General features: G+C 44.6%; 93 protein-coding genes, 6 tRNA genes, 11 pseudogenes and 1 riboswitch (1 of these 111 running past the window's edge). Of the genes and pseudogenes, 56 read left to right on the top strand and 54 right to left on the bottom strand.

Annotated elements, in window-relative coordinates; all coding sequences use genetic code 11:
* Positions 1-22 precede the first annotated feature (22 nt).
* The 7 genes from BLO31_RS12805 to lolB all read right to left on the bottom strand — a co-directional run bounded on the left by BLO31_RS12805 (position 23) and on the right by lolB (position 4,894).
* A tRNA-Leu gene (locus BLO31_RS12805) sits at positions 23-107 on the bottom strand.
* Positions 108-144: 37 nt separating this feature from the next.
* Positions 145-221: transfer RNA gene (locus BLO31_RS12810), tRNA-Met, on the bottom strand.
* Between the two features lie 359 nt (positions 222-580).
* Entirely contained in the window at positions 581-1,672 is a 1,092-nt protein-coding gene (ychF, locus tag BLO31_RS12815; RefSeq protein ID WP_070967115.1) for a redox-regulated ATPase YchF, read from the bottom strand.
* A 10-nt stretch (positions 1,673-1,682) separates the two neighbouring features.
* Positions 1,683-2,273, bottom strand: a complete 591-nt coding sequence (gene pth, locus BLO31_RS12820) for an aminoacyl-tRNA hydrolase (RefSeq protein WP_070967118.1) — start codon at positions 2,271-2,273, stop codon at positions 1,683-1,685.
* A 161-nt stretch (positions 2,274-2,434) separates the two neighbouring features.
* Complete coding sequence (locus BLO31_RS12825) at positions 2,435-3,379, bottom strand: ribose-phosphate pyrophosphokinase (RefSeq protein WP_070967123.1); 945 nt, start codon at positions 3,377-3,379, stop codon at positions 2,435-2,437.
* A 28-nt stretch (positions 3,380-3,407) separates the two neighbouring features.
* Positions 3,408-4,280 (bottom strand): 4-(cytidine 5'-diphospho)-2-C-methyl-D-erythritol kinase, encoded by an 873-nt coding sequence (ispE, locus tag BLO31_RS12830; RefSeq protein WP_070967127.1) that lies wholly within the window; start codon positions 4,278-4,280, stop codon positions 3,408-3,410.
* The gene (gene lolB, locus BLO31_RS12835; RefSeq protein ID WP_070967130.1) at positions 4,277-4,894 is read right to left on the bottom strand and encodes a lipoprotein insertase outer membrane protein LolB; all 618 of its coding nucleotides are present in this window, start codon (positions 4,892-4,894) and stop codon (positions 4,277-4,279) included. Before lolB ends, ispE begins: the two co-directional genes overlap by 4 nt.
* A gap of 162 nt (positions 4,895-5,056) precedes the next feature.
* Here lolB and hemA point away from each other — a divergent pair, with 162 nt between their 5' ends.
* From hemA to ybaK, 8 genes are all read left to right on the top strand, one after another.
* Entirely contained in the window at positions 5,057-6,313 is a 1,257-nt protein-coding gene (gene hemA / locus BLO31_RS12840; protein WP_070967133.1) for a glutamyl-tRNA reductase, read from the top strand.
* Positions 6,314-6,339: 26 nt separating this feature from the next.
* Positions 6,340-7,428 carry a peptide chain release factor 1 gene (prfA, locus tag BLO31_RS12845; protein ID WP_070967136.1) on the top strand — a complete coding sequence of 363 codons (1,089 nt, stop codon included), beginning with the start codon at positions 6,340-6,342 and terminating at the stop codon, positions 7,426-7,428.
* A gap of 3 nt (positions 7,429-7,431) precedes the next feature.
* Entirely contained in the window at positions 7,432-8,289 is an 858-nt protein-coding gene (gene prmC, locus BLO31_RS12850) for a peptide chain release factor N(5)-glutamine methyltransferase (protein ID WP_070967139.1), read from the top strand.
* Between the two features lie 15 nt (positions 8,290-8,304).
* Positions 8,305-8,688: a SirB2 family protein gene (locus BLO31_RS12855; protein ID WP_070967142.1), complete on the top strand. Its 384-nt coding sequence runs from the start codon at positions 8,305-8,307 to the stop codon at positions 8,686-8,688.
* 16 nt (positions 8,689-8,704) lie between these two features.
* Positions 8,705-9,514: a SirB1 family protein gene (locus BLO31_RS12860; RefSeq protein WP_070967145.1), complete on the top strand. Its 810-nt coding sequence runs from the start codon at positions 8,705-8,707 to the stop codon at positions 9,512-9,514.
* A 25-nt stretch (positions 9,515-9,539) separates the two neighbouring features.
* The gene (gene kdsA, locus BLO31_RS12865) at positions 9,540-10,391 is read left to right on the top strand and encodes a 3-deoxy-8-phosphooctulonate synthase (RefSeq protein ID WP_070967148.1); all 852 of its coding nucleotides are present in this window, start codon (positions 9,540-9,542) and stop codon (positions 10,389-10,391) included.
* Positions 10,392-10,813: 422 nt separating this feature from the next.
* Entirely contained in the window at positions 10,814-12,475 is a 1,662-nt protein-coding gene (ushA, locus tag BLO31_RS12870) for a bifunctional UDP-sugar hydrolase/5'-nucleotidase UshA (RefSeq protein ID WP_070967151.1), read from the top strand.
* A gap of 180 nt (positions 12,476-12,655) precedes the next feature.
* A complete protein-coding gene (gene ybaK, locus BLO31_RS12875; RefSeq protein ID WP_070967154.1) occupies positions 12,656-13,129 on the top strand; it encodes a Cys-tRNA(Pro) deacylase in 474 nt (157 codons plus the stop codon).
* 53 nt (positions 13,130-13,182) lie between these two features.
* On the opposite strand, the gene BLO31_RS12880 is transcribed toward ybaK, so the two are convergent.
* Complete coding sequence (locus BLO31_RS12880) at positions 13,183-14,433, bottom strand: uracil-xanthine permease family protein (protein WP_070967157.1); 1,251 nt, start codon at positions 14,431-14,433, stop codon at positions 13,183-13,185.
* Positions 14,434-14,737: 304 nt separating this feature from the next.
* Between BLO31_RS12880 and BLO31_RS12885 the strand changes: the two genes are divergently transcribed.
* Positions 14,738-15,961 (top strand): DUF2066 domain-containing protein, encoded by a 1,224-nt coding sequence (locus tag BLO31_RS12885; protein WP_070967160.1) that lies wholly within the window; start codon positions 14,738-14,740, stop codon positions 15,959-15,961.
* 40 nt (positions 15,962-16,001) lie between these two features.
* Here the strand turns inward: BLO31_RS12885 and BLO31_RS12890 are convergent, their stop codons facing one another.
* Genes BLO31_RS12890 through bepA form a run of 4 tightly spaced genes read right to left on the bottom strand, consistent with a single transcriptional unit; the run spans position 16,002 to position 18,840 of the window.
* Positions 16,002-16,439, bottom strand: a complete 438-nt coding sequence (locus BLO31_RS12890) for a DUF2069 domain-containing protein (protein ID WP_070967163.1) — start codon at positions 16,437-16,439, stop codon at positions 16,002-16,004.
* Positions 16,439-17,014 (bottom strand): NAD(P)H:quinone oxidoreductase, encoded by a 576-nt coding sequence (wrbA, locus tag BLO31_RS12895; protein WP_175443220.1) that lies wholly within the window; start codon positions 17,012-17,014, stop codon positions 16,439-16,441. The genes BLO31_RS12890 and wrbA overlap by 1 nt, the downstream gene beginning before the upstream one ends.
* Positions 17,014-17,358 carry an arsenate reductase (glutaredoxin) gene (gene arsC / locus BLO31_RS12900; RefSeq protein ID WP_070967170.1) on the bottom strand — a complete coding sequence of 115 codons (345 nt, stop codon included), beginning with the start codon at positions 17,356-17,358 and terminating at the stop codon, positions 17,014-17,016. The genes wrbA and arsC overlap by 1 nt, the downstream gene beginning before the upstream one ends.
* A gap of 33 nt (positions 17,359-17,391) precedes the next feature.
* Complete coding sequence (gene bepA, locus BLO31_RS12905; RefSeq protein WP_070967174.1) at positions 17,392-18,840, bottom strand: beta-barrel assembly-enhancing protease; 1,449 nt, start codon at positions 18,838-18,840, stop codon at positions 17,392-17,394.
* Between the two features lie 231 nt (positions 18,841-19,071).
* On the opposite strand from bepA, the gene BLO31_RS12910 reads away from it, so the two are divergent.
* From BLO31_RS12910 to BLO31_RS12920, 3 genes are all read left to right on the top strand, one after another.
* On the top strand, positions 19,072-19,308 hold the full coding sequence (locus tag BLO31_RS12910) for a sulfurtransferase TusA family protein (RefSeq protein ID WP_070967178.1): 237 nt from the start codon (positions 19,072-19,074) through the stop codon (positions 19,306-19,308).
* On the top strand, positions 19,301-20,365 hold the full coding sequence (locus BLO31_RS12915) for an AI-2E family transporter (RefSeq protein ID WP_070967182.1): 1,065 nt from the start codon (positions 19,301-19,303) through the stop codon (positions 20,363-20,365). The genes BLO31_RS12910 and BLO31_RS12915 overlap by 8 nt, the downstream gene beginning before the upstream one ends.
* Positions 20,366-20,562: 197 nt before the next feature.
* Positions 20,563-22,434 carry a methyl-accepting chemotaxis protein gene (locus BLO31_RS12920; RefSeq protein ID WP_070967186.1) on the top strand — a complete coding sequence of 624 codons (1,872 nt, stop codon included), beginning with the start codon at positions 20,563-20,565 and terminating at the stop codon, positions 22,432-22,434.
* Between the two features lie 59 nt (positions 22,435-22,493).
* Here BLO31_RS12920 and bcp read toward each other — a convergent pair whose 3' ends face one another.
* Together bcp and BLO31_RS12930 are read right to left on the bottom strand one after the other, a co-directional pair.
* Positions 22,494-22,961, bottom strand: a complete 468-nt coding sequence (gene bcp / locus BLO31_RS12925) for a thioredoxin-dependent thiol peroxidase (protein WP_070967190.1) — start codon at positions 22,959-22,961, stop codon at positions 22,494-22,496.
* Positions 22,962-22,973: 12 nt separating this feature from the next.
* The gene (locus BLO31_RS12930) at positions 22,974-23,516 is read right to left on the bottom strand and encodes a glycine cleavage system transcriptional repressor (protein WP_070967194.1); all 543 of its coding nucleotides are present in this window, start codon (positions 23,514-23,516) and stop codon (positions 22,974-22,976) included.
* 317 nt (positions 23,517-23,833) lie between these two features.
* On the opposite strand from BLO31_RS12930, the gene dapA reads away from it, so the two are divergent.
* Both dapA and bamC read left to right on the top strand, forming a co-directional pair.
* Positions 23,834-24,712 carry a 4-hydroxy-tetrahydrodipicolinate synthase gene (gene dapA / locus BLO31_RS12935; RefSeq protein WP_070967197.1) on the top strand — a complete coding sequence of 293 codons (879 nt, stop codon included), beginning with the start codon at positions 23,834-23,836 and terminating at the stop codon, positions 24,710-24,712.
* A 50-nt stretch (positions 24,713-24,762) separates the two neighbouring features.
* Positions 24,763-25,781, top strand: a pseudogene (gene bamC, locus BLO31_RS12940) (outer membrane protein assembly factor BamC).
* A gap of 72 nt (positions 25,782-25,853) precedes the next feature.
* Here the strand turns inward: bamC and BLO31_RS12945 are convergent.
* Positions 25,854-27,179 carry a Na+/H+ antiporter family protein gene (locus tag BLO31_RS12945; RefSeq protein WP_070967201.1) on the bottom strand — a complete coding sequence of 442 codons (1,326 nt, stop codon included), beginning with the start codon at positions 27,177-27,179 and terminating at the stop codon, positions 25,854-25,856.
* 157 nt (positions 27,180-27,336) lie between these two features.
* The gene (gene rnt / locus BLO31_RS12950; RefSeq protein ID WP_070967204.1) at positions 27,337-27,984 is read right to left on the bottom strand and encodes a ribonuclease T; all 648 of its coding nucleotides are present in this window, start codon (positions 27,982-27,984) and stop codon (positions 27,337-27,339) included.
* Between the two features lie 235 nt (positions 27,985-28,219).
* Here rnt and motY point away from each other — a divergent pair, with 235 nt between their 5' ends.
* Positions 28,220-29,050 carry a flagellar protein MotY gene (motY, locus tag BLO31_RS12955; RefSeq protein ID WP_425425298.1) on the top strand — a complete coding sequence of 277 codons (831 nt, stop codon included), beginning with the start codon at positions 28,220-28,222 and terminating at the stop codon, positions 29,048-29,050.
* Positions 29,051-29,094: 44 nt separating this feature from the next.
* Here the strand turns inward: motY and BLO31_RS12960 are convergent, their stop codons facing one another.
* The 11 genes and pseudogenes from BLO31_RS12960 to BLO31_RS13010 all read right to left on the bottom strand — a co-directional run bounded on the left by BLO31_RS12960 (position 29,095) and on the right by BLO31_RS13010 (position 37,940).
* Complete coding sequence (locus BLO31_RS12960) at positions 29,095-29,532, bottom strand: DUF2753 domain-containing protein (protein ID WP_070967213.1); 438 nt, start codon at positions 29,530-29,532, stop codon at positions 29,095-29,097.
* Positions 29,533-29,675: 143 nt separating this feature from the next.
* Positions 29,676-30,092, bottom strand: a complete 417-nt coding sequence (gene gloA / locus BLO31_RS12965) for a lactoylglutathione lyase (RefSeq protein WP_070967217.1) — start codon at positions 30,090-30,092, stop codon at positions 29,676-29,678.
* Positions 30,093-30,174: 82 nt separating this feature from the next.
* Entirely contained in the window at positions 30,175-30,909 is a 735-nt protein-coding gene (nth, locus tag BLO31_RS12970) for an endonuclease III (RefSeq protein ID WP_217495127.1), read from the bottom strand.
* Positions 30,910-31,040: 131 nt separating this feature from the next.
* Positions 31,041-31,733 carry an electron transport complex subunit E gene (locus BLO31_RS12975; RefSeq protein WP_070967221.1) on the bottom strand — a complete coding sequence of 231 codons (693 nt, stop codon included), beginning with the start codon at positions 31,731-31,733 and terminating at the stop codon, positions 31,041-31,043.
* Entirely contained in the window at positions 31,726-32,361 is a 636-nt protein-coding gene (gene rsxG / locus BLO31_RS12980) for an electron transport complex subunit RsxG (RefSeq protein WP_070967224.1), read from the bottom strand. The genes BLO31_RS12975 and rsxG overlap by 8 nt, the downstream gene beginning before the upstream one ends.
* Before the next feature lie 8 nt (positions 32,362-32,369).
* A complete protein-coding gene (gene rsxD, locus BLO31_RS12985; protein WP_070967227.1) occupies positions 32,370-33,416 on the bottom strand; it encodes an electron transport complex subunit RsxD in 1,047 nt (348 codons plus the stop codon).
* Positions 33,379-35,478 carry an electron transport complex subunit RsxC gene (gene rsxC / locus BLO31_RS12990; protein WP_139159005.1) on the bottom strand — a complete coding sequence of 700 codons (2,100 nt, stop codon included), beginning with the start codon at positions 35,476-35,478 and terminating at the stop codon, positions 33,379-33,381. The genes rsxD and rsxC overlap by 38 nt, the downstream gene beginning before the upstream one ends.
* An 8-nt stretch (positions 35,479-35,486) precedes the next feature.
* A pseudogene (gene rsxB / locus BLO31_RS12995) lies at positions 35,487-36,070 on the bottom strand (electron transport complex subunit RsxB).
* 2 nt (positions 36,071-36,072) lie between these two features.
* The gene (gene rsxA, locus BLO31_RS13000; RefSeq protein ID WP_070967230.1) at positions 36,073-36,651 is read right to left on the bottom strand and encodes an electron transport complex subunit RsxA; all 579 of its coding nucleotides are present in this window, start codon (positions 36,649-36,651) and stop codon (positions 36,073-36,075) included.
* A gap of 268 nt (positions 36,652-36,919) precedes the next feature.
* Positions 36,920-37,543, bottom strand: a complete 624-nt coding sequence (locus BLO31_RS13005; RefSeq protein WP_070967233.1) for a heme-binding beta-barrel domain-containing protein — start codon at positions 37,541-37,543, stop codon at positions 36,920-36,922.
* A gap of 321 nt (positions 37,544-37,864) precedes the next feature.
* Positions 37,865-37,940: transfer RNA gene (locus tag BLO31_RS13010), tRNA-Asn, on the bottom strand.
* Positions 37,941-38,474: 534 nt separating this feature from the next.
* Here BLO31_RS13010 and uvrB point away from each other — a divergent pair.
* The 3 genes and pseudogenes from uvrB (at position 38,475) to luxU (ending at position 42,499) form a co-directional block, all read left to right on the top strand.
* Positions 38,475-40,505, top strand: a complete 2,031-nt coding sequence (gene uvrB, locus BLO31_RS13015; protein ID WP_070967236.1) for an excinuclease ABC subunit UvrB — start codon at positions 38,475-38,477, stop codon at positions 40,503-40,505.
* Between the two features lie 269 nt (positions 40,506-40,774).
* Positions 40,775-42,157, top strand: a complete 1,383-nt coding sequence (gene luxO / locus BLO31_RS13020; RefSeq protein WP_070967239.1) for a quorum-sensing sigma-54 dependent transcriptional regulator LuxO — start codon at positions 40,775-40,777, stop codon at positions 42,155-42,157.
* 5 nt (positions 42,158-42,162) lie between these two features.
* Positions 42,163-42,499, top strand: a pseudogene (luxU, locus tag BLO31_RS13025) (quorum-sensing phosphorelay protein LuxU).
* Here the strand turns inward: luxU and BLO31_RS13030 are convergent.
* Positions 42,488-43,375: a YvcK family protein gene (locus BLO31_RS13030; protein WP_070967242.1), complete on the bottom strand. Its 888-nt coding sequence runs from the start codon at positions 43,373-43,375 to the stop codon at positions 42,488-42,490. The pseudogene luxU and the gene BLO31_RS13030 overlap by 12 nt on opposite strands.
* 312 nt (positions 43,376-43,687) lie before the next feature.
* Positions 43,688-43,821: riboswitch (molybdenum cofactor riboswitch) on the top strand.
* On the opposite strand from BLO31_RS13030, the gene moaA reads away from it, so the two are divergent.
* From moaA to moaE, 5 genes and pseudogenes are all read left to right on the top strand, one after another.
* Positions 43,810-44,799 (top strand): GTP 3',8-cyclase MoaA, encoded by a 990-nt coding sequence (gene moaA / locus BLO31_RS13035; protein WP_070967245.1) that lies wholly within the window; start codon positions 43,810-43,812, stop codon positions 44,797-44,799. Its footprint overlaps the riboswitch before it by 12 nt.
* Positions 44,800-44,851: 52 nt before the next feature.
* Positions 44,852-45,363, top strand: a pseudogene (gene moaB, locus BLO31_RS13040) (molybdenum cofactor biosynthesis protein B).
* 9 nt (positions 45,364-45,372) lie between these two features.
* Positions 45,373-45,852 (top strand): cyclic pyranopterin monophosphate synthase MoaC, encoded by a 480-nt coding sequence (moaC, locus tag BLO31_RS13045; RefSeq protein WP_070967248.1) that lies wholly within the window; start codon positions 45,373-45,375, stop codon positions 45,850-45,852.
* Entirely contained in the window at positions 45,849-46,094 is a 246-nt protein-coding gene (moaD, locus tag BLO31_RS13050) for a molybdopterin synthase sulfur carrier subunit (protein WP_070967251.1), read from the top strand. The genes moaC and moaD overlap by 4 nt, the downstream gene beginning before the upstream one ends.
* The gene (moaE, locus tag BLO31_RS13055; protein ID WP_070967255.1) at positions 46,095-46,550 is read left to right on the top strand and encodes a molybdopterin synthase catalytic subunit MoaE; all 456 of its coding nucleotides are present in this window, start codon (positions 46,095-46,097) and stop codon (positions 46,548-46,550) included.
* Positions 46,551-46,556: 6 nt separating this feature from the next.
* On the opposite strand, the gene BLO31_RS13060 is transcribed toward moaE, so the two are convergent.
* Positions 46,557-47,519, bottom strand: coding sequence for a sensor domain-containing diguanylate cyclase (locus BLO31_RS13060; RefSeq protein ID WP_070967257.1), 963 nt, complete (start codon positions 47,517-47,519; stop codon positions 46,557-46,559).
* A 387-nt stretch (positions 47,520-47,906) separates the two neighbouring features.
* Between BLO31_RS13060 and BLO31_RS13065 the strand changes: the two genes are divergently transcribed.
* From BLO31_RS13065 to udp, 3 genes are all read left to right on the top strand, one after another.
* Positions 47,907-48,323: a CBS domain-containing protein gene (locus BLO31_RS13065; protein ID WP_070967261.1), complete on the top strand. Its 417-nt coding sequence runs from the start codon at positions 47,907-47,909 to the stop codon at positions 48,321-48,323.
* 217 nt (positions 48,324-48,540) lie between these two features.
* Complete coding sequence (locus BLO31_RS13070; RefSeq protein WP_070967264.1) at positions 48,541-50,832, top strand: zinc/cadmium/mercury/lead-transporting ATPase; 2,292 nt, start codon at positions 48,541-48,543, stop codon at positions 50,830-50,832.
* Between the two features lie 233 nt (positions 50,833-51,065).
* Positions 51,066-51,824, top strand: a complete 759-nt coding sequence (gene udp / locus BLO31_RS13075) for a uridine phosphorylase (protein ID WP_070967267.1) — start codon at positions 51,066-51,068, stop codon at positions 51,822-51,824.
* Positions 51,825-51,869: 45 nt separating this feature from the next.
* Here the strand turns inward: udp and BLO31_RS13080 are convergent, their stop codons facing one another.
* Positions 51,870-52,676, bottom strand: coding sequence for a hypothetical protein (locus BLO31_RS13080; RefSeq protein WP_070967271.1), 807 nt, complete (start codon positions 52,674-52,676; stop codon positions 51,870-51,872).
* A gap of 189 nt (positions 52,677-52,865) precedes the next feature.
* Complete coding sequence (gene metG, locus BLO31_RS13085; protein ID WP_070967275.1) at positions 52,866-54,914, bottom strand: methionine--tRNA ligase; 2,049 nt, start codon at positions 54,912-54,914, stop codon at positions 52,866-52,868.
* A 276-nt stretch (positions 54,915-55,190) separates the two neighbouring features.
* On the opposite strand from metG, the pseudogene apbC reads away from it, so the two are divergent.
* The 3 genes and pseudogenes from apbC to BLO31_RS13100 all read left to right on the top strand — a co-directional run bounded on the left by apbC (position 55,191) and on the right by BLO31_RS13100 (position 59,421).
* Positions 55,191-56,263 (top strand): annotated as a pseudogene (gene apbC, locus BLO31_RS13090) (iron-sulfur cluster carrier protein ApbC).
* Positions 56,264-56,505: 242 nt separating this feature from the next.
* Positions 56,506-57,147 carry a uridine kinase gene (udk, locus tag BLO31_RS13095; protein ID WP_070967278.1) on the top strand — a complete coding sequence of 214 codons (642 nt, stop codon included), beginning with the start codon at positions 56,506-56,508 and terminating at the stop codon, positions 57,145-57,147.
* Positions 57,148-57,273: 126 nt separating this feature from the next.
* Positions 57,274-59,421: an AsmA family protein gene (locus BLO31_RS13100; protein ID WP_070967282.1), complete on the top strand. Its 2,148-nt coding sequence runs from the start codon at positions 57,274-57,276 to the stop codon at positions 59,419-59,421.
* Positions 59,422-59,499: 78 nt separating this feature from the next.
* Here the strand turns inward: BLO31_RS13100 and cobO are convergent, their stop codons facing one another.
* A complete protein-coding gene (cobO, locus tag BLO31_RS13105) occupies positions 59,500-60,102 on the bottom strand; it encodes a cob(I)yrinic acid a,c-diamide adenosyltransferase (protein WP_425425296.1) in 603 nt (200 codons plus the stop codon).
* A 163-nt stretch (positions 60,103-60,265) separates the two neighbouring features.
* Here cobO and BLO31_RS13110 point away from each other — a divergent pair.
* Positions 60,266-60,714: pseudogene (locus tag BLO31_RS13110) on the top strand (low molecular weight protein-tyrosine-phosphatase).
* Between the two features lie 28 nt (positions 60,715-60,742).
* Here the strand turns inward: BLO31_RS13110 and BLO31_RS13115 are convergent.
* The 3 genes and pseudogenes from BLO31_RS13115 to sodB form a co-directional block, all read right to left on the bottom strand.
* Positions 60,743-61,404 (bottom strand): annotated as a pseudogene (locus BLO31_RS13115) (SDR family oxidoreductase).
* A 178-nt stretch (positions 61,405-61,582) separates the two neighbouring features.
* Entirely contained in the window at positions 61,583-62,086 is a 504-nt protein-coding gene (locus BLO31_RS13120; RefSeq protein ID WP_070967286.1) for a VC2046/SO_2500 family protein, read from the bottom strand.
* A gap of 177 nt (positions 62,087-62,263) precedes the next feature.
* Positions 62,264-62,845 carry a superoxide dismutase [Fe] gene (gene sodB / locus BLO31_RS13125; protein WP_070967289.1) on the bottom strand — a complete coding sequence of 194 codons (582 nt, stop codon included), beginning with the start codon at positions 62,843-62,845 and terminating at the stop codon, positions 62,264-62,266.
* A 338-nt stretch (positions 62,846-63,183) separates the two neighbouring features.
* Here sodB and BLO31_RS13130 point away from each other — a divergent pair, with 338 nt between their 5' ends.
* Both BLO31_RS13130 and BLO31_RS13135 read left to right on the top strand, forming a co-directional pair.
* Positions 63,184-63,519, top strand: a complete 336-nt coding sequence (locus BLO31_RS13130) for a Grx4 family monothiol glutaredoxin (RefSeq protein ID WP_070967292.1) — start codon at positions 63,184-63,186, stop codon at positions 63,517-63,519.
* An 85-nt stretch (positions 63,520-63,604) separates the two neighbouring features.
* Positions 63,605-65,551: pseudogene (locus tag BLO31_RS13135) on the top strand (DNA topoisomerase III).
* On the opposite strand, the gene BLO31_RS13140 reads toward BLO31_RS13135, so the two are convergent.
* On the bottom strand, positions 65,540-66,226 hold the full coding sequence (locus BLO31_RS13140) for an SDR family oxidoreductase (RefSeq protein ID WP_070967297.1): 687 nt from the start codon (positions 66,224-66,226) through the stop codon (positions 65,540-65,542). The pseudogene BLO31_RS13135 and the gene BLO31_RS13140 sit on opposite strands and share 12 nt — an antisense overlap.
* Positions 66,227-66,475: 249 nt before the next feature.
* On the opposite strand from BLO31_RS13140, the gene BLO31_RS13145 reads away from it, so the two are divergent.
* Positions 66,476-67,408, top strand: a complete 933-nt coding sequence (locus tag BLO31_RS13145) for a histone deacetylase family protein (protein WP_070967655.1) — start codon at positions 66,476-66,478, stop codon at positions 67,406-67,408.
* On the top strand, positions 67,398-67,895 hold the full coding sequence (locus BLO31_RS13150; RefSeq protein ID WP_070967301.1) for an NUDIX domain-containing protein: 498 nt from the start codon (positions 67,398-67,400) through the stop codon (positions 67,893-67,895). Before BLO31_RS13145 ends, BLO31_RS13150 begins: the two co-directional genes overlap by 11 nt.
* Before the next feature lie 168 nt (positions 67,896-68,063).
* Here BLO31_RS13150 and BLO31_RS13155 read toward each other — a convergent pair whose 3' ends face one another.
* The 5 genes from BLO31_RS13155 to BLO31_RS13175 form a co-directional block, all read right to left on the bottom strand.
* Positions 68,064-70,418, bottom strand: coding sequence for a hypothetical protein (locus BLO31_RS13155; RefSeq protein ID WP_070967305.1), 2,355 nt, complete (start codon positions 70,416-70,418; stop codon positions 68,064-68,066).
* 223 nt (positions 70,419-70,641) lie between these two features.
* Positions 70,642-70,731 (bottom strand) — tRNA-Ser (locus BLO31_RS13160).
* 237 nt (positions 70,732-70,968) lie between these two features.
* Positions 70,969-71,045, bottom strand: a tRNA-Pro gene (locus BLO31_RS13165).
* A 63-nt stretch (positions 71,046-71,108) separates the two neighbouring features.
* Positions 71,109-72,908: a DUF3413 domain-containing protein gene (locus tag BLO31_RS13170; RefSeq protein ID WP_070967308.1), complete on the bottom strand. Its 1,800-nt coding sequence runs from the start codon at positions 72,906-72,908 to the stop codon at positions 71,109-71,111.
* 27 nt (positions 72,909-72,935) lie between these two features.
* Positions 72,936-73,160 carry a YejL family protein gene (locus BLO31_RS13175; RefSeq protein ID WP_070967311.1) on the bottom strand — a complete coding sequence of 75 codons (225 nt, stop codon included), beginning with the start codon at positions 73,158-73,160 and terminating at the stop codon, positions 72,936-72,938.
* Between the two features lie 85 nt (positions 73,161-73,245).
* On the opposite strand from BLO31_RS13175, the gene yejK reads away from it, so the two are divergent.
* The 3 genes from yejK (at position 73,246) to asd (ending at position 77,325) form a co-directional block, all read left to right on the top strand.
* Positions 73,246-74,247, top strand: coding sequence for a nucleoid-associated protein YejK (yejK, locus tag BLO31_RS13180; protein WP_070967658.1), 1,002 nt, complete (start codon positions 73,246-73,248; stop codon positions 74,245-74,247).
* 115 nt (positions 74,248-74,362) lie between these two features.
* Entirely contained in the window at positions 74,363-75,649 is a 1,287-nt protein-coding gene (locus tag BLO31_RS13185; RefSeq protein ID WP_070967315.1) for an Hpt domain-containing protein, read from the top strand.
* 560 nt (positions 75,650-76,209) lie between these two features.
* Positions 76,210-77,325, top strand: a complete 1,116-nt coding sequence (gene asd / locus BLO31_RS13190; RefSeq protein WP_070967318.1) for an aspartate-semialdehyde dehydrogenase — start codon at positions 76,210-76,212, stop codon at positions 77,323-77,325.
* A gap of 51 nt (positions 77,326-77,376) precedes the next feature.
* Here asd and BLO31_RS13195 read toward each other — a convergent pair.
* A pseudogene (locus BLO31_RS13195) lies at positions 77,377-78,221 on the bottom strand (ion transporter).
* Positions 78,222-78,280: 59 nt separating this feature from the next.
* The gene (locus BLO31_RS13200; protein WP_070967322.1) at positions 78,281-78,919 is read right to left on the bottom strand and encodes a YchE family NAAT transporter; all 639 of its coding nucleotides are present in this window, start codon (positions 78,917-78,919) and stop codon (positions 78,281-78,283) included.
* A gap of 640 nt (positions 78,920-79,559) precedes the next feature.
* Between BLO31_RS13200 and adhE the strand changes: the two genes are divergently transcribed.
* Positions 79,560-82,262 carry a bifunctional acetaldehyde-CoA/alcohol dehydrogenase gene (gene adhE, locus BLO31_RS13205; RefSeq protein ID WP_070967327.1) on the top strand — a complete coding sequence of 901 codons (2,703 nt, stop codon included), beginning with the start codon at positions 79,560-79,562 and terminating at the stop codon, positions 82,260-82,262.
* A gap of 157 nt (positions 82,263-82,419) precedes the next feature.
* Here adhE and minE read toward each other — a convergent pair whose 3' ends face one another.
* From minE to minC, 3 genes are read right to left on the bottom strand one after another with little or no spacing between them, the layout of a single operon-like run.
* Positions 82,420-82,683 (bottom strand): cell division topological specificity factor MinE, encoded by a 264-nt coding sequence (minE, locus tag BLO31_RS13210; protein ID WP_070967331.1) that lies wholly within the window; start codon positions 82,681-82,683, stop codon positions 82,420-82,422.
* Positions 82,684-82,687: 4 nt separating this feature from the next.
* Positions 82,688-83,500: a septum site-determining protein MinD gene (gene minD / locus BLO31_RS13215; RefSeq protein WP_070967334.1), complete on the bottom strand. Its 813-nt coding sequence runs from the start codon at positions 83,498-83,500 to the stop codon at positions 82,688-82,690.
* 12 nt (positions 83,501-83,512) lie between these two features.
* Positions 83,513-84,175, bottom strand: coding sequence for a septum site-determining protein MinC (gene minC, locus BLO31_RS13220; protein WP_070967338.1), 663 nt, complete (start codon positions 84,173-84,175; stop codon positions 83,513-83,515).
* A 192-nt stretch (positions 84,176-84,367) separates the two neighbouring features.
* Here minC and BLO31_RS13225 point away from each other — a divergent pair, with 192 nt between their 5' ends.
* Positions 84,368-84,655, top strand: coding sequence for a YcgL domain-containing protein (locus tag BLO31_RS13225; RefSeq protein ID WP_070967342.1), 288 nt, complete (start codon positions 84,368-84,370; stop codon positions 84,653-84,655).
* A gap of 31 nt (positions 84,656-84,686) precedes the next feature.
* Entirely contained in the window at positions 84,687-85,658 is a 972-nt protein-coding gene (locus BLO31_RS13230; RefSeq protein WP_070967347.1) for a lytic murein transglycosylase, read from the top strand.
* Positions 85,659-85,701: 43 nt separating this feature from the next.
* On the opposite strand, the gene folD is transcribed toward BLO31_RS13230, so the two are convergent.
* Positions 85,702-86,562 carry a bifunctional methylenetetrahydrofolate dehydrogenase/methenyltetrahydrofolate cyclohydrolase FolD gene (gene folD / locus BLO31_RS13235; RefSeq protein ID WP_070967350.1) on the bottom strand — a complete coding sequence of 287 codons (861 nt, stop codon included), beginning with the start codon at positions 86,560-86,562 and terminating at the stop codon, positions 85,702-85,704.
* 204 nt (positions 86,563-86,766) lie between these two features.
* On the opposite strand from folD, the gene BLO31_RS13240 reads away from it, so the two are divergent.
* From BLO31_RS13240 to BLO31_RS13250, 3 genes and pseudogenes are all read left to right on the top strand, one after another.
* A tRNA-Arg gene (locus BLO31_RS13240) sits at positions 86,767-86,843 on the top strand.
* A 508-nt stretch (positions 86,844-87,351) separates the two neighbouring features.
* Positions 87,352-89,794 (top strand): annotated as a pseudogene (gene hsdR / locus BLO31_RS13245) (EcoAI/FtnUII family type I restriction enzme subunit R).
* 269 nt (positions 89,795-90,063) lie between these two features.
* The gene (locus tag BLO31_RS13250; RefSeq protein WP_070967353.1) at positions 90,064-91,056 is read left to right on the top strand and encodes an Abi family protein; all 993 of its coding nucleotides are present in this window, start codon (positions 90,064-90,066) and stop codon (positions 91,054-91,056) included.
* Positions 91,057-91,117: 61 nt separating this feature from the next.
* Here the strand turns inward: BLO31_RS13250 and BLO31_RS13255 are convergent.
* Together BLO31_RS13255 and BLO31_RS13265 are read right to left on the bottom strand one after the other, a co-directional pair.
* A pseudogene (locus BLO31_RS13255) lies at positions 91,118-91,773 on the bottom strand (DNA-methyltransferase).
* Positions 91,774-92,446: 673 nt separating this feature from the next.
* A complete protein-coding gene (locus BLO31_RS13265; protein WP_070967357.1) occupies positions 92,447-92,812 on the bottom strand; it encodes an elongation factor Ts in 366 nt (121 codons plus the stop codon).
* Between the two features lie 74 nt (positions 92,813-92,886).
* Between BLO31_RS13265 and BLO31_RS23520 the strand changes: the two genes are divergently transcribed.
* On the top strand, positions 92,887-93,036 hold the full coding sequence (locus BLO31_RS23520) for a hypothetical protein (protein ID WP_017790133.1): 150 nt from the start codon (positions 92,887-92,889) through the stop codon (positions 93,034-93,036).
* Positions 93,037-93,165: 129 nt separating this feature from the next.
* Here the strand turns inward: BLO31_RS23520 and BLO31_RS13270 are convergent, their stop codons facing one another.
* Positions 93,166-93,564 carry a hypothetical protein gene (locus BLO31_RS13270; RefSeq protein ID WP_070967359.1) on the bottom strand — a complete coding sequence of 133 codons (399 nt, stop codon included), beginning with the start codon at positions 93,562-93,564 and terminating at the stop codon, positions 93,166-93,168.
* Positions 93,565-93,731: 167 nt separating this feature from the next.
* Between BLO31_RS13270 and BLO31_RS13275 the strand changes: the two genes are divergently transcribed.
* The 3 genes from BLO31_RS13275 to BLO31_RS13285 all read left to right on the top strand — a co-directional run bounded on the left by BLO31_RS13275 (position 93,732) and on the right by BLO31_RS13285 (position 98,302).
* Positions 93,732-95,222 carry an N-6 DNA methylase gene (locus tag BLO31_RS13275; protein ID WP_070967362.1) on the top strand — a complete coding sequence of 497 codons (1,491 nt, stop codon included), beginning with the start codon at positions 93,732-93,734 and terminating at the stop codon, positions 95,220-95,222.
* Positions 95,222-96,982 carry a restriction endonuclease subunit S gene (locus BLO31_RS13280; RefSeq protein ID WP_070967366.1) on the top strand — a complete coding sequence of 587 codons (1,761 nt, stop codon included), beginning with the start codon at positions 95,222-95,224 and terminating at the stop codon, positions 96,980-96,982. The genes BLO31_RS13275 and BLO31_RS13280 overlap by 1 nt, the downstream gene beginning before the upstream one ends.
* 348 nt (positions 96,983-97,330) lie before the next feature.
* The gene (locus BLO31_RS13285) at positions 97,331-98,302 is read left to right on the top strand and encodes a hypothetical protein (RefSeq protein ID WP_070967369.1); all 972 of its coding nucleotides are present in this window, start codon (positions 97,331-97,333) and stop codon (positions 98,300-98,302) included.
* A 114-nt stretch (positions 98,303-98,416) separates the two neighbouring features.
* Here the strand turns inward: BLO31_RS13285 and BLO31_RS13290 are convergent, their stop codons facing one another.
* Positions 98,417-99,592, bottom strand: coding sequence for a quinone-dependent dihydroorotate dehydrogenase (locus tag BLO31_RS13290; protein ID WP_070967372.1), 1,176 nt, complete (start codon positions 99,590-99,592; stop codon positions 98,417-98,419).
* 135 nt (positions 99,593-99,727) lie between these two features.
* Here BLO31_RS13290 and BLO31_RS13295 point away from each other — a divergent pair, with 135 nt between their 5' ends.
* The 4 genes from BLO31_RS13295 (at position 99,728) to BLO31_RS13310 (ending at position 103,676) form a co-directional block, all read left to right on the top strand.
* Positions 99,728-100,366, top strand: coding sequence for a hypothetical protein (locus BLO31_RS13295; protein WP_084659812.1), 639 nt, complete (start codon positions 99,728-99,730; stop codon positions 100,364-100,366).
* Between the two features lie 236 nt (positions 100,367-100,602).
* Positions 100,603-101,160, top strand: a complete 558-nt coding sequence (locus BLO31_RS13300) for a GNAT family N-acetyltransferase (RefSeq protein ID WP_070967375.1) — start codon at positions 100,603-100,605, stop codon at positions 101,158-101,160.
* The gene (locus BLO31_RS13305) at positions 101,157-101,885 is read left to right on the top strand and encodes a glucose 1-dehydrogenase (RefSeq protein WP_070967378.1); all 729 of its coding nucleotides are present in this window, start codon (positions 101,157-101,159) and stop codon (positions 101,883-101,885) included. Before BLO31_RS13300 ends, BLO31_RS13305 begins: the two co-directional genes overlap by 4 nt.
* Positions 101,886-102,206: 321 nt before the next feature.
* Positions 102,207-103,676 carry a protein adenylyltransferase SelO gene (locus tag BLO31_RS13310; RefSeq protein ID WP_070967382.1) on the top strand — a complete coding sequence of 490 codons (1,470 nt, stop codon included), beginning with the start codon at positions 102,207-102,209 and terminating at the stop codon, positions 103,674-103,676.
* Here the strand turns inward: BLO31_RS13310 and BLO31_RS13315 are convergent.
* The 3 genes from BLO31_RS13315 to BLO31_RS13320 form a co-directional block, all read right to left on the bottom strand.
* Entirely contained in the window at positions 103,673-106,252 is a 2,580-nt protein-coding gene (locus BLO31_RS13315; RefSeq protein WP_175443219.1) for a hybrid sensor histidine kinase/response regulator, read from the bottom strand. The two genes, BLO31_RS13310 and BLO31_RS13315, sit on opposite strands and share 4 nt — an antisense overlap.
* A 17-nt stretch (positions 106,253-106,269) precedes the next feature.
* Entirely contained in the window at positions 106,270-106,785 is a 516-nt protein-coding gene (locus BLO31_RS23525) for a cache domain-containing protein (RefSeq protein WP_139159007.1), read from the bottom strand.
* 75 nt (positions 106,786-106,860) lie between these two features.
* The gene (locus tag BLO31_RS13320; RefSeq protein WP_070967385.1) at positions 106,861-107,757 is read right to left on the bottom strand and encodes an ABC transporter substrate-binding protein; all 897 of its coding nucleotides are present in this window, start codon (positions 107,755-107,757) and stop codon (positions 106,861-106,863) included.
* 751 nt (positions 107,758-108,508) lie between these two features.
* On the opposite strand from BLO31_RS13320, the gene BLO31_RS13325 reads away from it, so the two are divergent.
* The 5 genes from BLO31_RS13325 to BLO31_RS13345 all read left to right on the top strand — a co-directional run.
* The gene (locus BLO31_RS13325; protein WP_070967389.1) at positions 108,509-109,504 is read left to right on the top strand and encodes a DctP family TRAP transporter solute-binding subunit; all 996 of its coding nucleotides are present in this window, start codon (positions 108,509-108,511) and stop codon (positions 109,502-109,504) included.
* 66 nt (positions 109,505-109,570) lie between these two features.
* Positions 109,571-110,236: a TRAP transporter small permease gene (locus BLO31_RS13330; RefSeq protein ID WP_070967392.1), complete on the top strand. Its 666-nt coding sequence runs from the start codon at positions 109,571-109,573 to the stop codon at positions 110,234-110,236.
* A 3-nt stretch (positions 110,237-110,239) separates the two neighbouring features.
* A complete protein-coding gene (locus BLO31_RS13335) occupies positions 110,240-111,601 on the top strand; it encodes a TRAP transporter large permease (protein ID WP_070967395.1) in 1,362 nt (453 codons plus the stop codon).
* A gap of 205 nt (positions 111,602-111,806) precedes the next feature.
* Positions 111,807-112,040 (top strand): DUF2789 family protein, encoded by a 234-nt coding sequence (locus BLO31_RS13340; protein WP_070967398.1) that lies wholly within the window; start codon positions 111,807-111,809, stop codon positions 112,038-112,040.
* Positions 112,041-112,349: 309 nt separating this feature from the next.
* Positions 112,350-115,343: the 5' portion of a hypothetical protein gene (locus BLO31_RS13345; protein ID WP_070967401.1), read on the top strand. 717 nt of this gene lie beyond the right edge of the window; 2,994 of the gene's 3,711 nt are visible here — the first part of the coding sequence; it begins with the start codon at positions 112,350-112,352; the stop codon falls past the right edge of the window.

The raw sequence follows: 115,343 nt of genomic DNA on the forward strand, positions 1-115,343 counted from the left end.
GATAGCAATGCTATCGAAATTATGGTGCGGAAGGAGAGACTTGAACTCTCACACCTTGCGGCGCCAGAACCTAAATCTGGTGCGTCTACCAATTCCGCCACTTCCGCATCTTTCCTAAAGGCTCTATAACAAAGCACTTAGGAATGGTGGCTACGACGGGATTCGAACCTGTGACCCCATCATTATGAGTGATGTGCTCTAACCAGCTGAGCTACGTAGCCACTTCATAATTTGTTCTCGTTAAGACGTTGCCGTCTTGTTGGGAACGGGGCGCATTATGCGTAGTTGAGTGAGAACCGTCAACAGTTTTTTTGAATAAATCGGGATAAATGACTCGTTCGGTTTCTTTTTAAACAAAGAGGCGTGTTAATCATCGAAAACTGACAAGTTTTTATCAGTAGAAGAGTGAGTTAATTGAAAGAGTGAATGGGATAAACGGCAACCAATATATTGGTAAGACGAGGTTTTTTATCTCTCTTGTTGCCGTTATTACTACACAGAAAAGAACGAGCAATAAAAAAGAAGCCAGCCCTAAGGCCAGCTTCATTTTATCTCTGATGGTCGCGGTTTTATCGACTATTTACACGTTGAAACGGAAGTGGACAACATCGCCATCTTTTACGATGTAGTCTTTACCTTCTAAACGCCATTTGCCTGCTTCTTTAGCACCGCTTTCACCGTTGTATTGGATAAAGTCATCATAGCCAACCACTTCCGCACGGATAAAGCCTTTTTCGAAGTCGGTATGGATTTTACCCGCCGCTTGAGGAGCTGTCGCACCAACGGGAATCGTCCAAGCTCTTACTTCTTTTACGCCCGCTGTAAAGTAGGTTTGCAGGGTAAGTAGCTCATAACCAGAGCGGATCACACGGTTAAGACCTGGCTCTTCGATCCCCATATCAGCAAGGAACTCTTCGCGATCTTCGTCTTCAAGTTCTGCAAGTTCTGACTCGATAGCAGCACATACAGGAACAACAACATTGTTTTCGTTAGCTGCAAACTCGCGTACGGCATCGAGATATGGGTTGTCTTCAAAACCATCTTCGTTGACATTAGCGATGTACATGGTTGGTTTCAAAGTCAGGAAGTTAAGGTAACCAATTGCCGTTAGTTCTTCTTTGGCAAGCTCTACAGTGCGAGCCATACCGCCTTCTGTAAGAACGGGTAGAAGCTTTTCAAGTACCGTTAGCTCAAATTTTGCGTCTTTATCGCCGCCTTTTGCCTTTTTCGCATTGCGCTGAATCGCACGCTCACAAGAGTCTAGATCGGCCATCGCTAGTTCGAGGTTAATAACCTCAATATCTTCGATAGGAGATACTTTGCCGGCTACGTGAACAATGTTTTCGTTTTCAAAGCAACGAACCACATGGCCGATAGCATCGGTTTCACGGATGTTAGCTAGGAACTTGTTACCAAGGCCTTCACCTTTTGAGGCACCAGCAACAAGGCCCGCAATGTCAACAAACTCCATCGTTGTTGGCAAGATCTTCTGCGGGTTTACGATAGCTGCTAACGCATCTAGTCGTAAATCTGGCACTGGAACGACACCAGTGTTTGGTTCGATAGTACAGAAAGGGAAGTTGGCGGCTTCGATACCCGCTTTTGTCAGTGCATTAAATAGTGTTGATTTACCTACGTTTGGCAGACCAACAATGCCACATTTAAAACCCATGATAGTAACCTTATTCAGCTTTGAACGTGTGTAAGCGGTTTTGTGCTTTGGATAGACCATCTTTGATCAAGATGTCTAGACAACGAACCGATTCGTCGACGACGGCATCAAGGCACTCTTGCTCTTTTGCTGGTGCCTTGCCCAGCACAAAACCTGCTACTTTATCTTTGTGCCCCGGATGGCCAATACCGATCCGTAAGCGGTAAAAATCTTTGCTATTTCCCAGTTTGCTAATGGTGTCTCTTAAACCGTTGTGACCACCATGACCACCGCCTTTCTTAAACTTAGCGACTCCGGGGGGGAGATCCAGCTCATCATGTGCCACCATAATTTCTTCGGGCTTAATCTGATAAAACTTCGCTAAGGCTGCAATAGATTTGCCTGACAAGTTCATAAAGGTGGTAGGTATTAGCAAGCGCAAGTCTTGGCCATTCATCATTATGCGGCCAGTACGACCAAAAAACTTCGCTTCGTTTTTCATCGTAATGTTATGTACTCGTGCAAGCTCTTCGACAACCCATTCACCAGCGTTGTGGCGAGTTCTCGCATACTCTGGACCGGGGTTAGCCAATCCAACCAGCAATTTAATCTCTTGGCTCAAGGTAGGCTCTCTCTGGAAATTTTAAAGCGCCGTATCATATCACAATAATATGCAGCCAAGTAGCCTTGGGATTTGGCTTTATCGCGAATTAGATTTTGGCAGGGGAGAAAAACAAAAAAGCGCCTCAATTGAGACGCTTCCACTCTAAAACTCGTCGATGTTTAGTTGAACATCGCCGAAATAGATTCTTCGTTGCTGATACGACGGATCGCTTCAGCCAGCATGCGAGATAGGCTCAAGCAAGTTACCTTACCGGTATCCAGCATTTCTTGAGGAAGAGTAATAGAGTCAGTGACAATCACTTGGTCAAGAACTGAGTTGCCGATGTTTGATGCGGCATTGCCTGAGAAAACAGCGTGCGTAGCATAAGCAAATACGCGTTTTGCACCGCGCTCTTTTAGAGCTTCTGCTGCTTTACACAGAGTGCCACCTGTATCGATCATGTCATCAACGATAACGCAGTCGCGACCTTCAACATCTCCGATTAGGTTCATTACCTCAGAAACGTTAGCGCGTGGGCGACGTTTATCAACGATAGCAATATCGATATCACCTAGTGCTTTTGCTGTAGCGCGAGCGCGTACAACACCACCTAGGTCAGGAGAAACCACGACAGGGTTATCTAGGCCACGCTGCTCCATGTCTTCAAGAAGCACTGGTGTACCGAAGATGTTGTCAACAGGAACATCAAAGAAGCCTTGGATTTGTTCTGCGTGAAGGTCGATGGTTAGAACGCGGTCTACACCAACGTTAGACAAGAAGTCAGCAACAACTTTTGCTGTAATTGGCACACGCGCAGAACGTACACGACGGTCTTGACGGGCATAGCCAAAGTAAGGAATAACTGCAGTAATACGGCCAGCAGAAGCGCGGCGCATTGCGTCAATCATAACGACCAATTCCATTAGGTTGTCGTTAGTTGGCGCACAAGTGGATTGAATGATGAACACATCACTACCACGTACGTTTTCGTTGATCTGTACAGCGACTTCGCCATCTGAAAAACGAGAAACAGTTGCATCGCCAAGAGAAATGTAAAGACGGTCAGCAATACGTTGGGCTAGTTCAGGCGTAGCGTTACCAGCAAATAGCTTCATATCAGGCACGGTGGAAACCTCGGGGTTGCGTCCAGTTTTAGATAGATAAATTGTAGGCTAAGTTGTACTTAGCAAGTGTCTCAAATAACGGAGACGTATTTTTCCCTTGGGTCACAAAAGCTGAAACCTCTTCGGGCAAACGGTCAAACACAGATAATGCGTCTTGATAAGAAGAAAACTCAGCAAAAACACAGGATCCTGTGCCCGTCAATCTTGACGGCGCGTATTGTAGCAGCCAAGAAAGTTGCTTATCAACCTCTGGGTAGAGCATTCGTACGATTTTTTCGCAATCGTTTTCGTATGGTGTGTTCATAAGCGTTGACAGAGCTCGTTTTGGCGAGCTTCTATGCAAATCTGGATGATTAAAGATTTCTGCGGTCGCTATCGCAACATTCGGACGTACAACCAAATACCATTTTTCTTCTGGCTCTGCTCGATGGAGTTCTTCGCCAACCCCTTGTGCAAAAGCGGCATAACCTCGGGTAAATACGGGGACGTCCGCACCGAGATTAAGGCCGATATCGGCAATTTGGTCTTCCGATAACCCCAACTTCCACAAAAAGTTAAGGGCCACTAATACTGTCGCAGCATTTGAAGAGCCGCCACCAATCCCGCCGCCCATTGGCAATTTTTTGTCAATGTGTATGTCAGCGCCATACTCAGCGTCGGCAAAAGGTTTTAAAGCCATAGCCGCTTTGTAAATCAGGTTGTCTTCTGTTGATACACCCTCTAAGTCTGGGCTCAGGGTAATTTGACCTGTTTGATTGGCGGTTATACTGATCTCGTCGCCTTGTTCAATAAACTGAAAAAGCGTTTGCAACTCGTGGTAGCCATTGGCTCTTCTTCCGGTGATGTAAAGGAATAGATTGAGCTTGGCAGGAGAGGGCCATTGGGTGGTATCAGTGATCATTGGTACAGCCATTTGGAAATTACAATATTAATTTTAGTGTCTTGGTGTTCTAACCTTAGCTTAGAGGGCAAAGGTAATGGGAAACCTTGGTGATTGTGGTCTCGATAAGATAAAAAGTTGAGTTTCCACTTTTGTCCGCTGATCTGTTTTTCTAAGGATTGCAGAGTGTTAGTGTCATTGAGCACATAGGTTTTTGCTCCGCTAGGTTTACCCAACAACCAATCACTGAGTGGCTCGATGGGGATCATCAGTCCAGTTAACTGGTAGATAAGGACCTGAGCGTCGCGGTCCTTGATTATGTCACCCTCGTAAGTTTCGACTTCGGCACCGCTAGGAGAAAGATTGAGTTTTAATACGGTTTGTCCAAGAAAAGTGGTTAGGCGCAGCTCTGAACCATCTTGGCTGTGTTGCCACTGAAAGTTCAACGACTCTCTCTGCTGTGGAGAAATGTAGCCAATTTTGCCAAAAGCTTGATATTCAGAGATAGATGCTAATCTTTGTTGGTGTAAGTCGAATTCGACATTGGTAAAGCTGTCAGGCGTAGTAGAACAACCAGATAGAAAAACCAGTATGGCGACAAAAAAAGAAACCTGACGAAAACTTGTTTGTAACATTGCTGTAAAAACATCCAATCTGACCGCAGAAGTGGGATAACTATATCATTGAAATCACGAAGTAAGGAAAACATATCCTTAATACCCTTTTAATAACTTGGGGCATCAAGTAAAATTCCGTCCCTGTTACATCAATCATCTAAAATTGAGAATCGTTTATACATGTCTCTGCTCGCTATTGGCATCAATCACAATACAGCATCGGTCGAATTGCGAGAAAAAGTCGCGTTTGGACCTGATAAGCTGCCCAATGCTTTGCAGCAACTTTGTGAAAGCCAAAATGTTAACGGCAGCGTGATTCTCTCTACTTGTAATCGCACCGAAATTTATTGCGATGTTAAACCTTCTGGCAAGAGTAAGGTGATCGATTGGCTGACTCAGTTTCATCAAGTGACTCCAGAGGAGCTCAAACCAAGCCTCTATATATATGAAGAACAAGCAGCGATCCGTCACTTAATGCGAGTGTCTTGCGGTCTTGACTCTTTGGTATTGGGTGAGCCTCAAATTCTTGGACAAGTGAAGCAAGCCTATACCGACTCAAGAGACCACAAGTCTGTTGATGCTGCGATGGAGAAGTTGTTCCAGAAAGCCTTCTCTGTCGCGAAACGCGTAAGGACGGAAACGGATATTGGTGGCAATGCCGTATCGGTTGCCTACGCGGCTTGTACACTAGCTAAGCATATCTTCGAGTCTTTAGAGTCCTCGACAGTGCTTTTAGTGGGAGCGGGTGAAACCATAGAGTTAGTGGCTAAACACCTATCAGCCAATGGGTGTCACAAGATGATTGTCGCGAATCGCACCCGCGAACGAGCGTTAGGATTAGCTGAGGAGTTTAGCGCTGAAGTCATTAGTTTAAGCGAAATTCCTCAACACTTACCAAGAGCAGATATAGTGATCAGCTCGACAGCAAGCCCACTGCCTATTATCGGTAAAGGCATGGTTGAAACGGCGTTAAAAAAACGTCGAAACCAGCCTGTCTTAATGGTCGATATTGCAGTTCCAAGAGACATAGAATCTCAGGTTAGTGAACTGGATGATGCTTATCTGTATACCGTGGATGATTTACAAACCATAGTAGATAGCAATATCGAGCAGCGAAAAGTAGAAGCAATCCAAGCAGAAGCGATTGTTAGCGAAGAAAGTGCATCCTTTATGAGTTGGATGCGCTCATTGCAAGCGGTTGATAGTATTCGAGAGTATCGAAATAGCGCTAATGAAGTGAGAGAAGACCTCTTGCAAAAAAGCATTCAGTCATTAGCAACAGGCGCAGATCCAGAAAAAGTGTTGTTGGAGCTTAGCAATAAGCTGACCAACAAGCTGATTCATACGCCAACAAGAGCTTTGCAATCTGCCGCCGAACAAGGTGAACCTGCTAAACTTGCCGTCATCAGACAAACATTGGGTCTAGAAGACTCTTAATTGAATTAAATCCGAGTTATTAAACTATGAAAGCCTCCATTTTAACTAAGCTAGAAACGCTGGTAGAGCGTTACGAAGAAGTACAACATTTACTGGGTGACCCGGATATTATCAATGACCAAGATCGTTTCCGTGCATTATCTCGCGAGTATTCTCAGCTAGAAGAAGTCACCAAGTGCTTCCAGTCTTATCAGCAAGCTCAAGAGGATCTTGTTGCCGCTGAAGAGATGGCAAAAGAAGACGATGAAGAGATGCGCGAAATGGCGCTTGAAGAGATCAAAGAAGCGAAATCAAGTATTGAAAGCCTAACCGATGAACTTCAAATTCTTTTACTTCCAAAAGATCCTAATGATGATCGCAACTGTTTCTTAGAGATTCGCGCAGGCGCCGGTGGCGACGAAGCGGGTATCTTTGCTGGGGATCTGTTCCGCATGTACAGTCGTTATGCAGAAAAACAGGGCTGGCGTATTGAAGTGATGTCTGCCAACGAATCAGAACACGGCGGTTACAAAGAGATGATTGCCAAAGTTAATGGCGATGGAGCTTACGGCGTACTTAAATTTGAGTCTGGTGGTCACCGCGTACAGCGCGTACCAGCGACCGAATCTCAGGGCCGAGTTCATACTTCTGCGTGTACCGTAGCTGTGATGCCGGAAATTCCTGAAGCGGAAATCCCAGAAATTAAAGCTGGCGACCTTAAAATTGACACCTTCCGCGCTTCGGGTGCTGGTGGTCAGCACGTTAACACGACCGACTCTGCTATCCGAATCACTCACTTGCCAACAGGCACAGTAGTAGAGTGTCAGGATGAGCGTTCTCAGCATAAGAACAAAGCCAAGGCTATGTCTGTCCTAGCTGCGCGTATTATTCAAGCAGAAGAGGCGAAACGCGCTGCGGAAGAGTCTGATACACGTCGTAACCTATTGGGTTCGGGAGATCGAAGCGACCGTATCCGTACCTATAACTATCCGCAAGGCCGCGTGTCAGATCACCGAATTAACCTGACAATTTACCGCCTAAACGAAGTCATGGAAGGTGATCTACAAAGCTTAGTTGATCCAGTGATACAGGAGCACCAAGCCGATCAGCTAGCCGCACTGGCCGAGTCAAACTAATCTATGATCAAGCAGCAACGGGTTGACCTCATCATTAAGGAGGTCACTCAAAGGCTTGAATTGAGCGGCAGTGAGTCGCCAGCGTTAGACGCTGCGGTCTTGCTTTGCCACGTGTTAGACAAGCCGCGTTCATTTGTATACACCTGGCCCGATAAAACACTTTGCGAAGAGCAAATCATCGCCTTAGATATACAAGTCGCTCGTCGTGAGAAAGGTGAACCCATCGCCTACATCACCGGAGAGCGAGAGTTTTGGTCGCTGCCACTAAAGGTTTCTCCAACGACCTTGATACCGCGACCAGATACCGAAAGGCTAGTCGAGCTGGCGTTGGATAAAGCGCCGGAAACGTCAGGTGATATCTTAGATCTAGGTACTGGAACAGGTGCCATTGCCTTAGCGTTAGCCACTGAGTTGCCAGATAGAAAGGTTCTCGGTGTCGATTTAAAACCAGAAGCACAGGCATTGGCCTCGGAGAATGCTTCGCGCTTGGGTATCTCGAATGCTCGTTTCCTGTCTGGTAGTTGGTTTGAACCTATTACGGATGGTACGAAGTTTGCACTAATTGTATCCAACCCACCGTATATTGACGCTAACGATCCCCATTTGGAAGCGGGGGACGTTAGATTTGAACCAAGTAGTGCACTGGTTGCCAAAGACAACGGGTTGGCAGATATAAGAACGATTACCGAACAGGCCAAGCGCTTTCTCAAACAGAGTGGCTGGTTGTTGTTCGAACACGGTTTCGAACAGGGCAGCGACGTGAGAGCAATACTGCTTGAACAGGGCTATGAGCGAGTTTCGACAGAAAAAGATTATGGAGGTAACGACCGAGTCACCATGGGTCGTTTTTCACAACAATAATAAGAGAGAAGAGTAATGTACGAAGGGTTGAAGCACTTTCATTTATTAACCATTGCGCTAAGCGCCACTTTACTGTCGGTGCGATATGCCTTGATGATGGCGAACTCATCGCTGTTAGAGAAAAAGTTTCTAAAGGTTTTCCCTCATATTAATGATACCTTTTTACTTTTATCAGGGATCGCGTTGGTATTTTACACCGGATTTATTCCGTTTACTCCTGCAGCGCCTTGGTTAACTGAGAAGATTACATGCATTCTGGCTTACATCGCTTTGGGCTTTTTTGCTTTAAAACTCGGTCGTAACAAACTGCTTCGTACATTTTCATTTTTTGGCGCACTTGGTTGGTTGGCGATGGCGGGTAAAGTAGCCGTCACGAAAATACCAATGTTTATAGGTTGAGTTAAGGGTAGTGGTAATGCTTGAGCTATTTGATGAAGATTTTGATGCAATGGAACTGGCCGAAGGCGCTCTTGCCCTAAATAAGGCCATCAACCCAGAGACAGAATTCCACTGGGCTAAGCACGAAATTCAACGTCTATTTCAAGAAGCAGAAATGAAGCTGTCTCACTACACTGATGAGCAGCAAAGGTTTGATGCCTTACTCCGTTTGTTTTATTTCGAATGGGGTTTTCAAGGGGATCAAGAAGCCTATTTTGATTCGGCAAATGCATTTCTAGACAAAGTACTGGAAAGAAGAAAGGGTATACCTGTAAGCCTCGGTGCACTATTGCTGTACTTTGCTAAAAAACTCGGTTTTCCGGTTGCGGGTGTGACTTTTCCTAGCCAATTTTTAATTCAAGTAGCTTGGTATGGTGAAAAACCAGTGTACGTAAACCCATTTAATGGCGAATACGTATCAGAGCATACATTAACGGCTTGGTTGATTGGACATAGCGGCCCGTTTTCAATACTGAAACCCGAACATCTAGAAGTGGCGGATAACCCTACGGTTATCGGTCGCTGGCTGGCGTTGGTAAAAAGCGCGTTGTTAAGAGAAGAGCGCTACACATTAGCGTTGCGGTGCACGGATTTAGCGCTCACTTTTGTACCTGACGACCCGTACGAAATTCGAGACCGCGGATTCATCTACCAACAACTAGACTGTCATCAAGCAGCAAAATCTGACTACCAATACTTTATTGAGCAATGTCCAGATGACCCAGCAGCAGAACTGCTAAAGAATCAAGTTAGTGCAATGAACGAAACGCAAGTTACGCTGCATTAATCCTAGTGACAAAAGAGAGAGAATAATGGAACAAAAAATTGTTCATGTTGGTGACATACCTGTAGCCAATGACAAACCTTTTACGCTTTTTGCTGGTATGAATGTTCTTGAATCACGTGATCTTGCTATGAAGATTTGTGAGCACTACGTAAAAGTGACCGATAAACTAGGCATTCCATACGTATTCAAAGCTTCTTTCGACAAGGCGAATCGCAGTTCAGTGCACTCCTACCGTGGTCCTGGTCTTGAAGAAGGTATGAAAATCTTCCAAGAACTGAAAGACACCTTTGGGGTCAAAGTTATCACTGATGTGCACACTGAAGCTCAGTGTCAGCCAGTTGCCGATGTTGTGGATGTGATTCAACTTCCCGCTTTCCTTGCTCGTCAGACTGACCTTGTTGAAGCAATGGCAAAGACAGGTGCAGTTATCAATGTGAAAAAGCCACAATTTATGAGCCCAGGTCAGGTTGGAAACATCGTTGATAAGTTCGCTGAATGTGGCAATGAGCAGATCATCTTGTGCGAACGTGGCTCTTGCCATGGGTATGATAACCTAGTTGTTGATATGCTTGGCTTTGGCGTGATGAAAAAGGCGTCCAAAGGCAGCCCAGTTATTTTTGATGTCACTCATGCTCTGCAGATGCGCGATCCAAACGGCGCCGCTTCTGGTGGTCGTAGAGAGCAAACGGTTGAACTGGCGAAAGCTGGTCTGGCAACTGGCATTGCGGGTCTATTTATAGAAGCTCACCCGGACCCAGATAACGCTAAATGCGATGGTCCTTCAGCGCTTCCACTGGATAAACTAGAACCTTTCTTATCTCAAATGAAAGCGCTTGATGATGTGATCAAAAGCTTTGAGCATATAGAAATCAAATAATACTAAGCTAACCGCTAAATTGCCGCCTCTTTGGCGGCAATTTTTTAGCTGATAAAAACACATTAACCCCTAGTGTTGAAGCAACGATTTCGTTCTCAAATTTTATTTTCCCTTATTGTTACAGCCAAACAATTGCTTGTGACTTCTCGTCTATCTGTTTGAAAGTACTGTCTTTTAAATAATCAAAAAACCATCAATTAAGTGATCTCATCTACATAAAGATGAAATTACCGTATGGTTAATTAATTGGTAATTTAAACTGTGTCATGTTTTAGAGGTCGTGGCATATCTCACCGATCCCAGTTTGCATTTGACTGAAGTGCCCACTCTAAATCCGTCGCCGTTACTCCAACTTCCGCAAACTGGAAATGAGTAGACTACAATTCAAAGCAGTGGAACTGATAAGTTCGAAAGGTATTCCAATGAAGCAATGTCTAATAGTAAAAACCGTACTTAGCGCAGCAATTGTCGCCTCTATGGCAGGTTGTGCTACCCAGTCAGGCCCAGAATGGGAGCCCAACACTACATATCAACTGACCGTTCTGCATACCAATGATCACCATGGCCGTTTTTGGCAAAACAAGTACGGTGAGTACGGGATGGCCGCACGTAAAACTCTGATTGATGAATTGCGATCAGAGATTCGTGCAGAAGGTGGCAGTGTGTTGTTGCTTTCTGGTGGCGATATTAATACTGGTGTTCCAGAATCCGATCTTCAAGATGCAGAGCCGGACTTTAAAGGAATGAGCAAAATTGGTTACGACGCGATGGCGCTAGGTAATCATGAGTTTGATAACCCGCTAGAAGTTCTAGAGCAGCAAATTGAATGGGCTAATTTCCCTATGCTGTCTGCCAATATTTATGATAAAGAAACGGGCGAGCGTATGTTCCAAGCCTATGAGATCTTTATGAAGCAGGGGATCAAAATTGCAGTCATTGGCTTAACAACCGAAGATACGGCGAAGATAGGCAACCCGGAGTTTATTGGTAGCATTGATTTTGTCGATCCAAAAGTAGAAGCGAAAAAACTTATCGCGGAATTAGAAGAGACGGAAAGGCCAGACCTCATTTTTGCCGTTACCCATATGGGCCACTATGAAGATGGAAAGCGCGGAATCAATGCGCCGGGTGACGTAGCTTTGGCTCGCTATTTAGATGAAGGTGCCTTAGATATGATAGTGGGTGGTCACTCACAAGAACCCGTATGTATGGAAGCGCCTAATGTAGTAAAGAAAAACTTTAGACCTAGTGATGAATGTAAGCCAGATATGCAAAATGGGACTTACATAGTACAAGCCCACGAGTGGGGAAAATACGTCGGTCGCGCTGATTACGAGTTCCGCAACGGCGAACTTACTATGGTGAGCTATGACCTGATCCCAGTAAACTTGAAAAAGAAAGTCAAAGTAGATGGGCAGAGCAAGCGTGTTCTCATCGAAGATGAAATTGCTCAAGACAAAGAGTTACTGGAGTTTCTACGACCTTTCCAAGAAAAAGGTCAAGCGCAGCTTAACGTAAAAATCTCTGAAACAAACGGCAAGCTAGAGGGAGATAGAAACGTCGTGCGATTCCAGCAAACGAATCTAGGTCGCCTTATTGCCACAGCACATATGGAAAGAGCGAAAGCCGATTTTGCGGTAATGAATTCAGGTGGTGTACGCGATTCAATTGAAGGCGGCGACGTGACATACAAAGACGTACTGACAGTCCAACCTTTTGCCAATATTCTTACCTATACGGATATGTCCGGTCAGGAAGTGATAGATTATCTAAATGTGGTTGCGACTAAACCTGTCGACTCAGGAGCTTATGCCCAGTTTGCTGGTATTTCAATGACGGTAGAAAACGGCGAAGTCTCAAACGTATTTATTAGCGGTAAGCAATTGCGCCTTGATGAGACTTATCGATTTACCGTGCCGAGCTATAATGCGGCTGGTGGAGACGGCTATCCTAAATTAACGGGTCATCCGGGACACGTTAATACAGGTTTTGTTGATGCTGAAGTATTGAAAGAATACTTAGAGTCAAATAGCCCGCTAGATGTTAATCGTTACGCACCTTCTGGCGAAATTCTTTACAAGTAAACAGAAGAAAAGCGATTGACTAAAAGTGTTTGATCGCATTAACTAAAACGCACGTGTTCACGTGCCGTTTTTTGATCTGAGAAACTTGTTTTGGCATTAACTGCGCCTGTAGATTGGTCGGTCAATTGTCAAAGTAAGCACCAGTGTAGGTCCCCCGTCAAAACGCTAGGAGCATAACTCATGACACCCGCTATCAATCTGGCAAAAAAGAAAAAAGTGACCCATACCGTTCATCAGTATGAACACGACCCTAGAGCGGAAAGCTATGGTTTAGAGGCGGTCACATTGCTGGGGCAAGATCCAGAAAAAGTGTTTAAGACATTGTTGTTTTGTTTGAATGGGGAAGCGAAGAATCTCGCCGTTGCGGTTATTCCGGTGGATAAAAAGCTCAATCTAAAAATGGCGGCGAAGGCTGCAAAGAGCAAAAAAGCAGAAATGGCCGACCCTACAATTGCACAAAAAGTGACGGGATATGTTGTTGGTGGAATTAGTCCATTAGGACAAAAGAAAGCGCTGCCCACTTTTATTCACATCAGTGCTAAGGAGCACGATCAGATTTGCGTCAGTGCTGGAAAAAGAGGGTTAGAGATCGAATTAGCACCAGATGATTTAGCATCACTGACAAGAGCTCAGTTTATGGAATTGGCCGTATAAGAATAAAAGAGAGATAAGAAATGGCCCATCGGGCCATTTCTTATTGGCAGAGATTAACGTTGCTCTTCTTCCATCTGCGCGTTATCAACTACGTGGTTTTCACCAAGGTCGTGAGGAAGCACAAGGTTGAGAAGAATCGCGACGATACCGCATAAGCTTACGCCTTGCAGACTGAAGTCACCGACACCAAAAGCCATACCGCCAATACCAAACACAAGTGTCACGGCAACAATCACTAGGTTGCGAGCTTTGTGTAGGTCCACGTTGTTTTTGATAAGAGTATTTAGACCTACAGTTGCAATAGAACCAAACAGTAGAATCATAATGCCACCCATTACCGGTACTGGGATGGTTTGCAGAAGAGAACCAAGCTTGCCAACCAGTGCTAAGACGATAGCAACCACTGCAGCCCAAGTCATAATGACTGGATTAAACGCTTTGGTTAACATTACAGCTCCCGTCACTTCACTGTAGGTTGTATTTGGTGGCGCGCCCACTAGAGATGCAGCCATGGTCGCCACACCGTCACCAGCAATGGTTCTATGCAGACCTGGCTTCTTGATGTAGTTCTTACCCGTGACATTGGAAATTGCTAGCATATCACCGACGTGTTCCACTGCGGGAGCAATAGCAACTGGGATCATAAATAGGATGGCGTTGATATTGAACTCAGGTGTGGTGAAGTTTGGCACTGAAAGCCATGTCGCTTGGGCTACAGGGGTGAAGTCAACGACACCAAAGGCCAAGCTCACCGCGTAGCCAGCAACAATACCACCGAAAATAGGAATAAGCTTCATAAAGCCTTTAGCAAACACGCTAATGGCAATAGTGGTCACCAATGAGATTCCAGAAATCCATAGTGCAGCGTTGCCGTCCACTAACTGAACTGCGCCATCGCCTGTTTTACCCAGAGCCATGTTAACCGCGACAGGTGCTAGACCGAGACCAATCACCATGATTACCGGACCAACGACAACAGGTGGCAGTAGCTTGTGAACAATTTCCACGCCACGCACTTTGATCAGCAATCCCATTAAAACATACACAAGGCCTGCTGCCATTAAACCACCCATAGTGGCGCCTACACCCCAAGTTTGCACACCAAACATAATCGGTGCGATAAAAGCAAAGGAGGAAGCGAGGAAAATAGGAACCGTACGGCGTGTAATAAATTGGAAAAGTAAAGTACCGACACCAGCACCGAATAGGGCGACACTTGGGTCAAGGCCAGTGAGTAGTGGCACCAGCACCAAGGCACCGAAGGCCACAAATAGCATTTGTGCCCCTTGGATTGCGTTTTTCATTGATTTCTCCCTGCAAAAATACAAAATTCGCGGGATTCTATCACTGCTGCAAACGTTTGCCATCTGAAATAGATCAAATATTTATTGAGTGGCACGCTTTCTTCGAAATTTTTGCGAAGCTGTCTGATTTTTGTTCGATTACTGGAAGCGAAGCGTTATCTCATTGAATAAAAAATGACATAACCGATTGTCCTTTATCAGTTTGGTTGCTCCATTAGACTAAGTTGCTTATTATCTAAGGCTATGTGGCTTCTCGATAGGTTTGGTCGGGAAGGCAAGTTCGCGATGTGAATGTAGGAATACTATGCGCTACCTAGCTTTATTAATGATTGGCCTAATGGCGACCCCAGTGATGGCTTTGACAAAGGTTGACCTTTATCAAGCAGAAGTCGTTTTAAACAAAGACGATTCTAACCCTGATGCTGCGGCGCGAAAAGAAGGAATGAAACAAGTTCTTGTTCGCGCATCTGGTGATACAGGCGTTATCAATAACGAGGTAGTTGCAAAGGCTTTAGCTCAAAACAGCCAATATGTTAGTCAACTGAGTTATGCAACAAAAGGCGGTGAGCAATCATTGCGCATGGGCTTTAGTGGGGCGCATATCCGTTCACTGTTGAGTCAAGCCCAACTGCCATTTTGGCCTGCGACTCGTGCCAATGTTCTGGTATGGATTGTTGAAGAAAGTCAGTATGAACGCGTGATTACTTGGGAGCACTCATCGTCTGAACTCTTGCAAGAGTTAAGAGACCAGGCAGAGCTTAGAGGCTTGCCTATTACGGTACCAGCAGGCGATTTTGACGATATCACAGGTGTATCAGTTACTGACTTATGGGGAGGTTTTGCCCAGCCTTTAGGCCAAGCAAGTCAACGCTATCCAGTGGACGCAGTTTTGTTACTTCGCGCTCAAGGTAGTACATTGCGTTGGAGTCTTTATGATCAAAAACCTTCGACGATTGGCGTTACACGACAAGCGCCTTTATCTGGTTCAAACAATGGTGTAACTGCCGTTTCAAAAATGGTCAATCAGGTCAGTGACTACTTTGCGAAAAAGAGTGCGGTAGTGGTAGCTAGTGAATCCTCTGAAACAGTGAAGGCTAGGTTTGTGGGTATCTCAACGGCTTATGACTTCTTCACCCTAGAAAATCAATTAAAATCACTGAGCTCAGTGGCCTCTCTTGATATTCTCAAAATTCAGGGGGAACAAGTGACGTTTAATGTACACCTACTGGCCACAAGGGGTGATTTTAGTCAGGAAGTGTCTAGACTTCGCAACGTGAAGCAACTTGAAGATATTGTTGAAACGAGTACAGTTGAAACTAACACGTTTGAAAGCACGGCGTACAACGATGAAATTGCTCCAGTCCTTGCCGAAACTCAACCAGCTGAGAGTGTAGAGCAGGCCCCTGAGTTACCCGTAATGGAGTCGGAGCGTATCTTGCTGTTTGAATGGCTGACGAGCCAAATGTCTAAACCCAAAGTCGAAGTGACCGAAGAAGTAGACCCTGAGTTTTCTGAACAAGCTGAATGATAGAAAAAGGAGCTAAACGCTCCTTTTTTGCTGTTGCGCTTTAGTGTTTGTCAAACCGCGCTCTTTCCTGTTTTTCTACTTCAGATAGTTTTTTGAGTTTGAGCCCCAACTCTTTACCTCTTGTCCTTGCGTAAAGAATATTGCCAAAGAAGCCGGCTGTAGTAAGCACTAGCTCTACAAGGGCTAGCCATCTTTCGCCACCATCGACCCAAAGCAGAGTCAAGGCGTGAAGAAAATAAAGCATAAGGACAAAGTTTGCCCACGCATGTGTATAAGGCTTTCCTGCTAAAATGCCCGGTAAAGGTAGTAGAAGAGGGATACTCCAAGCAATGGCAAGTGCGTAAGGACTCAGGTGAGGATGAGGTGACAGTTTAAGTTGCCACAAGGCCACCCACGCCAACAAGCCTAAGTTGGCAAATAACGCGAGCAATCGATAGAGTTTGGTGGATGCTTGCATATCGTCGGTAGGTTCCGTCATCACGTCTCCTTCATCTTTTTAGCTGTTGTCGCTAGCCGTTTACCTGTAGCTTGGGCTAAAGCGATCTCTTCCTTAGTTAGTACTCGTTGCTGGTGCCCACTAACGGTGGTGGGGCCGTATGGCGTGCCGCCACTTTGGGTTAAATGCAGTTCTGGCTCGGAATAGGGCGTACCCATCACCATCATTCCGTGGTGAAAGAGCGGCAGCATCATACTGAGTAATGTGGACTCTTGACCACCGTGAAGTGTGGAGGAGGAGGTAAACACACATGCGGGCTTATCTATCAGCTCACCTGATACCCAAATCGCGGTGGTTTTATCCCAAAAGTGTTTGAGAGGAGCCGCCATATTGCCAAACCAGACAGGACTGCCCATAGCGAGTCCGTCGCTCTGTTTTAACTCATTAAAAGAAACGATTGGGTCGCCGCCGTCTTTGTTAGCTGCGGAGTCGATTTCTTCCACTGTTCTCAGTAAAGCTTGGCATTGGGGAACGCTTTCGATTCCTCGCGCAATGTGTCGAGCAATATCACGCGTAGCCCCGTGACGACTGTAGTATAAGACTACAACCTCAGTGATCATAAGATATCTAACACCTGCTCTGGTGGACGGCCGTGTTTTGCTTTGCCATTTGCCACTACTATTGGACGTTCGATAAGTTTTGGATTGCTTGCCATTGCTTCAAACAAAGCCTCGTCGTCAGCCTCGGCCAGTGAAAGGCTTTTATACAGGTCTTCTTTGGTTCGCATCATATCGCGTACGGCGCTGAGTTCTAGCTGTTTAAATAGCGCTTTGAGTTCTTCAACACTTGGTGGTGTCTCAAGGTATTTCACTACTTTAGGTTCAATACTTTTCTCTTCTAAAAGCGCCAAAGTTTGACGGCTCTTTGAACAACGAGGGTTGTGGTAGATAACGACAGACATAACTTCTCCATTTTATTTTTGTTTAGTTTGGCTTTATTGTAGAGCGAAAAAACGGTCTCTTTGTACCATTAATTGATCAATTCTAGCGTCGTAACGCGCTTGTTTGAGACTTCCTAATTCGGCGAGCTGACTTGCCTGAGTATAGAATTGTATTGCTTTACCCCAATTGGCTTTGAGTGCCAATATTTCCGCGCGCGCGGCTAGGTCCTCATCGCTATTACCCAAATGGATATTGGCTTCCGAAAGCAAATGCCAGCCATTGACATCATTGGGGTTGTCATGAGTGTAACGCTGAAGAACTCTAATCGCTTCGTCATTTTTCTCTTGTTTCATCAGACTATTGGCGTAATTTATCGTCAGAACAGCGTTGTTGGGTTTCGCTTTTAAAGCGCGCTCTAAACGAGCGGTCGCCTGTTCATTTTTACCCAATGCGAGATAAGTGTCGGTGATCGCATCGAGGTAAAAGTTATTTTGCGGATCTGCCTTGAGCAAGCTTTCTAGAATTGGCAAAGCATCGGCTGCTTTGTTGCTGTCTAAATAGACAAGGGCGCGCCCGTATTGGTAAGCCGGCTTTAACGTCGCATCGGCTTTTTTCTCCGTCCGGTTGAACCAATCCATTGCCGCATCTTGGTCTATTCCCGCATGTCTGGCGACGATTCTAGAGCGCGTAAGGTGGTATTCCAAAGATGGCCCAACCCTAAGCGGAGGGAAGTTTTGAGCTCTGGCTCGACTGTCGGTGAGTCGGTCTTCCGGCAAGGGGTGGGTAAGCAGCATTGGCGGTGGCTTACTGGCATAGCGGTACTCGTCGGCAAGACGGCCGAAAAATCGCGGCATGGCGTTAACATCAAAACCTGCCTTGGCGAGGGTGTTGATACCAAATCTATCAGCCTCTCTTTCGTTGCTTCGCGTATAGTTAATCCGGCCTTGAACCGAGCCTGCTGTTGTCGCCGTTATTGCAGCCATCCCCGCCTCTGGTGATGCGATAGCAAGCAGCAGTGAGCCCGCTAATGCGGCTAAAGTCGCAGGCGAACGTCTAGCTTCATCCTCCATCGCTCGGGCAAGGTGGCGCTGGGTAATGTGTGCGATTTCGTGGGCAACGACAGAGGCGAGTTCGCTTTCAGTATGGGCATGCAAAAATAGCCCTGAGTGGAGTGCAACGTAGCCGCCAAAGAAGGCAAATGCATTGATGTTGCGATCGCGGATCATAAAGAAAGTGAAAGGTGTTTTTACGTCATTGGCGCTGGCAACCAGTCGGTGACCTAAAGAGTCGATATATTCATTGATCACTGGATCATTGACGATGGGCTGACTACTTCTCAACATGCGCATGTAAGCATCACCATACTGTAACTCTTGATCTATGGTCAGGGTGCTACTGGCTGCCGTTCCGATGTCGGGAAGATTGATCGAACTTGCGTTTACAGGGGTGCTTAATGTCACTGCTAGGCTCAAGCATAGGAGCGAACGAGTACGGTTTAGCATAATGGGTTGGCTATACTCCTTGTTAGTAACGCTTTGGACAATCAATCGATAGATTGGTTTCCAATATTCGATGTCTCAACGAGGTTGATTTTTACTTTTTTATGTTACTGCCATCGGCTTGGTTCTTGTTAACCAGATTGAGTTATCGTGACACCGATTTAGTGATAAGCGCTGACGCTACAAAAAAAACACTATACAATAAGCCTTCTGCAATGGGTATCGGATAGAGTGATGAAAGGGGAAAAATTGGACTTGCGTGATGTTCGCTGTCCTCTGGCCTTGTTGATGGTGAAGCGCTTTGTTAAATCACACACATCCTCATGCGAGCTAACCATTTGGCTCACCGACCCGGCATCTAAAAAAGATATTGTTCGCTTTCTTGAACGCCAAAGCTATCAAGTCAATGAACAGAAGTTAACAGGCTATTACGCGTTAGTAGCAACTATAGGAAATTCGTCGAATGTTTGACATGTTGAGTCGTTGGTATAAACGGCGCTTCTCGGATCCGCATGCAGTCAGCCTAGTGGCGATCTTATTGTTTGGTTTTTTAACCATCTACTTCTTTGGGAACCTTATTGCGCCACTCCTCGTCGCTATCGTATTGGCCTATTTACTAGAGTGGCCAGTTAGTCAGTTGAGCCGGTTGGGCATTCCGCGAACGATATCCGTTATCCTGGTTATTTTAACCTTTACAGGATTAATGATGGTTGCCGTGTTTGGTCTTGTCCCGACGATATGGCAGCAGGTTGGAAACCTAATTAACGATATCCCCAACATGTATAGCGGCCTTCAAGTTGCTATCGCTGAACTGCCTAAGCGATTCCCAGAGTTAGAAAACTTTGAAATTGTCGAATCTTTAGTTACCAATGCAAAGAACCAAGTAATTGGCGTAGGTGAAACCGTTTTGAAGGGCTCTCTCGCATCGCTGATAAGTTTGGCGACGTTGGCGGTTTACTTAATACTGGTACCTCTTTTGGTTTTCTTCTTACTCAAAGACAAAGAAGAGATGCTAGAAATGAGTACTGGCGTGTTGCCAAGAAATCGCAAACTTGCGACCAAAGTTTGGGACGAAATGAATGAGCAGATTTCCAACTATATTCGCGGAAAGGCGATGGAAATTTTGATTGTAGGTGGTGTGAGTTATATTACCTTTGCCATTTTAGACTTGCGTTACTCGGTGCTACTGGCCGTTACAGTGGGCCTTTCGGTGTTGATCCCATACATAGGTGCCGCCGCCGTGACAGTACCGGTAGCTATGGTAGGCCTTTTCCAATGGGGATTATCCCCCCAGTTTTATTGGTTGCTGATTGCCTACGGCATTATTCAAGCGCTTGATGGCAACGTGTTGGTGCCAGTCTTATTCTCCGAAGCGGTGAATCTTCATCCAGTAGCCATTATCGTCGCAGTATTGGTATTTGGAGGTCTGTGGGGGTTCTGGGGCGTCTTTTTTGCCATTCCACTGGCCACATTGGTTAAAGCAGTATGGAATGCGCTTCCAAGTCAAGATGAAGAAATTACGAGCTAGTTTGAATTAATATCTCGATTTCTTCACGGGCTTCATCATTTATTGTGATGGAGCCTTTTTTATTCTTATTTCATACCCTAACCGTTGCATTATGCAAATATAATAAGTCATAATATTTTAATAATAACAACTAGTTGGCTAAAAATTTCAGGGAATACAACATACGATGTACTATATGTTTTAGATTGAGGGACGTTATGAAATTTAGCCAAAAGATAGTAGCCGCTTCGTCGGCATTGATGCTAGTCACCGTGTCTCTGTTGTCGATCCAGCAGCTTAATACGGTAAAAAAAGAAGTAGAAAGCCTTGTAGATACAAGCCTTTCAGAAATGGTAGAAAGTGTAAACAATACAATTACTGCCGAAATGATGAGTAAGATTTCTCTTGCTCAATCTACGTCTGAAGTGATTCAGATGGATCCGCGAAACCACAGCTTTGTGCAAAACGTCATTGAAACGCCAAACCTAAAGGGAAGTTATCTCGCGGTCGGTTTGGGCTTTGAAGACAGCGGCCTGATGTTAGAAAACCTCGATGGCTGGGAAGCGGGAGATGACTATGACCCTAGAACTCGATCTTGGTATATCAGCGCAAAAGAGCAAGGTAAACTGATTGTCACTGAGCCTTATGTCGATGCGTCCACTAATAGTGTTATTATCTCAATAGCCTACCCAGTTCAAACCCAAGGTAGCTTTGTCGGTGCCCTGTCCTACGATGTAGACTTATCTGGTCTAGCCAACTTAATCAATAAGGTCAACTTGTTGGATGCTGGTCATTTGTTTATCGTGACGGCCGATGGCACTACCATTGCTCACCCCGACGCAAAACTCAATGGCGTAAAGCTCAATACCTATCTACCCGGAGTGACCATTCAAGAAGGTACCAGCGAAGTTGAGATTGAAGGGACCAACTATCTCGTTCGCTTTAACAAACTGGCAGCAGAAGACTGGTACATCGGTGCGATCGTTGATGAATCTATAGCGTTTGCCGCTATAGATAAAATGAGAACTAGCTCTATCATATACGTATTTATTGGCGTTGTGTTGAGCGTACTCATACTCAGCTATCTTATTCGACTTTTGATGAAACCGCTAAGAGCGTTAAACGAAGCAATTAAAGACGTCGCTTCTGGACATGGTGATTTGACCCAACGCTTAGACACCGATACTGACGAAGAGTTTTCAGAACTTGCGAGAGGGTTTAATACCTTTACTGAGACCTTGCAAGCGCAGATTACTCAGTCAAAAGCGATTGGTGCTGAAATCCTTCGCAACACCGAGCGTACCGCTTCTGGTTCTAAAGGTTCGGCTGAAGCGATGAGGAGCCAGTTACAGGAACTTGAGCAGTTAGCAACGGCCATGAATGAAATGGCGGTAACCGCAACCGAAGTGGCAAACAATGCTCAAGGAGCAGCCGCGGCAGCAAAAGAAGCGGATGAAGCGACTCAGGACGGCTCCCAAGTGGTTAGTGTGACTGCAAGTTCCATCGACAACCTGTCAGCGACGATTGACTTGGCTGTCGAGCAGGTGCAAGGCCTTGAGTCTGCAACCAGCAATATTGAAACGATTTTGAAGGTGATTAACGATATCGCGGATCAAACCAACTTACTTGCTCTGAACGCTGCGATCGAAGCTGCAAGGGCCGGTGAATCTGGTCGCGGTTTTGCTGTGGTTGCCGATGAAGTCCGAACACTGGCGCAGCGAACACAAGAGTCTACCACGGAAATTCGCTCTATGATTGAACAACTACAATCTGGTGCAACAGCGGTTTCGTCAGCGATGAGTCAGAGTAAAGAGACCGCTCAGGACGCGGTTGAAAAAGCGCAAGCGGCAGACGGTGCACTGGCAAGAATTCGCGGTTCAATCCAACAGATCTCCGACATGAATATGCAAATTGCCTCTGCGGCAGAAGAGCAGAGTCTCGTGGCGGAAGAAATTAACAGTAATACTGTGAAAATCAAAGATTTGTCGACTCAAGTGGCGGATGCCGCAGAAGGGACCAATTCTGCAATGCAAGTTCAGACTGAAAACGTACGAGAGCAAGACTCTATTCTCAACAAGTTTATTGTCTAGAACATTGCCATTAAAGTTAACAAAGCCAGCTTTTGAGCTGGCTTTTTTATCAATGGTGCTTACTGCTGATCAAAGTAGTTCAGTACTACTTCGTGGTGGTCTTTGGTTTTGAACTTGTTAAACACGTGCTCAATCACACCATTTTCGTCTATAAGGAAACTGATGCGGTGAAGGCCGTCGTAAACTTTGCCCATAAACTTCTTCTCGCCCCAAACCCCAAACTGTTCAGCAACCGCGTGGTCTTCATCCGACAACAGGGTGAAGTTGAGGTTATCGCGTTCGATGAATTTGCCTAAACGCTTAACGGGATCGATGCTCACTCCAAGAACAACCACATTGTGATTGTCTAGCTCAGTTTTGACATCTCGAAGTCCTTGCGCTTGCACTGTACAACCAGGAGTCATCGCTTTGGGGTAAAAGTAGAAAAGTACTTTTTTTCCTTTAAAGTCACCGAGTGAAACTACATTGCCATCTTGATCAGGCAGAGAGAAAGCAGGTGAAGGCGAGCCCGCAGTTAGTGTGTTCATTATTTTTCCTTTTTATTGGCCGTTTTTTATAAAGTTAAGTGAGCCTTGAACTGAAAGCTCTGAGCACAATGTGTCAAATTCTTCTTGTAACGTCATAAGGTTAACGTCTGAGCTGACCGCAGCGGTAATCGCGATGTGAAACTGGTCTTGTTCTGTTTGAACTTTGTCTTTCGAAATAGTTTGAGCGCTCAACGAAGACATACCAATTGCTCTGTCGGCAAAAAATTGCGTAAAGCTTTCCGTCAGCCCAGGTTTATCCGCCGATTCAACAAACAGCTCTAACGTGTATGCGTTATCTTGTTGTGAATGAGTAGATGTACGCTTCATCATGGTAATGAGATCATGTTGCTGGCCTAAAAGGGGCAAAGTGGTTTCCACTTTTGTGATCCCAGCATTGTTTCCTGATAAAAGCATGATTAGGGTGAATTCATTTCCCAAAAGAGCAATGCGACTGTCAACAATATTGCATCCTGATTGGGTTACCAAATGAGCCACTTTATTGCAGACTCCTGGGCGGTCTGTCCCTACCGCAGTGATTACCAGATGTTGAGTCATTTTATCTCTTCTGCATTGTTATCATTATTAATGAGATAGCTTAGCACAGATAAATTCGCGAAAAATGTCAATCAGTTCGAAAAAATTTAACTTTTGATTGTTATTTGTACAAATAGCAAGTGGTTAGTTTTATGGTCAGTCGTACTCTGCCGAAGTCAGAAAACACCGTGTAAGTGGTCAAATTAGTAGCATGGGTGATGAAGCTACAACATCTGATAATTATTCACCTATTTAAGACATTTAAGCGAGATTATTCCCTTGTGTTTTTGTAGCGCCTTACATACCATGCTGAGAGTAACAAATTAAGGGAGAAAGACATGTTTTCAGGAAGTATCGTAGCACTTATCACACCGTTTAATCTTGATGGCGAAGTAGACTACGTAAGCCTCAAGAAATTGGTGGATTACCATGTAGAAGCCGGTACAGATGGAATTGTTGCGGTCGGTACTACAGGTGAGTCTGCCACGTTGACGGTAGAAGAACATGTCAAAGTAGTAGTGAAAACGGTTGAGTTTGCAGATGGTCGTATCCCTGTTATTGCGGGTACTGGCGCGAATGCCACTCATGAATCGGTCACGTTTAGCCGATTGCTAAACAACTCTGGTATAGCGGGTTGTTTAAGTGTCACCCCATACTACAACAAACCGACTCAAGAAGGTTTGTTCCAACACTACAAAGCCATCGCTGAAGAGAGCGATGTTCCGCAGATCTTGTATAACGTACCTGGTCGTACCGCGGTAGACCTATTCCCAGAGACAGTGGCAAGACTTTCTGAGATCGAAAGTATTGTTGCACTCAAAGATGCGACGGGCGATCTCAGCAGAATTGCAAAACATCGTGAACTTTGTGGCGAAGATTTTATCTTACTAAGTGGTGATGACTCTACGGGGCTCGATTTTGTTAAAGCGGGCGGCCAAGGTGTTATCTCTGTAACTAATAATATCGCTGCAAAAGACATGGCGGATATGATGAAGTTAGCTCTAGAAGGTAACTTTGACGAAGCCGCAGTGATCAATGAGCGTCTTATGACGCTACACAAAAACTTATTTGTTGAATCTAGTCCGATTCCAGTTAAATGGGCAGCACATAAAATGGGCTTAATTGCTCACGGTGGCCTTAGACTGCCGCTGACCGAGTTGTCAGACAGTGCTCGTCCCGTTGTGGCTAAGTCAATGACAGAAGCCTGTATTTACTAAGATAGCGACTGTGTCGGGGCAACTCGGCAAAGATGTACTCAGGAGTATCAATGAAACTTGCACCCCAGCTAGTGGTTAGCTCACTGGCTGTTTTCGTTTTATCGGCTTGTTCAGGAGACGCGTCGCAGCGTCGACAAGCGAAAGATGATTTTGAATATCTAAACACACCGCGTATGCAGGAGTGGAGCACAATAGATGGCTCCCAGCCTCAGTTTTATCCTAATTTCCAAATTCCGTCAGGGGATTTCCAAGGTGGCATAGGTGCAGAGGTCGATATTCGACCACCTCAACAAGTACTGGAGTTAATTCCTGGTGCTCGTGCTGAAAAGAGCAATGGTGAAGTAACACTGTGGCTTTTGCGCGAACAAGAATTGGCAAAAGTTTGGAGCACAGCTCAGACCATGTTGCGGGAAAATAGCATTTCTATCCGCGAAGAGAGCCCTAACCGTATAGAAACAGGTTGGGTTGGCTGGCGTTCTGAAGATGAAGACGGTGAGATTGGCAGTCGCTATGAGATCACTAAAGTCGAAGCGAATAATCGCTATGGCTTTAAAATATCTCTAATCGATTGGCGTGAAGGTGGGCGTGACAAGCCAGTAACTTACACCAATAAAGAGCGTTACAACGCTTTGATGACTAACTTGGTTACTGCGCGCTATGACTTAGATCTGCGTTTAGAAGCCGAGCGAAAAGCACAAGAGTTGGTGAAACAGATCCCAATTACTATGGGCAGCGATAGAAGCGGCTTACCTGTTATCATTGCTCGCACTCCATACAATGTGCTTTGGCAACGTCTGCCAACATTGTTACCAGCGCTTGGTTTTGCTCTAGAAGAGAGAAACCAATCACAAGGTACAGTAAAAGCGAAATACGCTTCTCCAGACGATGAATTCTGGGAAGAGGTTGGCGTTAAGCGATTGAGCTAAGCTCTGGTACGTATACCTTCCTGTTTGGTGATTTGGGTAACCGTACCTCAATCAACATTACTGATGCAGCAGGCAAACCAGTGGAAGAGTCGTTGCTGAAAGATATGGTTCCAGTATTGTCCGCGTTGGCAAATAAAGAGTAATAGCTGGGATACAAGCTCCAATAAGCAAAAAGCCGCCAGATTACTGGCGGCTTTTTTACATCTAAAACGGCTCTACAGAACCATTGCGGCAATCCAGCCAAAGACGATTAATGGGATGTTGTAGTGGATAAAGGTTGGAACTACGGTTTCCCAGATGTGCTCGTGTTGACCGTCGGCATTGAGACCTGACGTTGGACCCAACGTGGAGTCTGACGCAGGGGAGCCAGCATCGCCCAGCGCGGCAGCGGTACCAACAAGGGCGATGGTTGCCATTGGAGAGAAGCCAAAGGCCGCAGCCAGTGGAACGTAAATCGTGGCGATGATTGGGATAGTAGAGAAAGATGAGCCAATACCCATAGTCACCAATAAGCCAACGATTAGCATGAGTAAAGCAGCAAGGGGCTTGTTGTCACCAATAGAGATAGATAGCGATTCAACTAACGTTTCTACACCACCTGTTTGCTTCATCACTGCGGCAAAGCCTGCGGCCGAAATCATGATAAAGCCAATCATTGCCATCATGTGTACACCTTTTGTGAACACGTCATGGGTTTCTTTCCAAGCGATTACTCCGCCAAACGTAAAGACCATAAAGCCAGCAAGACCGCCAACAATCATCGAACCAGTGGCTAGCTGAACCGCCAATGCAACCACAATACCAGCAGCGGCAACCAAGATGTTTTTCTTGTTGATGCTAGACGGGTTTTCTTCAACGTGGGTAAGTTCTGTCTCTTTGTACTCGCGTGGTTTTCTGTAGGTGAAGAGAATCGCAGTGGCTAAGCCAAAGATCATTCCCGCAGCTGGGAGTATCATTGCGGTAGGAACTTGGCTAGCGACAACATTGTCTAGACCGTTGTCGTGCAGGTTCTTAAGCAGGATGTTGTTTAAGAAGATACCGCCAAAACCGATGGGTAGAACCATATATGGTGTGATCAAACCGAAGGTAAGAACACACGCTACCATGCGGCGGTCAAGGTTCAGTTTAGCGAAAACCCCCAATAAAGGTGGGATCAGAATAGGGATAAAAGCGATGTGTACAGGAATGACGTTCTGAGATGACATAGTGACTAAAATTAGCGCGACCAATACCGCGTATTTCATGCCAGTTGTCGCCGTTTGGCTATCTTTGCCGTGAATGCGCTTGATAACAGATTGGGCTAGCAGATCTGTTATCCCGGAACGAGAGATTGCAACGGCGAATGTACCAAGCATTGCATAACTTAGCGCTATTGTGGCGCCGCCACCTAGACCGCTTTCAAAAGCGGAAACCGCCTCATTTAAACTCATGCCGGAAACTAGACCACCAATGATGGCGCTGAATGTAAGGGCAACGACCACATTCACACGCATCAGAGCCAGTACCAGCATGATACATACAGAAATGACTACAGGATTCATAACTTACTCGTTAGTTGTGTTTACTTATATCCAACGAAAATCGAAGCGCTTAAGTAAAAAGTGGTTATTTAGCCAATCATTTCACTGCAAAAAATAGTGAATCGACGGTTTTAAAAAGCAATCGACTTGAGCGATGTTCGTTTCGTTGGGATTGTTATTACTGTTCTTCTGGAACCAGCGGCCAGCCGCCTAGGGCTTTCCACTTGTTAACAATGCCACAGAACAGTTCTGCCGTTTTTTGTGTGTCATATAAGGCAGAGTGGGCTTCTTTATTGTCGAATTCCATCCCAGCAGTTTTACAGGCTTTGGCAAGAACGGTTTGCCCATAGGCCAGTCCACTTAATGTCGCGGTATCAAAGGTTGCAAAGGGATGAAACGGGACTCGTTTTAACTTGCTGCGCTCACTTGCCGCCATAACAAAGCTGTGATCAAATGTCGCATTGTGAGCGACCATGATAGCTCGACTACAATCAGCGGCTTTTTGCTCTTTGCGAACAAGCTTATAGATCTCTTTGAGTGCTTCAGATTCGGTGACTGCGCCGCGCAGTGGGCTAAATGGGTCGCGAATACCGTTAAATTCAAGAGCTTCTGGCTCCAAATTTGCACCTTCAAAGGGTTCAACATGAAAGTGAATCGTTGAAGCAGGATGCAGGTTGCCTTCGTCGTCCATGCCTAAGGTAACGGCACAGATTTCTAAAAGGGCATCTGTTTTAGCGTTGAAACCAGCAGTTTCTACATCAATTACTACTGGAAAATAGCCGCGAAAACGTTTTTTTAACGTCAAAGCTTCGTTTTCTACTGTCATGTTGTCTAAATCTAGTGAGTTAAGGCCACATTATTGCAGATTATGAATAGGAGAAAAACTCTTTACCCAAATTAAAGCAGACATATTTCCCAGCTTCTGGCTAACTTTTTGCATACGCTAATAACGACTGAGGTTTGCGGCAAAAAAACGCCGTGCCAAGTGATACTAAACGAGATGAGTATTGATGAAGAATAAGTTTGCCACTATTGCCACATTAGTTAGCATTACCGTGTCCATGCCTTCGCTGGCGATGGAGAAACGCTATGTTGCTACACCAAATCAATCCACGTGGCAGATGGTTTCGAATACGCCGTTAGAGTGTCGTTTAGTACACCCAATACCCAACTTCGGCGATGCTGTTTTTTCTTCAGCGGCAAGCAAAAAAATCAACTTGGATTTCGAACTCAAAATGCGTCGCCCGATGGGGGCAACCCGAGACGTCAGTCTGGTTTCTCAACCACCGAGTTGGCGGCCTGGTGATTCTGCGGACCGAATGACCAACCTAAGGTTTTTTCAACAGTTTGATGGTTACGTCGGAGGTCAGACTGCGTGGAATATTTTAAGTGAATTGGAAAAAGGTCGGTACCCAACATTCAGCTACCAAGAGTGGCAAGATAGAGATCAGCGCATCGAGATTGCACTGTCGTCGGTGCTGTTCCAACCCCAGTACAACGTTTTTAGCGATTGTATTGCCAACTTACTGCCTTACAGCTTTGAAGATATCGCCTTTACCATACTGCATTACGACCGCAGCAGTGTAGAGTTAAACAAGGCGTCCCAAAAGCGTTTGGCTCAGATTGCCGAATACATCAAACACAATCAAGATATCGACTTGGTGCTGGTCTCTACCTATACCGATGCAGAAGACAGCAAAAGCGCTAGCCAAAGCTTATCGGAGCAGAGAGCAGAAGTATTGAGAAAGTATTTCCAATCGTTAGGGCTACCTGAAGACAGAATTCAAGTACAAGGCTTTGGTCGAAGACGTCCTATCGATGACAATGCTTCTCCGATAGGTAAGGATCGAAATCGACGCGTAGTGATTTCTTTAGGTCGGACTCAAATCTAAAAAAAACGCCAGCATAAGCTGGCGTTTTTCTTTCTTGTTCTGAACTAGTTCAGTTTAAACTTGGCAATCATATTGCAGTTTGTCGCGGTGTCAATGTCTTGAACCATACGAGCGATCTTTGGATTTGGATGACGCTTCATAAATTCAAGAAGTGCCTTTTTACAACAACCCATAGAGTCAACAAAAGCTTCACAAGTGGTATTTGGACATTGTGGAACTAATGTGAGTACGCGCTCAGAAGCGAGTTTTAAATACTTGAGCTCGTATTGGGTGTCGCCAACGCTTCGCCAGAAAGAGGCGAGGTTATGGCATGAAATCACAGAGATCATCAAACGATCGTCAACCGTGTGTTCTTCAGAATCACCGATGCGCTCACTTAACGTAAGAGCTTGTTGGTAGTGAAGAATACTGCGTAAATGATCGTCTTCTTTAAGGGCGATATCAGCCAGTATTGTATGTTTCTCCCACTCAGCAATGCCCATGGCGTAAAGTCTCCTAGATAGCAATTACTCGCAAGAGTAAATGATAATAATTATCGTGTAAAGTTAAAAATATGGGACGACAATCGCCATCCCATATTTTATGTAACTTAATGAAAGCTGTATTGGTACTTTTTGAGAGTGATTTAGCCTTCTAGCCCAGCAGAAGCGTGCTTATTTTGAATCAGCTCAATCATATATCCATTGGGATCTTTGACGAAAGCGATATGAGTGGTGCCGCCTTTCACAGGGCCCGGTTCACGAGTCACGTTCCCGCCTGCTTGCTTGATGGCGTCGCAGGTTGAGTAGATGTCGTCAACACCAATTGCGATATGCCCAAATGCACTACCTAGGTCGTAATCGCTAACTCCCCAGTTATACGTGAGCTCGATAACCGCACCTTGAGATTCATCGCCGTAGCCAAGAAACGCAAGTGTGTATTTGTACTCGGTATTCTCGTTGGTCCTCAATAATTTCATACCCATAACCTGAGTATAAAACTCGATAGATTTATCTAAATCTCCCACACGGAGCATAGTGTGTAGAATACGTCCATTTGACATAGTTGACTCCAAGGTTATTGTTTTAGTTGATTAAATCATCTCTCAATGTCAGTAGACGAATATGAGCCGACAATCTAATATTTTATACCTGATTCCCGTGAAGCGCGGTTGAGTCTAAAAAGTTCTTTTTCTTTTTGAGTTGTTTTCTCTTTTCTTTCTCTTTAATCGCTTCTTTGATAAAGCTTTTACGGCCGTATCGGCTGGTGATAATACAGTTGTCTATATCGAAGCCTCTGGCAGGACAATACTCTCTTCCGTAGTAAATGATTTGAAGGTGGAGTTGATTCCACTTCTCTTTAGGGAATAGTCGTTTTCCATCTCGCTCTGTTTGCTCAACACTTTTCCCGTTAGAAAGGCCCCAGCGATACATTAGGCGATGAATATGCGTATCAACAGGGAAGGCTGGGACGTCGAATGCTTGAGCCATTACCACAGAAGCTGTTTTATGGCCAACACCGGGCATGGCCTCTAAGGCTTCAAAATCTTTAGGAACTTCACCGCCATGCTGCTTAATAATCATGTCGGATAGGTGCCAAATACCTTTTGATTTCATGGGTGATAAACCACAAGGTTTAATGATTTCCTTTATTTCTTCGATGGTGAGTTTCACCATGTCATAAGGGTTATCAGCGCGAGCAAATAGCTTAGGTGTGATCTGGTTTACGCGCTCATCGGTGCATTGCGCCGAAAGCAATACAGCAATCAATAGAGTGTACGGGTCTTTGTGATCAAGTGGGATAGGGGCTTCTGGGTAGTATTCATCAAGTATTTCGATAATCGCTTGGACTTTTTCTTGTTTGGTTATGCTTGTACTCATGCTATACACCTTGAGAAGTTTTATTCTGCCACCCGAAAACACGTCGAGCTTGTGTGGCGCTGTCTTTGACTAAGTGAGGCTGCATCTGGTCGTTTGATTAAAGGACTTTGGCACCCTTCGATTTTATATTGTTATTGATTGGTCACTCTTGCCCTTTCTATAGAAGGCTTTTTCTCTTTTGGTTGACGGAGTTGCATCTGCTTATCGATCACGTTTTTAGCTGCGATCATCAGGCCGACACCAATAAACGCACCCGGTGGAAGTAGTGCAAGTAAAAAGCTACTCTCGACCTCAAAGACTTGAATTCGTAGTGCTGTCGCCCAGTCGCCTAGTAATAGATCCGCGCCGTCAAATAGAGTGCCATTGCCAATGATTTCTCTCATTGCTCCCAAAACCACTAAAACGGCCGACATGCCAATACCCATCCAGAAGCCATCTTGTGCCGAAGGCAGTACATCATTCTTTGAAGCAAATGCTTCTGCGCGACCGATGATAATACAGTTAGTCACAATCAATGGGATAAAGATCCCGAGTGAAAGATAAAGGCCGTATGCATATGCGTTCATTAGCAGTTGAACACAGGTTACCAAAGAGGCGATGATCATTACAAATACTGGGATGCGCACTTCTTTGGGCACGTAATCTCGCACTAGAGAAACCGTTACGTTAGAACCAACCATTACGAGCAAGGTCGCAATACCGAGGCCTAGAGCGTTAGTAACCGTTGACGATACCGCGAGCAATGGGCACAAGCCAAGTAGCTGTACTAGGGCTGGGTTGTTGTCCCACAATCCATTTTTAATCAATGTTTTATGATCACTCATCGCTTCCCCCACAGTTTCTCGGTTGTGTCAGTATAGTATCGATATCTCTATTCACTAAAAGAGCAGAGTTCTTAACGGCCTTTACAACAGCTCTAGGTGTAATGGTTGCTCCAGTAAACTGATCGAATTGCCCGCCATCTTTGCGGACATTCCAATCGGCTAGGTTTTCTTCACTGACCCGTTTTCCCGCAAAGGTGAGGATCCAGTCACTTACTCTTAAGTCTATTTTATCACCTAGTCCAGGAGTCTCTTTGTGCGCCAATACCCGAGTTCCGGTAATTGTCCCGTCTAGGGTTAGCCCGACGATAAGCTTGATAGTACCGTTGTAACCATCTGGGGCGATCGATTCGATAGCCAAAGCTGTGGGCTGACCATCTTTGGTTGCAATATAGGTCGGCATAGGTTCACTGGTGCCCAAAAGCTCATCAGACACCAGAGTACAACTTTTATACAGACGGTTATCATGCATGGAAGGTGCGATTACCTGATTAAGTACAGATAGCAATTGTGCTTGCTCTTGTTCTTGAATCGTATCTTTGGTTAAAAAGTTTGTAAAAGCGACTAAGCCAGTGGAAGCACATGCAAACAAAGCGAGCGTCGCGCCGTTCTTTTTAATTGCGTTTAACATTTCGCTCCTCAGTGACCGTAAGTTCTAGGTTTGGTGTAGTAATCGATTAAAGGTACACACATATTCGCTAGCAAAACAGCAAAAGCGACGCCATCGGGGAAGCCTCCCCAACTGCGAATGACAAAAACCATCAGACCGATAAAAGCACCAAAGATAAGTCTACCTTTAACTGTTGTCGAGGCAGAAACTGGGTCGGTTGCAATAAAGAAAGCACCGAGCATCGTCGCTCCAGAAAACAGGTGTAGCAATGGACTTGCGGTCTCTCCCGGTGAGAAGAGTGCAAAAAGTCCACTGACCACTAAAAGTGCAGCAAGCATGCTCGCAGGTATGTACCATTGGATAATGCGAAGTTTAATTAACAATAATCCGCCAACCAGATAGGCGAGGTTCACCACTCCCCACCCTATACCGGCGAAGGCTCCAAATTGCGGTTGAGTTAAAATTTCAGAGCTGGTATACCCTGCGCGTAAAGCTGTTTTAAATTCATCAAGTGGCGTTGCCATAGTAATGCCATCTATACCTGAACGTACCTGTTGTAGGGATAGACCGTCAATATTGTAACCACCAAAAATTAACGCAAATGAATCTGCCATCGTTACGGGGGCTGCTTGTAAATCGATGGGTGCCATCCAACTGGTCATTTGGACTGGAAAAGAGATAAGCAGTACAACATAAGCAGCCATAGCAGGATTAAACAGGTTTTGCCCTAAGCCACCATATAAATGTTTGGCTATTACGATAGCGAAAAACATACCTATCACTATCATCCACCACGGAGAAAGAGGAGGTATAGCAACCGCCAATAACCAAGCGGTGACCATAGCGCTGTGGTCTTTAAGAGCGAGGGTAGGTTTTCGACCACGCAGTAACATAACACCCGCCTCAAAAGACCAAGCGAGGATCACTGCTAGAAATAGCTGAATTATCGTGCCAAGTCCAAAATAATAACTTTGAGCAACTAGACCGGGCATAGCGCAAACCATTACCCATTTCATTAGGTCAGGTGTGCGCTTCCTGCTATGGGCATGCGGTGAGCTGGCAATAAAAAAGGCCACTACTCTTTCTCCTCAAATTGAGTATCTGCTTGATTTTGTTTGTTCTGAGCCGCTTTACGTGCCTTGGCTCTGGCAATAGCAGCGGCAACGGCCGCTTTTTTCGGATCTTCACTTGCTCAGTAGGCGCAGGCTCTTCAACTGTTTCGCTTTGCTGCTGGGCGGCTTTGCGCGCTTTGGCTCTGGCGACAGCAGCGGCAACGGCATCCTGTTTTGAGTTGCCTGATGTCTTTTGATTGTTATCGGTTTGAGTTGTTTCAGAGGCAGCTGATTGGTCAGCCTTACGCGCTTTAGCCCTTGCAACAGCAGCGGCAACAGCGGCCTTTTTATCTTCCTTGGACTCGGGTTGTTGATCAGTTTTAGCGGCTTTCTTTTCTCTCGCGAGTCGCTTTCTTTCTTCGCGAAGTTTGGCCATTTCACTGTTGTCTGGCGTTTCTTGACCAGCTTTTGCGGCAGCCGCTTGTTTCGCTTTCGCTTTTGCAATCGCGGCTGCAACAGCGGGTTTGACTTCACTGCTTGCTGGCTCTGATTGTGCTTTTTGAGCTTTGACGCGGGCAATTGCCGCTGCGATGGCATCATCACCACCTGAGTCTTTCATCTCTTTGCGTCGGTTATCTGCCGCTTTTTTGAATCGATTCTCTCTTTCTGACTTATCGCGTTCTAGTCTTGCTTTCTTCTCTTCAAATCGAATCTTTGCTCGCTCAGCAGCTAACGCTTCTTCGGTCCGAGTTCTTATCTCTGCTTTCGCTTGACGATAGTATTGAACAAGCGGGATCTCACTTGGACATACGTATGCACAAGCACCACATTCAATACAATCTTTGAGGTTCAACTCCTCACATTTATCGTACTCTTGCGCTTTAGCATGCCATTGCAACTGTTGGGGCAGTAGCGACGCTGGACAAACTGCTGCACATTCACCACATCTTATACAGGCCATTTCGCTATCGGAAGAGGCTATTTCATTGCGACTTGGCGCTAAGATACAGTTGGCTGTTTTTGTGATAGGAACTTGTGCGTGAGGTATAGTAAAGCCCATCATAGGACCACCCATAATCAAGCGCTGCAGTTTTTTATCGGCTTGGTAGCCAAACTCGTTCAACAGGTCTTGTACTGGTGTTCCAACCAGAGTCCATACGTTTTGGGGCTTGTGGAAAGAGTTACCTGTTAGAGTCACTATGCGTTGAATGAGAGGTTCACCATCTATTACCGCGCGTTTGATTGCGTGTAACGAACCCACGTTTTGAACAAGTAGACCGATATCTGCTGGAATACCATTTTTAGGCACTTCTTTGTTCGTCAGTACCTTGATTAACTGTTTTTCGCCACCGCTCGGATATTTAGTAGGGATAACTCGAATTACAATGTTTTTGTGCTCGGCAGCTTTGTCTAACGCTGCAATCGCTTCTGGCTTGTTATCCTCTATACCAATAACGGTGAGCTGAGGTTTGAGAATATGTTCAACTATCTCTATGCCTTGAATAATCTCTTCAGCATAGTCACGCATCAATACATCATCAGCAGTGATATAAGGTTCACATTCAGCGGCATTGACAATCAAAATCTCGGTGCGGGCAAGGCCTGTCTGGATTTTTTTTGCCGTAGGGAAACCCGCTCCCCCCATTCCTGAGATGCCAGCTTGGCGAATCACCTCTATCAACTCTTCGGGAGAAGACTGGGTGAAATCTTTTATAGTTTTTCGTTCTACCCAAGTGTCTTGGCCATCGGGTTCAATCACAATACACATTTCAGTTAATCCTGAAGGGTGTGCCGTTGTTCTTGGCTCAACCGCGATAACCTTTCCCGATGTTGGGGCGTGAACTGGCAGGGTAAAACTAGTATCGTACTTGGTTAGAGCTTGTCCTTTGAGCACGTGCTCGCCAGTCTCTACCGTGAGCATGCCCGGTTTACCAATGTGTTGTTTAATGGGTAAAACGATTTGCTTTGGAACGGAAGCCGTCGCGATACCAAACTTAGTTGATTGGTGCTTGTTTTCAGGCGGATGGATGCCTCCAGGGAAGTCCCAGAGTGCGCCATTTTTGATTTGTTCGATTAGTGGCAACATACCAGTCCTCAATTCACGCTATTCTGCTTAGCAGCAGTATCGGTAATATCAACAACGGGAATAGCGTTCATTTGCCACTTCCAGCTAGCTGTGGTTTCTTCCACTGGGATCATTTCTATACAGTCTGTCGGGCAAGGGGCAACACATAAGTCGCAACCAGTACATTCATCTTTGATAACCGTGTGTAGTGCTTTGGTTCCGCCAACAATGGCGTCAACAGGACAAGCTTGTATGCATTTAGTACATCCGATACACATGTCTTCGTGGATAAATGCTACGGTCTTTACATTGCTGTCAAGATCGTGAGCAGATTCTGTCGCTTCTACACCCATTAGGTCTGCGAGTTTTTCAATCGTTGCTTGTCCTCCAGGGGGGCACTTATTGATCTCGTCACCGTTGGCAATCGCCTCGGCATAAGGGCGACAGCGGGATAACCACACTGACCACATTGAGTTTGCGGAAGAATGCTATCAATTTGCTCAACGATAGGGTCGCCTTCGACTTTAAATCGAATCGATGCAAAGCCTAATACTGCCCCAAAGATCGCGGCTAAGGCAGCTAGGGCGAGGATTGCTATTAAAATGGCACTCATGGTTACTTCACCAATCCAGTAAAGCCCATAAAGGCGAGTGACATTAGGCCTGCGGTGATCATTGCAATAGATGCGCCTTTAAATGGAGCCGGTACATCCGCAGCAGCAATTCTTTCACGCATTGAAGCGAACAAGATCAAAACCATTGAGAAACCCACAGCGGCACCAAACCCATAGACAATGGACTCGATAAAGTTGTGATTTTCATTAATGTTCAAAAGAGCCACACCAAGTACAGCGCAGTTGGTTGTGATCAATGGCAGGAATATGCCCAATAGGCGATATAGTGTCGGACTGGTTTTGTGGACTACCATTTCAGTAAACTGAACGACTACTGCAATAACCAATATAAAACTCATGGTACGCAGGTAGCCCAGACCCAATGGGGTCAAGATATAGGTTTCAACCAGATAGGCGCTAACGGAGGCTAGCGTTAAGACAAAAGTCGTCGCTAGCCCCATCCCAATTGCAGTTTCCAGTTTTTTGGATACGCCCATAAACGGACATAGGCCCAAGAACTTCACCAGTACAAAGTTGTTAACCAGCACAGTGCCGACCAACAACAAAAAATATTCGGTCATAATTATATATTTTCGATGTTCCGATCCCGATATTATCCAGTTTTGCCGCCTTAATAACAACCAAGGAAAGCTAAGGTTTTATATTCTTGAATAAAAATTATACGTAAGGGTTCCACATAAAGGGTAGTCAAGATAAGAATTTCGAAGATGAACTAACCTCAGAGAGGGAGAAGAGGGTATGCGCGGAGATTTTGTTCATTGTTTAAGACTAGGATTATACTAATTTTTGAAGCAATGAAAGGCTCCGCGCGAGTAGATGCCATTTCAATTATTTAACTCTGATTAAACTGCCTGAATCTGAGTGGTTGAAAGGCTTACCGTAGACATGTAATGCGGTAGTTTGTGAGTACTTCAAACGGTCTGTTTCACTTAAATCTAAAGTCATAGTGAAATCGATAGTTGTATCGTGTTGCGTCATGTATTTGCTTTCAGCAATTCCTCGTTTCTGAGTTTTAAACTCGATCACTTCTCCAGCTTTTCCTTCCGCTACAACACAAACCGCTCTGGGAATACAGTACGAGTTATAAACCAGTTGGTTTTCTTTATCGTATATTAGGTATCCTCGCTGGTCATGAAACTTAGCATCATCGCGCTTTCGAAACACTTCTTGCTCGTAGTACAGCGCTACAAGATATTGGTCGCTCGCATTTTTTGCGTCGGCAGCAGGTTTGAAAGTGATAGTTTCATAATAAGGTTCGACGGCGATACCACCTTTTCCTATTTCTGTCCCTGCTTGGCCCGGAGCAACATCTACCCCTCCAGTCTGATCTGATTTCCAGTTACCGACTAGCTTGGCGAGTGGGCCAAAATCTAATCCGTTGATTATTGTTGAATCTTGTGCCGTTGCATATGGGCTTGTTAAGAGGAGAATTAAACATATAACATTTTTCATTTGGCTTCCTTTTGTGGATTGAGCCAGAAAATCTTGATGATAATTTGATTATTAATTAATGATTGGGATCAAATTTGATCTTAAAAAAAAGGTGTTAGTGGGTGGAGTCATTGTCTTTGGGACCCCTTTGGTACTGAGGTCTTGAAACCAGTTTGCACGAGTAGCAAAAATTGGAAGAGGTGTCTTAGGCAGTTTCCGACAAATTGTATGCCTAAAAGATATTGAAGAGGAGCGAGATGAGAAGCTTTACCTAAAATTGGTTAAAATTTCTGATGTGCCAAAACGAGAAAAGCCCAGTCTTGCGACTGAGCTTTTTGAATTTGGCTCCCCCTGCGGGACTCGAACCTGCGACATACGGATTAACAGTCCGCCGTTCTACCAACTGAACTAAGGGGGAATTGCTTTAAGCGGAGCGAATCTTATCGACAGGCTTATTACTTGTCAACAATTTAACAGCGATAATTTTAGATATTTTTTAAAGAAAAATGCTTTACTTTTTTCTAGCCCTTGGCGCTTCTGGGCTAGTTTTACTTATCCACCAAAATTGTGGATAAGTGTGTTAATTAAACTTGAGCAAAGTGAATAAGTAAAACATGAACAAATATCACACATATAGGGTGTTGTGTTTAACATGTTGTTATTCATAAAGAAATGCTATGTAATCTACAGCGTTTTGCGTTTAGGCGGAAAATAAAAAAGGTGAGATAAATGGGAAATAGAGCAAAAAATGTGAATAAGATGTGATTAGTTTTTTGCTGTTTTTAAGGATGGTTTCCTCAGGTGGGCAAGTACTATAACAAGATAGAAAGCAGGGATCTACCTCAATCGACAATATAAATGAAAAAACAGAGATTAATTTCTATTAGAAAGTTGTTTCTGTATATATATACAGGCACAATAAAGTGTTTTAGCAGCAACCGCAGAGGAAAATATGAGTAAAGTCTTTGATCTCGTTTCCGACTACCAACCGTCAGGTGATCAGCCAACGGCCATTCAGCAGTTATTAGATGGTTTAGACTCCGGTCTGGCTCATCAAACACTACTGGGTGTTACGGGGTCGGGGAAAACCTTTACTTTAGCTAACGTTATTGCCCAAGCCCAACGGCCTGCGATATTGCTTGCTCCAAACAAGACCTTGGCCGCACAGCTCTATGGTGAAATGAAGGCTTTCTTCCCAAATAATGCCGTTGAATATTTTGTCTCTTATTACGACTATTATCAGCCAGAAGCTTACGTACCGACCACTGATACCTTTATCGAAAAAGACGCGTCGGTGAACGCTCATATCGAGCAAATGAGGTTGTCTGCAACAAAAGCATTGCTTGAAAGAAAAGACGCTATCATCGTTGCCTCTGTTTCGGCTATTTATGGTTTGGGCGACCCTCAGTCCTACTTGCAAATGATGCTTCATATCCGTCGCGGTGATGTGATGGATCAAAGAGATATTCTTCGTCGATTGGCAGAACTTCAATACAGTCGCAATGATGTGGCCTTTGAACGCGGTCAATTCAGGGTTCGAGGAGAAGTGATTGATATCTTCCCTGCTGAATCTGATCAGGAAGCGGTGCGCATTGAGATGTTTGATGACGAAATCGACTGCATTAGCATCTTTGACCCATTGACTGGTGCCGTTTCACAGCGCGATGTTCCCAGATACACGGTTTATCCTAAAACGCACTATGTCACGCCAAGAGAGCGAATTTTAGAGGCGGTGGATTCCATCAAAGAAGAGTTGGCTTCTCGACAAAAGCACTTGCTAGATAACAACAAGCTTTTGGAAGAACAGCGCATTAGCCAGCGGACACAGTTCGATATTGAAATGATGAACGAACTCGGGTTCTGCTCGGGTATTGAAAACTACTCTAGATACCTCAGTGGTAGAGGCGAAGGTGAGCCGCCTCCGACTCTATTCGATTATTTACCTCATGACGGACTGCTAATCATCGATGAGTCTCATGTTACCGTTCCTCAAATAGGCGCTATGTATAAAGGGGATCGCTCCAGAAAAGAGACACTTGTGGAGTTTGGTTTTCGGTTGCCATCAGCTTTAGACAATAGACCTCTTAAGTTTGATGAGTTTGAATCCCTTGCACCTCAAACCATTTTTGTCTCTGCGACGCCGGGGAACTACGAGTTAGAAAAGTCAGATGGAGACATCGCAGATCAGGTAGTAAGACCGACAGGGTTGCTGGATCCGGAGTTGGAGGTTAGGCCGGTAGCGACTCAGGTAGATGATTTACTGTCTGAGATACGAATCCGTAGTGACAAAGACGAGCGAGTCTTAGTTACGACCTTAACTAAACGCATGGCTGAAGATTTAACTGAGTATCTTACTGAGCACGACGTTAAGGTGCGCTACCTTCACTCTGATATTGATACCGTTGAACGTGTAGAAATCATTAGAGATTTGCGTTTGGGTGAGTTTGACGTGCTGGTGGGTATTAACTTGCTTCGAGAAGGTTTAGATATGCCCGAAGTCTCACTGGTGGCAATTCTAGATGCAGATAAGGAAGGTTTCCTGCGCTCTGAACGTTCGCTGATCCAGACTATAGGCCGCGCAGCTCGAAACGTGTGTGGTAAAGCTATTCTCTATGCTGATCGAATCACTGGCTCTATGAAAAGAGCAATGGATGAGACCAACCGACGCAGAGCGAAACAGGAAGAGTACAACGAGGAAAAAGGTATTGTTCCACAGGCACTTAAACGCAACGTGAAAGATATTATGGAGCTTGGTGATATAGCTAAATCCAAAAAGTCGAGAACGTCAAAACAAGTGCCGCTATCGAAAGTTGCCGAGCCTTCTAAAGATTATCAGGTATTTACGCCTCAGGAATTGGAAAAAGAGATCGCTAAACTCGAAGCGCAGATGTATCAGCACGCTCAAGACTTGGAGTTTGAACAAGCTGCGGCGAAGCGCGATGAGATAGAAAAGCTACGAGCGCAATTTATTGCGAATAGCTGACCAGTGTAATTGGTCTAACGTTCAGGCAAAAAAAAGCCAATAACAATTAGTTATTGGCATCTATTTGTGAATACTAAGTTCACTAACAACGTCAGTTGGCTAGGTGACCCCTAAGGGTCACTAGAACACTACGCATAATACGTGCCATAATTTACCCACCCAAAATTGGGGATTTAGCGCCAAATACATAATATTTGCGCTTAGAGTTTGCAAAATGCAATGCGCAATGCAATCATTTATACAAATTGCAAACTTTTTTTGGCTAGGTTATGCAACCAACAACGGACACTCAAAAGAACCGATACTTGTTGATGGTAGAAGATACAGCGTCAGTAGCGGCTTTGTACCGCTCCTACCTGACACCATTGGGTATCGATATCAATATTGTGGGAACTGGACGAGATGCGATTGAAAGTCTATCGCTCCGGGTTCCTGATCTTATTCTCCTCGATCTGCGTTTACCGGATATGACGGGCATGGATGTGCTTCACGCAGTTAAAGAAAAAAAACCTGAAGTGCCGATCATCTTTATGACGGCTCACGGCTCTATAGAAACGGCGGTAGAAGCGATGCGCTATGGCGCGCAGGACTTTATGATTAAGCCTTGTGAAGCTGACCGTCTGAGGGTTACGGTAAACAACGCCTTGCGCAAAGGCCTATTGGATCCCGATGCGGACAGCAAAGGTTACCAAGGCTTTATCGGCAGTAGCTTACCAATGCAGGCGGTGTATCGAACGATTGACTCTGCTGCCTCCAGTAAAGCGAGTATCTTTATCACCGGAGAAAGTGGTACTGGTAAAGAAGTGTGTGCAGAGGCGATTCACGCTGCTAGCAAAAGAGGTGACAAACCTTTTATTGCGATCAACTGTGCTGCCATTCCAAAAGATCTTATCGAGAGTGAACTCTTTGGTCACGTCAAAGGTGCGTTTACCGGAGCGGCAACAGACAGACAAGGAGCTGCCGAGCTTGCTGATGGCGGCACGCTGTTTTTGGATGAGCTCTGTGAAATGGACCTAGATTTACAGACAAAGCTATTGCGGTTTATACAAACGGGTACCTTTCAGAAAGTAGGCTCTTCAAAAATGAAGAGTGTTGATGTTCGATTTGTATGTGCGACTAACCGAGATCCTTGGAAAGAAGTTCAAGAAGGCCGATTTAGAGAAGACTTGTATTACCGACTCTACGTGATCCCTTTGAACTTACCTCCTTTGAGAGAACGAGCGGAAGATGTCATAGAAATTGCATACTCTTTACTCGGCTTCATGTCTAAAGAGGAAGGGAAAGACTTTTCGCGTCTCTCTCCTGAAGTGATAGAAAGGTTTGTTCAATACGAGTGGCCTGGTAATGTGCGTCAACTTCAGAACGTATTGAGAAATGTCGTTGTACTGAACAATGGCAAAGACATCTCCTTGAATATGTTACCGCCACCTCTAAATCAGCCGAGTACCCGATTGGTCAGTGACATGACTAACCACAAAGAACATATTACGGTACATGATATTTTCCCGTTGTGGCTGACTGAGAAGAATGCAATCGAGCAAGCAATTGAAGCTTGTGAAGGCAATATACCCAAAGCAGCAGGCTATTTAGACGTTAGCCCTTCAACGATTTATCGCAAGCTACAAGCTTGGAACGAAAAGGAAGTGCAATAACTCTTATGGAAGTACTAAATCAAGATAAAATTGAACGACTAGCAGCGGAAATAGGCGTTGAAAACGTGCCAGTTTTACTGGACATTTTCCTTGGTGAGTTGACTATGTATATCGACAATCTCAACGGCGATAGCTAGATGACAAAGATCGTTATTTGAAAGAAATTAGCCACGCGTTAAAGAGTAGTGCGGCGAGTTTTGGTGCAGAAGCCTGTGCGCTTTAGCGATTGAAATAGATGCTGTAGGCAAGTCTGGTCAAGCACTTGCTGAAAATGAATACCAGAAGCAAATGCTTGACGTTTTAGGACGCACTCACGCGTCCTATTCGGTGTTAAGCTTGTAAAAGGTCGACAATCGCTTCTTGAAGTTTACTTCTATCGTGTCGCCAATCTCTGTTTGGCGATGCGAGCTCTTTGGTTACACAGTTCCAGTCTGTTAACTCTGGATGAGCTTGGTCACCTAAAACCACATCAATTTTACGCGCTTGGCACGCACGTTCGCACCATTCCAGTTTTTGCTTTAATGACATACGGCCAGCAGGTCCGTACTCCGGTGATAAATTTTCCACAAAAATGAGTTTGGCTTTGAGGTTGTTGGCTATTGCTCTGCCGACTTCGGTAAGAAGCAGCGGTGGCATGATGCTGGTTAAGAAGCTTCCGGGTCCAAGAATGATGGCATCGGCTTGCTCAATGGCTTCAACCGCTTCTGACGTGGCAGGGACTTCTGGGTCCAAATCTAAACGCTGCAGATCTTCATCCATTTCGTCTACACTCGTTTCGCCTGTTACTAAAGCACCGTCGACAGAGAGTGCACTGAGATCAGAAGGGTGCTCTGACATAGGAATAATATTGACTTCTACACCGAGCATTGAGCGGATCAGGTTTGTGGCTTCCAAAGGCCTAACCGATAGATTATCTAAAGCGGTAAGCATTAAGTTACCGAGGTTGTGACCGTCCAGTTCACCTGTGCCTTTAAATCGATATTCGAACATCATTGAACTGATCGAAGGGTCGGTGATCAACTGGTTGATACAGTTTCTCGTATCCCCCCAAGCAATCCCCCCTTGGCAATGCCTGATTCGTCCGGTGGATCCCCCATTATCTGTGGTAGTAACGATACCCGTCGCGTTGTTGCCAAAGTCTTTAAGGGCAGCAAGCATTCGCCCTAAGCCGTGACCACCGCCAATGGCGACCACTTTTTTTGTTGTATAAATTGTCATATAGGCTGTTTTTTTTATTGTACTTGGTCGATGAGAAATTCACTGACCTGTTTCACTTTAAGGTTGGGTATATCAAAAATTTTAGCTTAATGTCTGCCTAACCATCACAGTTAGGGAAAATATGTGCTGCTACAGTAGTAATTAACGTGTGATTGGTTAAGCTTTAACTACTTCTTTGGGGGTAAATATTCCCCTAGAACGTTTTTTTTGATGTACGGGCTAGAATCACACACAATTATTAAGTATTTTATAGCGGTTGATGTACTTCTGATTTTGATAGAAGTGCACAAGGTTTCAGCACTGTTCTAGTAACAGTTGCCATAACTCCGAGCTTCTTGGGCTAAGTCAAACGATAAGCCTAATCAGCCAGTGGCATTAGGCCACAAGGGCGCAATTGGAAATGGTTGCGCCTCCCGTGTTTGGAAAGGTGTTCCGTGGCGCAACAATTCGAAGATAAATTTCATCGCAAGTTTTATTACTTGCGTCTATCAGTTACAGATGTTTGTAACTTCAAATGTACATATTGTTTGCCTGATGGCTATCATCCATCGGGGCAGAAAAACTCGTCTTTTCTTTCCGTACCAGAGATCAAGCGCGTGGTTCGCGCTTTTGCCGATTGTGGAACGTCGAAAGTCCGAATTACGGGTGGCGAGCCGAGTCTTCGCAAAGACTTTCCCGATATCATCCATACGGTAGCGTCTACCCAAGGTATCCAAAAGGTGGCGACCACAACCAATGGTTATCGCATGGATAAGCAAGTTGGCTTGTGGCGCGATGCTGGGCTTACTCACATCAACGTGAGTGTGGATAGTTTAGACCCCAGAATGTTTTATCAGATCACCGGTGAAAATAAGTTTCAGCAGGTGATGAAAGGTATCGATCGAGCTTTTGAAGTGGGCTTTGAGCAAGTGAAAGTCAACGTGGTGTTAATGAAGGGTTTAAACCACACTGAGTTGCCATCCTTTATTCATTGGATCAAAGAACGCCCGATTCAACTTCGATTTATTGAGTTAATGCAAACGGGTGAGATGGACCAACTGTTCAACGAGCGGCACGTTTCAGGGACTGCAATCCGCAACCAGTTGATGGCGGACGGTTGGCTATTGAGACCTAAAGCAAAGAATGATGGTCCTGCGCAGGTCTTTTTCCACCCAGATTACAAGGGTGAAATAGGGCTTATCATGCCGTATGAGAAAGATTTCTGCCAAAGTTGCAACCGATTAAGAGTGTCGGCGAAGGGTAAGCTTCACCTTTGCCTCTTTGGAGATCAGGGAATTGAACTGAGAGATTTACTGCAAGATGACATTCAAGAAACGCAGTTAATCCATCGTATTCAAACCGAACTACAGTCCAAGTCCGTTAGCCACTTTCTACATGAAGGCAATACGGGTATTACGCCTCATTTGGCGTCAATTGGCGGTTAACTATTAAATTTGCCCGTGAAGGCAAAATAACAACAAAACTACAGGTGAAATAATGGGTCACGCAGAAAGCAAATTTCAAGCGGCGAATATTGCTGTACTAACTGTTTCTGACACGAGAACAGAAGAAAATGATACATCTGGCGGATATTTAGTAGAGCAAGCAAAAGAAGCAGGTCACAAGGTGGTCGATAAGAAAATTGTTATCGATGATATGTATAAAATTCGCGCTATTGTCTCTCAGTGGATTGCTGACGAAGACGTTCAAGCCGTTATGATCACCGGCGGGACAGGGTTCACCTCTAGAGACAGTACCCCAGAAGCACTTAAACCACTATTTGATAAAGAAGTAGAAGGGTTTGGCGAGCTATTCCGCATGGTTTCTTATGAAGAAATTGGGACATCCACTATTCAATCAAGAGCGGTAGCTGCTTTGCCAATCATACGGTGATTTTTGCTATGCCAGGTTCGACAGGTGCTTGTCGCACGGGTTGGACAAAAATCATTAAGCAGCAAATGGATGCGAGTCATCGTCCTTGCAACTTTATGCCTCACCTAAGTGTATAAGGGACCGCAATGTCTCAACTTACTCATATTAACTCAAATGGAGATGCGAACATGGTCGACGTCTCCGCAAAGGCTGATACTGTTCGCGAAGCAAGAGCAGAGGCATTTGTTAACATGAATGCGGAAACACTGGCCCTGATTATGTCTGGCGACCATCACAAAGGGGATGTGTTTGCCACTGCGCGAATCGCTGGTATTCAAGCGGCAAAGAAAACGTGGGACTTGATCCCACTTTGTCATCCACTGTTGCTTAGTAAAGTGGAAGTGAACTTGCAAGCATTACCGGATGATAATGCCGTTCGCATCGAGTCTGTTTGCAAGCTAGCCGGAAAAACAGGGGTGGAAATGGAAGCTTTGACAGCGGCCTCTGTCGCTGCATTGACCATTTACGACATGTGTAAGGCAGTACAAAAAGACATAGTGATTAGTCAAGTTCGCCTATTAGAAAAAGTAGGTGGAAAGTCAGGCCATTTTAAGGTGAACTCATGATAAAAGTTCTGTTTTTCGCTCAAACCAGAGAGCTAGTTGGCCAAGATCAAGTTGAACTGGATGGCGATTATCAAACGGTAGAATCGATTCGAGCTGAGTTGTCGCAACGGTCAGGCAAGTGGGATATGGCGTTAGAAACGGGCAAGCTACTTGTCGCGGTTAACCAAACCATCGTTCCATTGGACCACCCTGTAAAATCGGGTGATGAAGTGGCATTTTTCCCTCCAGTAACTGGAGGATAAATGGCGATTTCCATTTCTGTTCAATCAGATGACTTTGATATTAATGCCTTGTATCAAACTCTATCTTCTGGAACTGACGCGGGTGCGGTTGTTACCTTTGTCGGCAAGGTTAGAGATATGAATCTCGGAGACAATGTCACGGGATTAAGCTTGGAACACTATCCGGGAATGACGGAAAAAGCACTGCAAGAAATCGTGGACTCTGCGGTATTGCGATGGCCGCTGTTACGGGTATCAGTCGTTCACCGCGTAGGCGATTTAGATATTGGAGACCAAATTGTCTTTGTCGGCGTGAGTAGTGCACATCGAGGAGCGGCGTTTGATGCGTGTGAATACATCATGGATTACTTAAAAACCCGTGCTCCTTTTTGGAAAAAGGAACGAACGAGCGATGAAACTCGTTGGGTAGAGTCGAGAGACACTGATGCAGAAGCGGCAAAGCGTTGGGAGAATTAGCAATCTCTATTCGGAGTTATACAGCTGAACCGTACTTCGCTGGCCTTGTTTCGCACTGAACAAGGCTTTGTCTGCCAAACCGATCAACTCTTCCAGAGTGTTAAGTCGTGTGATCCGAGGGTGATAATAAACCCCTAGAGTGACGGTGAGTAAGCCACCCACTGATGAGTTGGGGTTAGGAATTTGCAAACTGTGAATTAGCGATTGCAGTTCCGTTGCTCGGGTCAAGCTCTCCTGCTTTGACAATCCCGGTAAGTAGATGAGAAATTCGTTGCCGTCGTAGCGGAACCCAAGTTCACCAGGCTTCATCCAGTTCCCTATAGTATCGCCAATTTGCTTCAATATCTCGTCGCCTTTTAAGTGTCCCATGTCATGATTTAATTGCTTAAAGTCGTCAATATCAATCATGTAAATGGAAACACTGACTCTATTAAGTCTCGCTAACGCAAGAGCATCAGGTAACAGCGATTCGAGGGAAGAACGGTTATAGACCCCAGTCAAATGATCTAAGTGAGTCATTTTTTCTAACTTTAATTGCTGGGAAGCCACAGTATCAAGCGCCTTTTTGTACTCAGTAATGTTTCTTACAGTCCACAAAACGTATTCCGTATCGGGAAGAGGGATGACGAGGGCGCTAAACCACTGCGGGCTTGTCGGTCCTATTACGCCATCAAAGCAACGCAGGTCTTTAGGGTCCAAAGCATACTCTAGTTCGGCAGGTTGCATTGACTCAATCACATCAACGATAACCTGACTAAACCACACGGCTTTATCGGCTGGCAGCACTTGATATTGGTCCAAACCTATCAAGGTGGATGGATTGTGGTGTCGTGAAGTGTCGGTCCCTCCCCAAGCCTCGACATACACCCCTTTCTTGTTCAATAAAAACGTAGGCTCTGGTAAAGATTCAAAAACAGAGTGCATTAGATGCGGGTTATTAGCTAACGTTTTTGATAGCACGGAGTTCACTGATGTTTCCCCAATAGGTCAATGGGCATAGAGTAAAGTTTAGTCGCTAAAAGTAAAAAAGAGCGAAGAATGCACCCAGAGACCGCTTATTGCAGCAGAGTACTTTGCATTTTTTCTATAAGGATCTTGAGCTCACTCAGGTCCAGATCTTAGCTGGCTTAAAATATGCTTAATTTCAAGAACCCCGTCTTTCATGGGCTTGAAGGAAATAGGCTCTAACAGGCGGAGGACTATGGTGAAGACAAGGAGATAAATCGAGCTTCTTTTTTGTATTGCGATAGAGAGCACCTATTAAAAAAATAGGTGAATTCCATTTAGTAAAAACAAGAAATTAGACGACACTTATCCTATGTCAGCAAGCTATGTTGCATCGCAAGGAGACAAAAAATGGAATCATTAAAAGTGAGAGACTACATGACCCTTCAGGCGGTTACCTTTAAGCCAGAAATGTCTTTGAGTGCCGCGTTAGAGAAGGTCAATCGCTCCCAACATATGGGTGGGCCGGTAATCAATGAAAAAGAAGAAGTGATCGGTTTCCTCTCTGAACAAGATTTGTTGGATAAACTGATTAAGGTTAGCTACTTCTGTCAAGACACACACTTAGTTGGTGATTGCATGCACAAAGAGGTGCTCTCAGTTTCGCCAAACACCTCCATCATTGAGCTGGCTGATATGATGAAAGTGGGCAAGCCTAAAGCGTACCCTGTTATAGACAATGGAAAGCTAGTTGGCATCATTACCCGTAGAGATGTGTTGCAAGCGATAGGTAAAAACATTAACGAGTGCTTTCAACATCCGGTTTAACATTGTTATTGACGATAATGTTTGTCATTGTGGGAAGCGAAAAGAGAGGTCATTGAACCTCTCTTTTTTTAATGGTTCTTACGCAACTGCATGCTTTTCTCTGTTCTTAAGACTAGGTTAAAAGAAAAGGCTTGACCTTGGACTCGACTCCAAGGTTTATGCTTACGGTGTACTATGGAATTAGGATGGTTAACCCAGAGAATAGAGGAGACAAAATATGTGCACCAAACACGATGGATGTCGTTCAAGTAAAACTCAGTTTACTCAGCTAAAGCCAAACACGTGCTCAGTAGCACCAGTGGGTGTCAGTGTAGAGAACATGGATAGTGGTAACGACATATGCTGCCAAACAGTATGTTCTAATGGCGACACGGGGGATGAGGAAAGCGAGCCCGTAAGGGAGGCTTCTTCCCGTTACAGCTGGAAAGTGATAGGGATGGATTGCCCGTCATGTGCCAGCAAAGTAGAAAAGACGGTACTAAAAGCAGATGGTGTTGTAGATGCTAAAGTAATGTTCGCTACTGAAAAACTCATAGTACAAGGTGATGCCACCTTAGATCCGTCCGTTGTCGAACTTCTCATTAAGCAAACGGGCTTTGATTTTTCTTCTCAATCCAATTCAAACCCTTCTCCGCAAGAAGCCAGTTGGAAAGCAATAATCAAAAAAAACAGCAATATCATCGCGATTGCCTCTGCAATGGCAATGGCTGGTTTACTTGCCCCCAATGCTCCCGCGATTAGCGAGTGGCTATTTATCATTACCTGTTTAGCTGGCTTATGGCCTATTGCAAGGAAAGCAATCACGCTAGCAAAAAACGGGACGCCTTTTGCGATTGAAACTTTGATGAGTGTGGCCGCTTTGGGCGCTCTCTATCTCGGTGAATCTGTTGAGGCCGCTATGGTGTTACTTCTCTTCTTGATTGGTGAGCAACTAGAAGCTTTTGCCGCTTCGCGAGCAAGAAGTGGCGTTCAGGCATTGATGGCTTTAGTACCTGAAAATGCGACCACGATTGTCGATGGTGTAAGAGTGGAAGTAGCCGCTCAATCACTCGTTCCCGGAGATATTATAGAAGTGTCCGCGGGCTCACGATTGCCAGCCGATGCCCAGTTAATGGCAGATTTAGCGAGCTTTGATGAAAGCGCGTTAACCGGTGAATCGTTACCAGTTGAGCACCAAAAAGGTGACAGCGTGATGGCTGGAGCCGTAGTAGTAGATAAAGTTGTAAGACTAATAGTGACCTCTAAACAGGGGGAAAATGCTATTGATCGCATCCTGCACCTAATAGAAGAAGCAGAAACCCGAAAAGCGCCGTTAGAAAGATTCCTGGATAAATTCAGCCGGTGGTACACCCCTCTAATGATGGCGATAGCCGCTTTAGTCGTCGTAATTCCACCACTTGCTTTTGCTCAGCCGTGGGAAACATGGGTTTATCGTGGATTGGCGCTTCTCTTGATTGCATGTCCATGCGCTCTGGTTATTTCAACCCCAGCTGCCATCACTTCAGGATTGGCGGCAGCGTCGAGGCGCGGCGCACTAATTAAAGGTGGAGCGGCGCTAGAGCAACTGGGTAGAGTGGAGTCTATTGCGTTTGATAAAACTGGCACCCTAACTGAGGGTAAACCACAAGTGACAGACGTACTTACCCTTGGAGAAATGGACAAAAACACTCTCTTATCAATGACTGCTGCTATAGAGGTGGGATCTAACCACCCACTCGCTACATCTTTGGTTGAATATGTTAACGGCCAGAGAATAGAGATCCCAGAAGCAGAAAACAAGAAGGCGCTGGTGGGCAGTGGGGTAGTGGGTGATATCGGCGGTGAGCACTACCAACTTCTGTCTCCGAGTAAAATAGAGTTTGAATTAGCGAAAGAAGCTAACTTGGAAATCGAAAAGTTAGAGTCACAAGGCAAAACGGTCATTGTTGCGATTCGAAGTGAGCAAGAGCTACTCGGTATTATTGCCTTTCAAGATACACTGAGAGACGATGCTAAACAGGCAGTTGAACAGCTATCCAAGCTTGGTATTCGTTCGATAATGTTGACTGGTGACAATCCGCGAAGTGCAGCAAGTATTAGTGCTCAAATCGGAGTGGATTATCAAGCTAGTTTGCTTCCTGAAGATAAGGTTCGTTACGTTGAGCAAGCCTCTCGCTCAACTAATGTGGCGATGGTCGGCGATGGAATAAATGACGCACCCGCAATGAAAGCGGCGAGTATTGGTATTGCCATGGGCGGAGGAACAGACGTCGCCTTAGAAACCGCTGATGCTGCTATCACTCACAACCGCTTAGCTGAGTTACCAGCGATGATTGAACTATCGCAAGCTACTTTGAACAATATACGACAAAATGTGACGCTTGCTCTTGGGTTGAAAGGTGTGTTCTTAGTGACGAGTTTATTTGGGATCACCGGCTTGTGGGTAGCAGTATTAGCAGACAGTGGCGCCACGGCTTTGGTGACGCTTAATGCTTTACGCCTGTTGCGGTTTAAACCCAAACAGCAATAATAAATAGTTGAGCCAGAGCAATAGAATATATGCAACGCTGTACTAAATGACACACTTGCAGTGATTGGTGTCACATTGTGTTGTAATTGTTGTTCTTATTGCTCGTGTAGATGTGATCAATTTCACTCTTTATTTTGGGGAGCTTGGGTACATTAGTTGTGTACCCAATTTATTCTAATACCGTTAACTGAATTTAATTGAACTCTTGGTTAACGGAAAATAAGGAGTTTCCTATGTCTCAAGCTGTTTTCCACTTAGGTGTTACAGAAGCGGATCTTGCAGGTGCTACATTAGCCATTATTCCTGGCGATCCAGCTCGCGTTCAAAAAATTGCGGAAGAAATGGAAAACCCCGTTTTCTTAGCAAGTCACCGTGAATACACCCTATATCGCGCAGAGCTTAGCGGTAAACCCGTTGTAGTGTGCTCTACAGGTATTGGTGGTCCTTCTACTTCAATTGCGGTCGAAGAGTTGGCACAGCTTGGTGTTCGCACTTTCCTACGCGTTGGTACTACTGGTGCAATCCAACCCAATGTAAACGTGGGTGATATGATTGTAAGCACGGGTTCTGTTCGCCTAGACGGAGCAAGTCTGCACTTCGCGCCTATGGAGTTCCCTGCGGTCGCGGATTACGACGTCGCTACCGCGATGAAACAAGCAGTAGAAGAGAGTGGTGCGGCTGTCCACATGGGTGTTACGGCTTCTTCTGATACCTTCTATCCAGGTCAAGAGCGTTACGATACTTTTAGCGGTCGCGTGGTTAAGCGTTTTCAAGGCTCTATGAAAGAGTGGCAAGATATGGGCGTACTCAACTTCGAGATGGAGTCTGCTACGCTGTTGACCATGTGCGCAAGTTCAGGGCTTAAGGCTGGCTGCGTAGCTGGTGTTATTATCAACCGAACTCAGAAAGAAATTCCAGACCACAGTACGCTTAAAGAAACAGAGGCGCGCTCTATCAAGGTTGTGGTGGAAGCAGCACGCAAGATGCTTTAAAAAGCCGATTATTGATAGTGAGGCCGCTGGTAATAGCGGCCTTTTTTATGACATGGCTAAATTGGGCAATGGCTGATACAGAGTCTCAGTTAGGTTGTTGAGCATTTGGTCGTAAACTTGGCAGATTGTAAGAGAGATATCCGTAGTCAATTGATAAAGTTCGTCTCTACTAATCGTCAATGAATCTTGGCTAGTGATTTTCGATAACGTCGCCAAGTTTGCAGAACAGTTTGGAGATGCGACTGTCAATGGACAAATAACGGCGAGCTGGTTGATTTTCCTTCGCATCCTATCGCTGTAAAACTTGCTTCTTAGTAAACCGTCGTGATGTTCAAAGTCTTGAAAAGATATTCTTAGCTGCGTAACTGCTTCCATTGCTTCCAATACTATTTGCCAGTTCAAATGGTACTCATCACTGAGTTCTTCACGCCCGGCTTCGATAAGCCAAGCCAAAACTACTTCGTCCATTAGGAAGAGACAATGGCGAATTGCTTTGCCGTGAATGACTTGGTTTCGAGCGACAGTTTGCTCCGTCCAGTTTTTGCTCAATGAATGTAGCTTTAATCCTAGAATTCGATACATAGGGCGGTTTTCAAATTGCGCAGTACTCATTAACACTTGGCATTGAAGACGAATGTTATCTTGCAACAAGGTGACTTTACTTTCGTCAAACTTCTCAGTAGAGATAGCTTTGTGGGTGACGTTACGGTGTTCGCGGCACAGTTGTAACAGGGCGCGTAGGGAAACGAGCAATTGGAACTTGCGTTTTAAGTTGGTTTGTCGTTGTTTAGAAAAGTGAAAAAGTGCGATAAGTACGAGTACTGACACAATTAATGATATGAGTACAAACATAACCAAGTCCTTTTGTTTACTGTTCTCTTGAGTGGAACAGCAGGGAGCGTGCCAGTTAATTACTCCTTTATAATCAGTTAGATAAGATTATAGCTAGCAACCACGTGACCAGTTTTGGTGCACTGATGCACAAAAAAATCCCCAGAGGCTGGTGCTTCTGGGGATTTTTAATTTCATCTAGTAGGTCTTTTACAAGACGCGCATACCTGGTTGAGCACCTTCGTGAGGCTCTAAGATCCAAAGGTCACTGCCACCTGGGCCAGCTGCTAGGATCATGCCTTCAGACATGCCAAACTTCATCTTACGAGGCTTTAAGTTAGCGACCACAACAGTGTGTTTACCAACTAGGTCTTCTGGTTTGTACGCCGCTTTGATACCAGAGAACACTTGACGCATTTCACCGCCGATATCGAGTTGGAACTTAAGCAATTTGTCAGCTTTTGGCACGGCTTCGCAAGAAACGATCTTCGCAATGCGAAGGTCGACTTTGACAAAATCATCAAATTCGATTTCTTCCGCAATCGGATCTTTGCTCAGCTCGGTTTCTTGTTTAGGTTCTGCACTGGCTTTAGCTGCCATTTCAGCTGCGGCATCTTCTTTAGACGCTTCAACCATAGCTTCAATTTTCTTAGCATCGATGCGGTTGAACAAGGCTTTAAACTTAGTGAGTTCATGGCTTGTCAGAGGAGTAGCAATGCCATCCCACGAAAGTTCTTGATTGAGGAAAGCTTCTGTACGTTCTGCAAGCGCTGGCATAACAGGCTTAAGGTAAGTCATTAGCACGCGGAAGAAGTTGATACCAACCGAACAAATCTCTTGTAGTTCTTTATCTTTTCCTTCTTCTTTTGCTACAACCCAAGGCGCTTTTTCATCAACGTATTGGTTTGCTTTATCAGCCAGTGCGGTGATTTCGCGAATCGCGCGGCCAAACTCACGCGCTTCATAAAGTTCTGCGATACGGTCAGCAGCAGCGACAAACTCGTTGTAAAGCTCTGGCTCTGCAAAGTTGTCTGCAAGTTTGCCTTCAAAGCGCTTGGTAATAAATCCAGCGTTGCGAGAAGCGAGGTTGACGATTTTGTTTACTACGTCAGCATTAACGCGCTGAGTGAAGTCCTCAAGGTTAAGATCAAGGTCATCAATGCGGCTGTTTAGTTTTGCTGCGTAGTAGTAGCGTAGGCACTCTGGGTCTAGATGGTCTAAATAAGTACTTGCTTTGATAAACGTACCCTTAGATTTAGACATTTTCGCGCCGTTGACGGTGACATAACCGTGAACATATACGTTGTTTGGTTTGCGGAAGCCCGAGCCTTCGAGCATTGCTGGCCAGAACAAACTGTGGAAGTAAACAATATCTTTACCGATAAAGTGGTAGAGTTCAGTTTTACTATCTTTGCTCCAGTACTCGTCGAAATCGAGATCGTCACGACGGGCACACAAGTTCTTGAAAGAACCCATATAACCAATCGGCGCGTCTAGCCAAACATAGAAGAACTTGTCTTTTTCACCGGGAATTTCAAAGCCAAAGTACGGGGCATCGCGAGAGATGTCCCATTGTTGAAGACCTGATTCAAACCACTCTTGCATCTTGTTTGCGGTTTCAGTTTGCAGTGATCCTGAACGAGTCCACTCTTGAAGCATGCTTTCAAATTGCGGTAAGTCGAAGAAGAAGTGCTCCGAATCTTTCATTACTGGAGTTGCACCAGAGACAGCAGATTTTGGTTCAATCAGATCCGTTGGGCTGTATGTTTCACCACATGCATCACAATTGTCACCATACTGGTCTTCAGACTTACACTTAGGACAAGTGCCCTTGACGAAACGGTCTGGTAGGAACATCTCTTTTTCAGGGTCAAACAGCTGAGAAATGGTACGGCTTGAAATAAAACCGTTTTTCTTAAGCTCAAGATAGATATGAGACGCAAGCTCTCGGTTTTCTTCTGAGTGGGTGCTGTGGTAATTATCGAAGCTGATGTCGAAGCCAGCAAAGTCTTTTTGGTGCTCTTCACTGACGGCAGCGATCATTTCTTCCGGCGTGATACCCATCTGTTGTGCTTTTAACATGATCGGAGTGCCGTGAGCATCGTCCGCACAGATGAAGTTTACAACATTGCCACGCAGGCGCTGGTAACGAACCCAAATATCCGCTTGGATATGCTCAAGCATGTGACCCAAATGGATCGAGCCGTTAGCATACGGAAGGGCACAAGTTACCAATAGTTTTCTTGGATCGTTTGCCATACTCTAAAATCGCTTCTTATGAATATATGAAATGACTGCCAATATTACCTGATGCGGCGGTTTACGCCAAGGAATCTAAGGCTTCTTTGTCTTTGGTGGTTAAAAAACAACCGCTATCGATGCCTTTGTTAGCGGCATGTGAAAACGCACTAAGAATTTTTTCTAACCAAATTCCTTTTTGCAGTTATAGCAACCCACAAGGCAAAGAAAACACCTATTTTCTAAAGGGTTCAGTCCGTGGAATAGTGGTGTTAGCATAGAGTCAAAGGAGGGCCTATGACCCAATTCAGCTCTAAATCCGATTTATGTCGTTGGTTAAACGAATTTAAACACCCTAACCTGATTGAAGGTTGGCTGATCAGCCGAGCATAGTGACCGTTGGCTCAACGGGGATTCAAATCTCTCTACCTTTTGCAGCTAAAGAGTTGTCAGAATCATTGTGTGATTGGGTCGTCTCGCAGCAAATATCTGAGAAGGTAGCGCCGTTTAGCTTTGAAGTGGTCACTAATGTTAAAAGTCTAGCGACCCAAGTTAGTGCTGAAGTTTCCGGTGTGAAAAACATTATCGCCGTGACGTCGGCAAAAGGTGGCGTTGGCAAGTCCACCACGGCGGTTAACTTGGCCTTGGCGATTGCACAATCGGGATGCAAAGTAGGAATTCTGGACGCTGATATTTATGGCCCTTCGCTGCCTTTAATGATGGGAACGGTAAATCAGAAACCGAATGTACGAGATGGCAAATGGATGCAACCGATTCAAGCTCATGGTCTCTATACCCATTCGATTGGTTATTTAGTGTCTGCTGACGATGCGGCAATCTGGCGCGGTCCTATGGCATCGAAAGCGTTAGCTCAACTGCTCAACGAGACCGAGTGGCCAGAACTCGATTACCTGATTATCGATATGCCTCCGGGTACTGGAGATATTCAGCTAACTCTAGCGCAGCAAATTCCTGTGACAGGCGCCCTCATCGTGACAACACCGCAGGACTTGGCATTAGCAGATGCTCGAAAAGGAGCGGCTATGTTCAATAAAGTGGACGTGCCCGTTGTCGGAGTCGTTGAGAATATGAGCTACCATATATGTAGTCACTGTGGTGCAAAAGAGGCGATATTTGGTGAAGGTGGTGCAGCGAAAATGTCTGCCGAATACGGGCTTGCATTGTTGGGGCAAATACCGCTGCACATTAAATTGCGTGAAGATATCGACCAAGGCAAGCCAACGGTGATCAACCGACCTACGTCCGATCACAGTGAGCACTATTTTGATTTAGCGCAGCAAGTGTGCAGTCGGATGTATTGGCAGGGTAAGGTAAAGCCTGATGCTATTTCATTTACTATGGTGGAGTAGTGAGTGTAGCGAATGCATGGTTAAGTCCAGCTACGCAACTGAATGAGTTTGGTTGCAACGAGTTCTCTGCGATGAAATCGATTGCTTTTTATCGGCTTATTACAAAAGATAAAAATCGTAGGTTTTCGTGAATTACTCACTGGTATCTATACGTCGTTCTCCCTATAATCAGGCGGTTTATTTGGGGCTCGCATCATTGAGCTCAAACCCATCACCATTATTTAACATCGGGTGCAAGAGTAATGTCTGATAATAATCAATGCGTCATCGTCGGAATCGCGGGCGCATCTGCTTCTGGAAAAAGTTTGATTGCTAGTACAATCTACAATGAACTCAGAGAAAAAGTTGGCGACCACCAAATCGGCGTCATTACGGAAGACTGTTACTACAAGGATCAGGGTCATCTAAGCATGGATGATCGCGTAAAGACCAACTACGATCACCCGAACGCTCTTGACCATGATTTGCTATGCAAACATTTAGAGCAGCTCACTCAAGGTGAAGCAGTTCAAGTACCTGAGTACAGTTACTCGGAGCACACTCGCACTGATAACACGACTGAAGTAACGCCGAAGAAGGTCATTATTTTAGAAGGTATTTTACTGCTAACGGATCCAAGGCTTCGCGACTTAATGCACGCGACTATCTTTATGGACACGCCATTAGATATTTGCTTGCTGCGTCGAGTGAAACGCGACGTTGAAGAGCGCGGAAGAACAATGGAATCGGTATTAAAGCAATACCAAGAAACCGTTCGACCTATGTTTATGCAGTTTATCGAACCTTCGAAGCAGTATGCCGATATCATCGTACCGCGCGGAGGTAAAAACCGAATTGCGATTGATGTGTTGAAGGCTCATATTGCTAAACTACTAAAATCGTAAATATTAATTCGATTAGACCTTTATTTTTTATGAGATAAGTGGCACTTTTAGTGCCACTTTCTTTTTATAGTCTATGTGCTTGTAAATACTGTTACGGACACTGTCACTTACGCAAGGATTTTGCTGATGAAGAAACTTATCCTCATTGTTGCCTTTTTGCTGTTGATACCAGTTATTGCCATAGCGGCGTTGGTTCTATTTGTTAACCCCAATCAATTCAAACCCATGATTGTTGAAGAAGCTCAAAAGCACACGGGTTTAGAGCTGGTTATAGAAGGCGATATTAGTTGGCAGTTTTTCCCTTCTGTCGGTTTTGAACTTGGAAAAACCGAGTTAAGAAACCCACAAGGGTACAGTTCTGCAAACTTGTTTAAGGTTGGCAAAGTTGGCATTGATGTTTCCGTTATGCCTCTACTCGATAGAAAATTAGAGATTGGCAACGTAACGTTAGATGGCGCAGAGTTTTATTTAGAGACCCTAAAAGACGGCCGAAAAAATATCGACGTGTTGACCAAGTCGAACGAAGTTGCGCCTGCAACAGAATCCGGTACAGCAACGGCTGAAAACGCGTCGCCGTCTTCTAACGAAGAAGTGGCGCAGGATCCTTCAAAAGCATGGACAATTCAACTTGCAGGTGTCTCTGTCTCTAATGCACTACTAGACGTACAAGATCATCAAGCAGGGAGCTTCACTCGTTTATCTGATGTGTCGTTCACTCTGTCAGAGTTTGCGGTAGAAAAATGGTCAAAGGCGACCTTTGCGGCTAAGGGCAAAAACAATCAACAAACGTTTTCGGCAAGTGGTAGTGCGGAACTCAAGCTTTCAGAGGGCCTTGCTGAATATGCACTGCGCAATATTGAGCTAGAATCGAGTTTTAAAGAGCCAGCGAATAACTTTGAAAAAATCATCTTGGGTTTGGCGACGTTCGAATTTGATAAGCCAAATGCCTTAACTTATGAGGTGGTTGGTCAGGCCGCTGGACTTGATATGACGATGAAAGGTCAAGGTGAACTGACGGTAGACAAAGCAATTTCTTTGGTACAGCTAAACAAGCTGGTTCTCGATGCCAACTATGCAGGTGATAGCTTGCCCCAGTCTCCAATGAAAGTGGATATGGCTTCTGACTTGCGCTTTGATTTAAGCAAAAGTCATTTGAACTTTGTGCTGCAAAAACTGACCGCCAATGCCATTGAGTTAGATGGTAAAGCAGACGTTTTCTTAGGTGATATTCCCAAAGTGCGTTTTGCGCTTCACAGTCCAAACATCGACCTAGATGAGTTCTTGGGGCTAGGTGCAGAAAACGCAACCGCCGAAACGTCTGATACTAGTGATGAAACTGCCTCGCAAGGAAAAACAGAGCAATCGACACCAGTAGAGCAAGAAGTAGAACCCGATCTCGCGGCGCTCAAGACCCTTGATGTTAGTGGTGATATTAGCATTGACAAATTCAAGGCAAACAATGCGCACATGCAAGAGGTACAAGCGAGCTTTTATGTAAACAGAGGTATCGCAGAACTGACTAAGTTTACGTCAAAGTTGTATCAGGGCACTATTTCTGCCACTGCCAAATTGGACGCGCGAAAGTCACCAGCTAGCTATGTGGCGAAAAAGCAAATTAAAGGGGTGAAAGTTCAACCTCTGCTCATCGATGTGTCAGACAACGATAAGCTAGAAGGTACTGGTAGCATCGATGTTGACGTTCAAGGTAAAAGCCTGACACCGACAGGGATTCAAAAGAACCTTTTGGGTACGGTAATCGTTAACTTCGCCGACGGAGCGGTTAATGGCATCAACGTCGCACAGATGATTCGCGAAAACTACGCGAAGATCAAAGGAGAGAAGTTGGATGATAAAGAAGGTGTGCAAAAGACTGACTTTAGTGCTTTGACTGCGACGCTTAAGTTAAACAAAGGCAATGTCTCTACCGATGACCTCCAGATGCAATCACCGTTACTGCGTATTCGCGGCCAAGGTTCTGCGAATTACATCGCTCAGACCGTTGATTTTACAGTAAGTACATCAGTGGTAGGTTCATTAGAAGGCCAAGGTGGTAAGGATATCGATGAGCTTAAAGATGTCACCATTCCTATCAACGTATCAGGAAGCTGGAACGAACCCAAGTTCAAACTTGTCTTTGATGATGTACTAAAGCAGAAAGCGAAAAAAGAGATCGATCGCGGTCTGAAAAAGCTGGATGAAAAATTGGGTGATAAGATAAAAGATGAGAAAACCAAAGACGCAATCAACGGCTTGATCAAAGGTCTTTTTAACTAAGCCTCACTTAAATGCTAATGAGCAAGATAAATAAAAAGAGAGCTGCATAGCTCTCTTTTTATTTAGAAGGCCTATCTACTACCAATCGACACCCTTTAGCGCTTTCACGCCGGATTCGAATGCGTGTTTGACGTTTTTTACTTCAGATACCGTATCGGCCATTTCGATTAGCGTACGGTGTGCGCCTCTACCAGTAATGATCACAGATTGCATTGGAGGACGATTATTTAATGCTTCAACGACTTCATCGAGTTCTACATAGCCATAGCTGACCATATAAGTAAGTTCATCAAAGAGGATGACGTCGATAGACTCATCGGCCAACATGCGTTGACACTCTTTCCAAATAATTTGAGCTGCAAGCGTATCCGCTTCTTTATTTTGTGTTTCCCATGTAAAACCCGTTGCCATGGTTTGAAACTCCACCCCTAGTTTTTCTAGCAGGTTGCGCTCTCCATTTTCCCACGTGCCTTTAATAAACTGAGCAACTGCACAGTTTAAACCGTGTCCAACGGCGCGCGCTATAGTGCCAAACCCTGAAGTGGACTTACCTTTACCATTTCCGGTTATGACGAGTAAAAGTCCTTTTACTTCCTGAGCCGCAGCGACTTTAGCGTCCACTTTTTCTTTTACCTTCTGCTGGCGAGCTTTGTGGCGTTGCGCTTTGTCCTCGTTATTCATTATTTCGTCCTTTCTAATATTGGGATATGCCTCATAACTCATTGTAGAACTCATCGAATAGCTGACAACTGGTCACTGGAGTTCTGGTATCAAGCGAGGATTTCACATTATGATAGCTTAACTAACGTTAGGCAAAAACCATTGAAAAATCAGGGTATATGGAATGAAAAAGATTCTTGTTGTGTGTATGGGCAACATTTGTCGCTCACCGACAGGCGAAGCGATATTAAGAGCAAAAGCTAAGGAACAAGGTGTCAACGTCCAAATTGACTCAGCGGGAACGATTGGTTATCACCAAGGTAACCCACCAGATCCGAGGGCGAAAGCAGCAGGTGAAAAAAGAGGCTATTCGTTTAGTGGTATTCAGGCGCGAAAAGTTGTTGCACAAGACTTTGAAGAGTATGACCTTATATTGGCAGCGGACAAAGATAATCTCGCCGATCTACAAAGAGATTGCCCCTCGCATCTCCAGCCAAAGATCAAGCTGTTTCTCAGCTATATCGATAGTGATTACGACGAAATACCAGACCCTTATTATGGGGGGACAAAGGGTTTGAGCTGGTATTAGATCTGATAGAAGAGGCGAGCGACAAAGTTCTGCTTGAGTGTTAACCTCATCTCTTATCAATGGCCGCCATCGTTAGGCGGCCATTACTCGACCGCTAAAATAGTCATTTGATACGATGTACTCGGTGTTTCGAATAAGTTCGTCTTGTACCTCCGACCATCGAATTTCTTCTATCTCGCAAGCCGGTACTACACCTGCGACTCGTATATTGAAAGGTGTTAGATCTTTTGCCCAACTCTGGGTAAGGCCAGCCACAATCGACGCCGTGTTATCAAAGCCCGTGGTGTTGGTCACGTCGGCGTAACTCACGACGTTGACGATCACCCTTGCTTCTTTTCTAGTCGCATTCTCTCTGCGGTTGCTCTTCCAAAGCTGTAGAGTGCATTCGCCATGCCGGAAAGGTTGCGGTTAAATGTGTCGGCACTGCTGCTATCTAAAATCCTTGGAATTGCATCGGCGGTAAAGGCATTGATCAACACATCCGGTGAGTGATGCAGTTCTCTATCGATAAATTCAAACACCTGATGAATGGCGGTGACAGAATGATCTTTGATGGTGTATTGATAAACACTGTCTGAAATGGTGCGGCATTGATGATAGTTGAATTGCAGTTGAGGCGACGCTTGGTCACACAAAACGACTTTGGCGCCAAGGGAAGCAAAGTGTGCTGCCAATGTACCGCCAATTAAAGATCCTGCAGATGTAATCAATACAACAGCACTATTAATTTTCATACTACTCCCCCCTGTAGTTGTTCTAAATTTGTTCACATAGCATGGTTGATTAACTGTGTTTTAAGTGTGAATAAGTTCAAATAACTTGTGTGTGAAATATAATGATCACCTAATATTTGCTCTGATTCACAGTTAACAAAGCAACAAAGAAGCAAGTCAGCAAAAAACAAAAACTTGTCTACACTTGCGTATTAATTTGATGTTTACGCTGGGCTGTAACCATTTGAGGATAAAGGTCTACAGCCATTAGTGGCTTGTCTTTGGGTTGAGCTAGGTGCTGCCTTTGATGGCCAGAAAGGTTGTGATAGACCTCTTCTGGTAAGTCAAAAGTATCAGTGGGCAAATAGCAAAGAGGCTCTGGGTGGAGATATTGACTGAGTTTGGCACTCGACATTCCCGCACCGTGAAAAAGCTCGGCTTGTTTTGCTGATATTGGGTAGGACTCTTCATCGGATCGCAACGGTTGTGGCGGGGGAATTTCAAACCGTTCTCTTAGCAATGACTCGGTGATCTCTTTCGCGTTGAGCTGTTCGACAGGGGTGTTATCCCTAACGTCATTTGAAAACATGGACAAAATTAGTGCAAAGTCGGCCCTGCGACCTTCGTGCACTGCGTGGTTAATGCCACTGCCGCACTGAAGCTCGTTAATTAAGCCCGCTTTGTCTAATGTATGGATGACCATAGATTCCTCTCTTACTGCCCCTTTACTAGCGGCTAAAACAGAGAAATCTTTAGAACAAAATCAGCAGTTAACAAGCAATGTAACGCGTTAGTGTAAAAAGTAGACAGTAAAAAAGCCTGCACGAGTGCAGGCTTGAAGAATCATTGTGTTTTTTTAGTTAGGAAACGTCCGCTAAGATTACTTAGCTAGGTTTTCTTCAACGAATGACCAGTTTACTAGTGCCCAGAACGCGTTCATGTAATCAGGACGAACATTGCGGAAATCAATGTAGTAAGCGTGTTCCCATAGGTCTACAGTTAGCAGCGGAGTAACGCCTTCTGTAAGTGGCGTTGCTGCGTTTGAAGTGTTGATGATGTCTAGAGAACCATCCGCTTTTTTAACCAACCAAGTCCAAGAAGAACCGAAGTTGTTAATCGCTGAATCAGTAAACTTAGCTTTGAACTCTTCGAAAGAGCCAAAAGCTGCATTGATTGCATCGGCTACTGCACCTGTTGGTTCACCACCAGCGTTAGGCGCTAGACAGTGCCAGTAGAAAGTGTGGTTCCAAATTTGTGCAGCGTTGTTGAAAATGCCACCAGAAGAAGTTTCGATGATTTCTTCTAGAGATTTACCTTCAAACTCAGTACCAGGAATAAGACCGTTCAACTTTACTACGTAAGTGTTGTGGTGTTTTCCGTGGTGGAAATCTAATGTTTCCGCTGAGATATGTGGTTCTAGCGCGTCTTTCGCGTAAGGAAGAGCTGGTAGTTCAAATGCCATTGCTCGATTCTCCATTTGTGTGAAAGAGAGGACTCTTTCGATTGCTTCCAATGTTTATTATTTTATTGGTCTCAGTGTCGGACCTTAGTCAATTGACTGACTTGCGCTATAGTTTAGCAAGTTTTTACTTTATTAAAAGGGTCGCTCACCATTTTCTATGTGAAATTTATCTATCGCTTATATAACAACCGCCATAAATCAAGGCTTTCCATGGGGTATTAGAGAGAGTAAGCCGATTGATATCACTTAGTTATATCCCCAAAGAATCTGTGCTTTTTATTCTTGCGCAATGGTTTAGAATGTAGGCATAACTTGCAGTAACTCCAGTAAGAGGAAGCATGGAAACTATCGACAAAATCAAACAGCAAATCGCAGAAAACTCAATCCTTCTATACATGAAGGGTTCACCAAAACTTCCAAGCTGCGGTTTCTCTTCTCAAGCATCGCAAGCATTGATGGCATGTGGTGAAAAGTTCGCGTACGTAGATATTCTGCAAAATCCAGATATCCGTGCTCAGCTACCTGCCTATGCGCAATGGCCAACTTTCCCGCAGTTGTGGGTTGAAGGCGAACTGATTGGTGGCTGTGACATCATTGTTGAAATGTTCCAGAAAGGTGAACTTCAACCATTGATTAAAGAAGCCGCTGCACGCACTGAGAGCGGTGAAGAATAATACTGTTTAAATTTACAGTTTTTCTTTGATTTCATAAGGCCACATTGCATAATGTGGCCTTATTTGTTTCTACTCTATCGCTTTTATGTCTCGACTTTTTATTGCAGAAAAACCGAGTTTGGGCCGAGCTATCGCTGCGGCGCTGCCGGGTCAGAAGAAAAACCAGTCAGGTTACATCGAGTGCGGCAATGACATCGTAACTTGGTGCATTGGTCATCTGTTAGAGCAGGTTGAGCCAGACGTTTATGACGAGCGCTACAAAAAGTGGAACATGGCTGATTTACCGATCGTTCCTCAGCAATGGCAATTAAAACCGAGAAAATCCGCGAGCAAGCAACTTAGCGTAGTTCGAAAACTACTGAAAACCAGTAGCCAGATAATCCACGCTGGAGATCCGGATAGGGAAGGGCAGCTTCTTGTTGACGAAGTGTTGGATTATTGCAAAGTCAGCGCTGCTAAAAAAGCTGCGACTCAACGTTTGCTGATCAGTGATCTCAATTTACCAGCGGTAAAAAAAGCGCTCTCTAGTTTGCGAAGTAATCGCGATTTCATTCCTTTATCAGTCTCTGCATTGGCGCGCTCTAGGCTGATTGGCTCTACGGTATGAACATGTCTCGCGCCTATACATTACTGGGGCAAAAAGCGGGTTATCAAGGTGTACTGTCTGTTGGTCGTGTTCAAACGCCTGTCTTAGGGTTAGTCGTTAGGCGTGACGAAGAGATTGAGAACTTTGTGCCGAAAGACTACTTCACACTTGATGCCTTGATTCCTTATCAAGACAAATTTGATATTCGGGCGCGTTGGAAGCCAAGTGAGGCGTGTAAACCTTGGCAAGATGAAGAGGAACGCGTTCTCAATCAAAAATTGGTTGAAAATGTCGCGAACCGAATCCAAGGCCAGATAGCCGAAGTTAAAGAGTCTGAGCACAAAACGACCAAGCAAAATGCGCCTTTGCCTTATTCACTTTCATCACTGCAAATCGATGCCGCGAAACGATACGCCATGAGCGCGCAGAAAGTACTGGATATATGCCAGTCTTTGTATGAGAAACACAAACTAATCACCTACCTAGATCCGATTGTCGCTATTTGCCAAAGGATCATTGGTCGCAAGCGAGTTCAGTGACTTCTGCCATAGCATCTGTTGCTCCAACTATTCAAAGTTGGGTGGAACAGGCTAACTTGTCGCTCAAATCGAAGGCGTGGAATGATAAAAAAGTCGATGCGCATCATGCCATTATCCTACACCTAAAAAGTCGGGTGGGCAATCTTTGTCTGGAGATGAGAGTAAAGTCTATCAACTCATTGCTAGGCAATACTTGATGCAGTTTTATCCGGCCGCAGAATACGCGGATGCTAAGTTAGTTTTTGATATAGCCGGAGGGACATTTGTCGCCAAAGGACGTCAACTTATTAAGCCGGGCTGGAAGCAACTGTTAGGCAAAACCGAAGAAGACGACACTGACGCGGATAAAGTGCCGCCATTGCCCCTTGGTGAGAAGTTGCTATGTAGAGAAGGTGAAATTAAACAGCGCAAAACAGAACCCCCTAGAGCGTTCACTGAAGCGAGCCTATTGCAAGCTATGACTGGAATTTCCCGCTATGTTGAAGATAAAGGGTTGAAAAAAATACTTCGTGAAACGGATGGATTGGGTACCGAGGCGACTCGGGCAGGTATTCTCGATACCTTGTTCAAGCGTCAATTACTCAGTAGACAGGGAAAGGCTATCCACAGTACACCAGCGGGAAGAGGGCTGATTCACTCCTTACCCAAGGCATCCACATACCCTGATATGACGGCAAATTGGGAACACCAGTTGCAAGGAATGGCAGAAAAGAATCAGGCTTACTCACCTTTTATGGAGGCGTTAACTCAAAGTGTTCATGTGATGATCAATGAGGTTAAGCAAGGGGAAGTGCCTGAGTCTCTTCGGCATTTGCCAAAAGTAGAACGTCCTGCATATCGAAAAAAACGTCGCTACTCTGCAAAAGGTAAAACCACGAGCAAGCGCAAACCAGCGTCACCAAGGTAATGCATTACCTTTGAAGTCGATAAATTTTCCCGAGTCTTCCAGTTTTAAACCTGAAATCACCGAGGCCAAACCTGCCGCTGACGTGTTGGTGTCTATTAGTGCATTTGGCCCGCCCATTTCTGTTTGCACCCAGCCAGGATGTAGGGCGACAGCAATGAAGCCTTGAGGCGATAGGTCGTTGCTTAAACTCTTTACTACCGAATTTAAGCCCGCTTTTGACGAGCGGTAGATATAGCCACCACCAGAAGTGTTTTCTGTCATACTGCCAACTTTGGATGAAAGGCAAGCTATGATCTTATCTTGTCCCTTGGACAGGCTAGGATAGAAGGCTTCAGCTATTTTTAAAGGGGCGATGGTGTTGACTTCTATGGCTTTTCGCCACTCTTCAACATCGGTAGAGCCAAACTTGTAACCTTTAGGGCCGTAATAACCGGCATTGTTGATTAAGAGATCTAAGCTATCAAATGTCTGAGCAAGAGATTGAACGGAAAGATAGTCAGTGACATCTAGCTGGTGGCAGCTCAGGTGAGGCTCGGATTCTGCTTTGCTCAACAACTCTTGAGATTGAGAGGCGTGTCTGTAGGTTGCGCTAACACGCCAGCCCTTTTGCAGATAATACTCGCAAAGAGCGAATCCCACCCCGCGATTAGCGCCAGTCACTAATACATGTTTCATTGCTGTTCCCGCATTTAGCTAATTACTAAGTGAGGATAACAAATTCTAGCAGCCACCAAGAACTAATTAGTGTGAATGAGAAAGCAGCCATTGCAGCCAAAGAGCCAACCATAACGCCTAGTAAGAGGAAAAATCGAGTTTGAGTCATTTTAATTTGTGATAATGATAACCGTTATCATTAAGGTTATCGAAATTGATCTGTATTGGCAAGCTGTTAAGATGAGGCAAATCATCCAATCTGTTGTTTACATGATTCCTCTTATCTATCACCAGTGCTATTCAGAACTAGATTTACCTCAAGGACATAGGTATCCGATTAATAAATATCGCCTTTTACATCGCTGGCTTTGCGAGGAAGTTGAACGTAATTCAGACTGGTCAAAATATTATACTTGGGTGACACCTAAGGCGATTGATAAAGCTTACGTAGAGGAAGTCCACTGTTCTAACTATGTGAGTCAGTTGCTCAGTGGTACGTTACCTGAGGTAAAAATGAGAAGAATAGGCTTTCCTTGGAGCCGTACTCTTATCGAGCGTACATTGACCTCAGCCGGAGGTACATGCGAAACCGTTAAGCAAGCGATTAAGCACGGTCTCGCCATCCACCTTAGTGGTGGTTACCATCACGCCCATCACGATTTTGGTAGCGGATTTTGTCTGTTTAATGATCTAGTATTAGCCGCTCATCAGGCGTTAAAGCACGAAGACATAGAAAAGGTACTTATTGTCGATGTGGACGTACATCACGGTGATGGAACGGCGACGCTATGCCATGGTCGCGATGATATAGTGACCCTCTCTGTTCATTGCGATAAGAATTTTCCAGCGCGAAAGCCAGATTCAGATATGGATATTGCTCTAAGCCGTAATACCAGTGATGAGGAGTACCTCAGTAGTTACAAATCGGTGTTACAAATGGCACTGCGAATCCATCAACCAGATTTGATTATTTATGATGCAGGTGTCGATATTCACAGTGACGATGAGCTCGGTTATTTTAATGTTTCTCAAGAGGGTATTTTTCAGCGTGACCACGACACTTTACAGTTGGCCAGTGAGTTGGAGTTACCTGTTGCGTGTGTTGTAGGCGGTGGATACCGCAGCGAACATCAGGATCTGGTACCGATCCATAGCCAACTTTTTAAAGCAGCTTTGGAGATAAGAAAACGACATGGAACATAGAATACGCGCAGCTGGAATTCTGCTTAACAACGACGCTATTTTAATGGTTAAAGTTAAGGACTATACCGGAGAGTATTGGATTCCCCCCGGTGGTGGCTTAGAAGCGGGTGACCGCAGTACTAAGGGTGCGCTGGAACGCGAGTTTGAAGAGGAAACAGGACTTAAAGTCGAAGTTGGGCAACTCATTTGTGTTCGAGAGTTTGTCGAAGCAGAGCCCGAGCGCTATCACGCCGAATTTTTTTATCAGATAGACAGTTATACCGGTGAGATACACATTAATAATCTGCAAGGTTTGACTGATGAGCACTTTATTCAAGCTGTCGAATGGGTGGAACTAAAATCTTTGAAACAAAAAAGAACCTACCCAAGTGATCTGCACGATATCCTTGTGCCAAATGTCATAAGCAAAACATACTCTCTTCATTTGGGGTGCTATGTCCAAGGCAGTGATGAGCAGACCAATCATTTAGACAAACCTAGCGAGTAAAAACCAATATTCACCTGAAACTAATAACGGGTCCGCTTAATTGGTAGCAATAGAGTGATTGAAGTTGGGGAGTGTTGAACCTGATATGCTGGTGATATGGTTATCCTAATAGAAAAGAAAATGCGCTTTGATTTAAAGCGCATCTGTTAATGGCTGTTACGTGACCTACTATAGGCCGTCGTATATTTTCTGAAAATCAGCGGCTTGCAGAGGCGTTAATTGACCGCTTTTGCTTAACTTTTCTTTGTTAAACCCACTTCCCCAACATACCCAAGGTGGGCCACCGAATTGGGATAGCGACACCATATCCACAACGTAAATTGGGAAAATATGTCCGAGAGAAGAGGAAGGGTGCTTTAACTTAATAAATACCGGCACGATTTTTTCAGGACCAGTCTTTTCCTCATACTTCATTGAAAGATCGTTGTTATCTCCAACGTGGATATCTAACTCTTCAGATTTTTCAAACTCTGCAGGCTTAACTGACACCAAGGTAACACCACCAAAACTATATTGATGTTCCTGTTGAAAAGATGAGCCATAAGGATCTCTGTGATCTAGAGTGCCGTACTCTGGCAATTCAATAGGCGATTCTAGAAACGGGTAAGTACCACTCATTAAACATTGGCTAAACCAAACGCCTGAATAGTTGAATTTTTTTGGATGCTTATACAAAGTCCAAGTTGGAGTCGATTTACTCCATGTGTCTGCGTAGTTAAGCCAGTCTGAGTATAGTCCAGCAGATTTCAGCGCGACTTTGGTATAGCCGCTGCTCTTGATGTTAGCGTCTAGGAAGCTGGTTTTTTTAGATTCGTCAGTGCCCACCCTGAGATAGGTGGCATCGGATTCTACTTTACCTGCGCCCTCTAAGCTAACTTCAAAAAAGTCGCCGATTTTTATTTCGGGAAATGCACCGAGTTCAGCCGTCAAAGTAAGCTTAGTCCCTGTTTTGTTACTCGGTATAGTCACGTTAAACAGTTTGCCATCTTTGGCTGATAAGCGAGCATGGGCAGAACCGTAAGGTAGTGCATAGGGTAGGTAAAAGTCGCCAATTCCGTATTTAGCGCCAGTTTTTGCACTGGCTGTTACAGTGAAATCTGACTTGATGGATACGGGGACCTGAAACTTACCCTTTAAACCAAGGTTGGGTGCAACGACGAGCTTTGCACCTTGAATATCTCGCTCTATTTTCGGGAAGGGCCACATTAAGGCGTAATTGACACCAGATGCTGACGCTTCGGCAGTGACTCTAACTCTACCGGTAACATAACAAGAGGCGTCTACTTTTGGTTTATTACTTAGCTTAAACTCAGCATCGCATATCAGACGAGCACTATCATATCGAGTACACGCCTTTGCACTTACTCCAGGACGCGAGTAATTAAGACAAGCACTGCTAGTACCAACACTTAGGTTGGTATTTTTACGGCTTGGGTCCGAGTTTGAATACAGTTTCTCTGCAGATGGGTCAGCGGTTTCCAGCCAATCATCTTCGTTCTGTGTGATATAGCCTTCGGGGAGCGAAATTTTAATGTCACCGTGCATGGGCGAGGTGTTATAGCTTCTCATTGCGACATTTGACGAACGGGAAGGCGAACCTAACACCGCTATTTCTTCTTCAGTCAGGTCTTTTATTCTCAAAGATACGACCAAAGGCGCTTCTTCTTTGTACGCTTCAAATTCCTTAGCGGTACTTATAAATTTATCGCCCTGTTGGTTCACTCTTACGATTTTTAGTTCGCCATTTTGATCAATTAACTGCCCCTCATCATAATTTGCAATGTCTGGTACAGGATCTGTAACAACAGGCGCTAGTTCAGGTAGTGTATTTGCCACTTGGTAATCTACATGCTCGGTATAGGTAGTTACGCCATTGGCATCTTGGACAGACAGTAAGAGTCTGTAGGTTTCTCCAAGGCTGACATCTACGGTTTGCGACAGTTCCGGACCAGAAAAGTCTCTAGATTCATCAGTCAGAATACCGTTTTCAATTCGAGTAACGTTGAGTGTGTAAGTAACGCCTGTTGCGACGGCACTTTGTGGGGTAATGGCTGGCATCCATTCAACGGCTAAGAAACTGTTTTCGTTTAATAAGATAGAATTAATACCGTTAACGATAAGGTTTGAAGCACCTGAGACATCTAGTTGTGTTGTTAATTCAACGGATTCTTGCCCTATTGTGCTCTCAAGAACAATGTCGATACTTCCATTATTTTTGGTGACAGGTACAGTAATAAATACGCCATTGCCTTCAGGTTGAAGAACAGGACTTCTTAGACTGTCTGATTCCTTGGGGTGCCAACTCAGTTCCGCTTTAGTATTTCCCGTTACAGATAGATATACTCGTTCACCGGATTGAGCTTCTATGCTCAAAGGTAAACACACTTCAGAGCCTTCAATTGTAGCGCAATTTTTCTTCGCTGTTATAACCTCTAGTTGTGTGGTGCCTTTGTCGCCACTGCTGTTATTACAACCAACAAGGGCTAAAGCCAAAACAAAGACGGCATGGTGTTTTCTAATCATATTCTCCAACTGCTTAATTAGATGCTCTCATTTTTGAGAAGTATTTTTGGAAGCGGAATGATAAACACGAGCAAACCATTGCTCTTGTATAAAATTGACATATGTATAAATAATTTTATAAATGTCCCGATATGCCCAGTGGTGCCTAAAGGCAAAGAGAAGAAAGAGGCGGGGAAATAGAAAGCAAAAAGCCCGCGAACGAGTCAGCGGGCTTCTTTAAATGTGGCGGAGAGATAGGGATTTGAACCTAGATACGCTATTAACGTATGCCGGTTTTCAAGACCGGTGCTTTCAACCACTCAGCCATCTCTCCGTTGGTGAGGCGCATATTATCGACCTCAAGAGAGCTTGTAAACCCCTGATTTCGCTGTTTGCTGTAATTATGTGCTATCTGTGGGAAAAAATTTTATCAGACCTAATTTTTATTGATTTTGCGGCGCGTTAGCTAAGAAGGATAGGTCGTTGGTCAAGAGTAAACAGCGTTACAAAGGGGAAAACAAAATGCTCCAAAAGCAAAAAAGAGAGCCGTAGCTCTCTTTTTCTAGGTGTATGGTCGGACTGACTGGATTTGAACCAGCGACCCCCGACACCCCATGACGGTGCGCTACCAAGCTGCGCTACAGTCCGATACGCACAATCTAAACCCAAAGTGGGTAGGGGTCAACAACTAAATCAAGCTAACGCGCTGATTTAGTTGCTCTTAGTATAAAAACGCTGCAGTTCGGTCAAACCTTGTGCAAGCACGGGTAGTGCCGGGTTTTGATCGGGTAAGCGTTTGTACTGATTGTCGTACAACTTGTAGTTACCAAACTTGTCGATAACGGTCGTGTCTTTACTGGTAATGAGTGCTAGTTCGCGTGCGTCACCCGCTAATATCCATTTGCGACCGCGCTCGTCAAAGAGGTTTTTACCACTGCTGAAATCACTAGGATTTGAAGATACGCCAAGCAGTTCTTGCAGTAATGTCACTGAAAAATCGAGGTGGCTGGTTCGGTGATGGTAGTTTGCTGCCACTTTTCCAGGCCATTGGATAACCATTGGCACTTGAAGTTGGTAACGGCTGTAGTTGCTATTTGACCCCCAACTGTTGGTCTTGGTTTCGTTAAACTCAGCCCCATGATTAGAAGTCAACACGATAACGGTATTATCGAGTAGTTCCAGATCTTTAAGTTGCAGATTGAGTTGGCCGATAACGCCATCTACCTGCCCGATGGATTTCTTGTAACCCGCAACAATGCTCTCTTCCATAGAGCCGCCTTCCATGCTGTACTCAGAGAAGGTCTCCACGGTAGTGAGTTCGATAAAACTAAACCAAGGTTTTTTCGCTTCTTTGCCTGCCCATTCGGCCCATGCTTTCACGGTTTGAGAATCGGCACTTTCGCTGTTATCAAACGCCACTCCAGTGAACTTCATTCCACGGAAAATCGTTTCTGAATAGAGTTTTTCGTCGAAGTTATCACCGCTGAATAGCCCAAATTGGTAGCCTTGATTTTCAAGTGTCGAGATGAGCACAGGCTTAGTTGCTTGCACTTTAATACTGCTAGAGTAACTACTTGGCAATCCGTAAAAAAGACCAAAAGCACCATAGCTATCATTGCTGGAACTGTAGTGGTTGTTGAAAGTTAGACCATTTTCAGACATTTGGTAGGCGTTAGGCATCAACTCTCGCGTTAGCATGTCAGCGCGCAAGTTGTTGACACTGATAACTAAAATATTGAGTGGGTTTGCACGGCGATTAAACTCGATTTTTTCAAGTGGGTAGCTAACCAGATCGATTTGGTTTTCGCTCTCTGCCTGACGTTTTAGGTACTCTTCTCTATCCAATAGGCCGTGTTTTTCCATAAAGGATTTCGCCGTCATTGGGTAAGAGAGGGGGAAGTTGGCACGCTGAGCAGTGATCGGATTGTAGAAGTACGCATCAGCCCACACATATACCAGGTGGCTGGCAATAAAGCTGACAAAGAACACTGCGGTAATTGGTCGACCTACGTGTTTGTGAGATAGGCGGCGCTGCTTTCTCCAAACCCATTCAGACAGGGCTAGCTGCAATAGGAAAATCAGCGGAATAACAGTAAACAGATAGTTTCGATCGGTTTTTATCGTCGAAGCTTCTTCACTAAACAGCACTTCCCAAACGACAGGAGTAAGGTGCAGGTTAATGGTTCGATAAGCTTGTGTATCGATCAGTAATACGGTTAATCCCACTGTGGCGAAGCAAACAGAGACGAGTCTGAAAAGTTTGCGAGAAGGAATAACGAAGGTAAGCGGGAACAATACCAGTAGATAAAGGGCAAAAACTAAAAAGCCAAAGTGACCAACCCACGAAAGGGCGAGGTAAAATTGACCAAGCAAAGTTTCCGGCCACGGCGAATGGGTGATATAACGGGTACCTATCAACATTGCAGCGATAATGTTGAAGAAGGCGAACCAGTGGCCCCAACCTACCAAACGCGATACGCGCTCGCCGTATGAATTTCCGTTATCTACCATGTACTGTTCTATTTATCCGGTTTTGACTTAGTGTAAGTTTTCTTCAACAGAAGAGAGTAATGCCTGAGCAAATTTTTCAGCAATTGCTTTGCGCTGTGAAGATGCAACGTCTTGATTTAAGACATTGGTAGCGATATTGCCCGCAATCATTAACGACAACTCAGGACCCGCGCTGTGTTTGTCTAACACGGCTGCAATTTCTGTCAGGATCGATTCAACTTGGTCGTCACTGTATTTAGAAGTAATCGGCATAAAGACTCTATAGGTGATAGTAAAGCGGCTTATGATAACCTACAATGCCAGACAACTGAAACCTCGAACAACGATTAATTTCATTATGAGTCTGCAACTTTCCAACGTCATATTACACCAGTTGACTAAATCTGAGTCTGACGAACTCAGCGTTAACTTTCGATCTGAAGCCCTAGCCAATGATAGTTCAAGTGAAAACTTAGTCGCGGAGCTACACCGCGTTTTTAACTCAAAAGGTGGCAAAGGTTTTGGTTCTTTTAGTTCTGACAGCGAATTTCAAATCTGGTTGCAAGAGTTACGCCAAGGTAATCAAGATTTTTATACTTTCTCGCAAAATAGCGCAAATCGCCTGAAAGAAGAGTTGGCGAAATACCCGTTTGCAGACGAAGGAACCTTGGTTATTGCTGAGTATCAGGCACTGGCGACCGACTATCTGTTTGTGGCAATTATTCCATCTAATCAGAGCCTTAAGGTTACTGAAGGGCTGGAAATTAGTGCCACTGATTACTTAGATATCAGCAAGATGGACATCGCCGCTCGAATCGATCTATCTAGTTTTGAAACAGACAAAGACTCCAACCGCTATCTGACTTACATTAAGGGTAGAGTCGGCAGAAAGGTGGCAGATTTCTTCCTCGATTTCTTACAAGCGGAAGTTGGCTTAGATACTAAGCAGCAAAACCAAGTCTTGATGCAGGCAGTAGACGACTTCTGTTCCGACGCCAAAATGGAAAAAGACGACGTTAACAACTACAAGAAACAAGTCTTTGAGTATTGCAACGAGCAGATCAAATCTGGCGATGAAGTTTATGTGAGAGAACTGTCAGGTGAATTACCGCCAGCCGATGACGGCACCAGTTTTCTCGATTACACCCAAGAGCAAGGTTACGAGTTGGAAGAATCATTCCCCGGCGATCGCACAACGGTAAGAAAACTGACTAAATACGTAGGGTCTGGCGGTGGTTTGAGTATTAACTTTGACAGTTTACTCTTGGGCGAACGTATTTTTTACGATCCAGAGACAGATACACTGACCATCAAAGGCACGCCTCCAAACTTAAAAGATCAACTAACGCGCAATCGTTAGAGCAAAATTGCGGGCAGGATTAAGTTTTCATAGCTAATTTGTGTGCTTAGTCCTGCACGATCGCTTTTTTAGATATAAGCTGTAATCATTCTACCTGTGCAACTTTAGGCATTAGATGATCGGCAATCGCAACAAATTCACTATTCTCGTTGCAGTACTATGGTTAGGCAGTGTTCTGGCTATCGGTGGTTATTACCGCACCAACCAAAATGTCCTCTTGCAAATAGAGGAACTTGGCAACAGTGTTTATGAGTTTAGAAGTACCATAGAGTTTGACTCAGCGTTTCGAACTCAACGTAGTAATGATCTCGCGTTAAACTTACAACTTATCTATGCTTTGCGCCTTCAACTAGAGGGACAATACCAGTCTAACCTCTTTACTCCCGACATCAGCCATCTCCTCTATACAACCGATAGGTTTATCGAGCAAGCTCAAGCCTTGCTGGACAATGAACTCGCTTTAGTGGAGCTATTGGATGAGCTTAAGCTTACTCGATTGAAATATGTCGATCAGCCGGAATCACAATCGCGGTACTATGAGGTGGGTTCGTACGTATTTGAAGCCATGTACAGTAACGAATCGAGTAGCCCTCAGGTCTATCGCGCCCTAGATCGGTTGTTTGCTGAGTCTCTTAACCTAAATGGTGAAGATAAGGTAGACTTACAACGAGTCTTAGCTAAGACCTCATCGGTCCTCAATGGTTACGCTCAAGGGAATTACTTGGTCGACAAACTCGCTAGCCATTCCGTACACGAGCAAATCACTAGACTTGAGGATGAACTGTACGGTACAAGTTCATTTCTATTTTGGTTATCTATTTTGACTAGCGCTGCTGCTTTGGCTTGCACGTATGTAATCACTTACTTATCCGAGCTTTCACGACCGACTGATGTCAAACCAATATCGGGAAAAAAGGCAGATACTGGGCAAGTTGCCAAATCAGATATGGAGCCCATTTTTGAGCCACAAAATCAGAAAATTGACCATGCCTTCGTTACCCCTAAAGAGTCTGAACCATTGAACACAGAAAATAATAACCATTACCTAGAAATCGACTTAGATAAGATGCTTGAGTCGTTAAACGGTGATAAAGAGTCTGTTCAAATGCTATTAGAAGTGTTCGTCCAAGATCACAAATCGGATGTTGATGCGATTAGAGACTGTCTTAGCGAAGATACCGAATTAGCGCTCAGAAAAGCCCACAGTCTAAAGGGCGTCGGTGGTAGCCTTGGTGCTATGGGGCTTCGTGAAGCGGCGGATGCATTGGAAATGTCGATCAAAACAGGGGAGTCGAATGCCGCAGATCACTTAGACAAACTTTCTAAACATCTAGATAAGGCGATTCGTGAAGCCGAGTCATACCTCAATAGTGATAGTGAAAAAAAAGCACTGGCTAACTGATAGAGTTTACTCCTATTTTTAGTCTGCAAGGGTCTACGAGTGAGAGACGGTTTAATGCGGCTTGCAAAGTTCGTTTTGGTTACCTAGCTACACCTTCAACAGGCAGATAACGAAAGTTACATGACATCATTACCCTACAATTAACTCCCCACTGGACTGGTAAATAGAGGATTTAGTCATCTATTTGATATGCCAATCAATTCGGCAACGTAGTCGTTACCTCTTCAATATCTACCGCATGATAGGCCGTATCAATCCTGTCTCTGACTATAAAAATCGATTGCCTAGGGCGTTTTGCGGCACCGAGTTTGATCGAGCAAAAGTCGCGAGGGGGCACACTGACCAATTATGACGACTAACAAGTGAATACGTTGAAGTAATTCTTGTCGGGTCGTTTGTGTGCCTCAAAAGAAAAGCGCGTAAAAACGAAGCCTCATGGCGATTTCCACCGAAGACAGTAAAAAGTTACAACTAAAGTAAAATTTTTCTTGTTTTCTAAGCCAGAAAATTTTATAGATTAGGGAATTCAAATTTAAATGTTTTACATGGAGAGTTATGCGATGAGAGTAGGTTTAGTAGGCTGGCGTGGAATGGTAGGTTCGGTGCTTATGCAACGTATGGTTGAAGAGAAAGATTTCGACCTGATTGAACCTGTGTTTTACAGTACGTCTCAAGTTGGTATTCCAGCACCAAATCTAGGCAAAGATGCAGGACTTTTGCAAGACGCTTTTGATATCGAAAGCTTAAAGCAACTTGATGCGGTTATTACCTGTCAAGGCGGTAGCTACACTGAAAAAGTATACCCAGCACTGCGTCAAGCGGGTTGGAAAGGTTACTGGATTGATGCTGCTTCTACTCTTCGTATGGACAAAGACTCCATCATCACATTAGACCCTGTTAACTTGGCTCAGATCCAACAAGGAATTCACGGCGGTACCAACACATTTGTTGGCGGTAACTGTACGGTTAGCCTGATGTTAATGGCTTTGGGCGGACTATATGAGAAAGGTTTGGTCGAGTGGATGAGCGCAATGACTTACCAAGCTGCATCTGGGGCTGGTGCTAAGAACATGCGAGAGCTGATTTCACAAATGGGTGTAATTAACGACTCGGTAAGTTCAGAACTCGCCAATCCAGCAAGCTCTATCTTAGATATCGACAAAAAAGTGGCAGATACTCTTCGCTCTTCTTCTTTCCCAACAGACCAGTTTGGTGTGCCACTAGCAGGATCGCTGATCCCGTGGATTGATGTAAAACGCGACAATGGTCAAAGCAAAGAAGAGTGGAAAGCGGGTGTTGAAGCAAACAAGATACTCGGTCTTCAAGATGCGCCAGTTCCTATTGACGGTACTTGCGTTCGAATCGGTGCAATGCGTTGTCACGCTCAAGCCCTGACAATCAAACTTAACAAAGATGTACCGATGGATGAAATCGAAGAGATGATTGCGACCCACAACGACTGGGTTAAAGTGATCCCTAACGATCGCGACATTACGGCTCAAGAACTTACACCAGCGAAAGTAACTGGCACGCTATCAATTCCGGTAGGCCGTTTGCGCAAGATGTCTATGGGTGACGACTTCCTCAATGCGTTTACTGTAGGAGACCAGCTGTTGTGGGGTGCTGCAGAGCCACTGCGTCGCACACTTCGCATTATCCTAGCTGAGAAAAAATAAAACCAGTGATGAGAAAAAAGCGCCTTACTAGGCGCTTTTTTTGTGTTTGCGTTAATCCTCTGTTGGGGTCACGACGCGTTTATCTGGCTCGGCCAGTTCACCGCCGCAATGTTTGCAATACAAAGCGTCGGCTTCATGTCCCGCTTTTGAGCAGTTCGGGCACTTCACCAAAGCTCTATGTGAGCTCATTTCTTGATTTAACTCGGCAGTAATTATCCCCGTAGGTACAGCCAAAATAGAGTAGCCGAGCAACATGGTCATCGAAGCAATCGCTTTGCCAAAAGCGGTTTGAGGAACCAAATCGCCATAACCTACCGTAGTGATAGTGACGATGGCCCAGTAGATGCTTTGAGGAATACTAGTAAAGCCGTTTTTAGGCCCTTCTATCACATAGATTAGGGCACCAAAAATGGTGACCAAAATCGCTACCGTACTGAAGAAGATAAAGATTTTTCTTTTGGCCATTAAAAGCGAACGCAGCAAAATATTGGAATCTTGCAGGTACCGAACCAGCTTGAGTACACGGAAAATTCGCATCACCCTGAGAAGGCGAATGACTCCCATAAAAGAGGCAGAAGGGAAAATGATCGCCAAGTAGGTGGCAAAATCGCCAGTAAATCTATGACGCCATAAAAACTCCGAGCGTAAGCTGCGGGTTTAGGAGAGCAATATAGTCTTAACAAATACTCAACGGTAAACAAGGCGGTGAAAGTGTATTCAAGGTAGCGAAGTTCTTTACCCCAACTGGAGTTTACAGCGGGGATAGACTCTAGGATCAGTACTGCCAGTGAACTGAGAATCGCAATGATAAGAGCAATATCAAAAGCACGACCAGCAGGTGTGTGGGTGCCGAAGATAATAACGTAGAGGTGATGTTTAAGTGATTGTCTAGGCATGATAGTGCGCGGTTTTTAAAATCTAGCACCATCATACCTTAGGCGAGAGTGGAGATAAATTACGCTAGGCCGGGGAATAGGTTGCGAAGACCATTAGCGATAAACTCGATACCTAATGCCCCTAAAATCAAACCCATAATACGTGTAATGACGTTGATACCCGTTTGACCTAGAAAACGAACAATGTAAGGGGCACAACGGAAAAGCAGCCAACACATCACGCAGAAAATTGCGACCGTGCACATGATGCCAACCGTGTCTAACATGCTAGGGTATCGCGCACCGTAAACTATGGTTGAGCTAATAGCACCAGGGCCAGCCATCAGTGGCATAGCGAGCGGAACTACACCAATTTGCTCACGACTGACAGATTCAGATTTCTCTTGCTTGTTCTGTTTGTCTTCCCCGAGCTTACCGCTCATCATCGAAAAAGCGATACTCATAAGCAGTAAACCGCCAGCAACTCGGAAAGAGTCTATTGAGATACTGAACATGTCTAAAAGCATCTGACCAGCTAGGAGGGAAACCGTCAGGATAATAAGGACAGCAAGGTTAGCGGTTGTTGCCGTCTTGTGTTTTTCTTCTGCTGTCATATGCCCCGTTAAAGAGACAAATACAGGCATAATTCCCACCGGATTCACCGCAGCAACTAAGCCGAGAAAAAACTGTAAATAAATCGCCATTTCAAAAGATTGCATCGTCGTTTACTCAATCAAAATAGGAAGGAAATTGGATCGGGCGTACTGTATGACAAAACGGCAAATTGCACGAATGAAAAAAACTAACTAATGACAGAATTGTCAGGTGAGAAAAACTAATTATTGAAAGAAAGGTAAATATTGTTGAAATACTTTGTTACGTAGAATGGTATGGCGCAAAGGTTTGCGGCTCACAATCGTTAACATTCGCACAGTTTCGAGAAAAAGGGGGACCTCTCACTAGAGGTAAGAGAGCATTAATATATACTCTCAGTAGCACGTGAAACTGAGCAAACAAGACGCAAATTTGACCAAAAATGAAATTTTTTTACAAATTGATGTAGTTTTTTTATTTTTGCTATTTTAATTGCGCTTTTTTTAATCACAGTGTTGAATGTGAAAAAGTGTCGTAAAAACAACAAGATGAATTGTTTTTTTATGGTCAACTAACCAGTTAGTGGTATTTAGTTTTTCAGAACTGATCTGAGTCAATTTTTTTCATAGTCTGAAATATTATACTCAGCCCTGAAAACAATTTACTAAGAATGTTGTAATTTAAGTCACCCAAGTTTGTGACGAACTATGGCTCAGCAGCCTTAATAAAAAGTTTTTAATATTTGTTAATTTTAGGAGATTCCCTATGCCTGTTACTAATATGGCTGAACTAGATGCAATGGTAGCCCGCGTAAAAGCGGCCCAAGCAGAATTCGCTACTTTCTCTCAAGAGCAAGTAGACAAGATTTTCCGCGCAGCATCTCTAGCAGCTAACCAAGCTCGTATTCCGCTAGCTAAGCAAGCAGTTGAAGAGTCTGGTATGGGTATTGTTGAAGATAAGGTAATCAAAAACCACTTTGCTTCTGAGTACATCTACAACAAGTACAAAGATGAAAAAACCTGTGGCATCTTAGAAGAAGATGACAGCATGGGTACAATGACAATCGCTGAGCCAGCGGGCATCATTTGTGGTATCGTACCAACAACAAACCCAACTTCTACAGCGATCTTCAAGTCTCTAATCTCTCTGAAGACTCGTAACGGTATCATCTTTTCACCACACCCACGTGCGAAAAGCTCAACGAACGCAGCTGCAAAGCTAGTTCTTGACGCAGCAGTAGCAGCGGGTGCACCAAAAGACATCATCGGTTGGATCGACCAGCCATCTGTAGAGCTATCTAACGGCCTGATGAAGCACGATGACATCGCTCTTATTCTTGCAACTGGTGGTCCAGGCATGGTTAAAGCGGCATACTCTTCTGGTAAGCCAGCTATCGGTGTTGGTGCAGGTAACGTTCCTGTTGTTATCGACGAAAGTGCTGACGTTAAACGTGCTGTAGCTTCTATCCTAATGTCTAAGACATTCGATAACGGCGTAGTATGTGCTTCTGAGCAGGCTGCTATCGTTGTTGACGAAGTATACGACGAAGTTAAAGAGCGTTTTGCTTCTCACAAAGGTTACGTTCTAAGCAAAGCTGAAGCAGAAAAAGTTCGTAAGATCCTGCTTATCGATGGTGCGATGAACGCGAAAATCGTTGGTCAGCCAGCAACAGCTATCGCTGAACTAGCGGGCATTAAAGTTCCTGCTGACACTAAAGTTCTTGTAGGTGAAGGTCTTGGTAAAGTTTGTTACGAAGATGCTTTCGCTCACGAAAAACTATCTCCAACTCTAGGTCTATTCCGCGCGGACAACTTCGAAGACGCTGTTGACCAAGCAGTAACAATGGTTGAGATCGGCGGTATCGGTCACACATCTGGTCTATACACTGACCAAGATAAGAACCAAGACCGTGTTAAATACTTCGGCGACAAGCTAAAAACTGCACGTATTCTTATCAACATCCCTACTACACACGGTGGTATCGGTGACCTTTACAACTTTAACGTTGCACCGTCACTAACTCTAGGTTGTGGTTCTTGGGGTGGTAACTCAATCTCTGAGAACGTAGGTCCTAAACACCTAATCAACAAGAAAACTGTAGCGAAGCGAGCTGAAAACATGTTGTGGCACAAACTACCTAAGTCTATCTACTTCCGTCGTGGTAGCCTTCCAGTAGCATTGGGTGACCTAGAAGGTAAGAAACGCGCATTCCTAGTTACTGACCGTTTCCTATTCAACAACGGTTACGCTGATGAGACGATTAACATCCTTAAAGCTAACGGCATGGAAGTTCAAACTTTCTTTGACGTAGAAGCTGACCCAGTACTGTCTGCAGTACAAAAAGGTGCGGATTCAATGAAGAGCTTCCAGCCTGACGTGATCATCGCACTTGGTGGTGGTTCACCAATGGATGCAGCGAAAATCATGTGGGTAATGTACGAGCACCCAGAAACTGCATTTGAAGACCTAGCAATGCGCTTTATGGACATCCGTAAACGTATCTACAAGTTCCCTAAAATGGGTCAAAAAGCGGAAATGGTTTGTATCCCAACTACTTCTGGTACAGGTTCTGAAGTTACTCCATTTGCGGTTGTTACCGACGACACAACTGGTGCTAAGTACCCACTAGCGGACTACGAGTTGACGCCTCAAATGGCTATCGTTGATGCGAACTTGGTAATGAGCATGCCTAAGTCTCTATGTGCATTCGGTGGTTACGATGCAGTAGTTCACGCTCTAGAAGCATACGTATCTGTTCTAGCGAACGAATACTCTGACGGTCAAGCTCTACAAGCACTTAAGATGCTAAAAGAGTACCTACCTTCAAGCTACGCGAACGGTGCTAACGACCCAATCGCTCGTGAGAAAGTACACAACGCAGCAACTATCGCTGGTGTAGCGTTTGCTAACGCTTTCCTAGGTGTTTGTCACTCTATGGCACACAAAATCGGTGCTGAGTTCCACCTACCTCACGGTATGACTAACGCAATGCTTCTTGACAATGTTGTACGCTACAACGCGAACGACAACCCAACTAAGCAAACTGCTTTCTCTCAATACGACCGTCCTCAAGCACGTCGTCGTTACGCAGAAGTTGCTGACCACCTAGAGCTAACTCAGCCTGGTGACCGCACTGCGCAGAAGATTGAGCGTCTACTAGGTTGGTTGGACGAGCTAAAAGTAGATTTAGATATTCCTAAGTCTATCCAAGCGGCAGGTGTTGCTGAAGCTGACTTCCTAGCACACCTTGATCAACTAGCGGTTGACGCGTTCGATGACCAATGTACAGGTGCTAACCCACGTTATCCTCTAATCAGCGAGATTAAAGAAGTGATGTTGGCGGCGTACTACGGTAAGCCATACGTTGAAGGTGAAACTTTTGAAGGTACTACTGTAATCAAAAAGAAAGCAGACCAAGTAGCTAAAAAAGATGCGCCTAAAGCGAAAAAAGAAAAAGCTGAAGCTTAAGTAAGTTTTCGTTTTGAGACAGGTTTTCGCTAGCACGAAACCTGACTAATCGGGAAAAGTTCAAACCCCAACCAGATGGTTGGGGTTTTTTTATGGTTGAAGAAATTCAGCAACAAAAAAGGCTCCCAACGGAGCCTCTGTTAAATAAAGGTTTGGTTTACTTGTCTTCGTCTGGCAACTTAACGTTAAGTTCCAATACCGCGATGTCGTCGTCTTTGTGCTCAAAACTGAGGTCGACCATGTTGGGGTCGATATCAACGTATTTGCTGATGACGTTAAGGATGTCTTGCTTTAACTCAGGAAGATAAGAGGGCGCAGGATCATTTTGGCTGCGGCGCTCGGCAACAATAATCTGTAATCGCTCTTTCGCCAAGTTGGCCGAGGTTTTCTTCTGAGGGCGAAAAAACTCAAGTAGTGACATCGACTTATCCTCCAAATAGGCGTTTAAAGATGCCTTTTTTCTGCTCAGTTAAAAAACGGAAGTCGATCTGCTGACCAAGAAGGCGCTCTACCGTGTCGCTGTAGGCCATCCCCGCATCAGATTGATCGTCGAAAATAACAGGAACGCCTTTGTTGGAAGCATTGAGAACGGCCTGACTCTCTGGGATAACACCCAATAGGGAAATATGTAGGATCTCTTCCACATCTTCTACGCTAAGCATCTCTCCTTGAGTCACGCGCGCCGGATTGTAACGAGTAAGCAGCAGATGCTGTTTTACTGGTTCTAAATTTTGCTCGGCACGTCGCGATTTGGAATCTAAGATACCTAAAATGCGGTCAGAGTCTCGCACTGAAGAGACTTCGGGGTTAGTGGTCACTATTGCTTCATCTGCAAAGTAAAGGGCCATTAGCGCGCCTTGTTCGATACCCGCTGGAGAATCACAAATAACAAAGTCGAAACCCATTTCGTCTAGCTCATCGAGAACGCGTTTGACGCCATCGTGAGTTAAGGCATCTTTATCACGAGTTTGAGAAGCAGGGAGGATAAATAGGTTTTCGCTGCGTTTATCTTTGATTAACGCCTGATTGAGAGTGGCCTCGCCATTGATGACATTGACGAAGTCATACACGACGCGACGCTCACAACCCATGATTAAATCAAGGTTGCGCAAACCGATATCAAAATCGATCACCGCTGTTTTTTTTCCTTTTAGTGCTAGACCAGATGCAATGGCGGCACTAGAGGTGGTTTTACCAACGCCACCTTTACCTGACGTGACAACTATAATTCGTGCCATATGGTTTCCTTATTATATTGATAGTGACTCTAGGTGTAACGAGTCATCTTGATAGCTCAGCATGACTTTTTGTTGCCAGCACTGTTGATCAAATTGTTCCGTTAGCCAGTAATGGCCAGAAATGGACATCAACTCAGCTTGCAGTTTATTGCAGAGAATCACGGCTCCCGTGTTGCCGTTGGCGCCGGCGATAGCGCGGCCTCTTAGGGTGCCATGAATGTGAATTGAACCATCGGCAATGACTTCAGCGCCTTCGCTAACGTGGCTGAGAATCACCAAATCGGCGTCTTTGGCGTAAATCTGTTGCCCTGAACGCACGGGAGTTTTAACAACCTTGGTTGGCGCCATTTTGGCGGGAGCTTGTGAAGCCGTTCGGCTTGCAGACATAATGGCGAACCCCGCGTCAGCGGCGAGGTTTTCGGTTCTTTTATCTTTACAGCCCGTGACGCCGACAGGGATCATATCGACGTGTTCTAATCCGTGTCTAAGTTGGTCAAATGCCAAGTCGCCTTCGACTTTAGAAACGTTGATCACAACGGGTGCTCGGGCGAAAAAAGTTGGAGCTTGCTCCACTTTTTGCCTAAGAAATTGAATAGCTTGTTCTACTTTGTTGTCGGAAAGGTGCAACACGGACAAAGTAAAACTACTACCTTTTAAGTCTGGGGTAAGTGACATCTTTGACTATGAACCTTATTTAAATCTTCGCCAGCTAAGAAATGGCGTTGCCTGAGAGTAGGGCAGTCATGTTATATTCACACTTTAGCGGCAGCAAGATACCAAGAGTTCAATTGGTTGTTTTAGTGCCAAATATAGCGAAACTTTGACGTTTTTCTGAAATAAACCAGCCCCATAATCAATAGGTTTGACATGATTTGTGCAATTTATAAGAGTTTAAAAAAAGAAGGCACCTTCCTCTACATTCCCAAAAAAGATGATTTTTCTCGGGTACCCGACGCATTAATGCAAACGTTCGGTAAACCTGTCATGGTAATGGTGATAAAACTGGATGGTCGCGAACTCGCTCAGGTAGACGTTAAGAAAGTAAAAGAGTCTCTATTAACAGATGGTTTCTTTTTACAACTACCGCCACCTCCAGAAAATCTGTTAGAACAGCATAAAGAAAGAAAAGCACGACAAAAATCTCAACCAGAATAAGGGCGTGCTTTCGTTGCTCAAGGAGGGCAATTTGAAAAAAATACTGTCAGTTGCGTTAGGATTAGCACTCGCTGGTCACGCAAACGCGAATCCCGTGGAATTTGAACAATACGTTCAAGGGTTAAAGCAAGAGGCCAGAGAAAAGGGCATTTCTGAGCCAATCATTGAACAAGCTTTTCAAGGAATAACCTATAAGCCTCGCGCTATAAAAGCGGATCGAAATCAGCCAGAAAAGCGTTTAACGCTGGATGAGTATATACCGCGCGCAGTGCCGGAGTGGAAAGTTAAGCAAGCCAAAGAACTGTATAAAGAGCATTACGATGAATTAAAGCGCATTGGTGACGAATATGGCGTCCAGCCTAGGTTTATCGTTGCACTTTGGGGTGTTGAGAGTAATTTCGGGAAGTTCACCGGCGGTTATGGCGTGATTGATGCCTTGTCTACCATGGCATACGATGGCCGACGAGAAGCGTTTTTCCGCAAGGAAACAATGGCAGCATTAACCATACTTGAGCAAGGCCACATTAAAGCAGAAGCGATGAAAGGTTCTTGGGCTGGTGCAATGGGACAATGCCAGTTTATGCCAAGTTCTTTCCTAAACTTTGCCGCTGACGGAAACGGCGATGGAAAAAAGGACATTTGGGATACCAAAGCCGATGTCTTTGCGTCTACGGCAAATTACTTGAGCCAATCGGGCTGGGATGACAACTACACGTGGGGAAGACAAGTTAAAGTGCCAAAGGGCTTTGATTTAAGCGTACAAGGTCGCGAGGCAGCCAAAGGTAAAACCTTAACCCAATGGTCGGAGTTGGGGGTAACGCGCTATGATGGGCGTCCTTTGCCGAAGTTAGATACGGATATCACCGCGTGGTTGACGGCACCGGATGATGCCAATGGTCGTGTCTATCTGGTTTACAACAACTACAACGTGTTGATGAAGTGGAATCGCTCTTACTACTTTGCGTTAGCCGTCAGTCATTTGGCTGATAGAATTCGCTGGTAACACCGAATTGAAAAAGGCTCCAGAAGGAGCCTTTATTATTTGTTTATTTCTTGGTGTGGTACTGCTCACAAGCCATCATGGTGTTTTCAATCAGAGTGGCTACCGTCATCGGGCCAACACCACCAGGTACAGGGGTGATGAAGCTTGCGTTTTCTTTTGCTCGATCGTACTCAACATCACCGACTAACTTACCTGATTCTAGTCGATTAATACCCACATCGATCACGATAGCACCTTCTTTAATCCAGTCGCCGGGAATAAAGTTAGGTTTGCCAACGGCGACAACAACAACGTCGGCTTGACGAACGTGACCTTCCAAATCTTTCGTGAAACGGTGACAAGTCGTCGTCGTACAACCCGCAATTAAAAGCTCTAATGTCATAGGGCGTCCCACGATGTTAGAAGCACCAACGACCACGGCGTGTTTGCCGCGTAAATCGATGTTGTAACGTTCCATAAGGGTAATGATCCCTTTAGGCGTGCAAGAACGCAGTTTAGGGATACGCTGGGCTAGACGGCCGACATTATAAGGATGGAATCCATCAACGTCTTTTTCCGGAATAATACTCTCAAGGACGCGAGTGGCATCAATACCTGCTGGCAGTGGTAACTGAACCAGAATGCCGTCGATTTCTTCGTCGTTGTTGAGTTGGTTGATAAGAGCGAGTAGATCTTCTTCAGTAGATGAAGCGGGTAAGTCAAAAGATTTGGAAACAAAACCCACCTCTTCACAAGCGCGGCGCTTACTGCCTACGTACACTTGCGAGGCTGGATCTTCACCAACTAGAACAACGGCTAATCCTGGAGCGCGTAGTCCTGCTGCAACGCGGGCCTTAACGCGGGCTGCAACTTCAGAACGAACGGTTTGTGAAATTAGAGTTCCATCAATGTTTTGAGCTGTCATGACTTTCCTTCAAATGGGATTGGCGACATTTATTTGCTGCGCATTGTCGCAAAATTTTTATAGAACATCCATACGCAAACGTTTGCTTTGTGCTGTTTTTAATCATCTGACTCCACTTTGAGTTTTTTTTAGTCATTTGGATCAGAATGTTAGTAAAACACGTTGATTTCAGATTTCGAACTCGTATAATCCTTTCCCTGTAGCGCGCCCTTAGCTCAGCTGGATAGAGCACGTCCCTTCTAAGGATGTGGTCGTAGGTTCGAATCCTACAGGGCGTGCCATTCTTTACGGGGCGTAGCAGGTTAGTACTTGCTACGCCCTTTTTCGTTTTTGCAGTTTTGGGTCTAGTAATGGGTTTAGTAAGGCTGCAGCTAAACGTAATTAGATGAAATGCATTTGGGATGTTACCCACGTTCTCAATCATCTAGACGACAATGTTCAACTGTCGTTCTAGTGATGAGTTGATTGAGATAACTTTTCACTGATGATTATCGGTATGAGCAGTATTCATTATCTATCTTGTGCTCGATTTCTGAATAGAAAATCACATAGATTGCCGTGTTGCTTGAAATACGACCAACTAATTTTGGCTATAGGTCTAGCCTAACCACTGCACTAACAATAGTTCCTCACTACCTTAGCAAGCAAGGTCGTCGGCAAATATCTTGAAGCCGTCTTAGGCGAAAGGCACGACTTCGCAAGATCTCTCTATTAATCAGTTTCTTTTCTGCTTTTATGCATCCTTTGGTATAGTCACATAAATGCATTTGTATTGAGCTGGCTAATCGCATGGAATCGACAATCAATAAGTCAAAACTATCTGAAACCGACATCATCACGAAATTCATTCTTCCTGCTATCAAAGGTGCGGGATGGGATGATATGTCCCAAATTCGTCAAGAGGTAAAATTACGTGACGGTAAGGTCATTGTTCGTGGTCAAGCGGCTGCAAGGAAAAAAGTTAAGTCTGCGGATATAGTTCTTTACCATAAACCGAGTATGCCTCTAGCGGTTGTCGAAGCAAAAGCGAATAAGCATGAAGTTGGTAAAGGTATGCAACAAGGACTAGATTACGCTAGCTTACTTGAAGTTCCTTTTATCTTTGCGTCAAATGGCGATGGTTTTATCTTCCACGATAAAACAATCCTGCTCAACTCGAAACAGAAATTCGACTTGAAGATTTTCCAACACCCAAGCAACTATGGGACAAGTACTGCGTTTGGAAAGGCTACAAAGCCGAGCACCTTCCAATCATTACTCAAGACTATCATGATGACGGAAGCGGAAAGTCTCCCCGTTACTATCAGTTACAAGCGATAAACAAAACCGTGGAAGCTGTAGCAGCAGGAGAAGACCGCGCATTACTGGTTATGGCAACGGGTACGGGTAAAACTTACACTGCATTCCAGATTATTTGGCGACTATGGAAGTCCCGAGCTAAAAAGCGCATCCTATTTCTAGCGGACAGAAACATTCTGGTCGATCAAACTAAGACCAACGACTTCCAACCGTTTGGAACCGCTATGACTAAAGTCACGGGGCGTAATGTCGATCCTGCATACGAAATCCATCTAGCCTTGTATCAAGCTCTGACAGGTCAAGAAGAACACCAAAAAGCATACAAACAGGTCGACCCTGATTTTTTCGATCTTATTGTTGTTGACGAGTGCCATCGTGGCAGCGCCGCTGAGGACAGTGCGTGGCGCGAGATCCTTGAGTATTTCGGTTCAGCGACTCAAATAGGGTTAACCGCGACACCAAAAGAAACCGATATCGTATCTAACACCGAATACTTTGCGATGCCATTTATACCTACTCTCTAAAGCAAGGTATTGAAGACGGTTTTTTAGCCCCTTACAAAGTTGTGCGTGTGGATATCGATGTAGATTTACAAGGTTGGCGACCAACCAAAGGGCAAGTCGATAAACATGGTGAAGTTATCGAAGACAGGATCTATAACCAGAAAGACTTCGACAGAACCATGGTCATTGATGAGCGAACAGAGCTTGTTGCACAGACCATCACTAGCTACCTTAAGCGCATTGATCCTATGGCTAAAACCATTGTGTTTTGTAATGATATTGACCATGCAGAGCGCATGCGTCGAGCGCTGGTCAACTGCAACCCTGAGCAAGTTGCTAAGAATGAAAAATATGTAATGAAAATTACAGGTGATGATGAAATCGGCAAAGCTCAGCTTGATAACTTCATCAACCCCAAAAAGGCTTACCCTGTTATCGCGACCACCTCAGAACTCATGTCAACAGGTGTTGATGCAAAAACTTGCAAACTGGTAGTTCTTGACCAGAGCATTCAGTCGATGACTAAGTTTAAGCAGATCATCGGTCGTGGTACTCGTATTGATGATCGTTATGGAAAGCTATGGTTTACCATTCTCGACTTCAAAAAGGCGACTGAACTGTTTGCGGATGAGCGCTTTGATGGCGTACCTGAGCGAGTTAAAGAGACAAAACCAGAAGACTTTGATACAGATGAAGGACTCGATGAGATCATCGATGGTGAGGATGAGCTTGAACAAGATGATCCATTTGAAGGGGAAGATATCGACCCTGAAAGCATCCAAGAACCAGAAGCCTCATACGACTCTGGTTCATCTCCTTCAGGTGCTAGCAATGCCGAAGATGATTGGCAGGATGAACACCGAGTTAGAAAGTTCTATGTCAACGGTGTAACGGTGAAAGCCATTGCCGAACGTGTTCAATACTACGATGCCGACGGTAAACTCGTAACCGAATCGTTCAAAGACTATACCCGCAAGACGATGGCAAAACAGTTCACCTCGATGGATGACTTTGTTAAGCGCTGGCAAGATGCCGATAAAAAGCAAGCAATCATCGATGAGCTAGCAGAGGAAGGCATTATCTGGGAAGCGTTAGAGCTAGAAGTTGGCAAAGATCTCGACCCATTCGACATGATTTGTCATGTCGTGTATGACCAACCAGCACTCACCAGAAAAGAACGGGCTGACAACGTCAAAAAGCGCAACTACTTCACTAAGTACGGTGAAACGGCTCAGCAGGTGTTGAACAACTTACTAGACAAGTACGCAGACGAGGGCGTTCAAGAGATTGAAAATATTCATGTACTCAAAGTTAAGCCTTTTGACGAGATGGGACGTCCTGCTGAGATCGTCAAGAAGTGCTTTGGCGGAAAAGAGCAGTACTTAGAAGCGATTTCTGAACTGGAAGCCGAAATTTATCAATCTGCATAAGATTTCCGTCACAAATTGAAAAAATCGCCTAATACACTACATATAGAAAACAATAACCACAAAAAACATAGATATTGTATTTTAGTTTTCAAGCACGACTTATATAGAAGATTTGTGTGAACTATTTCACATTGACTATACACATCAGATAGACAATACTTCACCGCAATAGTGCCCAGTCCCCTGTTTCTGAAGTTATCTTTCGAGATGACTTTGGAATCAAGGCTGGGCGTTCTCGTTTTTACAGCAAGGAAAATCAAGGACACAGGATGTCACTAACCCCGCCTAAGCAGTTCAAACACTATGAGGAGCTCATCGATATTCTCATAGAAAGAGGCATGGTGATAGACAGTCGTGAAAGAGCTATAAGAAAGCTCGCACAGGTGGGATATTACCGACTGAGTGGTTTTTGGTATCCAGCAAGAGTTATCGAACGAGACGAATCATATCAACCCATCCAGTGTGAACACTTAAAACGACCAAAGCGGCTCAATCACTTTCAACAAGGCACCGAGTTTGACCAAGTGTTCAATCTTTACCTTTTTGATAAAAAACTCCGCTTAGCAATGCTTGATGGCCTTGAGCGCATAGAGATATTTGTCCGTTCAGTTATCGCACATGAATTAGGCCGAGGCAAAAAGAAACAGCCAGGCACGGGGGAGGATATTCCTGAACCATTAGCTTGGAAAGATTCTGATTACATCAATGGCAAATTTCTCAAGAAGCGAGGACATAGACCAAGCCTTTGGGAAGAGTGGCAAAACAAACACAGTAAACTCATTGAAAGAAGCCAAGAAGACTGTATTGTTTGGCACAAAAAGAACGAGAAAGAAATGCCCTTTTGGGTTGTTATCGAAGCTTGGGACTTTGGAACAATGTCCAAGTATTACGGTATGCTCAAAGATCAATATCGCCAGCGCATCTGTTCAAGATTAGGAATCGAAGATAAAACTGAAACCGATGTATTACGAGCCTGGCTTATGGAAATGAACATTTTACGTAACCGATGCGCTCACCATACTAGGATATGGAACCAACAATCCTCTAAAGTTTTAAAAGTAACATCTCACGAGTCTTTCGAAGACATAAAGGAAAACGGTAATACGCTGTCTCGTCTATACGGCGTGATCCGTGTTATGTGGTTTTTAATTGAACAAATTGGCCCAAGTTCTTGCTGGTTTGATGACGTCAATAACCTTATAGAACAATTCCCTCAAGTACCAGGATGCCCACTCTCGTCGCTGGGAATGCCTGTGTCATAACAAATTTAGCATTGCTACTCGGCTACCTTCAGGTAGCCGTTAACTGTATTCGCCTTTAGGTTCAAAAATCCGAACGCTGACGAATATGCTCATGGGCAGATGAGGAAATATCGTTTCCTTTGAACTGACGATTCAAGTTTTTAGCTGCAACCAAGGTCGAGCCAGAGCCAAAAAACGGATCAACAACTAGCTCGCCTTCTCTGCTACTTTGAGCGACCAGAACTTCCAAGAGACTTACTGGCTTTTCAGTTGGATACCCTCTATAGACCCGTTTATGGTTAGTATGTCAGGTATGCTCAAATCATTAAGCTTCCTCTTACCCTTTTCAAAAAACAGTATGTATTCGTGTCGAGCACGGTAATGGTAGCCCATACCAATGCTCACTTTGTCCCATACAATAGGTTTCCAGAATTTGAAGCCGACTTTCTCCGCTATCGGCTTAATGACAAACATCGTTTCTTGGTCACAAAATAGGTAGAAGTGGGAGTGGTTCTTGAGCACACGATAGACCTCACTGAGTAACGCTTCAAATCTATCGTTAGGAAAAATCTCAAACCATTGATTGCTTGACGCCTTGCTCACCTTAAGCCGAGTCGTTGTCCCAATTTTTCGGTGTTTTTCTAAGGACTCATAGGGAGGGTCGGTGATTAATAGATCAACGCTCGCTGTATCGAGCGTTGACAACCATTTAACAGCATCAACATGGAATAAATTCATCAGATTTTTATACAACAAGACTACTGCATGCTTTCCCATTCATATAGGTTTGAGATTGCACTCCTTTATCCAGGCGACGACAATCTATACAGTAGCTTTGGTATCCTTCAGGGTTTCGAGCGGTCACTCTAGCAGGTGTTTTACCAAAGGACGACGGATATGGATGAAAAACGTGCTCTCCTCCATTCGCATCGGAACAGTGAGGGCAGGACTTAAATTTTTGGCCTGTATGGGGATCTCTTTTGTGTATCATCCCTACGTTCAAACGTTTATTACAACAACTGCATGTCATGCAAAGCACCTCTTTAGTATCAAAGACATTTTATGATACTAACTGCTTATAAATCAAACAGTGAGGAAAGCAACAAAGTTCTTCTTAGCTTGTCACCTTCTAATCCTTACAAATGAGCATTCTTTTGGTTTCCTCGATAGAGATGAGACCCCAATCTAAATTTTCATTCATTACGATTAGTCGTGTATCAGGCAAAACGCTCATTGCTTCATCTATAGCCAATTTTAATGAGTCGAAGTCGAGACTCATTGCTCGGAGATCTGTCCTCTCTTTCCCGACAACATCATACCAATGCCCCTTGTACATCCTGCGCTCCTCTTAATAACGATAATTTATTAGTAAAAGTCAGAAAAAATAATTCTACGTCAAACGCATCCGTCTTTAACGGCTCTTATCTTCATCCAGCCAACTGGATATCTCTGCTAAACCTGCAAGTGAATCGTCATTCAAGCATCGATGCTTAACGTATTTTGGAACCACAACATCCAACCCCAATGCAACAAAGTCTGGATGTTCCGAAATGATTTTCACGTACTGTTCAAGCCGACTCTCTGGTGTAGAGTCCCTTTGTAACTGCTTCTTGACAGCCTCTCTGAACTTAAGAATTTCCTCAGGAGAAGCATCTTCTATGTCTTCATATTCAGAACACCTAAGTTCTTCATAAAGAACATCGGCCAGTTGCTTATGGCTCCAGCCTAAGGCATCCAACATGGTTCGAATTTGCTGTTGTTTTTGGGCTGTCCCCATTTGTCCCTACCCTACTAGTTACTATGCAATGGTCTCAGCGGAGACAATCATTCATAAACGAAAAGGAAAATATTATGTCTAAAAACAAAGCACCAATGACCCCAGAAGCCGCTGCTCGCATTCAAGCGAATCAAGCAAAACAAAATGGCGGACAAGTATCTAAAGATTCGTTCGCTGCCCGTGCTCAACGCGCTGCTGCTAATAACCAAAAACAAGGTAAGTAAGGAGATAAACATGAGTAAAGAAAATCCTAACTACCCAAGCAAAACTGGCGAGCCTTCTGGCAAAGGTCGTGGTAATACTCCTAAACGCTAGCAACATTCTGAGGCAGTCATCGCTGCCTCATTTCATATCTATGAACACCCTTTGGCGTTCAACTTAAAATTGCTTAAAAACAACTGTTGATCCGATTTATAGTCTGAATACGGTACAGACTTTTCCGTTTCTGCAAGAGCGCATAAACACGTTTCTCGCTTACTTTCATACCAACTTACCGACACCATATTCTTTGCTGAGTTAATGCAGGTATCAACGATGGCATACTCCACTTCGATAGGGTAACGCTCTTCTTCTAGAGCACCGTTCACCTTATAACCGCCAAACAACCCTACAGCTAATGCTGTACTCGCTGACACTAACTTACGCTTGCTGAACTTGAAGCCTTTAAAACTCTTCTCACACTCTTTACAAGCAATATTTTCCGCAAACTCGATATCATTGTCGGTTTGACAATGTGGGCATTCTATTTTCATGAAACCTAGACAACCTACTGATCAATTTATTTAATTTGATGTTTATTTGATTATTGCTTATTGAGCCATAAATAACCACTCTTTTGCATATGGACTAATTCACGTTATTCATATCAATTCTGCTATAATCTGCCCCAATTTTTTCAGTCAGTTAGTAGTAGAACTCCATGTCAATCAGTTCAGTTATCAAGTCTATTCAAGACATCATGCGTAAAGACGCGGGTGTTGATGGTGACGCGCAGCGTCTAGGCCAAATGTCGTGGCTTTTATTCCTTAAAGTGTTTGATGCCCAAGAGGAAGAGTTAGAGTTCGAGTTAGATGATTACCGCGAACCCATCCCAGCCAAATACCTATGGCGCAACTGGGCGGCAGATAACCAAGGCATTACAGGTGATGAGCTATTGGAGTTTATCAATGATGACTTATTCCCGACGTTAAAAAACCTAACCGCGCCGAAAGACACTAACCCACGCGGATTTGTCGTGAAAGAAGCTTTTAGTGATGCCTTTAACTACATGAAAAATGGAACGCTACTGCGTCAGGTGATTAACAAGCTCAACGAAATCGACTTTACTGACTCTAAAGAACGCCACCTGTTTGGTGATATCTACGAGCAAATCCTACGCGACCTACAAAGCGCAGGTAATGCAGGTGAGTTCTATACCCCTCGTGCAGTGACTCGTTTTATCGTCAATCGTCTTGACCCTAAACTGGGTGAGCAGATTATGGATCCCGCCTGCGGTACGGGCGGTTTCTTGGCTTGCTCGTTCGATCACGTCAAAGAGAACTACGTGACAAGCGCAGCCGACCACCAAACGCTGCAAAAGCAAATCCATGGTGTAGAGAAGAAACAACTACCACACTTGCTGTGTATCACCAATATGATGCTCCACAGCATTGAAGTCCCTGTGCAGATTAAGCATGGAAACACGCTTAACAAACCGCTTTCAAATTGGGATAGCAATATCAACGTGATTGCGACTAACCCACCGTTTGGCGGCACTGAAGAGGACGGGATTGAAAAGAACTTCCCTTCTGAAATGCAAACTCGTGAAACCGCCGATCTGTTCTTACAGCTTATTGTGGAGGTATTGGATAGAGATGGTCGCGCAGGTGTGGTATTGCCTGATGGCACCTTGTTTGGTGAAGGTGTAAAAACCAAGATTAAAAAGATGCTGACGGAAGAGTGTAACCTGCACACGATTGTTCGCTTACCTAATGGCGTGTTCAATCCATACACAGGTATTAAGACCAACATTCTCTTCTTTACCAAAGGCCAACCGACCAAACAAGTGTGGTTCTATGAGCACCCTTACCCAGAAGGCGTGAAGAACTACAGCAAAACCAAACCGATGAAGTTTGAAGAGTTCCAGCAAGAGATCGATTGGTGGGGTAACGAGGCAGATGGATTCGCTAGCCGCATTGAGACCAAGCAAGCTTGGAAAGTGTCGATAGGGGATATTATCGAGCGCAATTTTAATCTTGATATTAAAAACCCTTATCAGGATGAAGTAGTCAGCCATGATCCTGAAGAGTTGCTGGCGAACTATCAGCAGCAACAACAAGACATCAAAGCACTACGTGACCAACTGAAAGGCATTCTCGGTGATGCGCTTAGCTCTGCCATTCAAGGTAAAAACCAAGGTGGAGAGCAATAATGGCTGTAGAGAACCTAATTACCGAGCATATTGATGTTTGGACTTCAGTAGTGAAGACCAGATCGACCTCTGGTCGTGGCAGCAGCAAAAAGCTTGAGCTTTACGGTGTTAAGAAGCTGCGCGAGCTAATTCTAGAGTTAGCAGTGCGAGGCAAGCTTGTTCCTCAAGATCCTAATGATGAGCCTGCTTCAGTATTACTTGAGCGAATTGCGGCTGAAAAAGCACAGTTGGTGAAAGAGAAAAAAATCAAAAGATCAAAAGCTTTACCATTAGTTTCTACAGATGAACAACCATTTCAATTGCCTAATGGTTGGGCTTGGGAGCGCATTGGTACGTTTGGGGTTGTTGGAACAGGAGCTACTCCTTCCCGCGCCAAACCTGAATACTGGGAACCAGCAGAATTCAACTGGGTATCTAGTGGTGAAACTTCAGAGCTTTTTGTAAGTGCAACTAAAGAACGTATATCAGGTTTGGCACTAGAGGAGACCAACGTTTCTATTTACCCGAAAGGTACTCTAATTGTTGCTATGTACGGGCAAGGAAAAACTAGAGGACAGATAACTGAACTTCTAGACAGTGCAGGCACGAACCAAGCTTGTGCTGCAATACAGTTGGTGGAGTTATCTCAAGGTCACAGAAGTTACGTTAAGTTGTTTTTTAGGAAGGCATATCTGGACTTAAGAAGTCAGTCAGCGGGTGGAGCACAACCAAATCTAAATGTGGGTAAAATCTCAAATACTGTTATCCCAGTTCCACCATTACCAGAACAACACCGTATCGTCGCCAAAGTCGATGAGCTAATGGCACTCTGCGACCAGCTTGAGCAACAGACCGAAAGCAGCATTGAAGCACATCAAGTGCTGGTAACGACTCTGTTAGACACACTCACCAACTCAGCCGATGCTGACGAGTTGATGCAAAACTGGGCGCGAATCAGTGAGCATTTCGATACCTTATTCACTACTGAAGAAAGCATCGACCAGCTCAAGCAAGCTATTCTACAACTGGCGGTGATGGGTAAGCTTGTCCCACAAGATCCAAGCGATGAGCCTGCCACTGAGTTACTGAAAAGAATTGCTGAAGAAAAGGCGCAGTTAGTCAAAGAGAAGAGAATCAAGAAGCAAAAAGCGCTGCCGCCGATTAGTGAAGATGAAAAGCCGTTTGAACTGCCGAATGGGTGGGAGTGGTGTCGAATTCAAGATGTAGCTCTATTTACTACATCGGGTTCTCGAGATTGGGCTAAATATTACTCTGATTCTGGCGCTCTATTTGTCACCATGGGCAATTTATCTCGAGGCAGCTACGAGCTGCGTTTAGACAATTTAAGGTTTGTACGCCCACCTAAAGGGGGCGAAGGCTCTCGAACTAAACTGGAGGCGCGAGATCTATTAATTTCCATAACAGGTGATGTCGGTAACTTGGGATTAATTCCTGAAGAGTTTGGTGAAGCATACATAAACCAACATACGTGCTTATTACGATTTATGCCAGAATGCCAAGGAAAATACTTCCCTGATTTTATGAGATCTCCACTAGCTAAATATCAGTTTGATGCTCCACAACGAGGTATTAAAAATAGCTTTAGATTGAGTGATGTTGGTGAAATGCACGTACCGCTTCCTCCTCTAAATGAACAAGTCCGTATCACAGAAAAAGTTAGTGACTTTCTCAGTATATGTGAGTGCTTAAAAGTCAGACTTCGAGAGTCTCAAATCACCCGATTACACCTCACCGATGCAATTGTTGATCTAGTAGTATAACTATGAGTCTTTACAACATCTCCAATAAAAACCTCACCGCACGGACACCGACCACTTTTGCAGCCGAAAGGCTGCAAAAGCACCACGATTATTCGTCGCTTTTTAACGGTATAGATGCAATTTTCTTTGTCTTTCTTGTATTCAGTGTGTATTTCGATAATTTGCTGAAAAAAGCCTCCTTTTAGAGAGTCTGTTTCAGCTAGTTCTGGGTTTTTTGCTTTCTAGCGTACTGTAAGCTTTCGCCCTAATTCGTCTCACTTTGTCACATAACTTCTACGAATGTTCTACATAGCACCCTTATCCTTATCTGTATGATTCTTCCAGTAATCAGTAGCAAGGATAAGGTCGATGAATTTAAAGAAAATGTTCTCTGTTGTGTTATTGGGGGTAACCGCTGTTTTAGTAGGGTGTGGAGGAAGTAGTGAAGAAATCCGAAAAGCACTCGCCCCTGAAATTTCACAGCTTAACAGCAGCTATGCCACCGCGATGAACAATGGCGCCGCTGTTGTCAATTTAACGCCAAAGGTGGAATACAAATGGGGTGGCAATAAAGGCGTTAAGTATTCTTGGAATTTTGTTAAGTACGTAGGCAGCGGTAGTGGTCAACAAGTGATCCTGTCCCCTAATTCAAAAGATACGCAGATCCGCATGATGAGTGCTGGTACTTACCAGTTCAAGTTCCGAGCTGAAGGTGACACCATAGCTTGGAAGAATCACTTTTCTGAAAAGATAGTGAATATCAATGTGAATGGAGCCTCATCAGTCAGTGCTGCTGCTATGTCGTTTCAAAATTTCGAATCCCAACCTCGTAACCTTCCGCTTTTAACGGGTTTCGACTTTTCCTCGAGCGATTTAAACAATGCTTGGGTTTTGGGTACACAAAACCGCAGCCTTTGGTTAACCATTAACGACTTGTCCCAAAGTAGTGGCCGTGAATATGCGTTAAGAGAGATTGCTGATCAGAGCCTTGATAAATTGATCATCGATTTGTCTTTGACAAGTCACTCAGAGAACGACAGTGCAGAGGCGAATGCAATCCGCCTAGCGGAACTGGTCAATGTCGGCGCTCAAGTTTTTCAACAGCACCTGTCTGAAAGCAGAATGATTCCAGTTGCTGCCAATGGCACAGGCACGGAAAAGGAGAACTTGAACATTGTCATCGTTTTAAGTCAGCAAACGTCGGCCTATGGTGAACTTTTGGCACATATGATCAGTCGAGATCCCAACCGTAGTTTACCTGTATATCTGATAGGCGAATCTACGTCGGCAGCCTTGGTTTCTTTGGATACTACGATGGTTCGCAAGCCTTGTCAGATTTAACAATACAAGAAGAGTACAAAGCGGATAACTTTGAAAATTCAGTTTATGTCACAACCCAACTGTAACTAGCGAGTGACATTTTCCCCCGACTTAGACGCCTGTCGGGGGATTTTTTTAAGCGACGTCTTTCACTTCTGGCTCATCGTCAACCGCTTTCAATTTCGGCAGTGGGTTTCGTGAGCCAACCGCTTCTTCAATAGAATTGAAACCATCTTCTTTTAACAGTTTCACAAGGCCTCGGTTTATTTCACTAATGTTCTGAGGGCCATCAAAAATCATGGTGGTGATCATATGAAGTAGGCTTGCACCTGAAGTGATTTTTTCATAGGCGTCTTTTGCCGTGAACACGCCTCCCACCCCAATGATGGTAAGCTTGCCGCGCGTGCGTCGATACACGTGGCGGATGACGTTGGTTGATATGCGTTGAAGAGGCAGTCCACTCATAGCGCCTTTGTGGTAGGGCAACTCGTCTTTGACATACTCTTGGTTATGAGACGGTTTGGCGAGGTTAGTAAGGACAACGCCGTCAATCTGATGTTCCATGCAGCAATCAACGATGGTGTTGATTTCTTCTATTTCTAAATCAGCGGCCAGCTTGACGTAAACGGGCCTTCCCTCGACGCGATTTTCAGTAACGGCTGTAAGCAGGGCATTTAGGTTGTCTGGGTCGACAAACGGTTCGCCATCTTGGGTGTTTGGACAACTGATATTAATGGTGTAGTAGTCACCGATATCTTTAAACAAGCGCATGGTTTTTACGTAGTCTTCAATAGAGTCCTGTAAATCAAATTCGGGCGTTAAATTAGACTTTGCGGCATTTATTCCTACTTTTAGTGGACCAAAATCGGTTCCTGCCAAGCGAGCTGATATCTTTTCGGCTCCTTGGTTGTTTAAACCGTACCAGACGAGTATGGATTTTGACTTGACCATTCTAAACAGGCGTTTGCCTGGGTTGCCCGGGCAAACTTCGCCGGTAAACGACCCCAGTTCTGCCAATCCAAATCCTATCGATGGGTAAATACTAGTAAGCTCCCCGTCTTTGTCGAACCCCGCAGATAAGCCAACGGGGTTGCGATAATCGATGCCATCTACTTGTGTGTTGAGACTTTTGTGGTTGTAGTTAAACAGCATTGATGTAATGGAACGGCTAAGTGGATTAGAGCCCAGAGCTACACCTACTTTTTTGAGCTTGTAGTGGGCATCTTCTGGGTCCATTAGAAAAATGAGTGGCCTTATCGCGCGATAGAGCAGTTTTAAGGTAAAATTACGGACTCCAATGAAAGTACTCATGAAGCTTCTCCTTACTTTCTTATTTCACGTTGTTATTAAAATGAGCAGCGATTAATAAATCACTAACAAAATAGTAATGGTAATCATTCTCATTTAGATCTATATTTTGTGAAAAGTGTGATATGAGGAAGAATAATGCGTGAGATCTTGACCCAACTGATTCGTCGTCCAGAGGGGCGTGCAAACCCAAGTCACGCACATAAAGCCAGTTCCCAGCCACTTTGGCGTTCATCGGGCCACATTTTTTACCTTCTTGACACTCTAAAGCTCTGTTATCAAAGCCAAGCTGGCATGGTGACTTACGAAAGGGTTGCGGAAGAGTCTTTGGCGCCTTTGTGTCGAGAACTCGCGAAAGGCAACTGGACGCAACCGCGCTCTACCGCTAATGTCCCTTCGCTTTTTTCAATTTCGGTATGTGCAGTAAGTTGGGAGCAACTGGCGGGTCAGTCGCGAGTAAAAGCAATTCCTGATGCCGCGACGTTTCGATTTGAAGATATCGACTTTATGGCTTCTGAAGCCAAGTTTCAAAGCCCTTACCGCCAGTGTGACGACATCGCGACGCCTCTATCTGATGTGGGTGGGTTCGATAAACAGGTTCGTCGATTACACAACATTTCACTTTCTGACTTCATATTAATCCTGCAGGAGTGCAATCATGCGGTTCCCCGCGACTTGCAAAAGGCTCTCCATGTTCAGCCAGACAACTTTGCCTATCGATTTACCGACAGAGAAACGCGTATGCTGGGCAAACTGGGTGGATTGGTACAAAGTTAATCGACCTTTCACACGGCAGTTATTTCAGCCCCAGCACTTGGCTAATTTTCGCTGATGATGTGAATCTGGCGCGAACCTTTCAAAACGGGGTACGCTAATGTAAACCGTTTCTGTTAGCATAATCTAGCACGCTTTTTAGGCGCCAAAATAAGGTATTGCATACGCATTCTCAAGTTGGTTTTTGGCGACTTTAAGGAGAATAACTTGTCACGACAAATTGAGTTTGGGGGAACAAAATGGAGATAGTGACTGAAAGGCTTAGGCTGAGACAATGGACTGAGGGTGATAAACAGCCTTTTCGGGAGATGGGTTCCGACCAAGAGGTGATGCGCTTTTTTCCTAATTTGCTAAGCGCAAAACAATCGGATGCCGCAGTCGATAGGATATCAAACCTGATTGACGAAAATGGTTGGGGCTTTTGGGCAGTAGAAGAGCGCTCTAGTGGTCAGTTTATTGGCTTTGTTGGTCTGCACGGACAGGAAGAAGAGCAGATCCCCTGTACTCCAATGGTAGAAATTGGTTGGCGTCTTGCTCGTGAGCATTGGGGTAAAGGGTATGCTCCTGAAGCGGCCAAAGCGGCGTTAAAATACGCTTTTGACTCGCTAGGTGAATCGCGGATTTACGCGTTTACATCACTACTCAATCTACCTTCTCAGCGAGTGATGGAAAAGATCGGCATGCACAATACGGGTTTGGACTTCGACCATCCAAAGGTGCCAGATGGGCATCGATTAGAAAAACACTGCTTGTTTCGTATTGATAAAGAATACTGGTTAGAGAATCAAGATATATGAGAACGGTTTTAGTCACTGGTGGTGGGCGTGGTATCGGTGCCGCTACCGCCATTCACCTCGCCAAACAAGGCTATCAAGTGGTGGTGAACTATCACCACAACACGGCTGCCGCTGAAAAAGTTGTCGCTGAAATAATCCAAGCTGGTGGGCAAGCCGTTGCCCTTCAAGCGGACGTTGCTGACGAAAAACAAGTGGCAGAGCTGTTTGATCAAGCTGAACAGTTGTTCGGGCCAGTTAACTATTTGGTGAACAACGCTGGCATCTTGTTTACTCAGTCTAAACTGGAAGATGTTTCTGTTGAGCGTTTCCAAAAAATCTTGAATACCAATGTTATCGGTTGCTTTTTGTGTAGCCGCGAGCTGATAAGACGTTGTTCTGGGCAAGGTGCCATTGTCAATGTGTCTTCTGGTGCTGCAAGGACAGGCTCTCCCTTTGAGTACGTCGATTATGCTGCCTCAAAAGGAGCGATGGACACTATGACTAAGGGGTTGTCTTTGGAAGTCGCAGAACGCGGCATTAGAGTTAACTCAGTGCGTCCAGGCTTGGTTTACACCGACATGCATGCAGATGGTGGCGAACCGGGAAGAGTCGATAGGTTGTCTTCTAAAATCCCGTTAAAGCGCGGGGGCACCAGTCAGGAAGTGGCGAATGCAATTGCTTGGTTATTGTCAGATGAAGCTTCGTATATTACTGGCACTTTTATTGATGCGACAGGGGGGCTATAGGTCCCTTTAGCTCAGTAAAAATGGGTGATGTAACAAAAAATTCATGGCGAATGCATTTGTTTTTTCTCCGATTGTTCATCATATTGTAATTAAGGTGTAACAAAGAGGAGAGTCGCCTATGCATCAAGAAATGATCCAACCTTCACAATTTGGCATTATCAGCCGTACATGTCTGTTTGCTTTAATTTCAATTATTGGGGTCTTTGCACTGGTTTAAACCACAATTCGTTTCAGAGTATAGCCACACTGGGTTTGTGGTAGATAGCTTTGTCATTTCTATGCTAGGTTTTTAGTGTGTAATTTAACAAAGTGTCGCGCTTAATGTGGTCTTTCAGCTCTGTCTCTAATCGCTTTGCAGCCTTGCCTGAAGCTTTTTTCAGCAAGGTTGCCCCGACTCCTCTTGAAAATACCCGTTGGGTTGCGTGGAATTCCGCTTTAGCCAAGCAGTTGTCGTTACCAGAAAGCCACCAATCACATCCGCAATTAATGTCTATATTATCTGGCTCCGATGTTCCGAAGAATTTTGTTCCTATTGCGATGAAGTACGCAGGGCACCAGTTTGGGGTATACAACCCTGACTTAGGTGACGGTCGTGGATTGCTCTTATGTGAACTCACCGATGTCAACGGAGCCGTTTGGGATATACACCTTAAAGGCGCTGGTATGACGCCCTATTCTAGATCGGGAGACGGGCGTGCGGTTTTGCGTTCAACCATCCGTGAGTACTTGTGTAGTGAAGCTATGCATGGCCTTGGTATACCGACGACGCGTGCTCTGGGAATGATGGTCAGTGATACTCCGGTATATCGCGAAAAAGCGGAACAGGGAGCGCTTTTGATCCGCTGTGCCGAGAGCCACATTCGCTTTGGTCATTTTGAACACTTTTTCTATACCCAACAGTGGGATGAGCTTAAGTTACTGGCCGATAAGGTCATTGATTGGTATTGGCCTGAATGCCGAATGTCTGCCCATCCTTATGAAAGCATGTTCCAAAGAGTTGTCGACACTACAGCAAAGATGATCGCCAAGTGGCAGGCGATTGGGTTTACCCACGGTGTAATGAACACCGATAACATGTCGATAATTGGCCAAACGTTTGACTATGGACCTTTTGCTTTTTTAGACGACTACGATCCGAGTTACATCTGTAACCACTCCGACTATGAAGGCCGGTACGCTTTTGACCAACAGCCACGCATCGCTCTGTGGAACTTGTCGGCTTTAGCTCATTCACTATCGACTCTGATTAGCAAGGATAGGCTGGAAAATGCTTTATCGGCTTATGAAGGCCTTCTGGGGCGCTATTTCAGTTCCGAGATGCGCAATAAACTCGGCTTGCTCAGTCGTCAAGAAGGGGATACGGAACTGTTTAGTGACCTGTTTTCGCTACTTGAAAGACAAAATACGGATTACACAAACTTTATGCGACAACTGGCTATGGTAGACCAAAAAGGATATCAGCCAGTGTTAGATTTGTTCGTGGACCGCTCGATGGCGGGTAAGTGGCTAGAGCGTTATATAAGACGTTGTGAGTTAGAGGTCGATGAAAAGGGTGACGTGGTCACAAATTGTACCCGTTGCAACAGAATGCGTCAGCATAACCCTAAGTACATACTGCGCAATTACCTAGCGCAACAAGCGATTGAAAAAGCGCAGCAGGGCGATTTTTCAATGGTTAATAGTCTGGCTAAGCTGTTGCGATCTCCTTTTGACGAACATCCTAAGCACGAAAAACTGGCCAGCTTGCCTCCTGATTGGGGTAAAGGGATGGAGATCAGTTGTTCTTCTTAGCGGGTATAGTCGCTGGCCCACTGAATTAACTTTTTACGCAGTAGAGCTTTGTTTACTGGCTTGGTCAGAAAGTCGTTCATGCCTGCCACTTTACACGCTTCTCTATCGCTATCCATCGCGTTGGCTGTCATGGCAAGTATCGGGAGGTCTTTAGCTTTATCTCCCGCTTCACCATGTCGGATAAAGCGAGTCGCTTCATAACCATCCATCTCTGGCATTTGGCAATCCATCAATACCAAGTGGTAATCAGATTTTTGTTTGAGTTTTTCAATGGCGAGCTTCCCGTTTTCTGCGACGTCGCATTGACAGTCGAACTGCTTGAGTAAACCGGATATCACAACCTGATTCACTCGATTGTCTTCGACAACTAGGATATTGAGTCCTTGTGGAAACTCTTCTTGGTTGGTGGTTTGCTCGCTAAGGCCGGATAGGTAGTTGTGAGTGACCAGTTCATTGTCATGGAAGTCTTCACTGGCGATTACTTTTAGGGCGCTCAATAGATCAGAAGTTGTAGCGGGTTTTACAAAGTAACCGCTAAAGCCCAGTTTTTTAAAGGTATTTTGCTCGTCAATCGCATCTAACGACGTCATCATTATCAGCTTGATATCACGAGTAGACGAGCCTTGATGTAACCTTTGGCTTAGCTCAATGCCGTTGATATCTGGCATCTGCATATCTAGAAATGCGATGTCGAATGACATGCCATCTGATTGGCTATGCCGTTCGCATTCAGCTAATGCTTGCTCTGCATTTTCTGCTTCTGTTACCTCGGCTCCCCAGTGTTCCAACTGCTTTGAGAGTACTTCGCGGTTGATGGCGTTATCATCCACCACCAATACTTGAAGCTTGCTAATATCGGTGGATGGTAAAACCCTTGTCGATTGCTCAGACTTACCCACCAAAAGAGTAAACTTAAAGCAACTTCCTTTGCCGAGTTCGCTGGTGACTTCAATGTCGCCATGCATGATCTGACAGAGCTTTTTCACAATAGCGAGTCCTAAACCCGTTCCGCCGAATTTTCGGGTTGTTGAAGCATCAACCTGACTAAACTTATCGAAAAGGTGTTCTGCTCTCTCTTTTGGGATACCAATTCCACTGTCCCTGACACTGCCGACCAATTTCCACTGCGATGAACTGTGGTTCTCTATCTCTGCTTTGATAACGATTTCGCCGCGCTCGGTGAACTTGATTGCATTGCCAACCAAGTTAGCGAAAATCTGGCGTATCCTAGTACTGTCGGCGAGGATCATGGATTCATGTATACCAATGGTGTCGAGAACCAGTTCAACATTGGGGTTGGTTAAACTAGATACCATGCTTTCAGAAAAGGTGCCGAGCATATCTCGCAAGTTAAAGTGGTGTTCGTCCAACTCCAGCTTATCGGCTTCAATTTTGGAAAAGTCGAGAATATCGTTCAAAAGGTTTAGCAGGGACAGTGCACTGCTTTGTGCAAGGTAAGCTTGATGGTGCTGAGAATGAGTGAGGTGGTTATCCATTAACAGCTCTAGCATGCCGATAATACCATTCATTGGCGTGCGTATTTCATGGCTCATAATTGCCAGAAATTCACTTTTTGCTTTTGCTGCAGCTTCGGCGACTTCTTTCGCTTCGACTAATGCTTGGTTAGCCGCTTTTTGGTCGGTGATATCTTTGATGATACCGGTGAAAATAAGCCCTTTTGAGGAACTGACTTCTGCAATAGAGAGTTGAATCGGGAATATTTCGCCGCTTTTACGCAGCGCTTCAAACTCGCGTCCCAGTCGACCTTTTTGATCTCTAACCCCAATGATTCTCGACTCTTTGGTTTCCATATAGTGGTTGATATAGGCCTGATGGTGTTGGCTATAGCGCTTACCCATTAAAAGCTCTATTGATTTTCCCAGCACTTCGTCTTCGGTGTAGCCAAACATAGTTTGAGCTGCTTGGTTAAATGAGAGCAGCTTTCCCTTAGTATCGATGGTAATGATGCCGTAGGGCGCAGTATCAAGGATCGCTTCTAACTGTTGACGCATCTCTAGCTGGCTTTGAACTATTGTGCCTTTTTCTAAAATCTCTTTATCAAGCTCGTTAATTGAGGTTGTGGTCTGTTCGAGTTTTTCGGCAAGCTGGTTAACAGACTGAGCAATGCTATCGACCTCTTTCACGGTTTGAGAAGGAATGCGATATTGAAGTCCTTCTTTTTTTAGCTTGTCTATATAGCCAATCAAAGAGGTGATGGGGTTGATGATTTGTGCTCTTAGCGAGTACCACATGGTTGCGAGCAACAACAGAGTTGCAAACAGCAAACCAATCCCAACGATTTTATACATCATGCCAAGGGTGCTAAACGCTTTATCATTGTCATAAGCGACAGAAAGGAGATAGCCAGATTGTCCTACTCTAAGTGTCTTTTTTTCCTGAGTAATCGATTGTGGCAACTCGTTTGCATCGACAACGACTTGGTTTTTCATGTTCTCTTCTTGGGTAAGAGAAATTTGGTAGATGGGGTAGTAGGCCCCTTCGAGTTTGCTAAATGTATCTTGTAAAAGTTCTTGGTAATTTTGCTGCCAATCGGTAGAAATTAACACCCAGCCCATAAGCCTATTTCTGACCATTATAGGCTGGTGATCCACTGAGAGGTTTTTAGATCGGAAAGAAAAGGATCGCTATTGGGTTTACTAATATTTGAAACATTGGTGAACAGGCCATTAAACATGGGATAGTTTTCAATTTTGGAATACAGCCATTTTTCACCGTTATATTTTTCTCCCTGATGGGTGATGGTCGAAGTTGAAAACACATAACCTTCGTTGTCGATAACAAACATGTAATTGACGAAAGAGTGTGTCCTTATTGTATCGTTAAGAGATTGAGCGATTCCTCGGTTAATCCCTTTGTCTAAAGCGCGTTTAACTTCGCGGTTCTGCGCCTTTAACGAAGAGATAGAGAGCATTTTTTCGTTGTACTCATCGATAATGCCAGTGACTAACTCAAGTGTTCCAGTGATTTGCTGATAGACGTTTTTGTGCAGTGCCTTGCTGGTAATGGAGTAGGCAAAAACGCTGATCGCCAAAATGATGGAGAGAGTGAGGGTTACTATTGTTAAAGTCAGTTTTTGTACTAAACCCATGTTAATACCATTGATACTTTAAGAGACTGCTATCTGACGGCTGAAGCTCTAGGTATTCAAAGCTTGAGCGATTAATTAAAAATATCGGTTGGGTCTGCATCGATGACGAGAGGTAAGTAGCTTTGTCTTTTGTGTAAGGATCTCCGCCGCTAGAAACGCTGCCTGCCTGCCCAGTTCGTAAAAGTCAGATACTGGGCCAAAGGTCGCACCGTTCTGAATTCCTGACTTGTTAGAGCTGAGAATTGGGATCTTGTACTGAGTTGATATATCAATAAGTACCTCTTCGCCACCATTTTGCAACAGGGTATCTGTGGTAGTAATAAACAGGTCAATATCACCGGTAAGTAGCTCAGCTTTCTGTCGCAGTTCTTCGAGATCACTGGCTTGCACATCTATCACATCAATGTTTTTGCGTTTTAACAAGCGAGTGAGGTTGGCCGCTTGGATTTTTGAGTTGGGCTCGCCTTTGCGATGAAAAATAGCTGCGCGCTTGGTCTCTGGTACCAAATCGTCAATCAAAGACAAGTAATGTTGCAATGGAATATAGTTACTCGTTCCAACTAGATTATTGCCTGAGTATTCGAAAGAGTCGATCAACCCTGAATCGGCTGGATAGGTGACAATGGAAAATACGATTGGTGTGGTATCGGGTATAGACTCTTTGACGATAACGGTTCCACTTGTAGTTAACGAGTAAACCAAGTCGGGGTTTTGGGTTACCAAGCTTTCAGCAAACGCTTTTTGCTGAGCTCGGTCACTGGTCAATGGGCCTTGGATGAAAATGACATCTTTATTGGGTTCTAAGCCACTCTCTTTTAGGCCGTCTTTAAAGCCTTGCAAATTGTTGGGATAGCCAGTCCACAAAGACAGTGCGATGGAATAGGGTGGGGTGTTAGCAATAACTGACCACGAGACTGAGGCCAATATTAACGCCAGTAACCCAGTGATGGATAAGTTTCGCACCGCTTTCATGTTTGCCTCCATATGCAATCGTTTCTAACAAGTGTAGACGGGATTATCGGACTAAGTAGTGTTACTCATTTCAAAGGGTTAGCTATTTTTAAAGATGTGAACTCGGTTGTGTGCGGTCGAGCTATATAATTCAATGGCCGGCGGTTAAAGCTAGGCTTTAGTGAAGAGAGTGAGAGAAGAATTTATCGAATATTCAATGTCTAACCATTTAGGGCTAATCATTGGATATAAAATTATCAATAGCGACTATACTTAGGAGTAATGATTCCCCTTACAACGCCTGAGCTACCTAGATCTGCAGTGGGTATTTAGGGATGTTGAGAATCAGACGATTTGGTATACACGCGATTTGTGTTAACCAGCAAGCGATGGAGGAGAGGGACGGTTTTTGTCTCCTTCGGCCACTTCCCTCTCCTCACATTTTCTGTTCCACCCTTAAGAGCCAAGCTTAGGCTCTTTTTTATTGTTGCCGTTACCTAATTAACAGGGTGATCGACAATCAATCACAGGGGCTTCTCCCTTCATACAACAGTGGGTGGATTTCTACCCATTTTGAGTCTTTTTGTGTGTGTGTTTTCACCCGTTTGGTTGCTTTTTTTAGGAAGGCGTTGAGTAATCCCTCCTTTAGAGAGTTTGTAAGTTATTGATATATATTGAATGTTAATAAAATGTGCAAACTGGCTCGCTTGTTGCGTTGTAAGAAATATCAACACCCATAGATGGGGTTGTTCATTCAACAAGGAGAATAATAATGTTTAAGCCTTTGACTCTACTATCTGTATCTGTACTAGCAGCGACCAGTTTTACCGCCGCAGCAAACTGTGACCCCGGTGAAACCGTGATTAAGTTCAGCCATGTAACCAATACAGATAAACACCCTAAAGGTATTGCTGCTTCGTTACTGGAACAACGTGTAAACGATGAACTAAATGGAAAAGTTTGTATGCAGGTTTTTCCTAACTCAACCCTATACGATGATGACAAAGTGCTGGAAGCTTTGTTAAACGGCGACGTGCAACTTGCTGCTCCTTCTCTATCTAAGTTTGAAAAATTCACCAAAAAATACCGTATTTTTGACCTCCCTTTCTTGTTTGAAGACGTTGCTGCTGTCGACCGTTTCCAAAACTCTGAAGCAGGAGAGAAACTGAAAAACGCGATGAAACGTCGCGGTTTACAGGGTTTGGCGTTTTGGCATAACGGCATGAAACAGATGTCGGCAAATCAGCCGTTGCTATCTCCCCAAGATGCAGAAGGTTTGAAGTTCCGAGTTCAAGCATCTGACGTATTGGTTGCTCAGTTTGAGCAGCTAGGTGCAAACCCTCAGAAAATGTCATTTAAAGAAGTTTATGGCGGCTTGCAGACTAAGGTTATCGATGGGCAAGAAAATACTTGGTCAAACATCTACGGTAAAAAATTCTTCGAAGTTCAAGATGGGATCACCGAAACCAACCACGGTATTTTGGACTATCTAGTGGTGACATCGAACGACTTTTGGAAAGGTCTTCCAGAGGATGTTCGCAACGACTTAAACACCATTATTCAAGAAGTCTCCGCGACGCGTAATGCGGAGTCGACCAAAGTTAATATGGCTAACAAGCAAAACATTATTGATGCAGGTGGTGTAGTGAGAACACTCAATGAGGCTCAGCGTCAAGAGTGGGTAACGGCACTTCAACCAGTGTGGAAGAAGTTTGAAAAAGACATTGGTGCCGATCTGATTGAAGCGGCACTGGCTTCAAATAACTAATTGCTGTTGTTTAGGGAGTACTTCTTATCGGGAAGAGGTACTCCCTTTTTTCTAGAGTGTAGTCGTATGAAACAGTCTATTTTTTCTAAAGTTGGAAAAGTAACAGATGCTATTGAGGAAACCTTGATAGCGCTGTTTTTGGGCGGAATGACGTTACTGACCTTTGCTAACGTTGTCTTTCGCTACGTATTTAATGACAACATCCTTTGGGCACTGGAGCTAACGGTATTTATGTTTGCGTGGATGGTACTGGTTGGTGCGTCCTATGGAGTCAAGAAGCACTTTCACATTGGTGTCGATGTCGTTATCAATTTAGCCCCAGAGAAACTGCGCAAGACCTATGCTGTCTTAGCCGCATTATGTTGTCTCACGTTCTCATTGTTACTTCTTATCGGGTCATGGAACTACTGGTATCCATTTGCAACAGAAAGAGCTTGGTATGAGACCGATGACATTCCCATGCCAGAAATGCTTCAATTCTTAGCCGATTGGCTCAATGAAGGCGAACGGTACGAGAAGATGCCACGGTTTATTCCTTATATGGCACTGCCTATTGGAATGGCATTACTGACATTGCGTTTTCTGCAAGCGACTTATCAGATAGCGACTGGAAAGTTAGATCGCTTAATTGCTGGCCACGAGGCGGAAGAAGATCTGGAAGCATTGAAAGCGGAAATGAGTGAAGCCGGAGATGCGATGTCACCAAAGTCAGATAACCGCAGGGAGCCATAATCGATGGATATTTTATTGTTGTTTGTAATGGTTATCGGCTTTATGTTGATTGGCGTGCCGATTGCCATCTCATTGGGTTTATCGAGCATACTGTTTTTGATGATGCACTCTGATGCGTCTTTGGCCTCAGTCGCTCAGACCCTGTTTAACGCCTTTGCTGGTCACTACACGCTACTTGCTATTCCGTTCTTTATTCTCGCTTCTAGCTTTATGTCTACAGGTGGAGTGGCGAAAAGAATTATTCGATTTGCCATTGCAATGGTCGGCTGGTTCCGAGGTGGTTTAGCGATGGCTTCCGTCGTAGCTTGTATGATGTTTGCTGCTTTGTCCGGTTCATCACCAGCGACCGTTGTTGCAATCGGTAGTATCGTTATCGCGGGTATGATTCGAAATGGGTACTCAAAAGAGTTTGCCGCAGGTGTGATCTGTAATGCGGGGACGCTAGGTATATTGATTCCACCGTCTATAGTAATGGTGGTATACGCCGCTGCGACAGATGTTTCAGTAGGCCGAATGTTTCTAGGTGGGGTGATACCCGGTTTGCTAGTCGGCGTCATGTTAATGATTGCTATCTATATCGCTGCTCGCTTTAAAAACTTACCCAAGCAACCCTTTGTCGGATGGAAAGAGATGTTTGATTCCGCCAAAGATGCAAGTTGGGGCTTGTTGCTGATCGTTATCATATTAGGTGGTATCTATGGTGGTGTGTTTACTCCTACCGAAGCAGCGGCCGTGGCAGCAGTTTATTCATTTTTGATCGCCAACTTTATCTACAAAGATATGGGACCGTTTGCCGACAAAGAGAATACCAAGCCAGCACTGGTCAAAGTGATGCAAACTTTTGTACACAAAGACACTAAGCATACCCTCTATGAGGCCGGTAAACTGACCATTATGCTTCTGTTTATCATTGCTAATGCGTTGATATTAAAACACGTGCTAACAGAAGAACGCATTCCGCAAATGATTACCGAATCCATGCTGTCAGCTGGGTTGGGGCCGATTACATTCTTGATTGTTGTGAACGTGTTGCTGTTAATCGGTGGTCAGTTTATGGAGCCTTCTGGTTTGCTGATTATCGTCGCGCCTTTGGTGTTCCCTATCGCAATAGCACTGGGTATCGATCCTATTCACCTTGGCATCATGATGGTGGTAAATATGGAGATTGGGATGATTACGCCTCCAGTTGGGCTTAACCTCTTTGTCACCGCAGGGGTCGCGAAAATGTCTATGATGAGCGTGGTTAAAGCTGCTCTACCATGGCTGGCAGTCATGTTCCTTTTCCTAATCATAGTGACTTACGTACCTTGGGTATCCACTTGGTTACCAACCACACTAATGGGGCCAGAAATAATTACTAAATAAAGGCCATCCATGACATCTTGCCCAGCCCACCAGCTGGGCTTTTTTTGCTTAGTGCCTACAACTTTAAAACCTGCAACGCGCTCTGTTTTATACCCAATTAAAACGGCAAAGAAACTTGCATTTTCTCGTTCTTTTTGCAAAGGCAAATACGGCGATTGTCGGCTATATTTATTGTCGACGATGCAACTATCCGGAGGCATTAAAAATGGAAATGCATCAGCATTCAATTAAAGATCTGTTTAACCAGCTTGGATTGGGGAGTACCGATTGGGAGATCAAAGATTTTATTGCTAAACACAGTGGTTTAGTTGTGGGAACGCCTATCCACGAGGCGTTTTTCTGGACAGACTCCCAGTCACAATTTCTCAAACAAGCGATTGATGAAGATGCAGACTGGGCGGAACTGGTGGATCAGTTAGACGCTATGTTGCGATATTGAGCGCTTTTTCTGCTATCGGTAAATGTCAGCCTAGAAGGCTGACATTTTTGCATGAAGGCAAAAACTTTAAATCATCATTCAAATGGCTCTTGTTTTGTCTTTTTGTCTAAAAATACTTTTCTAATTTCACCTCAATTATGTTTGATTTTTACTCAATGTCGTCCCATAGCCCCGCAACTTGGGAGCCATTAAATAAATTACAAAAAATAATAGGCAGTTAATTAAACATAAAACCAACAATGCCTTAGATAATGTTCGATCTCCCTTCAATTCTTAGCATACGTTCAATAGGCAATTAGGGAGGCTAAAATGAACGAAATGCTCTGTTTAACAATTAACGACTTTAAGCAAAAGATAGTGTTAATGTGTCAAGGGCTATTGATTGGGGGGATCTGCTTTCTACTTGTGGCCTGTGGCAGCGAATCAGATGAAGGACAAGCGTCTGACGTCAATGTTGTTGTTTCAGGTAAGGAGAGCAGTGACACCTCAGATACGACACAAAGCAATGGTGAGCCAGATAGTGAGCCTAGTGATGTTGATAATAGTGCGTTCACTCTGTCACTTGATACTCAAGTATCAGAACCTTTTGCGCCTTCAAAAGACGGCAATAATCTGGCCTATACCCTTTATTCATCAGATGGACTACCAATTGCAAATCAGATCGTTACCTTGGTTCTAGAAGGCAACGCTGAATTTGATGAAAAAAGTGCGTTTAGTAATAGAGACAACGTTGATTTTAAAAACTATCACTACGATAAATCCAAGCAAACGATATCGGTGAAAACTGATTCTAATGGCCGTTTTGATGTTTCCGTTTTCTCTGTCACACCGGGACAAGTTGTTCTTCATGCATATGTCGATTTTGTCGAACTCTTTAACCAGTCTTTTGAGATTGATAATAACCTTCGAGATAACACCATTTCAGAACTTTCGATTATCGGTGCTGTTTCCCCCGTTTATCAAGGACTAACTGGTGTTACAAAAATAGCTTTGATTGGGGTTCTCGATGAATTTGGTAACCGTTTTACTGACGTAAATATAGACAGTGTGAGTGCCAGTATTGCGGATTCCAATGCAACCGATGCCCAACACATTGAGGTGAATATATCCAACTCTACTTCAAGTGATGGGGTGTTGGTTTTAGGTGCCAAGATTGAAAACAACGGTCAACCGCAGGACAATGAAGTTATTGTCAGTTACGATCCTACGCCTCTAAATACCAACAATTCTGATGTACTCGAAGTTAGAGTTCCAATTACCTTTCAAGGTATTCCCGCTAGCGCTTCACAGTTTACGCATTACATCGACGCTAGTAACTCTGGCACTAATAGTGAAGCACAAGGTGCGATAGAGTTTGTAACTGATGATACTGGAATAGTCACGGGAGCCGTTGTTTACAATCCCACAAACCATCAGGTTTCGGAAGTCAGCTTTGTACCGACTTTGGAGCAAGATGAAGAAAGCGCGATTGCTTTGTTGCCGGAAAGTATCGAAGTGGACGAAGGGTCTGCGCAAGTTACTCAATATGAAGTGGTCACCAAAAATCAAGATGGCATTACGCTTTCCACTGCGAAAACCTCGACTATATCGTTTGAAGAAAATGGGGTCGTTAAAACCAGTGCGATTACTGAAACAAGTTATCGGTCTGATGCCTATGATTTTGCGCCTGCCTCTGACGTGCCAGACAGACTAACGCTTCTAGATAGTCTTAGCGGTAGCGTGAAAGAGACTACTATAACATTGCCCGATGGCAGCGTGTCTTCAACGGCTGTGCAATTTAACGCCATGGCTGATGGTAGCGTCGTTACAGCGAATAAGACGATCAAATTCGATTTACCAAACGAACAATCCAGCTCTTCTATTGGTGGGAAATTATCGGGTGACGTTGAGGAGATCACCGTTGTAAAAACAGATGCGAATGGTGAAGTTATACAGCAACAAACGGTGGTAAGAGGTCAAAATCCTCAAGGCGAGGCCGTCGTCGCTGAGAGTGATTATCAGGCTGACAGTAAGCTTGAGATCAATGGGGAAGTAGTGGCGGGCGCAGTGGCTCAATCAAAAGTCGTTTACTTGGATGAAAACAATAACAAGATAGAAGAGCAACTCAATACCGTTAAACCTGATGATGGCGAAGTGGTGATCGCTCCTATTGTTACTCACCTTTCGGTTGCCAACGGTGTTTCTACTACCATTAATACGCCGTTTTCAAGTGTGGCATCTGATGCCGTAGTGAGTTCAATGGCATCAAATTTTGAAAGAGAGTACGGCATCGACTTTGATGGATGGGGCATTTCAAAACGAGTGGTTCCATCGATAGTCGCAGATGTACATCACTACGATAGCGTGTTGAAAAAAATACTCAATGACGGTGGCGAGACACTCTTGAGAACCATGTTGACTAACTACCCAATCACTAGCCACATTAGAGAAGTCACGGCGATTTCTCCAGCGGGAAAAAATGTCACACTTTTGCATCGTCCCATTGAACTTGATAGCCGAGGAATGACTTTCAATAAGCAAGAGTTAATCGAAGGAAGACTGGAGAAAATCATCTTTGGACGAGCCTACGAAAGGGTATCAATTATGACTCTTGAGGATGGACGAACCTATCTCAATGGATACAATGCGCAGGTCAATATCGCGTCAACATTACCAGAAAAAGATAGAGCGCAGGATTCTGCAGGTAACTGGTATATCAAAAATGTTGAAACAGAGATGCTACTCGATGTAAAAGACCACGACACGTATAATACTAGCCTCTATTTTGTGCTGCTTGCCTATCCAGGGGAGAAAAAGCGTTTAGTCTGTATTCGTGGCTCAGGTGCGAGGGGATCAGCCGCGATGCCTGCACAAGCATACGATACTTGCGAGTATGTTAATCATCATTATCAGGATTTAAATTGGATAAGGGCCTTTCCTGATATCTCGGGCACTTCTGGCTCGAAGGCTGAACATGCGTTTGCATTAACCATGTCTCGCGAAGAAAAAGGGGTAGAGTCGGACACGGTAGTGTCGGGAAGTTTTACGGCAATCGCAGAAGAGGGATCGCTGCTGTGCCAAAAAGGAGTCTGCACATTTTTAGAGGATGTTATCTCGGCGCAAAAGGCACCAGTTAACCCTTACGTCGATCTTCAGGGGGCTGATTTTAGGCTCTATGACGCAGGTAGTCATTTGTATGTTTATGGCGACAGCGATGAAGATGGTGTAGACGGCGTTCAATTGTACAAACGAACGGCTAGTGGCAACACGGTGTTGACCCAATCTGATGGTGAATATGTTACTCGTGCTGATGGGCAAAACTGG

This window comes from Vibrio sonorensis (assembly GCF_001854765.1).
Lineage (GTDB): Bacteria > Pseudomonadota > Gammaproteobacteria > Enterobacterales > Vibrionaceae > Vibrio > Vibrio sonorensis.

Excerpts from the sequence above, each read along its gene's own strand:
- BLO31_RS13295 (WP_084659812.1), top strand. The coding sequence starts at position 99,728 with ATGCGTGAGATCTTGACCCAACTGATTCGTCGTCCAGAGGGGCGTGCA.
- gloA (WP_070967217.1), bottom strand. The coding sequence starts at position 30,092 with ATGTCAAATGGACGTATTCTACACACTATGCTCCGTGTGGGAGATTTA.
- BLO31_RS13290 (WP_070967372.1), bottom strand. The coding sequence starts at position 99,592 with ATGAGTACTTTCATTGGAGTCCGTAATTTTACCTTAAAACTGCTCTAT.
- moaE (WP_070967255.1), top strand. The coding sequence starts at position 46,095 with ATGGCGATTTCCATTTCTGTTCAATCAGATGACTTTGATATTAATGCC.
- folD (WP_070967350.1), bottom strand. The coding sequence starts at position 86,562 with ATGACAGCTCAAAACATTGATGGAACTCTAATTTCACAAACCGTTCGT.
- nth (WP_217495127.1), bottom strand. The coding sequence starts at position 30,909 with ATGAGTACAAGCATAACCAAACAAGAAAAAGTCCAAGCGATTATCGAA.
- minD (WP_070967334.1), bottom strand. The coding sequence starts at position 83,500 with ATGGCACGAATTATAGTTGTCACGTCAGGTAAAGGTGGCGTTGGTAAA.
- BLO31_RS13330 (WP_070967392.1), top strand. The coding sequence starts at position 109,571 with ATGAAACAGTCTATTTTTTCTAAAGTTGGAAAAGTAACAGATGCTATT.
- BLO31_RS13175 (WP_070967311.1), bottom strand. The coding sequence starts at position 73,160 with ATGCCGATTACTTCTAAATACAGTGACGACCAAGTTGAATCGATCCTG.
- BLO31_RS13100 (WP_070967282.1), top strand. The coding sequence starts at position 57,274 with ATGAAGAAACTTATCCTCATTGTTGCCTTTTTGCTGTTGATACCAGTT.
- BLO31_RS23520 (WP_017790133.1), top strand. The coding sequence starts at position 92,887 with ATGTCTAAAAACAAAGCACCAATGACCCCAGAAGCCGCTGCTCGCATT.
- BLO31_RS12920 (WP_070967186.1), top strand. The coding sequence starts at position 20,563 with ATGAAATTTAGCCAAAAGATAGTAGCCGCTTCGTCGGCATTGATGCTA.
- BLO31_RS23525 (WP_139159007.1), bottom strand. The coding sequence starts at position 106,785 with ATGGGTTTAGTACAAAAACTGACTTTAACAATAGTAACCCTCACTCTC.
- BLO31_RS13280 (WP_070967366.1), top strand. The coding sequence starts at position 95,222 with ATGGCTGTAGAGAACCTAATTACCGAGCATATTGATGTTTGGACTTCA.
- BLO31_RS12855 (WP_070967142.1), top strand. The coding sequence starts at position 8,305 with ATGTACGAAGGGTTGAAGCACTTTCATTTATTAACCATTGCGCTAAGC.
- moaC (WP_070967248.1), top strand. The coding sequence starts at position 45,373 with ATGTCTCAACTTACTCATATTAACTCAAATGGAGATGCGAACATGGTC.
- BLO31_RS13335 (WP_070967395.1), top strand. The coding sequence starts at position 110,240 with ATGGATATTTTATTGTTGTTTGTAATGGTTATCGGCTTTATGTTGATT.
- BLO31_RS13275 (WP_070967362.1), top strand. The coding sequence starts at position 93,732 with ATGTCAATCAGTTCAGTTATCAAGTCTATTCAAGACATCATGCGTAAA.
- BLO31_RS13170 (WP_070967308.1), bottom strand. The coding sequence starts at position 72,908 with ATGGTAGATAACGGAAATTCATACGGCGAGCGCGTATCGCGTTTGGTA.
- BLO31_RS12975 (WP_070967221.1), bottom strand. The coding sequence starts at position 31,733 with ATGAGTGATCATAAAACATTGATTAAAAATGGATTGTGGGACAACAAC.
- BLO31_RS13320 (WP_070967385.1), bottom strand. The coding sequence starts at position 107,757 with ATGAAAGCGGTGCGAAACTTATCCATCACTGGGTTACTGGCGTTAATA.
- prfA (WP_070967136.1), top strand. The coding sequence starts at position 6,340 with ATGAAAGCCTCCATTTTAACTAAGCTAGAAACGCTGGTAGAGCGTTAC.
- BLO31_RS12890 (WP_070967163.1), bottom strand. The coding sequence starts at position 16,439 with ATGACGGAACCTACCGACGATATGCAAGCATCCACCAAACTCTATCGA.
- BLO31_RS13325 (WP_070967389.1), top strand. The coding sequence starts at position 108,509 with ATGTTTAAGCCTTTGACTCTACTATCTGTATCTGTACTAGCAGCGACC.
- rsxC (WP_139159005.1), bottom strand. The coding sequence starts at position 35,478 with ATGTTGCCACTAATCGAACAAATCAAAAATGGCGCACTCTGGGACTTC.
- BLO31_RS12910 (WP_070967178.1), top strand. The coding sequence starts at position 19,072 with ATGAAAGGGGAAAAATTGGACTTGCGTGATGTTCGCTGTCCTCTGGCC.
- asd (WP_070967318.1), top strand. The coding sequence starts at position 76,210 with ATGAGAGTAGGTTTAGTAGGCTGGCGTGGAATGGTAGGTTCGGTGCTT.
- udp (WP_070967267.1), top strand. The coding sequence starts at position 51,066 with ATGTCTCAAGCTGTTTTCCACTTAGGTGTTACAGAAGCGGATCTTGCA.
- BLO31_RS13340 (WP_070967398.1), top strand. The coding sequence starts at position 111,807 with ATGGAAATGCATCAGCATTCAATTAAAGATCTGTTTAACCAGCTTGGA.
- rsxA (WP_070967230.1), bottom strand. The coding sequence starts at position 36,651 with ATGACCGAATATTTTTTGTTGTTGGTCGGCACTGTGCTGGTTAACAAC.
- BLO31_RS13225 (WP_070967342.1), top strand. The coding sequence starts at position 84,368 with ATGATTTGTGCAATTTATAAGAGTTTAAAAAAAGAAGGCACCTTCCTC.
- BLO31_RS13140 (WP_070967297.1), bottom strand. The coding sequence starts at position 66,226 with ATGAAACATGTATTAGTGACTGGCGCTAATCGCGGGGTGGGATTCGCT.
- BLO31_RS12885 (WP_070967160.1), top strand. The coding sequence starts at position 14,738 with ATGCGCTACCTAGCTTTATTAATGATTGGCCTAATGGCGACCCCAGTG.
- BLO31_RS12930 (WP_070967194.1), bottom strand. The coding sequence starts at position 23,516 with ATGACTCAACATCTGGTAATCACTGCGGTAGGGACAGACCGCCCAGGA.
- BLO31_RS12880 (WP_070967157.1), bottom strand. The coding sequence starts at position 14,433 with ATGAAAAACGCAATCCAAGGGGCACAAATGCTATTTGTGGCCTTCGGT.
- minC (WP_070967338.1), bottom strand. The coding sequence starts at position 84,175 with ATGTCACTTACCCCAGACTTAAAAGGTAGTAGTTTTACTTTGTCCGTG.
- hemA (WP_070967133.1), top strand. The coding sequence starts at position 5,057 with ATGTCTCTGCTCGCTATTGGCATCAATCACAATACAGCATCGGTCGAA.
- BLO31_RS13155 (WP_070967305.1), bottom strand. The coding sequence starts at position 70,418 with ATGATTAGAAAACACCATGCCGTCTTTGTTTTGGCTTTAGCCCTTGTT.
- cobO (WP_425425296.1), bottom strand. The coding sequence starts at position 60,102 with ATGAATAACGAGGACAAAGCGCAACGCCACAAAGCTCGCCAGCAGAAG.
- BLO31_RS12915 (WP_070967182.1), top strand. The coding sequence starts at position 19,301 with ATGTTTGACATGTTGAGTCGTTGGTATAAACGGCGCTTCTCGGATCCG.
- BLO31_RS13080 (WP_070967271.1), bottom strand. The coding sequence starts at position 52,676 with ATGTTTGTACTCATATCATTAATTGTGTCAGTACTCGTACTTATCGCA.
- BLO31_RS12860 (WP_070967145.1), top strand. The coding sequence starts at position 8,705 with ATGCTTGAGCTATTTGATGAAGATTTTGATGCAATGGAACTGGCCGAA.
- yejK (WP_070967658.1), top strand. The coding sequence starts at position 73,246 with ATGAGTCTGCAACTTTCCAACGTCATATTACACCAGTTGACTAAATCT.
- BLO31_RS13145 (WP_070967655.1), top strand. The coding sequence starts at position 66,476 with ATGATTCCTCTTATCTATCACCAGTGCTATTCAGAACTAGATTTACCT.
- ychF (WP_070967115.1), bottom strand. The coding sequence starts at position 1,672 with ATGGGTTTTAAATGTGGCATTGTTGGTCTGCCAAACGTAGGTAAATCA.
- BLO31_RS13070 (WP_070967264.1), top strand. The coding sequence starts at position 48,541 with ATGTGCACCAAACACGATGGATGTCGTTCAAGTAAAACTCAGTTTACT.
- BLO31_RS13265 (WP_070967357.1), bottom strand. The coding sequence starts at position 92,812 with ATGGGGACAGCCCAAAAACAACAGCAAATTCGAACCATGTTGGATGCC.
- ispE (WP_070967127.1), bottom strand. The coding sequence starts at position 4,280 with ATGATCACTGATACCACCCAATGGCCCTCTCCTGCCAAGCTCAATCTA.
- BLO31_RS13200 (WP_070967322.1), bottom strand. The coding sequence starts at position 78,919 with ATGCAATCTTTTGAAATGGCGATTTATTTACAGTTTTTTCTCGGCTTA.
- dapA (WP_070967197.1), top strand. The coding sequence starts at position 23,834 with ATGTTTTCAGGAAGTATCGTAGCACTTATCACACCGTTTAATCTTGAT.
- BLO31_RS13310 (WP_070967382.1), top strand. The coding sequence starts at position 102,207 with ATGTGGTCTTTCAGCTCTGTCTCTAATCGCTTTGCAGCCTTGCCTGAA.
- bcp (WP_070967190.1), bottom strand. The coding sequence starts at position 22,961 with ATGAACACACTAACTGCGGGCTCGCCTTCACCTGCTTTCTCTCTGCCT.
- adhE (WP_070967327.1), top strand. The coding sequence starts at position 79,560 with ATGCCTGTTACTAATATGGCTGAACTAGATGCAATGGTAGCCCGCGTA.
- kdsA (WP_070967148.1), top strand. The coding sequence starts at position 9,540 with ATGGAACAAAAAATTGTTCATGTTGGTGACATACCTGTAGCCAATGAC.
- BLO31_RS13315 (WP_175443219.1), bottom strand. The coding sequence starts at position 106,252 with ATGGGCTGGGTGTTAATTTCTACCGATTGGCAGCAAAATTACCAAGAA.
- motY (WP_425425298.1), top strand. The coding sequence starts at position 28,220 with ATGCCTTCGCTGGCGATGGAGAAACGCTATGTTGCTACACCAAATCAA.
- BLO31_RS13305 (WP_070967378.1), top strand. The coding sequence starts at position 101,157 with ATGAGAACGGTTTTAGTCACTGGTGGTGGGCGTGGTATCGGTGCCGCT.
- BLO31_RS13120 (WP_070967286.1), bottom strand. The coding sequence starts at position 62,086 with ATGGTCATCCATACATTAGACAAAGCGGGCTTAATTAACGAGCTTCAG.
- moaD (WP_070967251.1), top strand. The coding sequence starts at position 45,849 with ATGATAAAAGTTCTGTTTTTCGCTCAAACCAGAGAGCTAGTTGGCCAA.
- ybaK (WP_070967154.1), top strand. The coding sequence starts at position 12,656 with ATGACACCCGCTATCAATCTGGCAAAAAAGAAAAAAGTGACCCATACC.
- rnt (WP_070967204.1), bottom strand. The coding sequence starts at position 27,984 with ATGACAGTAGAAAACGAAGCTTTGACGTTAAAAAAACGTTTTCGCGGC.
- BLO31_RS12945 (WP_070967201.1), bottom strand. The coding sequence starts at position 27,179 with ATGAATCCTGTAGTCATTTCTGTATGTATCATGCTGGTACTGGCTCTG.
- BLO31_RS13285 (WP_070967369.1), top strand. The coding sequence starts at position 97,331 with ATGAATTTAAAGAAAATGTTCTCTGTTGTGTTATTGGGGGTAACCGCT.
- BLO31_RS13150 (WP_070967301.1), top strand. The coding sequence starts at position 67,398 with ATGGAACATAGAATACGCGCAGCTGGAATTCTGCTTAACAACGACGCT.
- BLO31_RS13130 (WP_070967292.1), top strand. The coding sequence starts at position 63,184 with ATGGAAACTATCGACAAAATCAAACAGCAAATCGCAGAAAACTCAATC.
- lolB (WP_070967130.1), bottom strand. The coding sequence starts at position 4,894 with ATGTTACAAACAAGTTTTCGTCAGGTTTCTTTTTTTGTCGCCATACTG.
- prmC (WP_070967139.1), top strand. The coding sequence starts at position 7,432 with ATGATCAAGCAGCAACGGGTTGACCTCATCATTAAGGAGGTCACTCAA.
- BLO31_RS13005 (WP_070967233.1), bottom strand. The coding sequence starts at position 37,543 with ATGAAAAATGTTATATGTTTAATTCTCCTCTTAACAAGCCCATATGCA.
- BLO31_RS12960 (WP_070967213.1), bottom strand. The coding sequence starts at position 29,532 with ATGGGCATTGCTGAGTGGGAGAAACATACAATACTGGCTGATATCGCC.
- BLO31_RS13030 (WP_070967242.1), bottom strand. The coding sequence starts at position 43,375 with ATGACAATTTATACAACAAAAAAAGTGGTCGCCATTGGCGGTGGTCAC.
- BLO31_RS13270 (WP_070967359.1), bottom strand. The coding sequence starts at position 93,564 with ATGAAAATAGAATGCCCACATTGTCAAACCGACAATGATATCGAGTTT.
- BLO31_RS13065 (WP_070967261.1), top strand. The coding sequence starts at position 47,907 with ATGGAATCATTAAAAGTGAGAGACTACATGACCCTTCAGGCGGTTACC.
- arsC (WP_070967170.1), bottom strand. The coding sequence starts at position 17,358 with ATGTCTGTCGTTATCTACCACAACCCTCGTTGTTCAAAGAGCCGTCAA.
- sodB (WP_070967289.1), bottom strand. The coding sequence starts at position 62,845 with ATGGCATTTGAACTACCAGCTCTTCCTTACGCGAAAGACGCGCTAGAA.
- BLO31_RS13185 (WP_070967315.1), top strand. The coding sequence starts at position 74,363 with ATGATCGGCAATCGCAACAAATTCACTATTCTCGTTGCAGTACTATGG.
- luxO (WP_070967239.1), top strand. The coding sequence starts at position 40,775 with ATGCAACCAACAACGGACACTCAAAAGAACCGATACTTGTTGATGGTA.
- BLO31_RS13300 (WP_070967375.1), top strand. The coding sequence starts at position 100,603 with ATGGAGATAGTGACTGAAAGGCTTAGGCTGAGACAATGGACTGAGGGT.
- rsxG (WP_070967224.1), bottom strand. The coding sequence starts at position 32,361 with ATGTTAAACGCAATTAAAAAGAACGGCGCGACGCTCGCTTTGTTTGCA.
- ushA (WP_070967151.1), top strand. The coding sequence starts at position 10,814 with ATGAAGCAATGTCTAATAGTAAAAACCGTACTTAGCGCAGCAATTGTC.
- bepA (WP_070967174.1), bottom strand. The coding sequence starts at position 18,840 with ATGCTAAACCGTACTCGTTCGCTCCTATGCTTGAGCCTAGCAGTGACA.
- BLO31_RS13250 (WP_070967353.1), top strand. The coding sequence starts at position 90,064 with ATGTCACTAACCCCGCCTAAGCAGTTCAAACACTATGAGGAGCTCATC.
- minE (WP_070967331.1), bottom strand. The coding sequence starts at position 82,683 with ATGTCACTACTTGAGTTTTTTCGCCCTCAGAAGAAAACCTCGGCCAAC.
- uvrB (WP_070967236.1), top strand. The coding sequence starts at position 38,475 with ATGAGTAAAGTCTTTGATCTCGTTTCCGACTACCAACCGTCAGGTGAT.
- metG (WP_070967275.1), bottom strand. The coding sequence starts at position 54,914 with ATGGCAAACGATCCAAGAAAACTATTGGTAACTTGTGCCCTTCCGTAT.
- udk (WP_070967278.1), top strand. The coding sequence starts at position 56,506 with ATGTCTGATAATAATCAATGCGTCATCGTCGGAATCGCGGGCGCATCT.